The sequence below is a fragment of the Streptococcus infantis genome (assembly GCF_047460405.1).
In the GTDB taxonomy this organism is placed as follows: Bacteria; Bacillota; Bacilli; order Lactobacillales; family Streptococcaceae; genus Streptococcus; species Streptococcus infantis_Q.
The window spans coordinates 1-115,343 of record NZ_JASHGH010000001.1 but is presented as its reverse complement, the minus strand read 5'-3'; the positions used below and the strand labels follow the sequence as shown (position 1 = coordinate 115,343).

94 protein-coding genes, 1 tRNA gene, 6 pseudogenes, 1 riboswitch and 1 other annotated feature (1 of these 103 running past the window's edge) are annotated in these 115,343 nt (G+C 38.7%); of the genes and pseudogenes, 88 read left to right on the top strand and 13 right to left on the bottom strand.

Annotation, left to right across the window (positions count from 1 at the left end; genetic code table 11):
- A pseudogene (locus tag QM928_RS00505) lies at positions 1-433 on the bottom strand (transposase); it reaches 553 nt to the left of the window's first position.
- 317 nt (positions 434-750) lie between these two features.
- On the opposite strand from QM928_RS00505, the gene QM928_RS00500 reads away from it, so the two are divergent.
- Complete coding sequence (locus QM928_RS00500; protein ID WP_414294209.1) at positions 751-7,269, top strand: S8 family peptidase; 6,519 nt, start codon at positions 751-753, stop codon at positions 7,267-7,269.
- A 353-nt stretch (positions 7,270-7,622) separates the two neighbouring features.
- On the opposite strand, the gene ald is transcribed toward QM928_RS00500, so the two are convergent.
- Positions 7,623-8,735, bottom strand: coding sequence for an alanine dehydrogenase (gene ald / locus QM928_RS00495; protein ID WP_414294208.1), 1,113 nt, complete (start codon positions 8,733-8,735; stop codon positions 7,623-7,625).
- Positions 8,736-8,903: 168 nt separating this feature from the next.
- Between ald and QM928_RS00490 the strand changes: the two genes are divergently transcribed.
- The 13 genes from QM928_RS00490 (at position 8,904) to QM928_RS00430 (ending at position 20,672) form a co-directional block, all read left to right on the top strand.
- The gene (locus tag QM928_RS00490; protein WP_414294207.1) at positions 8,904-9,473 is read left to right on the top strand and encodes a GNAT family N-acetyltransferase; all 570 of its coding nucleotides are present in this window, start codon (positions 8,904-8,906) and stop codon (positions 9,471-9,473) included.
- A gap of 65 nt (positions 9,474-9,538) precedes the next feature.
- Positions 9,539-10,180 (top strand): helix-hairpin-helix domain-containing protein, encoded by a 642-nt coding sequence (locus QM928_RS00485; protein WP_414294206.1) that lies wholly within the window; start codon positions 9,539-9,541, stop codon positions 10,178-10,180.
- On the top strand, positions 10,164-12,383 hold the full coding sequence (locus tag QM928_RS00480; RefSeq protein WP_414294205.1) for a ComEC/Rec2 family competence protein: 2,220 nt from the start codon (positions 10,164-10,166) through the stop codon (positions 12,381-12,383). Before QM928_RS00485 ends, QM928_RS00480 begins: the two co-directional genes overlap by 17 nt.
- 125 nt (positions 12,384-12,508) lie before the next feature.
- Positions 12,509-13,795, top strand: a complete 1,287-nt coding sequence (locus QM928_RS00475) for a peptidase U32 family protein (protein ID WP_075228700.1) — start codon at positions 12,509-12,511, stop codon at positions 13,793-13,795.
- 13 nt (positions 13,796-13,808) lie between these two features.
- Positions 13,809-14,120 (top strand): CHY zinc finger protein, encoded by a 312-nt coding sequence (locus tag QM928_RS00470; protein ID WP_414294204.1) that lies wholly within the window; start codon positions 13,809-13,811, stop codon positions 14,118-14,120.
- A gap of 227 nt (positions 14,121-14,347) precedes the next feature.
- Positions 14,348-14,548, top strand: coding sequence for a F0F1 ATP synthase subunit C (locus QM928_RS00465; RefSeq protein ID WP_045615055.1), 201 nt, complete (start codon positions 14,348-14,350; stop codon positions 14,546-14,548).
- Positions 14,549-14,582: 34 nt separating this feature from the next.
- Positions 14,583-15,296 (top strand): F0F1 ATP synthase subunit A, encoded by a 714-nt coding sequence (gene atpB, locus QM928_RS00460; protein ID WP_414294203.1) that lies wholly within the window; start codon positions 14,583-14,585, stop codon positions 15,294-15,296.
- 13 nt (positions 15,297-15,309) lie between these two features.
- Entirely contained in the window at positions 15,310-15,804 is a 495-nt protein-coding gene (gene atpF / locus QM928_RS00455) for a F0F1 ATP synthase subunit B (RefSeq protein ID WP_414294202.1), read from the top strand.
- A complete protein-coding gene (locus QM928_RS00450) occupies positions 15,804-16,340 on the top strand; it encodes a F0F1 ATP synthase subunit delta (protein ID WP_049549329.1) in 537 nt (178 codons plus the stop codon). Before atpF ends, QM928_RS00450 begins: the two co-directional genes overlap by 1 nt.
- Positions 16,341-16,354: 14 nt before the next feature.
- The gene (gene atpA, locus QM928_RS00445) at positions 16,355-17,860 is read left to right on the top strand and encodes a F0F1 ATP synthase subunit alpha (protein WP_414294201.1); all 1,506 of its coding nucleotides are present in this window, start codon (positions 16,355-16,357) and stop codon (positions 17,858-17,860) included.
- A 15-nt stretch (positions 17,861-17,875) separates the two neighbouring features.
- Entirely contained in the window at positions 17,876-18,754 is an 879-nt protein-coding gene (locus QM928_RS00440) for a F0F1 ATP synthase subunit gamma (RefSeq protein WP_049509476.1), read from the top strand.
- 81 nt (positions 18,755-18,835) lie between these two features.
- Positions 18,836-20,242 (top strand): F0F1 ATP synthase subunit beta, encoded by a 1,407-nt coding sequence (gene atpD, locus QM928_RS00435; protein ID WP_000094353.1) that lies wholly within the window; start codon positions 18,836-18,838, stop codon positions 20,240-20,242.
- A 10-nt stretch (positions 20,243-20,252) separates the two neighbouring features.
- The gene (locus QM928_RS00430; RefSeq protein WP_000068038.1) at positions 20,253-20,672 is read left to right on the top strand and encodes a F0F1 ATP synthase subunit epsilon; all 420 of its coding nucleotides are present in this window, start codon (positions 20,253-20,255) and stop codon (positions 20,670-20,672) included.
- A gap of 41 nt (positions 20,673-20,713) precedes the next feature.
- Here the strand turns inward: QM928_RS00430 and QM928_RS00425 are convergent, their stop codons facing one another.
- The gene (locus QM928_RS00425) at positions 20,714-21,721 is read right to left on the bottom strand and encodes a lactonase family protein (RefSeq protein WP_414294200.1); all 1,008 of its coding nucleotides are present in this window, start codon (positions 21,719-21,721) and stop codon (positions 20,714-20,716) included.
- Positions 21,722-21,930: 209 nt separating this feature from the next.
- On the opposite strand from QM928_RS00425, the gene QM928_RS00420 reads away from it, so the two are divergent.
- The 5 genes from QM928_RS00420 to QM928_RS00400 all read left to right on the top strand — a co-directional run bounded on the left by QM928_RS00420 (position 21,931) and on the right by QM928_RS00400 (position 26,366).
- Positions 21,931-23,094 carry an AI-2E family transporter gene (locus tag QM928_RS00420; RefSeq protein WP_223139852.1) on the top strand — a complete coding sequence of 388 codons (1,164 nt, stop codon included), beginning with the start codon at positions 21,931-21,933 and terminating at the stop codon, positions 23,092-23,094.
- Positions 23,084-24,313, top strand: a complete 1,230-nt coding sequence (locus QM928_RS00415; protein WP_414294199.1) for a tetratricopeptide repeat protein — start codon at positions 23,084-23,086, stop codon at positions 24,311-24,313. The genes QM928_RS00420 and QM928_RS00415 overlap by 11 nt, the downstream gene beginning before the upstream one ends.
- Before the next feature lie 182 nt (positions 24,314-24,495).
- Positions 24,496-25,332 (top strand): DegV family protein, encoded by an 837-nt coding sequence (locus QM928_RS00410; protein WP_061863182.1) that lies wholly within the window; start codon positions 24,496-24,498, stop codon positions 25,330-25,332.
- Positions 25,333-25,438: 106 nt separating this feature from the next.
- A complete protein-coding gene (locus tag QM928_RS00405) occupies positions 25,439-25,714 on the top strand; it encodes an HU family DNA-binding protein (RefSeq protein WP_001284633.1) in 276 nt (91 codons plus the stop codon).
- Between the two features lie 331 nt (positions 25,715-26,045).
- Positions 26,046-26,366 carry a heavy metal-binding domain-containing protein gene (locus QM928_RS00400; protein ID WP_000587311.1) on the top strand — a complete coding sequence of 107 codons (321 nt, stop codon included), beginning with the start codon at positions 26,046-26,048 and terminating at the stop codon, positions 26,364-26,366.
- A 45-nt stretch (positions 26,367-26,411) separates the two neighbouring features.
- Here the strand turns inward: QM928_RS00400 and QM928_RS00395 are convergent, their stop codons facing one another.
- Together QM928_RS00395 and QM928_RS00390 are read right to left on the bottom strand one after the other, a co-directional pair.
- Positions 26,412-26,654, bottom strand: coding sequence for a type B 50S ribosomal protein L31 (locus QM928_RS00395; protein WP_000710764.1), 243 nt, complete (start codon positions 26,652-26,654; stop codon positions 26,412-26,414).
- Between the two features lie 96 nt (positions 26,655-26,750).
- Complete coding sequence (locus QM928_RS00390) at positions 26,751-27,686, bottom strand: DHH family phosphoesterase (RefSeq protein ID WP_414294198.1); 936 nt, start codon at positions 27,684-27,686, stop codon at positions 26,751-26,753.
- 103 nt (positions 27,687-27,789) lie between these two features.
- Between QM928_RS00390 and QM928_RS00385 the strand changes: the two genes are divergently transcribed.
- The 6 genes from QM928_RS00385 to QM928_RS00360 all read left to right on the top strand — a co-directional run bounded on the left by QM928_RS00385 (position 27,790) and on the right by QM928_RS00360 (position 29,890).
- A complete protein-coding gene (locus QM928_RS00385; protein ID WP_001162134.1) occupies positions 27,790-28,233 on the top strand; it encodes a flavodoxin in 444 nt (147 codons plus the stop codon).
- A 116-nt stretch (positions 28,234-28,349) separates the two neighbouring features.
- Positions 28,350-28,616 carry a chorismate mutase gene (locus QM928_RS00380; RefSeq protein ID WP_049528196.1) on the top strand — a complete coding sequence of 89 codons (267 nt, stop codon included), beginning with the start codon at positions 28,350-28,352 and terminating at the stop codon, positions 28,614-28,616.
- Positions 28,613-28,987 (top strand): fluoride efflux transporter CrcB, encoded by a 375-nt coding sequence (gene crcB / locus QM928_RS00375; protein WP_049528198.1) that lies wholly within the window; start codon positions 28,613-28,615, stop codon positions 28,985-28,987. Before QM928_RS00380 ends, crcB (QM928_RS00375) begins: the two co-directional genes overlap by 4 nt.
- Positions 28,981-29,310 carry a fluoride efflux transporter CrcB gene (gene crcB, locus QM928_RS00370; RefSeq protein ID WP_049528200.1) on the top strand — a complete coding sequence of 110 codons (330 nt, stop codon included), beginning with the start codon at positions 28,981-28,983 and terminating at the stop codon, positions 29,308-29,310. The genes crcB (QM928_RS00375) and crcB (QM928_RS00370) overlap by 7 nt, the downstream gene beginning before the upstream one ends.
- Before the next feature lie 118 nt (positions 29,311-29,428).
- Positions 29,429-29,776, top strand: a complete 348-nt coding sequence (gene rplS, locus QM928_RS00365; RefSeq protein WP_001068670.1) for a 50S ribosomal protein L19 — start codon at positions 29,429-29,431, stop codon at positions 29,774-29,776.
- Positions 29,777-29,818: 42 nt separating this feature from the next.
- Positions 29,819-29,890: transfer RNA gene (locus QM928_RS00360), tRNA-Arg, on the top strand.
- A 54-nt stretch (positions 29,891-29,944) separates the two neighbouring features.
- Here QM928_RS00360 and yidA read toward each other — a convergent pair.
- The gene (gene yidA / locus QM928_RS00355; RefSeq protein WP_414294197.1) at positions 29,945-30,751 is read right to left on the bottom strand and encodes a sugar-phosphatase; all 807 of its coding nucleotides are present in this window, start codon (positions 30,749-30,751) and stop codon (positions 29,945-29,947) included.
- A gap of 12 nt (positions 30,752-30,763) precedes the next feature.
- Positions 30,764-32,068, bottom strand: coding sequence for an HD domain-containing protein (locus QM928_RS00350; RefSeq protein WP_414273968.1), 1,305 nt, complete (start codon positions 32,066-32,068; stop codon positions 30,764-30,766).
- Between the two features lie 71 nt (positions 32,069-32,139).
- Between QM928_RS00350 and QM928_RS00345 the strand changes: the two genes are divergently transcribed.
- A complete protein-coding gene (locus QM928_RS00345; RefSeq protein ID WP_414294196.1) occupies positions 32,140-32,517 on the top strand; it encodes a DUF1934 domain-containing protein in 378 nt (125 codons plus the stop codon).
- A 178-nt stretch (positions 32,518-32,695) separates the two neighbouring features.
- On the opposite strand, the gene QM928_RS00340 is transcribed toward QM928_RS00345, so the two are convergent.
- Together QM928_RS00340 and QM928_RS00335 are read right to left on the bottom strand one after the other, a co-directional pair.
- Positions 32,696-33,778, bottom strand: coding sequence for a DEAD/DEAH box helicase (locus QM928_RS00340; RefSeq protein ID WP_414294195.1), 1,083 nt, complete (start codon positions 33,776-33,778; stop codon positions 32,696-32,698).
- On the bottom strand, positions 33,775-34,752 hold the full coding sequence (locus QM928_RS00335) for a Gfo/Idh/MocA family protein (RefSeq protein WP_414273969.1): 978 nt from the start codon (positions 34,750-34,752) through the stop codon (positions 33,775-33,777). The genes QM928_RS00340 and QM928_RS00335 overlap by 4 nt, the downstream gene beginning before the upstream one ends.
- A gap of 145 nt (positions 34,753-34,897) precedes the next feature.
- Between QM928_RS00335 and QM928_RS00330 the strand changes: the two genes are divergently transcribed.
- From QM928_RS00330 to QM928_RS00305, 6 genes are all read left to right on the top strand, one after another.
- Positions 34,898-35,584, top strand: a complete 687-nt coding sequence (locus tag QM928_RS00330) for a YoaK family protein (protein ID WP_414294194.1) — start codon at positions 34,898-34,900, stop codon at positions 35,582-35,584.
- A gap of 64 nt (positions 35,585-35,648) precedes the next feature.
- Positions 35,649-35,828, top strand: a sequence feature (ribosomal protein L21 leader region).
- Positions 35,829-35,863: 35 nt separating this feature from the next.
- Entirely contained in the window at positions 35,864-36,178 is a 315-nt protein-coding gene (gene rplU, locus QM928_RS00325) for a 50S ribosomal protein L21 (protein WP_000109137.1), read from the top strand.
- Positions 36,179-36,193: 15 nt separating this feature from the next.
- A complete protein-coding gene (locus tag QM928_RS00320) occupies positions 36,194-36,538 on the top strand; it encodes a ribosomal-processing cysteine protease Prp (RefSeq protein WP_075229048.1) in 345 nt (114 codons plus the stop codon).
- Between the two features lie 16 nt (positions 36,539-36,554).
- Complete coding sequence (gene rpmA / locus QM928_RS00315; RefSeq protein ID WP_075229047.1) at positions 36,555-36,848, top strand: 50S ribosomal protein L27; 294 nt, start codon at positions 36,555-36,557, stop codon at positions 36,846-36,848.
- 306 nt (positions 36,849-37,154) lie between these two features.
- Complete coding sequence (locus QM928_RS00310; protein WP_414294193.1) at positions 37,155-43,268, top strand: ZmpA/ZmpB/ZmpC family metallo-endopeptidase; 6,114 nt, start codon at positions 37,155-37,157, stop codon at positions 43,266-43,268.
- A 41-nt stretch (positions 43,269-43,309) separates the two neighbouring features.
- On the top strand, positions 43,310-49,264 hold the full coding sequence (locus tag QM928_RS00305) for an SIALI-17 repeat-containing surface protein (protein WP_414294192.1): 5,955 nt from the start codon (positions 43,310-43,312) through the stop codon (positions 49,262-49,264).
- Between the two features lie 50 nt (positions 49,265-49,314).
- Here the strand turns inward: QM928_RS00305 and QM928_RS00300 are convergent.
- Positions 49,315-50,394: pseudogene (locus QM928_RS00300) on the bottom strand (transposase).
- A gap of 507 nt (positions 50,395-50,901) precedes the next feature.
- Between QM928_RS00300 and QM928_RS00295 the strand changes: the two are divergent.
- The 6 genes from QM928_RS00295 to sdbB all read left to right on the top strand — a co-directional run bounded on the left by QM928_RS00295 (position 50,902) and on the right by sdbB (position 56,281).
- Positions 50,902-52,161 carry a UDP-N-acetylglucosamine 1-carboxyvinyltransferase gene (locus QM928_RS00295; protein ID WP_045763439.1) on the top strand — a complete coding sequence of 420 codons (1,260 nt, stop codon included), beginning with the start codon at positions 50,902-50,904 and terminating at the stop codon, positions 52,159-52,161.
- 16 nt (positions 52,162-52,177) lie between these two features.
- Positions 52,178-52,729 (top strand): GNAT family N-acetyltransferase, encoded by a 552-nt coding sequence (locus QM928_RS00290; RefSeq protein ID WP_414260339.1) that lies wholly within the window; start codon positions 52,178-52,180, stop codon positions 52,727-52,729.
- On the top strand, positions 52,722-53,999 hold the full coding sequence (spxR, locus tag QM928_RS00285; RefSeq protein ID WP_000033785.1) for a CBS-HotDog domain-containing transcription factor SpxR: 1,278 nt from the start codon (positions 52,722-52,724) through the stop codon (positions 53,997-53,999). Before QM928_RS00290 ends, spxR begins: the two co-directional genes overlap by 8 nt.
- A 14-nt stretch (positions 54,000-54,013) precedes the next feature.
- Positions 54,014-54,874: a methionyl aminopeptidase gene (locus QM928_RS00280; protein WP_049525847.1), complete on the top strand. Its 861-nt coding sequence runs from the start codon at positions 54,014-54,016 to the stop codon at positions 54,872-54,874.
- A gap of 126 nt (positions 54,875-55,000) precedes the next feature.
- Positions 55,001-55,708, top strand: a complete 708-nt coding sequence (gene ccdA2 / locus QM928_RS00275) for a thiol-disulfide oxidoreductase-associated membrane protein CcdA2 (protein ID WP_371607860.1) — start codon at positions 55,001-55,003, stop codon at positions 55,706-55,708.
- A gap of 12 nt (positions 55,709-55,720) precedes the next feature.
- The gene (gene sdbB, locus QM928_RS00270) at positions 55,721-56,281 is read left to right on the top strand and encodes a thiol-disulfide oxidoreductase-associated lipoprotein SdbB (protein ID WP_371607859.1); all 561 of its coding nucleotides are present in this window, start codon (positions 55,721-55,723) and stop codon (positions 56,279-56,281) included.
- 57 nt (positions 56,282-56,338) lie between these two features.
- On the opposite strand, the gene QM928_RS00265 is transcribed toward sdbB, so the two are convergent.
- Positions 56,339-57,325 carry an L-lactate dehydrogenase gene (locus tag QM928_RS00265; protein WP_000176425.1) on the bottom strand — a complete coding sequence of 329 codons (987 nt, stop codon included), beginning with the start codon at positions 57,323-57,325 and terminating at the stop codon, positions 56,339-56,341.
- A gap of 193 nt (positions 57,326-57,518) precedes the next feature.
- Here QM928_RS00265 and gyrA point away from each other — a divergent pair, with 193 nt between their 5' ends.
- The 15 genes from gyrA to QM928_RS00190 all read left to right on the top strand — a co-directional run bounded on the left by gyrA (position 57,519) and on the right by QM928_RS00190 (position 74,147).
- On the top strand, positions 57,519-59,987 hold the full coding sequence (gyrA, locus tag QM928_RS00260) for a DNA gyrase subunit A (protein WP_075232434.1): 2,469 nt from the start codon (positions 57,519-57,521) through the stop codon (positions 59,985-59,987).
- The gene (locus QM928_RS00255) at positions 59,987-60,730 is read left to right on the top strand and encodes a class A sortase (RefSeq protein WP_075232433.1); all 744 of its coding nucleotides are present in this window, start codon (positions 59,987-59,989) and stop codon (positions 60,728-60,730) included. Before gyrA ends, QM928_RS00255 begins: the two co-directional genes overlap by 1 nt.
- 155 nt (positions 60,731-60,885) lie before the next feature.
- Positions 60,886-61,962, top strand: coding sequence for an aspartate-semialdehyde dehydrogenase (locus QM928_RS00250; RefSeq protein ID WP_414294191.1), 1,077 nt, complete (start codon positions 60,886-60,888; stop codon positions 61,960-61,962).
- 50 nt (positions 61,963-62,012) lie between these two features.
- Positions 62,013-62,948 (top strand): 4-hydroxy-tetrahydrodipicolinate synthase, encoded by a 936-nt coding sequence (dapA, locus tag QM928_RS00245; protein ID WP_153225726.1) that lies wholly within the window; start codon positions 62,013-62,015, stop codon positions 62,946-62,948.
- A gap of 107 nt (positions 62,949-63,055) precedes the next feature.
- The gene (gene dprA, locus QM928_RS00240; RefSeq protein ID WP_348982762.1) at positions 63,056-63,913 is read left to right on the top strand and encodes a DNA-processing protein DprA; all 858 of its coding nucleotides are present in this window, start codon (positions 63,056-63,058) and stop codon (positions 63,911-63,913) included.
- A gap of 118 nt (positions 63,914-64,031) precedes the next feature.
- Positions 64,032-66,119, top strand: a complete 2,088-nt coding sequence (gene topA, locus QM928_RS00235; protein WP_371607857.1) for a type I DNA topoisomerase — start codon at positions 64,032-64,034, stop codon at positions 66,117-66,119.
- A gap of 255 nt (positions 66,120-66,374) precedes the next feature.
- Complete coding sequence (locus QM928_RS00230) at positions 66,375-66,734, top strand: YbaN family protein (RefSeq protein WP_075229033.1); 360 nt, start codon at positions 66,375-66,377, stop codon at positions 66,732-66,734.
- A 92-nt stretch (positions 66,735-66,826) separates the two neighbouring features.
- A complete protein-coding gene (locus QM928_RS00225; protein WP_371607856.1) occupies positions 66,827-67,459 on the top strand; it encodes a copper homeostasis protein CutC in 633 nt (210 codons plus the stop codon).
- A gap of 43 nt (positions 67,460-67,502) precedes the next feature.
- A complete protein-coding gene (locus QM928_RS00220; RefSeq protein WP_371607855.1) occupies positions 67,503-68,159 on the top strand; it encodes an MmcQ/YjbR family DNA-binding protein in 657 nt (218 codons plus the stop codon).
- A 314-nt stretch (positions 68,160-68,473) separates the two neighbouring features.
- The gene (locus tag QM928_RS00215; RefSeq protein ID WP_371607854.1) at positions 68,474-70,036 is read left to right on the top strand and encodes a 2-isopropylmalate synthase; all 1,563 of its coding nucleotides are present in this window, start codon (positions 68,474-68,476) and stop codon (positions 70,034-70,036) included.
- An 11-nt stretch (positions 70,037-70,047) separates the two neighbouring features.
- Positions 70,048-71,085, top strand: coding sequence for a 3-isopropylmalate dehydrogenase (leuB, locus tag QM928_RS00210; protein ID WP_414294190.1), 1,038 nt, complete (start codon positions 70,048-70,050; stop codon positions 71,083-71,085).
- On the top strand, positions 71,082-71,351 hold the full coding sequence (locus QM928_RS00205; RefSeq protein ID WP_414294189.1) for a DUF1294 domain-containing protein: 270 nt from the start codon (positions 71,082-71,084) through the stop codon (positions 71,349-71,351). Before leuB ends, QM928_RS00205 begins: the two co-directional genes overlap by 4 nt.
- A gap of 3 nt (positions 71,352-71,354) precedes the next feature.
- Positions 71,355-72,737: a 3-isopropylmalate dehydratase large subunit gene (gene leuC, locus QM928_RS00200; protein ID WP_414294188.1), complete on the top strand. Its 1,383-nt coding sequence runs from the start codon at positions 71,355-71,357 to the stop codon at positions 72,735-72,737.
- Positions 72,738-72,746: 9 nt separating this feature from the next.
- Positions 72,747-73,340, top strand: coding sequence for a 3-isopropylmalate dehydratase small subunit (leuD, locus tag QM928_RS00195; RefSeq protein ID WP_153225734.1), 594 nt, complete (start codon positions 72,747-72,749; stop codon positions 73,338-73,340).
- A gap of 27 nt (positions 73,341-73,367) precedes the next feature.
- Complete coding sequence (locus QM928_RS00190; protein ID WP_153225735.1) at positions 73,368-74,147, top strand: L-threonylcarbamoyladenylate synthase; 780 nt, start codon at positions 73,368-73,370, stop codon at positions 74,145-74,147.
- A 352-nt stretch (positions 74,148-74,499) separates the two neighbouring features.
- Here QM928_RS00190 and QM928_RS00185 read toward each other — a convergent pair whose 3' ends face one another.
- Entirely contained in the window at positions 74,500-76,203 is a 1,704-nt protein-coding gene (locus tag QM928_RS00185; RefSeq protein ID WP_153225765.1) for a thiol-activated cytolysin family protein, read from the bottom strand.
- 183 nt (positions 76,204-76,386) lie between these two features.
- On the opposite strand from QM928_RS00185, the pseudogene QM928_RS00180 reads away from it, so the two are divergent.
- The 13 genes and pseudogenes from QM928_RS00180 to QM928_RS00120 all read left to right on the top strand — a co-directional run.
- Positions 76,387-77,169, top strand: a pseudogene (locus tag QM928_RS00180) (5-methylcytosine restriction system specificity protein McrC); the annotation flags it as partial.
- Positions 77,170-77,339: 170 nt separating this feature from the next.
- Entirely contained in the window at positions 77,340-78,323 is a 984-nt protein-coding gene (gene guaC, locus QM928_RS00175; protein ID WP_414294187.1) for a GMP reductase, read from the top strand.
- Positions 78,316-78,412, top strand: a riboswitch (purine riboswitch). Its footprint overlaps the gene before it by 8 nt.
- A gap of 76 nt (positions 78,413-78,488) precedes the next feature.
- Positions 78,489-79,070, top strand: coding sequence for a xanthine phosphoribosyltransferase (locus QM928_RS00170; protein ID WP_414276687.1), 582 nt, complete (start codon positions 78,489-78,491; stop codon positions 79,068-79,070).
- Positions 79,070-80,329, top strand: coding sequence for a nucleobase:cation symporter-2 family protein (locus tag QM928_RS00165; protein ID WP_045763417.1), 1,260 nt, complete (start codon positions 79,070-79,072; stop codon positions 80,327-80,329). Before QM928_RS00170 ends, QM928_RS00165 begins: the two co-directional genes overlap by 1 nt.
- A 92-nt stretch (positions 80,330-80,421) precedes the next feature.
- Positions 80,422-82,380, top strand: coding sequence for an NAD-dependent DNA ligase LigA (ligA, locus tag QM928_RS00160; protein ID WP_281334896.1), 1,959 nt, complete (start codon positions 80,422-80,424; stop codon positions 82,378-82,380).
- A gap of 5 nt (positions 82,381-82,385) precedes the next feature.
- A pseudogene (locus QM928_RS00155) lies at positions 82,386-83,333 on the top strand (diacylglycerol kinase family lipid kinase); the annotation flags it as partial.
- A 32-nt stretch (positions 83,334-83,365) separates the two neighbouring features.
- Complete coding sequence (pulA, locus tag QM928_RS00150) at positions 83,366-85,648, top strand: type I pullulanase (RefSeq protein ID WP_414294186.1); 2,283 nt, start codon at positions 83,366-83,368, stop codon at positions 85,646-85,648.
- A 504-nt stretch (positions 85,649-86,152) separates the two neighbouring features.
- Complete coding sequence (gene glgB, locus QM928_RS00145; RefSeq protein ID WP_414294185.1) at positions 86,153-88,081, top strand: 1,4-alpha-glucan branching protein GlgB; 1,929 nt, start codon at positions 86,153-86,155, stop codon at positions 88,079-88,081.
- Positions 88,071-89,213, top strand: coding sequence for a glucose-1-phosphate adenylyltransferase (locus tag QM928_RS00140; protein WP_414294184.1), 1,143 nt, complete (start codon positions 88,071-88,073; stop codon positions 89,211-89,213). The genes glgB and QM928_RS00140 overlap by 11 nt, the downstream gene beginning before the upstream one ends.
- The gene (gene glgD / locus QM928_RS00135; protein WP_414294183.1) at positions 89,203-90,342 is read left to right on the top strand and encodes a glucose-1-phosphate adenylyltransferase subunit GlgD; all 1,140 of its coding nucleotides are present in this window, start codon (positions 89,203-89,205) and stop codon (positions 90,340-90,342) included. Before QM928_RS00140 ends, glgD begins: the two co-directional genes overlap by 11 nt.
- Entirely contained in the window at positions 90,339-91,772 is a 1,434-nt protein-coding gene (gene glgA, locus QM928_RS00130) for a glycogen synthase GlgA (RefSeq protein ID WP_075230585.1), read from the top strand. The genes glgD and glgA overlap by 4 nt, the downstream gene beginning before the upstream one ends.
- A 62-nt stretch (positions 91,773-91,834) precedes the next feature.
- Positions 91,835-92,476, top strand: coding sequence for a phosphoserine phosphatase SerB (gene serB / locus QM928_RS00125; RefSeq protein WP_315639031.1), 642 nt, complete (start codon positions 91,835-91,837; stop codon positions 92,474-92,476).
- A gap of 16 nt (positions 92,477-92,492) precedes the next feature.
- A complete protein-coding gene (locus QM928_RS00120; protein ID WP_414294182.1) occupies positions 92,493-93,608 on the top strand; it encodes a glycerate kinase in 1,116 nt (371 codons plus the stop codon).
- Here QM928_RS00120 and QM928_RS00115 read toward each other — a convergent pair.
- Entirely contained in the window at positions 93,605-94,048 is a 444-nt protein-coding gene (locus QM928_RS00115) for a DUF1694 domain-containing protein (RefSeq protein ID WP_075231594.1), read from the bottom strand. The genes QM928_RS00120 and QM928_RS00115 overlap by 4 nt on opposite strands.
- 164 nt (positions 94,049-94,212) lie before the next feature.
- Between QM928_RS00115 and eno the strand changes: the two genes are divergently transcribed.
- The 22 genes and pseudogenes from eno (at position 94,213) to QM928_RS00005 (ending at position 115,089) form a co-directional block, all read left to right on the top strand.
- Positions 94,213-95,517, top strand: a complete 1,305-nt coding sequence (gene eno, locus QM928_RS00110; protein ID WP_000022825.1) for a surface-displayed alpha-enolase — start codon at positions 94,213-94,215, stop codon at positions 95,515-95,517.
- A gap of 234 nt (positions 95,518-95,751) precedes the next feature.
- On the top strand, positions 95,752-97,092 hold the full coding sequence (gene xseA, locus QM928_RS00105; protein ID WP_414294181.1) for an exodeoxyribonuclease VII large subunit: 1,341 nt from the start codon (positions 95,752-95,754) through the stop codon (positions 97,090-97,092).
- Positions 97,070-97,282, top strand: coding sequence for an exodeoxyribonuclease VII small subunit (locus QM928_RS00100; RefSeq protein ID WP_000043228.1), 213 nt, complete (start codon positions 97,070-97,072; stop codon positions 97,280-97,282). Before xseA ends, QM928_RS00100 begins: the two co-directional genes overlap by 23 nt.
- The gene (locus QM928_RS00095; RefSeq protein WP_414284922.1) at positions 97,279-98,154 is read left to right on the top strand and encodes a polyprenyl synthetase family protein; all 876 of its coding nucleotides are present in this window, start codon (positions 97,279-97,281) and stop codon (positions 98,152-98,154) included. Before QM928_RS00100 ends, QM928_RS00095 begins: the two co-directional genes overlap by 4 nt.
- Positions 98,147-98,962, top strand: coding sequence for a TlyA family RNA methyltransferase (locus QM928_RS00090; RefSeq protein ID WP_414294180.1), 816 nt, complete (start codon positions 98,147-98,149; stop codon positions 98,960-98,962). The genes QM928_RS00095 and QM928_RS00090 overlap by 8 nt, the downstream gene beginning before the upstream one ends.
- Entirely contained in the window at positions 98,955-99,386 is a 432-nt protein-coding gene (locus QM928_RS00085) for an arginine repressor (protein WP_049526273.1), read from the top strand. The genes QM928_RS00090 and QM928_RS00085 overlap by 8 nt, the downstream gene beginning before the upstream one ends.
- A gap of 6 nt (positions 99,387-99,392) precedes the next feature.
- Positions 99,393-101,060 carry a DNA repair protein RecN gene (recN, locus tag QM928_RS00080; protein ID WP_153225387.1) on the top strand — a complete coding sequence of 556 codons (1,668 nt, stop codon included), beginning with the start codon at positions 99,393-99,395 and terminating at the stop codon, positions 101,058-101,060.
- A complete protein-coding gene (locus tag QM928_RS00075; RefSeq protein ID WP_414294179.1) occupies positions 101,061-101,789 on the top strand; it encodes a metallophosphoesterase family protein in 729 nt (242 codons plus the stop codon). It abuts the gene before it with no gap.
- Positions 101,790-101,867: 78 nt separating this feature from the next.
- Positions 101,868-103,691 (top strand): translation elongation factor 4, encoded by a 1,824-nt coding sequence (gene lepA, locus QM928_RS00070; RefSeq protein ID WP_414284929.1) that lies wholly within the window; start codon positions 101,868-101,870, stop codon positions 103,689-103,691.
- Positions 103,692-103,989: 298 nt separating this feature from the next.
- Positions 103,990-104,220, top strand: a pseudogene (locus tag QM928_RS00065) (transposase); the annotation flags it as partial.
- A gap of 615 nt (positions 104,221-104,835) precedes the next feature.
- Positions 104,836-105,273: pseudogene (locus tag QM928_RS00060) on the top strand (hypothetical protein); the annotation flags it as partial.
- A gap of 211 nt (positions 105,274-105,484) precedes the next feature.
- Positions 105,485-105,961, top strand: a complete 477-nt coding sequence (locus QM928_RS00055) for a PTS sugar transporter subunit IIA (protein WP_371607835.1) — start codon at positions 105,485-105,487, stop codon at positions 105,959-105,961.
- A gap of 39 nt (positions 105,962-106,000) precedes the next feature.
- On the top strand, positions 106,001-106,306 hold the full coding sequence (locus QM928_RS00050; RefSeq protein WP_000590576.1) for a PTS sugar transporter subunit IIB: 306 nt from the start codon (positions 106,001-106,003) through the stop codon (positions 106,304-106,306).
- Between the two features lie 44 nt (positions 106,307-106,350).
- The gene (locus QM928_RS00045; RefSeq protein ID WP_004253567.1) at positions 106,351-107,826 is read left to right on the top strand and encodes a PTS galactitol transporter subunit IIC; all 1,476 of its coding nucleotides are present in this window, start codon (positions 106,351-106,353) and stop codon (positions 107,824-107,826) included.
- 88 nt (positions 107,827-107,914) lie between these two features.
- Positions 107,915-108,823, top strand: a complete 909-nt coding sequence (locus QM928_RS00040; RefSeq protein ID WP_075230882.1) for an aldose 1-epimerase family protein — start codon at positions 107,915-107,917, stop codon at positions 108,821-108,823.
- Positions 108,824-109,080: 257 nt separating this feature from the next.
- Positions 109,081-109,506, top strand: a complete 426-nt coding sequence (lacA, locus tag QM928_RS00035) for a galactose-6-phosphate isomerase subunit LacA (protein ID WP_000029280.1) — start codon at positions 109,081-109,083, stop codon at positions 109,504-109,506.
- A gap of 30 nt (positions 109,507-109,536) precedes the next feature.
- Positions 109,537-110,052 carry a galactose-6-phosphate isomerase subunit LacB gene (gene lacB, locus QM928_RS00030; RefSeq protein ID WP_049526277.1) on the top strand — a complete coding sequence of 172 codons (516 nt, stop codon included), beginning with the start codon at positions 109,537-109,539 and terminating at the stop codon, positions 110,050-110,052.
- Between the two features lie 10 nt (positions 110,053-110,062).
- A complete protein-coding gene (locus tag QM928_RS00025) occupies positions 110,063-110,992 on the top strand; it encodes a tagatose-6-phosphate kinase (RefSeq protein ID WP_414294178.1) in 930 nt (309 codons plus the stop codon).
- A gap of 1 nt (position 110,993) precedes the next feature.
- The gene (gene lacD, locus QM928_RS00020; RefSeq protein WP_414294177.1) at positions 110,994-111,974 is read left to right on the top strand and encodes a tagatose-bisphosphate aldolase; all 981 of its coding nucleotides are present in this window, start codon (positions 110,994-110,996) and stop codon (positions 111,972-111,974) included.
- A 234-nt stretch (positions 111,975-112,208) separates the two neighbouring features.
- Positions 112,209-113,045, top strand: a complete 837-nt coding sequence (locus tag QM928_RS00015) for a PRD domain-containing protein (RefSeq protein ID WP_414294176.1) — start codon at positions 112,209-112,211, stop codon at positions 113,043-113,045.
- Positions 113,046-113,080: 35 nt separating this feature from the next.
- The gene (locus QM928_RS00010) at positions 113,081-113,398 is read left to right on the top strand and encodes a PTS lactose/cellobiose transporter subunit IIA (protein WP_049548115.1); all 318 of its coding nucleotides are present in this window, start codon (positions 113,081-113,083) and stop codon (positions 113,396-113,398) included.
- Complete coding sequence (locus QM928_RS00005; protein WP_414273615.1) at positions 113,398-115,089, top strand: lactose-specific PTS transporter subunit EIIC; 1,692 nt, start codon at positions 113,398-113,400, stop codon at positions 115,087-115,089. The genes QM928_RS00010 and QM928_RS00005 overlap by 1 nt, the downstream gene beginning before the upstream one ends.
- The last annotated feature ends 254 nt before the right edge of the window (positions 115,090-115,343 follow it).

The following is a 115,343-nucleotide window of genomic DNA, read 5'->3' as shown; positions in this document are numbered from 1 at the left end:
AGTTCGACTAGAGTAGTTCTTAAAGGAATAAACTAGGCCATCGGGCTTTATAAACTGGTCCGTGTCCTCAAGATATTCCCAGTTCATTGGGTTATCTGTGCTCGTTTAGTACTTTTTAGTCAATTTCGATTAGGTTGTTGGCATGTTTACTGGAGCGGAAGTTATTAATCGTTTTATAGCTAACATAGGTATCTTGGCTCAACCATTTCATGGGAATGACTTCTTCGTTCATTTGAACGATTTTACGTCCAAAGAACACTTGACGAGCATAAGCGAACAGGATCATCTTCATGAGCATGGTTGGACGAAAGGCAGGGCGACCAGTGTGAGAGGTCTATTTCAGTAATACTTGACTAGGGATATTATCAACAAATAGGCTAATCATTCTCGCTTCGTGAGTTGATGGAATATCGTAGGAATGATTTACTTCCAAACTTAAATGATTTTAGTGGTTCAACTTGATTGCTACTACTTTTGATGGTGTGAATGTGCTTATAATGTATTCCAGTTAACCACGAAAGCTTTGGATTTTATAAAATTAACACACGTTAATAAAAAAATTAACCTGTGTTAATTTTTTCTTGACTTAAATTTTTTTAATTGATATACTATTTTCAGAGAGCTAACAATTATATATAAATGTACTACTCTATTTCCTAGATAATACTTAGTAAAACTTTTTATAACAAAGGCTAGCAAAGTTAAAGTTTTCTATCTATTGGAAGTTAAATAAATATGTAAGGAATTAAAATGAAAAAAAGTACAGTATTGTCATTAACTGCAGCTGCAGTTATTTTAGCAGCCTATGTCCCTAATGAGGTAGTCTTAGCAGACACATCTAGCTCCGAAGATGCTGTAACTATCTCTGATAAAGAAAAAGTAGCAGTAGATAAGGAGACAGAAAATAAAGAGACAGAAAATAAAGAGAAACATGAAGATATCCATAGTGCTAAGGAAACTTCACCGGATTTTAAAGAGAAGAAAACAACAGTTATTGAGGAAAAAGAAGTTGTTAGTAAAGAATCTGTGATAGATAACAAAACTAGCAATGAAGAAGCAACAATCAAAGAAGATTCCAATCAATCCCAAGAAGATAAAGTGGACTCGTCTGCAAGTAAAGACCCAGAAATTCCAAAAAAAGAGGATAAACTTGTCTATATTGCTGAATTTAAAGATAAAGAATCTGGAGAAAAAGCAATCAAGGAACTAGCCAATCTTAAGGATACAAAAGTTTTATATACTTATGATACAGTTTTTAACGGTAGTGCAATAGAAACAACTCCAGATAATCTGGATAAAATTAAACAAATAGAAGGTATTTCATCGGTTGAAAGGGCACAAAAAGTCCAACCTATGATGAATCATGCTAGAAAGGAAATTGGAGTTGAGGAAGCTATTGATTACCTAAAATCTATCAATGCACCATTTGGTAAAAACTTTGATGGTAGAGGTATGGTCATTTCAAATATCGATACCGGGACAGATTATAGGCATAAGGCCATGAGGATTGATGATGATGCTAAAGGCTCAATGAGATTCAAAAAAGAAGACTTAAAAGGTACTGATAAAAATTTCTGGTTGAGTGATAAAATCCCTCATGCTTTTAATTATTATAATGGTGGTAAAATTACTGTGGAAAAAGCTGATGATGGGAGCGATTATTTTGATCCACATGGGATGCATATTGCAGGGATTCTTGCGGGGAATGATACTGAAAAAGACATCAAGAACTTTAACGGAATAGATGGAATTGCTCCTAATGCACAGATCTTCTCTTATAAAATGTACTCTGACGCAGGATCTGGCTTCGCAGGAGATGAGACAATGTTTCATGCTATTGAAGATTCCATCAAACACAATGTCGATGTTGTTTCGGTATCATCTGGCTTTACAGGAACAGGTCTTGTAGGTGAGAAATATTGGGAGGCTATTAGAGCATTAAGAAAAGCAGGCATTCCAATGGTTGTAGCTACGGGTAACTATGCGACTTCTGCTTCAAGTTCTTCATGGGATTTAGTGGCAAATAATAATCTGAAAATGACAGATACTGGAAATGTAACGCGAACTGCAGCACATGAAGATGCGATAGCGGTCGCTTCTGCTAAAAATCAGACAGTTGAGTTTGATAAAGTCAACATAGGTGGAGAAAATTTTAAATACAGAAATATAGGGGCCTTTTTCGATAAGAATAAAATCACAACAAATGAAGATGGTTCAAAAGCTCCTAGTAAATTGAAATTTGTATATATAGGCAAGGGTCAAGACCAAGATTTGATAGGTTTGGATCTTAAGGGCAAAATTGCAGTAATGGATAGAATTTATACAAAGGATTTAAAAAATGCTTTTAAACGAGCAACGGATAAGGGCGCACGCGCCATTATGGTTGTAAATACTGTAAATTACTACAATAGAGATAATTGGACAGAGCTCCCAGCTATGGGATATGAGGAGGATGAAGGAACTACTAGTCAAGTTTTCTCAATTTCAGGAGATGATGGTGTAAAGTTATGGAACATGATTAACCCTGATAAAAAAACTAAAGTTAAAAGAAATAATAAAGAAGATTTTAAAGATAAATTGGAGCAATACTATCCAATTGATATGGCAAGCTATAATTCTAATAAACCGAATGTAGGTGATGAAAAAGAAATTGACTTTAAGTTTGCACCTGACACCGACAAAGAACTGTATAAAGAAGATATTATAGTCCCAGCAGGATCCACATCTTGGGGACCGAGAACAGATTTACTTTTAAAACCTGATGTTTCAGCACCTGGTAAAAACATTAAATCCACTCTCAATGTCATTAATGGGAAATCAACTTATGGCTATATGTCAGGAACTAGTATGGCCACTCCAATAGTAGCAGCTTCTACTGTTTTGATTAGGCCAAAGTTAAAGGAAATGCTTGAAAGACCTGTATTGAAAAATCTTAAGGGAGATGACAAAATAGATCTTACAAGTCTTACAAAAATAGCCCTACAAAATACTGCACGTCCTATGATGGATGCGACTTCTTGGAAAGAAAAAAGTCAATACTTTGCATCACCTAGACAACAGGGGGCAGGGCTAATTAATGTTGCCAATGCTTTGAGAAATGAAGTCGTAGCGACTTTTAAAAACACGGATTCTAAAGGTTTGGTAAATTCTTATGGTTCTATTTCTCTTAAAGAAATAAAAGGAGATAAAAAATATTTTACAATTAAGCTTCACAATACATCAAACAGACCTTTGACCTTTAAAGTTTCAGCATCAACTGTAACTACAGATGCTCTAACTGACAGATTAAAACTGGATGAAACATATAAAGACGAAAAATCAACAGATGGGAAGCAAATTGTTCCAGAAATTCACCCAGAAAAAGTCAAAGGAGCAAATATTACATTTGAGCATGATACTTTCACTATAAGCCCAAATTCTAGCTTTGATTTAAATGCGGTTATAAATGTTGGAGAGGCTAAAAATAAAAATAAATTTGTAGAATCATTTATTCATTTTGAGTCAGTGGAAGAAATGGAAGCTCTAAACTCCAATGGGAAGAAAACAAATTTCCAACCTTCTTTGTCGATGCCTCTAATGGGATTTGCTGGGAATTGGAACCACGAACCAATCCTTGATAAATGGGCCTGGGAAGAAGGTTCAAAATCAAAAACAATGGAAGGTTATGATGATGATGGCAAACCGAAAATTCCAGGAACCTTAAATAAGGGGATTGGTGGAGAACATGGTATAGATAAATTTAATCCAGCAGGAGTTATACAAAATAGAAAAGATAAAAATACAACATCCCTAGATCAAAATCCAGAATTATTTGCTTTCAATAACGAAGGGATCAACGCACCATCATCAAGTGGTTCTAATATTGCTAAAATTTATCCTTTAGATTCAAATGGAAATCCTCAAGATGCTCAACTTGAGAGAGGATTAACACCTTCTCCACTTGTATTAAGAAGTGCAGAAGAAGGAATGATTTCAATAGTAAATACAAATAAAGAGGGAGAAAATCAAAGAGATTTAAAAGTCATTTCGAGAGAACACTTTATTAAAGGAATTTTAAACTCTAAGAGAAATGATGCAAAGGGAATCAAATCTTCTAAACTAAAGGTTTGGGGTGACTTGAAGTGGGATGGACTCATTTATAACCCTAGAGGTAGGGAAGAAAATGCACCAGAGAGCAAGGATAACCAAGATCCAGCTACTAGGATAAGAGGTCAATTTGAACCGATTGCAGAAGGTCAATATTTCTATAAATTTAAATATAGATTAACCAAGGATTACCCATGGCAGGTTTCCTATATTCCTGTAAAAATTGATAACACAGCTCCTAAGATTGTTTCGGTTGATTTTTCAAATCCTGAAAAAATTAAGCTGATTACAAAGGATACTTATCACAAGGTCAAAGAGCAATACAAGAATGAAACTTTATTTGCGAGAGATCAAAAAGAACATCCTGAAAAATTTGATGAGATTGCCAACGAAGTTTGGTATGCAGGAGCCGCTCTTGTTAATGAAGATGGAGAGGTTGAGAAAAATCTTGAAGTAACTTATGCAGGTGAGGGTCAAGGAAGAAATAGAAAACTAGACAAAGATGGAAATACCATTTATGAAATTAATGGTGCAGGAGATTTAAGAGGAAAAATCATTGAAGTCATTGCATTAGATGGTTCTAGCAATTTCACAAAGATTCATAGAATTAAATTTGCTGATCATGCTGATGAAAAGGGGATGATTTCCTATTATTTAGTAGATCCTGATCAAGATTCATCTAAATACCAAAAACTTGGCGAGATTTCCGAATCTAAATTTAAAAATTTAGAAAATAGAAAAGAGGATAATCTTAAAAAAGATACAACTGAGGTAGAACATCATCATCAAGAAAATGAAGAGTCTATCGAAGAAAAATCTAGCTTGACTATTCATAAAACTATTTCAACAATTAGAGATTTTGAAAGCAAAGACTTAAAGAAACTCATTAAAAAGAAATTTAGAGAAGTTGATGACTTTACAAGTGAAACTGGTAAGAGGACAGAAGAATACGATTATAAATACGATGATAAGGGAAATATCATTGCTTATGACGATGGTAGTGCCTTACAATATGAAACTGAAAAACTTGACGAAATCAAATCAAAAATTTATGGTGTTCTAAACCCGTCTAAAGATGGACACTTTGAAATTCTTGGAAAGATCAGTAATGTTTCTAAAAATGCCAAGGTATATTATGGAAATAATTATAAATCTATAGAAATCAAAACGACCAAGTATGAATCACATTCAAAAACGATGACATTTGATTTATACGCTAATATTAATGATATTGTGGATGGATTAGCTTTTGCAGGAGATATGAGATTCTTTGTTAAAGATGATGGTCAGATAAAAGCTGAAACTAAAATTAGAATGCCTGAAAAAAATAAGGAAACTAAGACAGAATATCCCTATGCATCAAGTTATGGGAATATAATAGAATTAGGAGAAGGTGATCTTTCAAAGAACAAACCAACCAATTTAACGGAAATGGAATCTGGTAAAATCTATTCTGATTCAGAAAAACAACAATATCTATTAAAGGATAATATCATTCTGAGAAAAGGATATGCACTAAAAGTGACTACCTATAATCCTGGAAAAACGGATATGTTAGAAGGAAATGGAGTCTATAGCAAGGAAGATATAGCAAAAATCCAAAAGGCCAATCCTAATCTAAGAGTCCTATCAGAAAAAATAATTTATGCTGATAGTAGAAATGTTGAAGATGGAAGAAGTACTCAATCAGTATTAATGTCGGCTTTGGACGGCTTTAACATTGTAAGGTATCAAGTGTTTACATTTAAAATGAATGATAAAGGGGAAGCAATCGATAAAGATGGAAATCTTGTGACAGATTCTTCTAAACTGGTATTATTTGGTAAGGATGGTAAAGAGTACATAGGAGAGGATAAGTCCAATGTAGAAGCTATAAAAGAAGATGGCTCTACGTTATTTATTGATGCAAAACCAGTAAATCTTTCAATGGACAAGAACTACTTTAATCCATCTAAATCTAATAAAATTTATGTACGAAATCCAGAATTTTATTTAAGAGGTAAGATTTCTGATAAGGGTGGTTTTAACTGGGAGTTGAGAGTTAATGAATCTGTTGTAGATAATTATTTAATCTACGGAGATTTACACATTGATAACACTAGAGATTTTAACATTAAGCTTAATGTTAAAGACGGTGACATCATGGACTGGGGAATGAAAGACTATAAAGCAAACGGATTTCCAGATAAGGTAACAGATATGGATGGAAATGTTTATCTTAAAACTGGCTATAGCGATTTGAATGCGAAAGCGGTTGGAGTACACTATCAATTTTTATATGATAATGTTAAACCAGAAGTAAACATTGATCCTAAGGGAAATACTAGTATCGAATATGCTGACGGAAAATCTGTAGTCTTTAATATCAATGATAAAAGAAATAATGGATTCGATGGTGAGATTCAAGACAAACATATTTATGTAAATGGAAAAGAATACAAATCATTAGATGATATTAAACAACTAACAGATAAGACACTAAACATTAAGATTGTTGTAAAAGATTTTGCAAGAAATACAACCGTAAAAGAATTCATTTTAAACAAAGATACGGGAGAGGTGAGCGAATTAAAACCTCATACAGTAACTGTGACTATTCAAAATGGAAAAGAAATGAGTTCAACGATAGTGTCGGAAGAAGATTTCATTTTACCTGTCTATAAGGGGGAATTAGAAAAAGGATATCAATTTGACGGCTGGGAAATTTCTGGTTTCGAAGGGAAAAAAGATGCTGGCTATGTTATTAATGTATCAAAAGATGCCCTTATAAAACCTGTATTCAAGAAAATAGAGGAGAAAAAGGAGGAGGAAAATAAACCTACTTTTGATGTATCCAAAAAGAAAGATAACCCACAGGCAAATCCTAGTCAATTAAATCAAAGTCATAGAAAAGAGGACTTACATAGGGAAAATCATTCACAAAAACCTGATTCAACTAAGGATGTCACAGCTACAGTTCTTGATAAAAACGTTGAAAACTTTGAAATTAACAAGACAGTTTATCTAAATGAACAAGACAACATAACTAATAAAAATACTACCATCGATAGTAAATCAACTACTAACAATTCTAATAGGTTGCCAAAAACAGGAACAGTTAGCGAAATCTTCACATTATTAGTTGCTGGAATTATGTTTATGGTAGGACTACTTCTTGGATTGAAGAAAAAAAATCAAGATTAAGACAAAAGCTATAGATGAAAAAATGGTTTATGTATTGAGATTAGATAGTGTGATAATGAAACAGTTTTGTGAAAATAGCCATTTATAACTCAATTATTTAGTTTACTTTACTATTGATACCCTTTTTGGATTTATGAATGGACTTAGTTTAGATAACTAATGAATTGATTGAAAGGATTAATATTGACAAATAGTGATCACATTGATTAGAAACTAGAGTCTATCAAAATTTAAATTATAAACCATGACATGAGAAAACGAGCATCTCCAAGAACGGAAATGCTCGTTTTTGAGATTTAGAAGCTAGTTTTTACGTAGCATTCTATTTTTGTAGTTTAAATTTATAAATCATTTTAAACAAGTTCACTGATTGAAGTGAAGTCACGATCCAAGCCTTCTGCAACTGGTTGGCTGGTGAGGTATCCTTGATAGGTTGTTACACCTTCAAGCAAGCCTGCGTCTTCAAGGATAGCTTTCTTAAATCCTTTACCTGCCAAGGCTTCGATATAAGGAAGAGTCACATTTGTAAGGGCAATCGTAGATGTGCGAGCAACTGCTCCAGGAATGTTAGCAACCGCATAATGAAGAACACCGTGTTTTTCATAGACTGGTTCATCGTGAGTTGTCACTCGGTCAGCTGTCGCTATAACACCACCTTGGTCAACAGCAACGTCAACAATGACAGAACCAGGACGCATTTGTTGAACCATGTCATCTGTTACCAATTTTGGTGCTTTGGCACCAGGAATCAAGACAGCACCGATCACAACGTCTGCTTCACGTACACTTGCTTCGATATTAAATGGATTAGACATGAGGGTTTGGATTTGGTGGCCAAAGACGTCTTCAAGGACTGAGAGGCGTTTAGCGCTGATATCAAGAATGGTTACTTGAGCTCCCAAACCAAGAGCGATACGAGCTGCGTGAGTACCAACGACACCACCACCAATGATGGTTACTTTTCCTTTAGGAACACCAGGAACACCACCGAGTAGAACTCCTGAACCACCAGCTTGTTTAGTCAAAAAGTGGGCTCCAATTTGGACAGCCATACGACCTGCAACCTCACTCATTGGAACGAGAAGTGGAAGTTGTCCTTGAGTATCACGGACAGTCTCATAAGCAACACCAGTTGTTTTAGCTGCAAGCATAGCATCAGCCAATTCTGGAGCAGCTGCCATGTGCAAGTAGGTGAAGAGAAGTAAATCCTCACGCAAGAACTGGTACTCACTAGCTAGCGGTTCCTTGACTTTAACAACCAATTCTGCAGCCCAGGCTTCAGCAGCAGTTGCGACAATTTCAGCTCCTTGTTTTTCATAGTCAGCATCAGTAAAACCAGATCCAAGTCCAGCATTTGTTTCGATGAGGACACGGTGGCCACGACCAACGAGACTTTGTACACCAGCAGGTGTCAAAGCAACACGATTTTCATTATTTTTAATTTCCTTTGGAATTCCAATTAGCATAGGATAACTCACTTTCTATTACGCTGTTTCAATTTTTGTATCACATCATTCTTTAGAGTTTTTGTGATGACTTTATTGTATATGAAACCGCTTTAAATTGCAAGAAAAACTTGTAAACCTATTTCTTTTATGTTATTCTTTTAGCAATATATTTTGAGAGGTGCAATCATGGAATCACTATTTATCAAACTAGCTAAACATCCAATTATTGAAACAGAACGATTAGTTCTTAGACCAGTAACAGTTGACGATGCAGAAGCCATGTTTGAGTATGCTTCAAACAAAGAAAATACACGCTACACTTTTCCAACCAATCAAAGTGTAGAGGAAACCAAGAACAATATTGCTCAGTTTTATCTAGCCAACCCCTTGGGCCGATGGGGAATTGAACTAAAAAGCACTGGTCAGTTTATCGGAACTATTGACTTGCACAAGATGGATCCTGTTCTTAAGAAGGCAGCTATTGGCTACATTATCAATCAAAAATATTGGAATCAAGGATTGACGACAGAAGCCAATCGTGCCGTGATTGAGCTGGCTTTTGAAAAAATTGGAATGAATAAGTTAGACGCTTTTCATGATAAGGATAATCCCGCATCAGGAAAGGTTATGGAGAAATCAGGCATGCGCTTTTCTCACGAAGAACCATATGCTAGATTGGACAAAAAAGAACCGGGTCGAATCGTTACAAGAGTTCATTATGTCTTGACCAAGGAAGACTATTTTACAAATAAATAAGCAGTTGAAAAGATTTTTCAGCTGTTTTTTCTTTCTCTTACGAATAAGCTAAGAGAGGAGAAAATATGGAAGAACTTATTGAGAAAATTAAAGAATACAAAATTATTGTTATCTGTGCAGGTTTGGGCTTGGTATTGGGTGGATGTTTCCTGCTGAAGCCATCAACGCAAACACCTGCCAAGGAAAGCAATTTGCAGACTGAAGTTACAACTGCTACAAAGGATTCGACGGATGAAAAGGATGATAAAAATCAGAAGGAAGAAGTGGTGGAGCAAGACCTAATTACTGTCGATGTCAAAGGGGCTGTCAAAACACCAGGGATTTATGATTTGCCAGTTGGAAGTCGTATCAATGATGCTGTCCAGAAAGCTGGTGGCTTGACAGATAATGCAGACAGTAAGTCTATCAATCTTGCCCAGAGAATTAGTGACGAAGCACTTGTCTATGTTCCGACTAAGGAAGAAGCTACTAGTCAAGAGGCACAGTCAAATGCTTCCAACACCAAAGAAAATAAGAAAGTCAATCTTAATAAAGCCAGTTTAGAGGAACTGAAACAAGTCAAAGGTTTAGGTGCTAAACGTGCTCAAGATATTATCGACCATCGTGATTCCAACGGTAAGTTTAAGTCAGTAGATGAGCTCAAAAAGGTTTCTGGTATTGGTGCAAAAACGATAGAAAAGTTAAAAGAGTATGTTACAGTGGATTAGTCGCTTTCCAATTCCAAAAATCTATCTCAGTTTTCTTTTGCTATGGCTCTACTATGCAATCTTTTCAGCAAGCTTTCTAGCACTTTTGGGCTTTGTCTTTTTACTAGTCTGCCTCTTTTTCCAATTTCCATGGAAAACTGTGACTAAGGTCCTCTTGATTTGCAGCATATTTGGGAGTTGGTTTTTATTTCAAAAATGGCAGCAAGAAGAAGCCAGTCGGAATCTTGTAGACACGGTTGATACAGTGAGAATATTATCGGATACCATCAAAGTAAATGGTGATAGCTTATCTTTTCGTGGCAAGGCTGAGGGCAGACTCTTTCAGGTCTATTATAAACTCCAGTCAGAAGTTGAAAAGGAAAAATTTCAAGATTTATCTGAACTACATGAAATGGTTGTGAAAGGCAAGCTAGCTAGTCCTCAAGGAGCCAGTAATTTTGCGGGTTTTGATTATCGAAACTATCTCAAAACACAAGGAATTTATCAGACTATGACCATATCCGAAATTGTGGAATTAAAGCAAATTTCCAGTTGGGATATTGGAGAAAATCTATCAAGTTTGCGGAGAAAAGCAGTTGTCTGGATAAAAAGGAATTTTCCCGATCCCATGCGCAATTATATGACAGGTCTTTTATTGGGACATTTAGATACAGATTTTGAGGAAATGAATGAACTTTATTCCAGCCTAGGGATTATTCACCTTTTTGCTTTGTCTGGAATGCAGGTCGGATTTTTCATGAATGCTTTTAAAAAGTCACTCTTGCGATTGGGCTTGACGCAAGAGAAGTTCAAATGGCTAGCTTATCCCTTTTCTTTGTTTTATGCAGGCTTGACAGGATTTTCAGCTTCAGTTATTCGTAGTCTTCTACAAAAGCTATTGGCTCAGCATGGTTTTAAGTCACTGGATAATTTTGCTTTGACGATTACTATTCTATTTCTTATCATGCCGAACTTTTTCTTAACTGCTGGGGGAGTTCTTTCCTGTGCTTATGCCTTTATCCTGACAATGACTGGTGAGGAAGTAGCAGGGATAAAAGGTCTGGTTAGAGAGAGTTGCATTATTTCCTTGGGAATTCTGCCAATTTTATCTTTTTACTTTTCTGAATTTCAACCGTGGTCCATTCTTTTGACCTTTGCTTTTTCATTATTATTTGATATGGTTCTGTTACCACTCTTATCGATTCTCTTCTGTCTGTCATTTATATATCCCATCACCCAGTTCAACTTTCTCTTTGAATGGTTAGAAAACATCATACGCTATATTTCTCAGCTATCTACGAGGCCTCTTGTTTTTGGTCAGCCGAGTCTTTGGATTTTAATCCTTCTTTTGATTACTTTAGCTCTCATCTACGACTATCGAAAGAATGTGAAAAAAATATCTATACTTGTTATAGTTGCCATCTCGTTCTTTTTAGTAACCAAACATCCACTAGAAAATGAAATCACGGTCCTTGATATGGAACAGGGACGAAGCATTTTCCTAAGAGACATGACAGGAAAGACCATACTACTGGATGTTGGTGAAAAGCTAGCAGTTGAAAAGAAAGAAGCCTGGCAGGAGAAAGTCACCACGAGCAATGCCAAACGTAGCTTAATCCCTTATCTAAAAAGTAGAGGAGTCGCAAAGATTGATCAGCTGGTTCTAACGACTAGTGATACTAAGCAGTTAGATCATGTGTTAGAAATCAGTAAAGTATTTGAGCTTGGAGAGATTCTAGTAACTGAAGAAAATCTATCTAAAAGAGAATTTATGGATAAGCTGAAGGTAAGCAAAGTCAAGGTAGGTGCTATCAAAACAGGACAGCAGTTACCTATTTTTGGAAGTGGTTTGGAAGTAATCGCAACTCAAAATAAGAATAAAAATGACTCAATAGCAATGTATGGTAAACTACTAAACCAAACCTTTCTAGTTACTGGAAATATAGAGGAGAAGTTTTTAACTAGCTATTATCCAAGACTACAAGCAGATGTAGTAATAACTCATCAGCAAGTATCAAATAAAAAAACAGATATCGAAATCTTCAAAACTGTACACCCTAAAATCACTGTTATTTCAATAGACAAGAAAAAATCATTTAAAGTTAAAAATGGGGAGAATAACCAAGAAGATAAAGAACTTGAGAATTTGGTATTAAAAACTGACAAAAAGGGCGCCATTCGTTTCAAGGGATGGACTACTTGGAATGTTGAAACTGTTCAATAACGTTTTCAGAGAAAACTAAAAATTAAAATTGTCTAAACAATCAATCAAGGCTTGATTTTGCGTCCTGTTTACTATAAAATAGTTAAGATTGGTGTCAAACTTTTATATTGCAAATAGGAGAAAAAATGACAAAAACTTTGAAACGTCCTGAGGTTCTATCACCTGCAGGAACACTAGAAAAACTTAAAGTAGCTGTTCAATACGGAGCAGATGCTGTCTTTATCGGTGGTCAGGCCTATGGTCTTCGTAGCCGCGCGGGTAACTTCACTTTCGAACAGATGGAAGAAGGAGTTCAGTTCGCTGCTAAGTACGGTGCTAAGGTTTATGTAGCTGCTAATATGGTCATGCACGAAGGAAACGAAGAAGGGGCCGGCGAATGGTTCCGTAAATTACGTGATATTGGGATTGCAGCGGTTATCGTGTCTGATCCAGCCCTGATCATGATTGCTGCAACAGAAGCACCAGGACTTGAAATCCACCTTTCAACCCAGGCTAGTGCGACCAATTATGAAACTCTTGAATTCTGGAAGGAACTTGGATTGACTCGCGTTGTTTTGGCGCGTGAGGTTTCTATGGAAGAATTGGCAGAAATTCGCAAACGTACAGACGTAGAGATTGAAGCCTTCGTCCATGGAGCTATGTGTATTTCCTACTCTGGTCGTTGTACCCTCTCTAACCATATGAGTATGCGTGACGCCAACCGTGGTGGATGTTCACAATCTTGCCGTTGGAAATATGACCTTTACGATATGCCATTTGGTAAGGAGCGTAAGAGTCTCAAGGGAGAAATTCCGGAAGAATTCTCCATGTCAGCTGTTGATATGTCGATGATTGACCATATTCCAGATATGATTGAAAATGGTGTGGACAGTCTTAAAATTGAAGGTCGTATGAAGTCTATTCACTATGTTTCAACAGTTACAAACTGCTACAAGGCTGCCGTTGATGCCTATCTTGAGAGTCCTGAAAAGTTTGAAGCTATTAAGCAAGACTTGATTGATGAAATGTGGAAGGTGGCTCAACGTGAATTGGCTACAGGTTTCTACTATGGGACACCATCTGAAAATGAACAACTGTTCGGTGCTCGTCGTAAGATTCCAGAATACAAGTTTGTTGCTGAAGTAGTAGCTTATGATGATGCGACGCAAACAGCAACTATTCGCCAACGTAACGTTATCAATGAAGGTGACCAAGTTGAGTTTTATGGCCCAGGTTTCCGCCATTTTGAAACTTATATCGAAGACCTTCATGATGCTAAAGGTAATAAAATTGACCGTGCACCAAATCCAATGGAACTTTTAACCATCAAGGTTCCTCAACCAGTAGAAGCTGGTGATATGGTCCGTGCTTTGAAAGAAGGTCTGATTAACCTCTATAAAGAAGATGGAACAAGCGTTACTGTTCGTGCCTAGATAAGGAAAAATCATGATTCAAGCTCAGGGATTACTGGTAGATGATGAAAGCAGATGTGTTCATTACCATACTGATAAAGACATCGTAGCACTTCAATGCTATGAGTGTCAGAAATACTATGCTTGTTATCAATGCCACAATGCATTAGAAACACACACATTTACTCCTTATCCTTTAAGTCTAAAAGAGGACAGACCTATCTTATGTGGTTCCTGTAAGAAAACCTTAACTTATGAGGAGTATTCAAAGAAAAGTAGCTGTCCATATTGTAATGCTGCATTTAATCCAGCTTGTCAGAGTCACCATTCCTATTATTTTAAATAAGGATAAAAATCCAGGTTGTAAAACCTGGGTTTTTGTTTTCAGAAAAATAGGAAAGATAAGGAAAATAACCTGAAAAGACCTTAAAATTTTCTATATAAATGTCTTGAAAATCGTAAAAATAGAAATAAATGATTAGAAACGCTTTCAATGCTAGTAAAAAGTTGACAAAAGCAAATTTTAGGACTAAACTAGGGAAGTAAATTTAATTTAAAAAAGGAGAATTCGTCATGAATTTAACATTTTTCGGTCTATGTCTTGCCTGTATGGGTGTATCTCTTGCAGAAGGATTTTTGATGAACGGTTTGTTCAAATCTGCAGCACGCCAACCAGATATCATTCCACAATTACGTAGTTTGATGATCTTGGGGGTTGCCTTTATTGAAGGAACTTTCTTCATAACTCTCGTATTTTCATTTATCATCAAATAAAGAGAAGTATAAAATGGAAAAGGGAGGATTCTAGATGGAAGAAAGTATCAATCCAACCATCAATATTGGTCCTGTTACCTTTGATTTAACCTTGACAGCAATGACTTTGTTGTCTGTGACACTGATTTTTGGCTTTATCTATTGGGCAAGTCGTAATATGACTGTGAAACCCAAAGGAAAGCAAAATGTACTCGAGTATCTCTATGACTTTGTAGTCGGATTTACAGAACCCAACGTAGGTTCTCGGTACATGAAAGATTACTCACTCTTTTACTTGTGTTTATTTCTTTTTATGGTTATCGCAAATAATCTTGGTTTGATGGCAAAACTTCAAACTACAGATGGGACAAACCTTTGGACATCGCCAACTGCAAATCTTTCATTTGACCTTGTCTTGTCGTTCTGTATTATTGTGATGGCCCACATTGAGGGGATTCGTCGTCGTGGGATTAAACAATACCTAAAAGTTTTTGTAACTCCTGCATTTATGACACCGATGAATCTACTTGAAGAATTCACGAATTTCCTTTCTCTTGCTTTGCGGATTTTTGGGAATATCTTTGCAGGTGAAGTAATGATAAGCTTGCTTCTCTTACTTTCACATCAGGCTATTTTTTGGTATCCAGTCGCATTTGGGGCAAACTTAGTTTGGACTGCATTTTCCGTGTTCATTTCTTGTGTACAAGCCTATGTCTTTACACTATTATCCTCTATGTACCTAGGAAATAAAATTAATGATGAAGAGTAGAAAGGAGTAAATGATGCACGTTACAGTAGGTGAATTGATTGGTAACTTTATTTTAATTGCTGGCTCTTTTATCCTTTTGATTTTCTTAGTCAAAAAATACGCATGGTCAAACTTGACAAGTGTCTTCGAAGAACGCGCAGAAAAGATTGCTGCTGATATTGATGGTGCTGAACAAGCTCGTCAAAAAGCAGAAACTCTTGCTCAAAAGCGTGAAGATGAATTAGCAGGTAGCCGAAGCGAAGCTAAAACTATCATCGAGAATGCTAAGGAGACAGCTGAAAAGAGCAAATCAGATATTCTGGCTGAAGCGAAACTAGAAGCTGGTCGCTTGAAAGAAAAAGCTAACCAAGAAATTGCGCAAAACAAAGCTGAGGCTTTACAAAGCGTTAAAGGTGAGGTAGCAGATTTGACAGTTAGTCTAGCTGGAAAAATTATCTCACAAAACCTTGACGGTCATGCCCATAAAGAACTCATTGATCAGTATATCGATCAGCTAGGAGAAGCTTAATGGACAAAAAGACAGTAAAGGTAATTGAAAAATACAGCATGCCTTTTGTCCAGTTGGTGATTGAAAAAGGAGAAGAAGATTCTATCTTCTCAGACTTGACCCAGATTAAGCAAGTCGCTGAAGAAACAGACTTGCCTTCTTTTTTGGCTCAGGTAGATGTTGATGAGTCTGACAAGGAAAAAACAGTCAGTTATTTCCAAGATTCTGCATCGCCATTATTACAAAACTTTATTCAAGTTCTGTTGTATAATCATCGATCAAATCTTTTTTATGATGTGATTGTAGATTGTTTAAACCGTCTTGAGAGAGAAACGAATCGTTTTGAAGTAACGATTATGTCTGCTCATCCTCTAACTGATGAACAGAAAGAACGTCTACTTCCTATTATAGAGAAAAAGATGTCTTTAAAAGTGCGTAGCATTAAAGAAGAAATCGACGATAGTTTAATCGGTGGTTTTGTTATTATCGCCAATCACAAGACAATTGATGTTAGTATTAAACAACAACTTAAAGTTGTTAAGGAAAATTTGAAATAGAAAGTGGTGTTCTTTTGGCAATTAACGCACAAGAAATCAGCGCTTTAATTAAGCAACAAATTGAAAATTTCAAACCCAATTTTGATGTGACTGAAACTGGTGTTGTAACCTACATCGGGGACGGAATTGCGCGTGCTCATGGCCTTGAAAATGCCATGAGTGGAGAGTTGTTGATTTTTGAAAACGGCTCTTATGGTATGGCGCAAAACTTAGAATCAACAGATGTTGGTATTATCATCCTTGGAGACTTTACAGATATCCGCGAAGGCGATACCATTCGTCGTACAGGGAAAATCATGGAAGTTCCAGTTGGTGATAGCTTGATTGGACGTGTCGTGGATCCCCTTGGTCGTCCAGTAGACGGACTTGGTCCAATCGACACAGGTAAAACTCGTCCAGTTGAAGCACCAGCTCCTGGGGTTATGCAACGTAAATCAGTATCAGAACCATTGCAAACTGGTTTGAAAGCTATTGATGCCCTTGTTCCAATCGGACGTGGTCAACGTGAGTTGATTATCGGTGACCGTCAAACAGGGAAAACTACCATCGCTATTGATGCTATCTTGAACCAAAAAGGTCAAAATATGATTTGTATCTATGTAGCGATTGGTCAAAAAGAATCAACAGTTCGTACACAAGTAGAAACACTTCGCCAGTACGGAGCTTTGGATTACACAATCGTTGTGACAGCATCAGCTTCACAACCTTCTCCATTGCTTTTCCTTGCACCTTATGCAGGAGTTGCTATGGCCGAAGAATTTATGTACCAAGGTAAACATGTCTTGATCGTTTATGATGACTTATCTAAACAAGCGGTAGCTTATCGTGAACTTTCTCTCTTGCTCCGTCGTCCACCAGGTCGTGAAGCCTTCCCAGGGGATGTCTTCTACCTTCACAGTCGTCTGCTTGAACGTTCTGCTAAAGTTTCTGATGAACTAGGTGGTGGATCTATTACAGCTCTACCGTTTATCGAAACACAAGCAGGAGATATCTCAGCCTATATCGCTACAAACGTAATCTCTATTACAGACGGACAAATCTTCTTAAGCGATAGTCTCTTTAATGCTGGTATCCGTCCGGCTATTGATGCAGGTTCTTCTGTATCTCGTGTTGGTGGTTCTGCACAGATTAAGGCCATGAAGAAAGTTGCTGGTACCCTTCGTATCGACCTTGCTTCGTACCGTGAGTTGGAAGCCTTCACTAAATTTGGTTCAGACTTGGATGCAGCTACTCAGGCTAAATTGAACCGTGGTCGTCGTACTGTTGAAGTATTGAAACAACCTGTTCACAAACCATTACCTGTTGAGAAACAAGTTACTATTCTCTATGCTTTGACCCATGGTTTCTTGGATACAATTCCTGTAGACGATATCGTTCGTTTCGAAGAAGAGTTCCATATGTTCTTTGATGCTCAACATCCTGAAATTTTGGAAACCATTCGTGAAACAAAAGACTTGCCAGATGAAGCAGTCTTGGATGCTGCGATTACTGAGTTTCTCAATCAATCAAGCTTCCAATAAGAATAGAGGTGTCAGATGGCAGTATCTCTAAATGATATTAAAACAAAAATCGCCTCAACAAAAAATACTAGTCAAATTACTAACGCTATGCAGATGGTTTCTGCAGCTAAGTTAGGTCGTTCTGAAGAAGCAGCTCGTAACTTCCAAGTTTATGCACAAAAAGTACGTAAACTGGTTACAGATATCCTTCACGGAGATGGCGCTGGCGGATCAACGAATCCAATGTTGATCAGTCGCCCCGTCAAAAAAACAGGCTATATCGTCATTACATCTGACCGTGGTCTTGTTGGAGGATATAATTCTTCAATCTTAAAAGCTGTCATGGAAATCCAGCAAGAATACCATCCTTCAGGTGATGACTTTGAGGTCATTTGTATCGGTGGTATGGGAGCCGATTTCTTCAAATCACGCGGTATTCAACCAATCTATGAATTGCGTGGACTTGCAAGCCAACCAAGCTTTGATGAAGTTCGTAAGATTATTACAAAAACGATTGAAATGTATCAAAACGAACTTTTCGATGAGCTCTACGTTTGCTACAACCACCACGTGAATACATTGACAAGTCAAATGCGTGTAGAACAGATGCTTCCAATCGTGGACTTGGATCCAAATGAAGCAGATGATAACTATAGCTTGACATTTGAGCTTGAAACAAGTCGTGAAGAAATCTTGAATCAATTGCTGCCACAGTTTGCAGAAAGTATGATTTATGGTGCTATTATTGATGCCAAGACAGCTGAAAATGCTGCTGGTATGACAGCTATGCAAACAGCGACAGATAATGCCAAAAAAGTGATTAATGATTTGACAATCCAGTATAACCGTGCCAGACAGGCGGCGATTACACAAGAAATCACAGAAATCGTGGCAGGAGCTAGCGCTTTAGAATAAAGCCATCTTGCTCATATCAATGAACTTAGGACCTAGCAAAACTAGGAACCGACAGTATCTTATATAGAATAGGAGAAGGAGATGAGTTCAGGTAAAATTGCTCAGGTTATCGGACCCGTTGTAGACGTTTTGTTTGCAGCAGGGGAAAAACTTCCTGAGATTAACAATGCACTTGTCGTCTACAAAAATGACGAAAAGAAAACAAAAATCGTCCTTGAAGTAGCCTTAGAGTTGGGAGATGGTATGATTCGTACCATCGCTATGGAATCAACAGATGGTTTAACTCGTGGAATGGAAGTATTGGACACTGGTCGTCCAATCTCTGTACCAGTAGGTAAAGAAACCTTGGGACGTGTCTTCAATGTTTTGGGAGATACCATTGACTTGGAAGCTCCTTTTGGAGAAGACGCAGAACGTCAGCCAATTCATAAAAAAGCACCTACTTTTGATGAGTTGTCTACCTCTTCAGAAATCCTCGAAACAGGGATTAAGGTTATCGACCTTCTTGCCCCTTATCTTAAAGGTGGTAAAGTCGGACTCTTCGGTGGTGCCGGAGTTGGTAAGACTGTCTTGATCCAAGAATTGATTCACAATATTGCTCAAGAACACGGTGGTATCTCAGTATTTACAGGTGTTGGGGAACGTACTCGTGAAGGAAATGACCTCTACTGGGAAATGAAAGAATCAGGCGTTATCGAGAAAACAGCCATGGTATTTGGTCAGATGAATGAACCACCAGGAGCACGTATGCGTGTTGCCCTTACTGGTTTGACAATCGCTGAATACTTCCGTGATGTAGAAGGTCAAGACGTTCTTCTCTTTATTGACAACATTTTCCGTTTCACACAAGCTGGTTCAGAAGTATCTGCCCTTTTGGGTCGTATGCCATCAGCCGTTGGTTACCAACCAACCCTCGCAACAGAAATGGGTCAATTGCAAGAACGTATCACTTCAACTAAGAAAGGTTCTGTAACCTCTATCCAGGCTATCTACGTGCCAGCGGATGACTATACTGACCCAGCGCCAGCAACAGCTTTCGCCCACTTGGATTCAACAACAAACTTGGAACGTAAATTGGTTCAATTGGGAATCTACCCAGCCGTTGACCCACTTGCTTCAAGCTCTCGTGCTTTGGCACCTGAAATCGTTGGAGAAGAGCACTACGCAGTTGCGGCTGAAGTTAAACGTGTTCTTCAACGTTACCATGAGTTGCAAGATATCATCGCCATCCTTGGTATGGATGAACTTTCTGATGAAGAAAAGACTTTGGTTGCTCGTGCCCGTCGTATTCAGTTCTTCCTTTCACAAAACTTCAACGTTGCGGAACAATTTACTGGTCAACCAGGTTCATATGTTCCAGTAGCTGAAACAGTTCGTGGATTTAAGGAAATTCTCGACGGAAAACACGATCATCTCCCAGAAGATGCCTTCCGTGGGGTAGGTTCAATCGAAGATGTTATCGCTAAGGCTGAAAAAATGGGATTTTAAGAGGTGACCTATGGCTCAGTTAACTGTCCAGATCGTGACACCAGATGGCCTCGTCTATGATCACCATGCCAGCTTTGTATCGGTTCGAACTCTGGATGGTGAGATGGGGATCTTGCCACGACATCAAAATATGATTGCGGTATTAGCAGTTGATGAAGTTAAAGTTAAACGAGTTGATGATGATTCTCATGTAAACTGGATAGCAGTAAACGGAGGAATCATTGAGATTGCTAATGATGTCATTACCATTATTGCAGACTCAGCTGAGCGTGCTCGTGATATCGATATTAGCCGTGCAGAACGTGCCAAACTTCGTGCAGAACGTGAAATCGAAGAAGCGCAAGACAAACACTTGATTGACCAAGAGCGTCGTGCTAAGATTGCATTACAACGTGCTATTAACCGAATCAATGTCGGAAATAAATTATAAAAAAATGAACTTGATTTGAGAATCAAGTTCATTTTTTATGTTTAAAATGTGACGCAAACCGCTTCGGGAACGTGAAAATCATTGGAAAGTTCTGCAAGACGACCAGTCTCTAGATTACGTTTAAAGACAGTTGCATTATCAGAATCCTGGTGAACAGCGATAAGAAATTCTTGGTCTGGTGAGATGATAAAGTCTCGAGGAGTTTTTCCGTTTGTAGGAACGAATTCCAACAATTCTAAACTACCATCAGCTAGAATAGTGTAAACTACAATAGAATCATGACCACGGTTTGATGCGTACAGGTATTTTCCATCTTGTGAGAGACGAATAGCAGCAGTTCCATTAAAGTCATTAAATCCTTCAGGAAGGGTAGAAATAACTTGCATTTTTTCAAATGCACCAACACCATCATAAATCAATACTTCAATTGTACTATTGAGTTCACAGATGAGATAAGCAATCTTGTAGTGGTTGTGAAAAACAAGGTGACGTGCACCAGCACCAGGACTACAATTGTAGGTAGTTAGCTTATTTAGTTTTCCTTCTGGATTGACATCATAAGTAGTAACCTCATCAGTACCTAAATCGCAAGTGACTAAATACTGATCTGGTGTTAAATCTGTATAGTGTACATGTGGAGAAGCTTGATTTTCATGAGGACCATGACCGCTATGTTGAACTGTATCAGCCAATTCTAGACTACCATCTTCTTTACGTTTATAGACCAAAACTTGTCCCTTGTGATAGTTAGCACCATATACTAGGCCACGTTTCTCATCGACAGCAACATAACAGTGAGGGGCACCTTCTTCGACTACATGATTTAGTAAAGTACCATCAGTCTGATAAGCAGCGATACCACCTTTCCCGTCTTTACTACCTACTGAATAGAGGTGATTTTTTTGATCAAATGCAAGATAGGTCGGACTCGGCTCAGCAGCAAATAGTTTAAGATTGGATAGTTGCCCAGTTTCTGTATCAAAATCAGCTTGATAAATCCCTTGGGATAAACGACGTGTGTAAGTTCCGAAATAAATTGTTTCAATCATAGCTATACCTCTAAATAAAGATGTTTCTATTATATCATAAATTGGGAGACCTGAAGAAAATAGTGAAAAAAGTATGAAACATCTAAGTATAAAATTAGTAAAAAGCAAGGTCGCTTTGTTAAAGTTCTCAATCGTCACCTCAACACTTTAAAAACAGTTTATTCCCTATAAAAATGGTATAATGAAAGGACAAAGGAAAGGAAGTAGATATGGAACAAAAAGAGAAACATTTTAATTTATCTTGGTTTTTTAAATGGTTTTTAGATAATAAGGCTGTTACAGTTTTTTTGGTAGCCTTGTTACTAGGTCTGAATATTTTTATTTTAAGTAAGATTAGTTTTTTATTTATCCCTGTCGTTGATTTTTTATCAGTGGTTATGTTGCCTGTTATTTTATCAGGATTACTTTTTTATCTCTTAAATCCACTGGTGGATTTGATGGAGAAGTATAAGATAAATCGTGTCTTAGCCATTAGTATTATCTTTGTCATTATTGCCATACTCTTGATTATTGGTCTGGCCGTTGCGATTCCAAATCTTCAACGTCAAGTAGTTATTTTTGCGAAAAATGTACCAAATTATCTCGAAGATGCTGACAGAGTTATTGATGATCTTGTAACTAAGCGGTTACCAGATGACTTTAGACCTCAACTAGAACAGGTTCTGGCTCAATTCTCAACACAAGCAACTGCTTGGGCAAGTAATATTTCATCAAAAGCTGTGAACTGGGTGAGTGCTCTTATTAGTGGAACGTCACAAGTTATTGTTGCTTTGATTATCATGCCCTTTATGCTCTTTTATCTCCTTAGAGATGGAAAAGGTTTGAGAGATCATATCACTCAATTCTTACCAAATAAATTGAGAGAACCAGTAGGTAAGGTTCTAACGGATGTGAACCAACAACTTTCTAACTATGTTAGAGGACAAATTACTGTTGCTGTTATCGTAGCAATTATGTTTATCATCTTCTTTAAGATTATTGGTTTGAGATATGCAGTGACTCTTGGAATTACTGCTGGGGTTTTAAATCTTATCCCTTATCTTGGAAGTTTCCTTGCCATGCTACCAGCTCTGGTCTTAGGTTTAATTGCTGGACCAGTTATGCTCTTGAAAGTTATTATCGTTTTTATCGTAGAGCAGACAATTGAAGGTCGTTTTGTATCTCCATTGATTTTAGGTAGTCAATTAAACATCCATCCAATCACTATTCTATTTGTTTTGTTGACGTCTGGTTCTATGTTTGGTGTTTGGGGAGTCCTACTAGGAATTCCTGTTTATGCTTCAGCAAAAGTTGTTATTTCAGCGATTTTTGAATGGTATAAAAAAGTTAGTGGTCTGTATGAGTTAGAAGAGGAGGTTGAAGGTGAGCAATAGTCAAGAAATGCTTGAAGCTTTGGATCAGCAAGATTTAACAAGAGCTGATCACTATTTTCAAAAAGCCTTGGTAGAAGACTCGGATGATCTTCTTCTGGAACTGGCTTATTATCTAGAAAGTATTGGTTTTTATCCACAAGCTCGTCAAATCTATGAAAAACTAGCTCCAATATTTCCAGAAGTTAATCTCAATCTAGCTAGTATCGCAAGCGAAGACGGACAAATTGAAGAAGCGTTTGCCTATCTAGAAGAAATTCAACCCAATAGCGATTCTTATGTATCTGCGCTTGTTTTAAAGGCTGATTTCTATCAAATGGAAGGATTGACGGATGTAGCTCGAGAGAAGCTCTTAGAAGCTCTTAATTACTCTGATGATCCTTTATTGATTTTTGGGCTAGCAGAATTAGATAGTGAACTTGGAAATGATTTAGAAGCGATTAAGGGCTATGCTCAACTGGATAATCGTGAAATATATGAGCAGACAGGGATTTCGACCTATCAACGAATTGGCACTGCCTATGCTCGACTTGGAAAGTTTGAATCAGCCATAGAGTTTTTAGAAAAAGCTTTAGAGTTAGAGTATGAAGATCAGACTGCATTTGAATTAGCAAGTCTTTACTTTGATCAAGAGGAATTTCAAAAGGCAGTTTTATATTTTAAACAGCTGGATACTATATCTCCAGATTTTGAAGGGTATGAATATGGTTATAGTCAGGCTCTACATAAGGAACATCAGACTGAGCAAGCCTTACTGATTGCTCAACAAGGTTTGGAAAAAAACCCATTCGAGACACGTTTACTACTCCTTGCTTCACAATTATCTTACGAATTGCATCAACCTGAACAGGCAGAGGCTTATCTTCTTCAAGCCCAAGAAGATGCGGAAGACCAAGAAGAAATCCTCTTGCGACTAGCAACCATGTATCAGGAGCAAGAACGGTATGAGGATATTCTAGCCTTAGAAGTATATGAGCCAGAAAATCTCTTGACTAAGTGGATGATTGCACGGAGTTACCAAGAAACTGAAGATTTGGATGCTGCCTATGAATCTTATCAGGCATTGGTTCCAGAACTCAAGGAAAATCCTGAGTTTTTAGAGCAATACATTCATCTATTACGCGAACTTGGAAGGTTTGAAGAAGCAAGAGAACAGATTCAACACTATCTCAAGTTGGTTCCTGATGACATACAAATGCAAGATTTGTATGAACGTTTATGATAAATGAACAGTAGTCGTCTTAGCAGGCGACTATTTTTATAAAAATAAAGATTTAAAAATCTATAAATTCCATCATAAAAATGAATAGATACAGTATGAATTTTTAGCTTTTTTTTGATATAATTGTTATAGTTAAATTGAAAAAACTCACTCAAAAAGTGAAACATAGAAAGATTTGAATTATGACACAAGTAAAAATCGTAACAGATTCTTCTGTTACTATTGAACCAGAAGTGGTCAAAGAATTAAATATTACCGTCGTTCCGCTCTCTGTAATGATTGATAGTGTTCTTTATTCGGATGCTGATCTTGAAGAAGGGGAATTTCTTCGCTTGATGAAAGAGAGTAAAAATCTGCCTAAAACAAGTCAACCTCCTGTTGGACTCTTTGCTGAGATTTTTGATGAGTTGAGTAAAGACGGTAGTCAAATTTTAGCCATTCATATGTCTCATGCCTTATCAGGAACTGTCGAAGCAGCTCGTCAGGGTGCAAGTTTGTCAACGGCTAATGTGACCGTATTGGATAGTTCCTTTACTGATCAAGCCCTAAAATTTCAAGTGGTTGAAGCAGCTAAGTTAGCTCAAGAAGGACAAGATATTGAGACAATTGTGGCTCATGTTGAAGAAGTGAAGAAGAACACAGAGCTCTATATTGGTGTTTCTACCTTGGAAAACCTTGTTAAAGGTGGTCGTATTGGCCGAGTGACAGGTCTTTTAAGCTCTCTATTAAATATCCGAGTAGTCATGCAGATGAAAGATGATGAATTGCAACCAATCGTTAAAGGACGTGGAGCTAAAACCTTTAAGAAATGGTTGGATGAACTAGTTGCAAAACTGTCAGAGCGTTCTGTTGCAGAAATTGGTATTTCCTATTCTGGAACTCGGGACTGGGCAGAAGAGATGAAAGAAATCCTACAACCATTCGTTGAAAAACCAATCTCTGTACTTGAAACAGGTTCTATTATCCAGACCCATACAGGTGAAAATGCTTGGGCTATTTTGGTCAGATACGAGTCCTAAAAAAATAAAGAAAATAGCAAGAAATAGCGTTTTTGACTTGACCTACAAGAGAATTTAGGATATGATTGTAATTGTTAATTAGAAAATATTTGGAGGAATTATTAACATGGCAAACAAACAAGATTTGATCGCTAAAGTAGCAGAAGCTACAGAATTGACAAAGAAAGACTCAGCAGCAGCAGTTGATGCTGTATTTGCAGCAGTAGCTGATTACCTTGCAGCTGGTGAAAAAGTTCAATTGATCGGTTTTGGTAATTTCGAAGTTCGTGAGCGTGCAGCACGTAAAGGTCGCAACCCACAAACTGGTAAAGAAATCACTATCGCAGCTTCAAAAGTTCCAGCATTCAAAGCTGGTAAAGCTCTTAAAGACGCTGTTAAATAATGAATTTAGAAAAAGCCTATTGTATCAAGCTTTCTAGCTTGGTCGATAGGCTTTTTTTGTAGTTTTGGGGCAAAAAGGGGGCAGGAGAGAACAGTCTCTTCTAGATTCTAAGATCTACTATTGGTAAGAATGGTGAAGCCGATAAGCCTATCTCAAGTTAGGCTTGCAAAGAAAAGATTTAGGCCACCATCCATACAATTGGCACTAAATGGATAGCAAACAAGGATGGTGAGAAGAGTTTCCTTTCAAGTATTGAGCTCCTTATAGTATTTCTTGACAGAGTTAGTGAGAGGGTTTACAATTAAATAAAAGAAGTTAGGAGGAAAGGAAGATGATTATTTCAACTACGGGAATTGAAGGGAAAAAAATCCTAGCCTACAAAGGAATTGTCTTTGGTGAAGTAGTTGCTGGAGTTAATATGTTCAAAGATATGGCTGCTGGCTTCCGTAATGTTTTTGGAGGTCGAGCGAGTAGTTATGAAGGTGAATTGACTCAAGCAAGAGAAGAAGCTATAGCAGAAATGATGGAGCGTGCAAGTGAACGTGGAGCAAATGCTATTATAGGTATAAAAATGGACTATGAAACTTTAGGTGCTGAAAATGGTATGCTGATGGTCACTTGTAGTGGAACAGCAGTAGTCGTTGACTCCTGATTTGAAGAAACAAAAAAAGAACAGCTAGAGCTGTTCTTTTTATGATTATTTGAGACCGTACTTTTTGTTGAAACGATCCACGCGTCCATCTGCTTGAGTGAACTTTTGACGTCCAGTGTAGAATGGGTGTGAGTCTGATGAAATTTCCACACGGATCAATGGGTAAGTTTCGCCTTCGAACTCAACAGTTTCGTTAGAGCGTTTTGTTGAACCGCTAAGGAATTGGTAACCAGTAGTTGTGTCCATGAAGACAACTGGGCGATATTCTGGATGGATATCTTTTTTCATTTTGCAATATTTCCTTTCTGCCATGGTCTCTTTGCGAGCCATAGATTGTTACCATACTAGTCTAACAGATTATGCTAAGTTTGGCAAGCTTTTTATCTATTTTTTCAGTAAGTTTTTTAATTCTTGATAGATAACTTCATTTTCCTCTAGGCTATAGGAGTTAGCACCACTTGCAAGTGGGTGACCTCCACCATCATGTTCTTTAGCAACACCATTGATTGGAACGAATTTACTGCGAAGTCGAACGCGATAGTGGCCATCTGCTTGTTCCACAAATATTCCCCAAAGGTTAACAGTATCAATACGACCTGGAGCACCAACAATGGCTGCTGTTTCTGCGTCTGTTACTTGATATGTTTTTAGAATTTCTTGAGTCAGAATGACACGCGCAACACCGTTTTCATCAACTTCTAAGTGATCATAGACAAAACCTTGAAGTTTAGCAATTTTAAAGCTCATGGTGTCCATTTTACGTGCTAATTCAGCATAGTCAAAGTTATGTTCTCTTAGTTTACTAGCAATTCGAAGGGTACGAGCAGAAGTAGACGGATAAAGGAAACGACCGGTATCGCCAATAATTCCAGCGCATAGCATTTTAGCTGCATAGTCAGATAATTCAAGATTAGTTGCTTCAGCAAAGAGAGCAATCATCTCACTGGCACTGCTTGAGTTGGTATCTACCCAAACAAGATCTCCGTATACTTCATCATTTGGATGGTGGTCAATTTTAATAATGGTTTCAGCATTGATATAACGTTTATCATCGATACGAGCAGTATTTGCTGTATCACAAATGATAGCAAGCGCTCCTTGATAATCTTTGTCTTCTACCTGATCCATCTTTGTAAGCCATGTTAGAGTAGGTTCATCATAACCGACTACCTTGATTTTTTTTTCTGGGAAATGATGTTCCAGAAGTGCTTTGAGTCCAACCTGACTTCCTAAGGCATCAGGATCTGGTTTCATGTGACGGTGAATGATGATGGTATCGTATGCTTTAATTTTTTCTAAAATTTGATGGCAAATTTCCATAAGTGACCTCAATTCTTTCTTATTTCATTGTAGCACAAGAGTTTTTATTTTTAAAATGAAAAAGATGTGATATAATGGAGAAAGATAAATTGAGGAGGACGATATGGCATTAGCAAAAATTGTATTTGCCAGTATGACAGGTAATACCGAAGAAATTGCAGATATTGTAGCAGATAAATTGCGTGAGTTGGGCTTAGAGGTGGATGTTGATGAGTGTACAACTGTTGACGCATCTGACTTTCTTGAAGCAGATATCGCAATCGTTGCAACCTACACTTACGGTGATGGAGAGTTACCAGATGAGATGATGGACTTCTACGAAGACCTAGCAGATCTTAACTTGAGTGGCAAAATCTACGGTGTGGTAGGATCAGGCGATACTTTCTACGATGAGTTCTGTAAGGCTGTTGATGACTTTGATCGTGTATTTGTGGCAACAGGAGCTGAAAAGGGATCAGAGTGTGTCAAAGTGGATCTCTCTGCAGAAGAAGAAGATATCGAACGCTTGGAACAATTTGCAGAAGAATTGGCTGCTAAAGTAGGATAAGCATGAAGTTGCACTGATGAAAGTTGTCAGTGCAGTTTTTGTTAGTCGTCCCTAGGGATGAACTAGCCCATTTAGAAGCTTTTTGATACAATCATTCAAATAATGAAGGAGACTCTATGGATTTAGATATTATTAGACAAGAAATCGATCAAATTGATGACCAAATTGTAAAACTCTTAGAAGAAAGAATGCATCTAGTTGAGAGTGTAGTGGCTTATAAAAAAGCTTCAGGAAAAGCTATTCTAGATACTAAAAGAGAAGAAGTTATCTTTGAAAAAGTCAGAAATCACGTCAGCAATAAAAAATACGAAGAGACAATCGTTGAGACTTTTTCTGATATTCTCAAACGTTCGCGCGATTATCAGGATAAAAACATCAAATGAAAAAAGAACAATTTTATCCATTAGGAATCTTTCTAGCTGCCATGCTAGGAGGACTTGTCCGATATCAGATTTCGAGATGGTTGCCAGCTAGTCCAGATTTTCCATGGGGAACTCTCTTTGCTAACTATCTAGGAATTTTCTGCTTAGTCTATCTTGTCAAAGGTTATTTGGTTTATAAGGGAAGCAGTAAAGGTGTCATTTTAGCGCTTGGAACTGGCTTCTGTGGAGGTTTAACGACTTTTTCAAGCCTCATGTTAGATGGCGTGAAATTGCTGGATACAGGTTCTTACCTAAGTCTAGTAATCTATCTAGTTCTGAGCATTGGTGGTGGACTTTTATTGGCTTATTGTTTAGGGAGGAAGAAATGGTAGTATTATATCTAGCGCTTGCTTGTGGACTAGGTGCCCTCGTGCGTTATTTCTTTTCACGTTATAATCAGGGTTCAGTACTGCCTCTAGGAACTCTCATAGCTAATCTACTGGGCTGTTTTTTGATTGGCTTATTTTACAATCATGTGGAGTCTAAAGAAGTCTATCTTATCCTTGCCACAGGATTTTGTGGAGGTCTAACCACTTTTTCAACCTTGAATGATGAACTCCAAAAACTCTTAGCTGATAAGAAGGTCTTTTACAGATATTTTCTCTTGACCTACTTAGGTGGTTTGCTTGCTATTTTTTTAGGAATTTTACTGTAAATTTCTTTACTTTTTTTAAGAAATTTGGTAAACTGTATCTTGTGTGTAATGGACGCACAAAAATACAGTTTATCCGCTGAGGAAGCTTCCTCAAGATTGACAAAGATAGGAGAATAAAATGAATCCATTAATCCAAAGCTTGACAGAAGGTCAACTTCGTACTGATATCCCATCATTCCGTCCTGGTGACACTGTTCGTGTACACGCGAAAGTTGTCGAAGGTAACCGTGAACGTGTTCAGATCTTTGAAGGTGTCGTTATTGCACGTAAAGGTGCTGGCATCTCAGAAAACTACACAGTTCGTAAAATCTCTAACGGTGTAGGTGTTGAACGTATCTTCCCAATCCACACTCCACGTGTTGAAAAAATCGAAGTTGTACGTTACGGTAAAGTACGTCGTGCGAAATTGTACTACTTGCGTGCACTTCAAGGTAAGGCAGCTCGTATCAAAGAAATCCGTCGTTAATTCGACTAAAGAACTCTGCTCATTCAGCAGAGTTTTTATCTAGCTCCCTTAGTTCAATGGATATAACAACTCCCTCCTAAGGAGTAGTTGCTGGTTCGATTCCGGCAGGGGGCAGTAATCAGACATCAAAAACCGCTCTGCTGAGCGGTTTTCATCTATTCTTTACTTTTACAACACCCAAGTTCGAATGGCATGGGCAACGCCAGATTCGTCATTAGATTTAGTGATGTATTTGGCGATTTTTTTGAGTTCTGGATTTCCATTTTCCATGACGACGGGATTACCTACGACTTCGAGCATAGCACGGTCATTTTCTTCGTCTCCGATAGCCATGGTTTCATCCTTGCTTAGTCCAAGTTTTTCAGCTAGGTGAGTGATAGCTGCCCCCTTGTCTACATTCTTTTTAAGGAGCTCAAGGTAGAAAGGAGCAGATTTGTTGATGGAGTAGCGCTCATAAAATTCTGCAGGAATCTTTTCAATAGCGGCATCCAGAATTTCAGGCTCATCGATAAACATACATTTGACGATTTCCTTGTCAGCCATTTCTTCAGGTGTACGGTAGAAAATCGGCATGCTGACGAGGGTTGATTCGTGCACTGTATATTTTCCGATATTGCGATTTGCAGTGTAGATTCCATCCTTGGTAATGGCGTGCATGTGAACACCAAGCTTACGACTTAGAAATTCCATATCCAGATAGTCCTCATAAGTCAAGGATTCGCTGATAATCTCATGTCCTGTAGCAGTTTCTTGGACAAGGGCACCGTTGAAGGTCACGACATAGTCACCTTCATCTCTCAACTGCAAGTCGTCCAGAAGTTTGGCAACACCTGCGATAGGGCGGCCAGTTGCAATCACGACCTTGACACCAGCTTCTTTGGCATCTTGGATGGCAGAAAAGACTTCAGGAGTGATTTCCTTTTGGCTGTTGACTAGGGTTCCGTCAATATCGACGGCGATTAGTTTAATACTCATAAATTTCCTCTTCTAGTTTTTATTTGGGGTAAAATGATCGTTCTCAATCAAGTGTAAAAATTGCTGGGTAATGCTTGCGAAGATGCTGTTTTGGTCCAACATTTCTTTTGGGAAATAGAAACGATTATCTCCGTGGCGACTGCCAGCAAGGGATTGAACGATAGGAGACAGGCTAGAGAGTTCTGCTAGTTCTCCGTTTTTTTGTATAATCTCAATCTGCGTCCGTGGGTTTTCTGATTCAGGGCGATAGATATCATAAGGAAGGTCAAAGTTCTTATGAATAGCTGTGTAGTAGTCGGGATCAAAGCCGATGTCTTCTACTAATTTTCTCATAGATGCAAGCTGTTCTTGATCTTCTTGTGAAAAGGTAATGGATTTAAAGACTTTGCGATTGACAAAACGTTGTGACAGGTCTGCTAGTATCTTGTCAGGACTAGTCATCCAGAGCTGGAAGTAGGTATTCATCACACCATCATCCAGAGCCAGATAGTCAGCTAAGATAACATTTTTTTCGAAAAATGGCAGTAGATGCGGGGATGTAAGAGTAAAGAAGTCTTTGTTATCTGGATAAAGTTCTTTAGCACGTTTCAAAAGATTCTGCAGAAGGACTTCCATAGCACGTGTTGCAGGATGGAAATAAACCTGCATGTACATTTGATAGCGACTTAGAACATAGTCTTCGATGGCATGCATCCCGTTTCGTTGAAAGGCAATTCCGTTTTCGATAGGGCGAATAACTCGTAGGATACGTGTCAGGTCGAATTCTCCATAGGAAGCACCTGTAAAGTAGGAGTCTCGCAAGAGATAATCCATCCGATCTGCATCAATTTGACTTGAAATCAGTTGGACCACCTGCTTATTTGGATAAGTGTGGTCTATAACGCTCGCTACCTTTTCTGGGAAATCTGGAGCTACCTGTAAAAGAACCTGGTGAATCTCTGTTTCGGGGCTTTGGATAATTTCCTGCGTAATCGCCTCATGATCGGTATCAAAGAGATGTTCAAAAGTATGGGAGTAGGCACCATGTCCTAAGTCATGAAGGAGGGCTGCAGTCATGGTTAGGAGGGACTCCGAATGATCCCATTCTTTAGGATACTTTTCCTCAAAAATCTCGGTGATGCGGCGCGCAATCTCGTAAACACCTAGACAGTGAGAGAAACGACTATGTTCTCCACCATGAAAGGTGTAACTGGATGTTCCGAGCTGCTTGATACGACGAAGCCGTTGAAATTCTTTTGTATTGATTAAGTCATAGATAATCTGATTATCAACATGGATATAATTGTGAACAGGGTCACGAAATACTTTTTCATTCATAAAACCATTATAGCAAAAAGCTACAGTTTTTGGTAAAATAGTAGGATAAGAGTGTAGAAAGAGGACTTGAAGTGAAGATTCGAATGAGAAATACCATCCAATTTGATGAACAATTGGAAGTGATCGACCAACTTTATGACGTTGAGTTACGTGAGAAAGGTGATTTTTCCTATCTCCTTTTTTACAATGAGGAGAAGGAAAAAGTGGTGCTCAAGTTTAATGATACAGAGTTGGTGATGTCTCGATTTTCCAATCCTAAGACCATCATGCGTTTTCTGAAGGAAGCTGATAGTTTAGCCTATATTCCTACACCAATGGGGATACAGGAGTTTATCATCCAAACAAGCCATTATCAAGTTGATCAGCAAAAGATTGAACTAGCCTATCAACTACAAAACAAAGAAGGAACTCCATTTGCGAACTATCGCTTAGAAATTACCTGGGGATAAAAAAAGAGGGTGGGATAAATGTCCTAGCCTCTTAATTGTCTTTGGATTGTCGAGCAAGACGCAGTGGTTGAGTGGGCTCTACTACGCTGATTTCATCAGTTTTTACAGCCCTACTCAACTGTGCGGAGGTGGGACGACGAAATCGAATTCTAACGAATTACCGATTTCTGTCCCACTCTCATTTGATATACAGTTCTTGATTTTTCAAGACAATTTCACGTACGCTTGCAAATTTCTTCAGCTTTTTGATGTCTTCGGGATGTGTTACAAGCGTGATTACATAGCCCTCTTTGCCCATACGTCCAGTACGGCCAGCGCGGTGAGTGTAGGTTTCCATATCTCTAGGAACGTCAAAGTTAACCACGCATTCCAAGCTATCAATGTCGATACCACGAGCTAGAAGGTCTGTTGCAAGAAGCAGTGTTAGTTGCTTGTCTTTGAATTTTTCTAAGATAACTTTTCTAAATTTAACATTGACATCGCTAGCTAGTGAAACAGCTAAAACATCGCGATACTGTAATTTCTCTTCTGCACTTCCAAGGTCTGACAAACTATTAAAGAATACCAGCCCACGGAAGTCATCGACATGTGCTAGTTTACGAAGCATATCTACTCTGTGTCGTTGGTCTACTTGCATGTAGAAGTGTTGGATGTTGTCTAGCTTTTGATCTGAAAGGTCAATGGTGCGCGTGTTGGGCGCAATCTTATCTTGGTCAAACTTGGTAGTGGCACTCATATAGATGAGTTGGTGGTCACGAGGTGCGTAGTGAGTAATTTTTTCAACAAAGTGAATCTGAGAATCATCTAGCAACTGATCGAACTCATCAAGAATAATCGTTTCCACATTCATCATCTTGATTTTTTTCAATTTGATCAGTTCAAAGATGCGACCAGGAGTTCCAATAAGGATTTCTGGGCCTTTTTTAAGTCGTTCGATTTGACGTTTCTGACTCGAACCAGAAAGGAAGAGTTGAGCAGTCAAGCCAATTGCTTCACCCCAGGTTTTAGTTACCTCAAAAATCTGACCAGCCAGTTCAGTATTTGGTGCTAAAATCAATAGTTGCTGCGCTTTTTTCTTTTGGAGACGAAGAAGACTTGGTAGGAGATAAGCTAAAGTCTTACCTGTACCAGTTGGACTAACTCCAAGAAGGGTTTGACCGTCTAAAATTGGATCAAAAAGCTGAGTTTGAATGGGTGTGAATTCTTGAAATCCGAGTTTTTCGGTTAGCTCTAGCCATTCTTTAGGTAGTTTGGTTTTCATTTTTCTGCCTCAAATCTAATGCCAGCAGTCTGGCGCATGGTGTAAAGTAGCTTATGGACGTGTGTTGCATCATCCAGCCAAGCTTGGTAAAGTTCTAGGTTTGGCTGTTTGATCATGTTCGCGAAAGCAGCGACCTCCTCAGTCATGGTATGAGGTGCCTGCTGAATAGCTAGATGTGTTTCATTACCTTGATGATCTGTAAAAATAGCAGAGCGGATATGCTCAATGGTGTTGAGTGTCAAGGTTCCATCTGTTGTATATATTTCACAATGCAGATTAGAAGTAATGTTTTTACCAGCTTTGATATGAACTTGATATTCAGGATAAGATAAGATACCATCTCCGTTCAGATCAATAGTGTTGTCAAGTTGCTGTGCTTGATAGGTCGCATCAAGTGCCTTTCCAAACAAGCGAACCGCAGCATAGATCGGATAAATTCCCAAGTCCATGAGAGCCCCACCAGCAAAACGGTCTGAAAAGACATTCGGAGTGTTTCCAGAAAGAAGGTCTGGCATCTTAGAAGAATACTTGGCATAGTTAAAGTCTGCCCCTAAAACTTGCTTGTCTGCAAGAAAGTCTTTAATTGTCGCAAAAGCATCTTCGTGATAGTTTCTTGCTGCTTCAAAGATAAAACATTGATTTTCTTGAGCTGTTTCAACTAAATCCTGCCATTCTTGTGGTTGAGTCACCGCTGGTTTTTCAAGGATAACATGCTTGCCAGCAGATAAAGCAGCCTTAGCTTGAGTAAAGTGTAGAGAATTTGGACTTGCGATATAGACAACATCAAATTCAGACTGGAAGAAATCCTCTAAATTATCAAATAGACCAACATTTTGATAAGGACTAGTAAATTGCTGAGCAGTCGTGAGCTTTCTTGAATAAACAGCCACTAACTGGAATTCCTGACTAGTATGAGTAGCTTCTATAAAGTGGTGACTGATTGCACCAGTACCGATAATACCAAGTTTTAGCATGAAATCTCCTTTTCTACAAGTAATGACTGCTTTCATTATATCACAGATAGACTAAACTAGCCAAAGGGAGACAAATCTTTTATTTGACACTTCGAAAAATTAAGAGAAAATGGTACAATAGATTCAGAAAAAATAGGAGTGTAGTATGAGATTATTACCAATGAGAAAAATTTCTCGTCATTCAAAACGATTGGCGCTTTTTTTGACTTTTTGTGCGGGTTATGTAGATGCCTATACCTTTATCATACGTGGGAATACTCTAGTTGCAGGTCAAACAGGGAATGTCGTTTTCCTTTCCGTTGGTCTCATTCAGGACAATGTTTCAGATGCCAGCGTCAAGGTAATGACCCTGATTTCCTTCATGGTGGGTGTCTTCCTTTTGACAGTCTATAAAGAAAAGTTGAGGATTGTAAGAAAACCAATTCTATCCCTTGTTCCACTAGCAATTTTATCTTTGATTATAGGATTTGTTCCCTTGACGGTTGATAATATATTCATAGTACCACCATTAGCATTTTGTATGGGACTTGTAACAACAGCTTTCGGAGAAGTTTCAGGAATTGCATACAATAATGCTTTTATGACTGGAAATATCAAACGAACTATGTTAGCATTTGGCGAATATGTTCGCACAAAACATACACCTTTTTTAAGAGAAGGTCTCATCTTTGTTAGCTTGCTGTCGAGTTTTGTGCTTGGGGTTGTTGTATCAGCTTATCTGAGTATTTTTTATGAAGAAAAAACAATTTTAGGGATTCCAATCATGATGAGTATTTTTTATCTAAGTATGCTTTTTGCATCTTGGAGGAAAAAAATAAGAGAAAAAGTTTAAATTCGATGATAAATACTTGTCAAAAACTAGGAATCATGCTATACTTGAAGAGTTGACTATGCACGATCCTGTGCAACCGCACGAACATCGTTGCTCGTCGTATAACAAATTTAAACTTCGTCATTATCGCCTTGCCTAACATAAGTTATGTCTTCGGCTCAATTCCTAGTTTATTCTTTGTTATACTTAGAGCTCTTCTTTTAAGTGGTTCGTCCCACGATGCTAGGCGAGTCTTCACAAAAATACGGGGAAACCCCAAAAAATCATAGGAGGTGCATAATGAGCACATACGCAATTATCAAAACTGGCGGAAAACAAGTTAAAGTTGAAGTTGGTCAAGCAATCTACGTTGAAAAATTGAACGTTGAAGCTGGTCAAGAAGTTACTTTTAACGAAGTTGTTCTTGTTGGTGGTGAAAACACTGTTGTCGGAACTCCACTTGTTGCTGGAGCTACTGTAGTTGGAACTGTTGAAAAACAAGGAAAACAAAAGAAAGTTGTTACTTACAAGTACAAACCTAAAAAAGGTAGCCACCGTAAACAAGGTCACCGTCAACCATATACAAAAGTTGTCATCAACGCAATCAACGCTTAATTTTAAGGAGAACACATGATACAAGCAGTCTTTGAGAGAGCCGAAGATGGCGAGCTGAGGAGTGCGGAGATTACTGGACACGCCAAAATTGGCGAAAACGGCTTTGACGTTGTGTGTGCATCGGTTTCTACGCTTGCCACTAACTTTGTCAATTCTATTGAGAAATTTGCAGGCTATGAACCAATCTTACAATTAAACGAAGATGAAGATGGTTATCTAATGGTGGAAATTCCTAAAGATATCCCTTCACATCAGAGAGAAATGACTCAGTTATTCTTTGAATCATTTTTCTTAGGAATGGCAAACTTATCGGAGGACTCTTCTGAGTTCGTCCAAACCAGAGTTATCACAGAAAACTAACACGGAGGAAAACATTATGTTAAAAATGACTCTTACTAACATGCAACTTTTCGCCCACAAAAAAGGTGGAGGTTCTACATCAAACGGACGTGATTCACAAGCGAAACGTCTTGGAGCTAAAGCAGCTGATGGACAAACTGTAACAGGTGGATCTATCCTTTACCGTCAACGTGGTACACACATCTATCCAGGTGTAAACGTTGGACGTGGTGGAGACGATACTTTGTTCGCTAAAGTTGAAGGCGTAGTACGCTTTGAACGTAAAGGTCGCGATAAAAAGCAGGTTTCTGTTTACCCAATCGCAAAATAAAAAGGTCCAGTGAACCTTTTTATCCCGAGCCTTGAAATGAAAAGGCGAGGAAGCTAGAAGTAGCATTAAATAAGGCTTTCCGAGTTTTCGGAGAGCTTATTTTTTTATCCAAAAAGAATATAAGAAATTAAAACCCTGTTCATTCGTATTTTATATATAAAACAAAGTATGAAAGCGCATCTCAATTTTAAGACTTTTTGGTAAATTAAGAGTATAATTAAAGTGTGTTACCTTTTTATAAGATAACAAGCTAATATAATAAAGTTTAGCTTGCATATTTTTAAAATTTTATTTCAAGGAGGAATCATGGAAAAGTATTTTGGTGAAAAACAGCAGCGTTTTTCATTTAGAAAATTATCAGTAGGACTTGTATCTGCAACGATTTCAAGTTTATTTTTTATGTCTGTATTAGGTAGTTCATCTGTAGAGGCTCAAGAGACTAAAGGTGTTCACTATAAATATGTAACAGAGTCAGAGTTATCATCAGAAGAAAAGAAGCAGCTTGTCTATGATATTCCGACATACATGGAGAATGATGATGAGACTTATTATCTTGTTTATAGGTTAAATTCCCAAAATCAACTGGGAGACTTACCAAATACTGGAAGTAAGAATGAGATGCAAGCCTTAGTTGCTGGTGCTAGCTTAGCTGCTCTGGGGATTTTAATTTTTGCCGTTTCTAAGAAAAAGGTTAAGAATAAAACAGTATTACATTTAGTATTGGTTGCAGGAATCGGAAACGGTGTCCTAGTATCAGCTCATGCTTTAGAAAATAATCTCTTACTGAATTACAATACTGACTATGAATTGACCACAGGAGAAAAATTACCTCTTCCTAAAGATATTTCAGGTTACACTTATATTGGATATATCAAAGAGGGAAACATAACTTCTGAATCTAAAGTAAGCAATCAAGAGAAATCAGCAGCCACTCCTACAAAACAACAAAAGGTGGATTATAGTGTTACACCGAATTTTGTAGACCATCCATCAACAGTACAAGCTATGCAGGAACAAACATCTGTTTCTTCAACTAAGCCGACAGAAGTTCAAGTAGTTGAAAAACCTCTCTCTGCAGAATTAACCAATCCAAGAAAAGAAGAGAAACAATCTTCAAATGCACAATCACAATTAGCAGAACATAAAGATGTACAAGCTGGAACTCTGGTAACCGACAAGGGTGAGCCTGCGATCCAGCCAGAGTTACCTGAAGCAGTTGTAACTGACAAAGGTGAACCTGCAGTCCAACCTGCATTACCAGAAGCTGTGGTAAGTGATAAAGGCGTACCGGCAGTCCAACCTGCATTACCAGAAGCTGTGGTAAGTGATAAAGGCGTACCGGCAGTCCAACCTGCATTACCAGAAGCTGTGGTAAGTGATAAAGGTGTACCGGAAGTCCAACCAGCGTTACCTGAAGCAGTTATAACAGACAAAGGGGAGCCTGAAGTTCAACCTGCATTACCTGAAGCAGTCGTGACTGATAAGGGCGAACCTGCAGTCCAACCCGCCTTACCCGAAGCGGTTGTAACTGACAAAGGCGAACCTGCAGTCCAACCCGCCTTGCCAGAGGCTGTGGTAAGTGATAAAGGCGTACCGGCAGTCCAACCTGCATTACCAGAAGCAGTAGTAAGTGATAAAGGTGTACCGGAAGTTCAGCCTGCCTTACCAGAAGCAGTTGTAAGTGATAAAGGTGAACCTGAAGTTCAACCTGAATTGCCAGAAGCAGTTGTAAGCGATAAAGGCGAACCGGAAGTTCAACCTGCGTTACCTGAAGCAGTCGTGAATGATAAGGGTGAGCCTGCGATCCAGCCAGAGTTACCTGAAGCAGTTGTAACTGACAAAGGTGAACCTGCAGTCCAACCTGCCTTACCAGAAGCTGTGGTAAGTGATAAAGGCGTACCGGCAGTCCAACCTGCATTACCAGAAGCTGTGGTAAGTGATAAAGGTGTACCGGAAGTCCAACCAGCGTTACCTAAAGCAGTTATAACAGACAAAGGGGAGCCTGAAGTTCAACCTGAATTACCAGAAGCTGTGGTAAGTGATAAAGGTGAGCCCGCAGTTCAACCCGCCTTACCAGAAGCAGTTGTAACTGACAAAGGTGAACCTGCAGTCCAACCTGAATCACCCGAAGCTGTTGTTACTGATAAAGGTGAACCTGCAGTCCAACCAGAGCTACCAGAAGCTGTTGTTACTGACAAAGGTGAACCTGCAGTTCAACCTGAATTGCCAGAAGCAGTTGTAAGCGCCAAAGGCGAGCCTGAAGTTCAGCCTGAATTACCAGAAGCTGTTGTAACTGACAAAGGTGAACCTGCAGTCCAAGCAGAGTTGCCAGAGGCTGTAGTAAGTGACAAAGGGGAGCCTGAAATTCATCCAGCGTTACCAGAGGCTGTAGTAACCGACAAAGGCGAACCCGAGGTTCACCCAGCGTTGCCAGAAGCTGTAGTAAGTGACAAAGGTGAGCCTGAACAGGTAGCCCCACTTCCAGAATACATTGGTGATATTGATCAAGTAAAGCCGGATATTCCGACTGAAAAAACGAAAAAGCAGGATCCAGAAAAAACACTCGAATTAAGAAATGTTTCGGATATTGAGTTGTACAGCCAGACGAATGGGACTTATAAACAACATATCTCATTGGATGGAATTCCAAAGAATACGGATAATTACTTTGTCAAGGTAAAATCTTCGGCATTTAAAGATGTCTATCTGCCAGTCTCCTCAATAACTGAGGAGGAAAGAAATGGTCAGCCAGTTTATAAAATTACAGCTAAGGCTGAGAAACTCCAGCAAGAGCAGAACAATAAATATGTCGACCATTTCACCTTCTACCTCGATAAGAAGTCTAAAGAGGAAAAGACAAACTTTACTTCCTTTAGTAATCTGGTCAAAGCTATAAACCAAAATCCCTCTGGAACCTATCATTTAGCGGCCAGCCTGAATGCTAACGAAGTGGAGCTTGGTCCTGATGATAAATCCTATATCAAGGGCACCTTTACTGGTCAGTTGATTGGTGAAAAAGATGGCAAGAATTATGCTATCTATAATTTGAAAAAACCTCTGTTTGAAAACTTGAGTGGTGCTACAGTAGAAAAACTAAGTCTAAAAAATGTTGCTATTTCAGGGAAAAATGATATTGGTTCACTGGCAAATGAAGCTACGAATGGCACAAAGATCAAACAAGTTCATGTCGATGGTGTTCTGGCTGGAGAACGTGGTATCGGTGGATTGCTTGCTAAGGCAGACCAATCAAGCATCGCAGAGAGCAGTTTCAAGGGAAGAATTGTCAATACCTATGAAACAACTGCTGCCTATAATATCGGTGGTCTGGTCGGTCATTTGACAGGAGGCAGAGCTTCACTGACTAAGTCAAAAGCGACAGTAGCCATTTCATCCAACACCAATAGTTCAGATCAGACTGTTGGTGGGCTAGCAGGTCTAGTAGACCAAGATGCGCATATACAGGATAGCTATGCTGAAGGTGATATCAACAATGTCAAGCACTTTGGTAGAGTTGCGGGTGTGGCTGGATATTTGTGGGATCGAAAGACGAATGAGGAACAGCATGCAGGAAGATTGACCAATGTACTAAGTGATGTCAATGTAACCAACGGGAATGCTATTACCGGTTACCACTACAATGGAATGAAGGTGAAGGATACATTCAGCAGCAAGGCGAACAGAGTATACAATGTCACCTTGGTTAGGGATGAAGTCGTCAGCAAAGAATCCTTTGAAGAAAGAGGAACAATGCTAGATGCTTCTGAAGTGACTAATAAAAAAGCAGAAATCAATCCTCTCACTCCTCCAACAGTGGAGCCCCTTTCAACAAGTGGTAGTAAAGAAAGTGATTTTTCTAAGGTGAAGCATTATCAAGCTAACCGTGCTTTGGTTTATAAGAACATTGAAAAATTGTTACCTTTCTATAACAAGGCGACCATCGTGAAATACGGAAACCTGGTCAAGGAGAACAGTCTCTTATATCAAAAAGAACTCTTGTCCGCAGTTATGATGAAGGATGACCAAGTAATCACAGATATTGTTTCTAACAAACAGACTGCAAATAAACTCTTGCTTCACTATCAGGACCATTCATCTGAGAAGCTCGATCTCAAGTACCAGACTGATTTTGCCAAGCTAGCAGAATATAGTTTAGGGGATACAGGACTCCTCTACACTCCAAATCAATTCTTGTATGACCAAGACTCTATCATTAAGCAAGTCTTACCTGACTTACAAAAGATTGACTATAAGTCGGATACTATCAGAAAGATACTCGGAATTTCCCCAGAGGTCAAGCAAACTGAGCTCTATCTGGAAGACCAGTTCGCCAAAACAAAACAAGATTTGGCAAACAGTTTGAAAAAACTCTTGTCAGCAGATGCTGGACTTGCTGGTGACAACTCAGTTACCAGAGGCTATCTTGTAGATAAAATCAAGAACAATAAGGAAGCCTTACTACTCGGCTTAACTTATTTAGAACGTTGGTATAACTTTAGCTACGGTCAAGTGAATGTCAAAGACCTGGTGATGTATCGTCCAGACTTCTTTGGTAAAGGAAATACTTCACCACTAGATACTCTGATTGAGTTAGGGAAATCAGGATTTAATAATCTGCTTGCTAAAAACAATGTCGATACTTATGCTATCAGTCTTGCCAGCCATCATGGAACGACAGATTTGTTTAGCACGTTGGAAAATTACCGAAAAGTCTTTCTACCAGACAAAACCAATAATGACTGGTTTAAATCACAGACCAAGGCTTACATCGTCGAAGAAAAATCCACTATTGCAGAGGTCAAAGCCAAGCAAGAGCAAGCAGGGACTAAGTATTCTATCGGTGTTTATGACAGAATTACTAGTAGTACTTGGAAATACCGCAATATGGTCTTGCCTCTCCTTACCTTGCCAGAAAGATCTGTATTTGTCATCTCAACCTTGTCTAGCCTAGGATTTGGTGCTTACGATCGCTATCGCAACAGCGATTATAAGGCTGGAGATGAACTCAATAAGTTTGTTGAAGATAATGCGCGTGAAACAGCCAAACGTCAGCGAGATCACTATGATTATTGGTATCGTATTTTAGATAAAGAAGGACGTGAAAAGCTCTATCGTACAATTTTACTTTATGATGCCTATAAGTTTGGAGATGATACAACATCTGGAAAAGCTACAGTTGAGGCTCAGTTTGATAGTACCAATCCGGCGATGAAGAATTTCTTTGGTCCAGTGGGGAATAAAGTAGTTCACAATCACCATGGTGCTTATGCAACTGGAGATGGCGTTTACTATATGTCCTATCGTATGTTAGATAAGGATGGAGCTATCACCTATACCCATGAGATGACACATGATTCAGATCAGGATATTTACCTTGGTGGCTATGGTCGAAGAAGTGGCTTAGGACCGGAGTTCTTCGCAAAAGGCTTATTGCAAGCTCCTGATCAACCAAGTGATGCAACCATTACCATCAACTCTATCTTGAAACATAAAACATCAGATAGTACAGAAGGCCAGCGATTGCAAGTACTTGATCCAACTACAAGATTTAATGACGCAGCAGATCTTCAGAACTACGTCCACAATATGTTTGATGTCGTTTACATGTTGGAATATCTCGAAGGGCAATCTATTGTGAAACAGTTAGATGCTTATCAGAAAATGACGGCTCTGAGAAAAATCGAGAATAAATACGTGAAAGATCCTGCAGATGGAAATGAGGTTTACGCTACTAACGTTGTACAAAATCTGACAGAAGAAGATGCCAAAAAATTGACTACCTTTGATAGTTTAATTAAAAATAATATCTTGTCAGCTCGTGAATATAAGTCTGGGGAATATGAAAGAAACGGTTACTATACGATTAAACTCTTTGCCCCAATCTATTCGGCTCTGAGCAGTAAGGGAACTCCGGGTGATTTGATGGGACGTAGGATTGCTTATGAACTTCTGGCTGCCAAAGGCTTTAAGGATGGAATGGTACCTTATATCTCAAATCAATATGAAAAAGATGCAAAAGCGGCGGGAAGTAAGATTAAGTCTTATGGTAAAGAAGTAGGTTTAGTTACAGATGATCTTGTTTTGAAAAAGGTATTTGAAGGGAAGTATTCTTCTTGGGCGGATTTCAAGAAAGCTATGTACCAAGAACGGGTGGATCAGTTTAGAAACTTGAAAAAGGTGACCTTCAACGATCCAACTAAATCTTGGGCAAGTTTTGCAAGAAAGACGATTCATAGTGTAGAAGAACTGCAGCGATTAATGGACGAAGCTGTCCGTAAGGATGCAGATGAGAATCGTTATTCTTGGGACAACTATAATCCAGAATATGATAGTGCAGTTCATAAGTTAAAGAGAGCAGTGTTTAAGGCCTATCTAAATCAAACTGATGATTTTAGAAGTTCAATTTTTAATAATAAAAAATAGTGTTTACTATTAGGAAATAAAATTAAAGAAGGTGATTACGATTGTCATTATTTAAAAAAGAACGGTTTTCAATCCGAAAAATCTGTGGGATTGTTGGTTCAGTTTTACTCGGAAGCATCTTGGTTGCACCGTCAATCATTCATGCTTCTACATATCATTATGTTGAAAAAAGCGCTCTTACAAAGGAAGAACAAAGCAAGATTCAAGCAGGAATTCCTACTGATAATGAGGTAACTTATGCTCTTATTTATCAGCAGGAAGCTCTTCCTGCGACAGGTTCATCGACTTCTGTGCTTACAGCTTTAGGTCTATTAGCTGTTGGTAGTTTAGTCCTTTTGGTTCATAAAAAGAAAAAAGTTTCTAGTTTGTTCTTAGTTACTACTATCGGACTGATTAGTCTTTCTAGTATGCAAGCTCTCGATATAAGCAATCCTTTGAAAGCTCCAAGTAATGAAGGAGTGGTTCAAATTGCTGGATATCGTTATATTGGATACTTACCCCTTAATGATGATGCAATTTCAGAAATTCAACATAAGAATGAGGGGACAAAAAATGTTCCAGTATCTGAAATTCAAAGTATCCCTAATGAAGCGCCTAAAGCAGAAAAACCAGAACATACAGCACCAGTTGGTGGTAATCTGGTTGAGCCCGAAGTTCATGAGAAACCAGAATATACTGCACCGGTAGGAACAGTTCCTGATATGGCTCCTAAAGCTGAGAAGCGAGCATACACTGAGCCTGTAGGTATGGCTCCAGACGAAGCACCTAAATCAGAGAAACCAGAGTACACTGCACCAGTAGGCACAGTCCCAGACGATGCTCCTAAGTATGAGAAGCCTGACTATACGCAACCAATAGGTACAAACCTTGTAGAACCGGAAGTTCAACCAGCGTTGCCGGAAGCTATTGTGACTGACAAAGGCGAACCGGAAGTTCAACCAGCGTTACCCGAAGCTGTTGTAACTGATAAAGGTGAACCGGAAGTTCAACCAGCCTTACCCGAAGCTGTTGTAACTGATAAAGGTGAACCAGAAGTTCAACCAACCTTACCCAAAGCTGTTGTGAATGACAAAGGCGAACCGGAAGTTCAACCAGCCTTACCCGAAGCTGTTGTAACTGATAAAGGTGAACCAGAAGTTCAACCAACCTTACCCGAAGCTGTTGTGAGTGACAAAGGCGAACCGGAAGTTCAACCAGCGTTACCCGAAGCTGTTGTAACTGATAAAGGTGAACCGGAAGTTCAACCAGCGTTGCCGGAAGCTATTGTGACTGACAAAGGCGAGCCGGAAGTTCAACCAGCCTTACCCGAAGCTGTTGTAACTGATAAAGGTGAACCGGAAGTTCAACCAGCGTTACCCGAAGCTGTTGTGACTGACAAAGGTGAGCCGGAAGTTCATGAAAAACCAGCATACACTGAACCGGTAGGCACAGTTCCAGAAGAAGCACCTAAGTCTGAGAAGCCAGAGTACACTGCTTCTGTAGGTACAGTCCCAGACGAAGCGCCTAAGGCTGAGAAACCAGAATATACGGGTTCTGTAGGTACAACAGGAGTAGATGAAACAGGAAACTTAATTGATCCGCCGGTTATTGAAATCTCAGAGTATACTGATCCACTAGCTACAGTTCCTGACGTTGCTCCAGAGAGAGAAGAGCTTCCTGCTTTACATACTGATATTCGTACAGAGACTATTCCTAAAACTATCACAGAAGAATCTGATCCTACCAAATTTATAGGTGATGATTCTGTTAAACAAGTTGGTGAGGACGGCGAACGTCAAATTGTTACTAGCTATGAAGAGTTACATGGCAAAAAAATCAGTGAACCAGTTGAAACCGTAACTGTGTTAAAAGAAATGAAGCCTGAAATTCTTGTAAAAGGTACAAAAGAAAAGCCAAAAGAAAAAACAGCTCCTGTTTTGACTCTGACCACTGTATCTAAGGATGTTTTAGCTAAGTCTGCTACAATTAACTACAATCTAGAAAATCAAGACAATGCTACAATTACACGCATTGTAGCGACTATCAAAGAAGGTGGAAAAATTGTAAAAACGCTTGATTTAAAAATCGATAACTTATCTCAAGTATTAGAGAACTTAGACTATTACAAAGATTATACGATTTCAACCACTATGACTTATGATGTAGGTAAGGGTGCAGAAGTATCGACTTTGGAAGATAAACCTTTACGCTTAGATTTAAAGAAAGTTGAGTTGAAAGATATTGCAAATACCAGTCTCGTACAAGTAAACGAAAGCGGTGTCGAAAGCGATAGTAATCATTTAACATCTCTTCCAAGTAATGTTAACAACTATTACTTAAAAGTAACCTCCAGAGAAAACAAAGTGACTCGTTTAGCAATTGATAAGATTGAAGAGGTCATTGAGGAAGGTAAGCAGCTTTACAAGATAACGGCAAAAGCACCTGACTTAGTTCAACGTGATAAAGACGGTAAGTTAAGAGATACTTACACTTATTATCTTGAAAAACCGAGGGCTACCGAGGATAAGGTTTATTACAACTTCCATGATTTAGCAAAAGATATGCAAGCAAATCCTACCGGTGAGTTTAAACTTGGTGCAGATTTGAATGCAGTTAACGTTAAGCCAGCAGGTAAAGCTTATGTTATGGCTAAGTTTAGAGGTACTTTATCAAGTGTAGAGAATCATCAGTACACGATTCATAACTTAGAAAGACCTTTGTTTAATGAGGCTGAAGGTGCTACACTCAAAAACTTTAACTTAGGTAATGTAAATATAAACATGCCTTGGGCTGATAAAGTTGCACCTATTGGTAATATGTTTAAGAAGTCTACACTTGAGAATATCAAAGTAGTAGGTTCAGTAACAGGAAATAACGATGTAACCGGTGCTGTTAATAAGTTAGACGAAGCTAATATGCGCAATGTAGCTTTTATTGGCAAGATTAACAGTCTTGGAGATAAAGGCTGGTGGTCTGGTGGACTTGTCAGCGAAAGTTGGCGAAGTAACACGGATAGTGTTTATTTTGACGGTGATATTGTAGGTAACAATTCTAAGTTTGGTGGTTTAGTAGCTAAAGTCAATCACGGAAGTAATCAGTGGGATGTTAAACAAAAAGGTCGTTTGACAAATTCTGTTGTTAAAGGTACTATGACTCTGAAAAATCATGGTCAAAGTGGTGGTTTAGTTCACGAAAACTATGACTGGGGTTGGGTTGAGAATAATATTAGTATGATGAAAGTCAATAACGGTGAAATTATGTATGGTTCAGCTTCTATTGACGGTGACCCATACTTTGGTTTTGACTACTTCAAAAATAATTATTATGTAAAAGATGTTGCTACTGGAGAAAGTACCTACAAGCGTTCGAAACAGATTCAGTCTATCTCTCAAGCAGAAGCAGACGCCAAAATCGCTAATATGGGGATTACTGCGAATACTTTCGCTATTCAAGATCCAGTTGTAAACAAGTTAAATCGTATTGTTGATAGAGATTCTGAATATAAAGCGATTCAGGACTACCAAGAAACAAGAAACCTAGCTTATCGAAACTTGGAAAAACTGCAACCATTTTATAACAAAGAGTGGATTGTAAACCAAGGGAATAAGTTAACAGATGAGTCCAATCTTGTTAAGAAAACGGTTCTGTCTGTAACAGGTATGAAAGCAGGGCAATTTGTCACTGATTTATCGGATATTGATAAGATTATGGTTCACTATGCTGATGGTACAAAAGAAGAGTTAACTGTGACCGCTAAAACGAATTCTAAAGTAGCTCAAGTAAAAGAGTATGATGTAGCAGGTCAAAACATTGTCTATACTCCAAATATGGTTATGAAGAATCGTAGCCAGTTAGCAAGCAATATCAAAGAGAAGTTAGCTAGTGTTACCCTACTTTCAGATGAAGTTCGTAGCTTTATGGATAAGCGTGAGAAACCTTGGCAAAATACCCCTGAGAAGAAAACTGAGTACATTAAGGGCTTGTATTTAGAAGAAAGCTTCGAAGAAGTCAAAGGAAACTTAGAAAAACTTGTTAGTCAGATTTTAGAAAATGAAGATCATCAGTTAAACGGTGGGGAAGTAGTCGAGCGTGCTTTACTTAAGAAAGTTGAAGATAACAAAGCTAAAATCATGATGGGGCTGGCCTACTTAAATCAATATTATGGTTTTAAATACGATGAGTTATCAATTAAAGATATTATGATGTTTAAACCTGATTTTTATGGTAAGAATGTTAATGTTTTAGATTTCTTAATCAAAATTGGTTCAAGTGAAAGAAATGTTAAAGGAGATAGAACTTTAGAAGCTTATCGTGAAACTATAGGTGGAACAATTGGAATAAATGAATTAAATGGATTCTTACATTACAATATGAAGCTATTCACTAACCATACAGATATAAATGACTGGTTTAAGAAAGCTATTGAAAAGAACGCGTATGTAGTTGAACAACCATCAACGAACCCTGCATTTGCTAACAAAAAATATCGTCTATACGAAGGAATTAATAATGGGCAGCATGGGCGCATGATTTTACCTCTTCTTAATTTGAAAAATGCACATCTATTTATGATTTCAACGTATAATTCAATTTCATTCGGTGCATTTGAAAAATACAACAAAAATACTGAAGAAGAACGTGAAGCCTTTAAAAAAGAGATTAATCTACGTGCCAAAGAGCAAGTTAATTACTTAGATTTTTGGTCACGTCTTGCTACTGATAATGTACGCGATAAACTTCTTAAGAGTCAAAATGTAGTTCCAACTCCTGTATGGGATAATCATAATGCTCCAGGTGGCTGGCCTGACAGATTCGGACATAGAAATGGAAAATCAGACTATACTCCAGTCAGGGAATTCTTTGGTCGTATTGGGAAGTATCATGAGTATAAGTATGGCTATGGAGCCTATGCTTACATCTTTGCTGATCCACAACCTATGGATGCTGTATATTTTGTTATGTCGGATTTAATAAGTGAATACGGCACATCTGCCTTTACACATGAAACTACCCACGTAAATGACCGCATGGCATATTTGGGTGGTCATAGACATCGACAAGGTACAGACCTTGAAGCATTTGCTCAGGGTATGTTACAAACTCCAGCACAACACGGACATCAAGGTGAATACGGTGCACTTGGATTAAATATGGCATTTGAACGTCAAAATGATGGTAACCAATGGTACAACTATAATCCTAACAAGCTGGATTCGCGTGAAACTATAGATAAATACATGAAGAACTACAATGAAGCTATGATGATGCTTGATTATGCTGAAGCTGAAGCTGTTCTTCCTAAGGTTAAAGGTGACAATAGTAAGTGGTTCAAGAAAATTGACCGTGAAATACGTCGACCAATGGATAGAAATAAACTAAGTGGTCCTCACCAATGGGACAAAGTGCGTGACTTGACAGACGCTGAGAAAATAACCAATCTTGAAACCATTGATGATTTGGTAAATAACAATTTTATGACTATTCACGGAAATCCAGGCAATAAAGTCTTCCACCCAGAAGATTTTGGTACGGCTTATGTCAATGTCAATATGATGGCTGGTATTTACGGTGGTAATACAAGCCAAGGAGCACCAGGTTCATTATCATTCAAACATAATGCCTTCCGTATGTGGGGGTACTATGGATATGAACATGGATTCATTGACTATGTTTCAAGCAAACATCAAGGTGCTGCTGATAAAGAAAATAAAGGTCTTTTAGGCGATGATTTCATTATCAAGAAAGTATCTGGAGACAAATTCAAGACACTTGAAGAGTGGAAGAGACATTGGTATCATGATGTGAAAGTCAGAGCTGAAAAAGGATTCACAGAGATTACAATTGATGGACAAACCATCCACAATTATAATGAACTCAAAGCCTTGTTCGACAAAGCGGTCACAGAAGACCTCAAGAAGGCTGGAAACTACTCAAATACTGAAAATTTGAAATCTAAAGTCTTTAAATCCCTTCTAAAAAACACAGATGGTTTCTTAAATCCATTGTTTAAAATATAAAAGGGACAAGTTTTTTGGCTCTTTGTCAACTGTAGTGGGTTGAAGAAAAGCTAATCTCGAGAAAGGACAAATTTCGTCCTTTCTTTTTTGATGTTCAGAGCGATAAAAATGCGTTTTTTGAAGTTTTCAAAGTTCTGAAAACCAAAGGCATTGCGTTTAATAAGTTTGATTAGATTATTAGTGGCTTCCAGTTTGGCGTTAGAATAGGGTAGTTGAAGAGCGTTGACAATTTTCTCTTTGTCCTTTAGAAAGGTTTTAAAGACAGTCTGAAAAAGAGGATGAACCAGCTTTAGATTGTCCTCAATGAGTCCAAAGAATTTCTTCGGCTCCTTATTCTGAAAGTGGAAAAGCCAGAGTTGATAGAGATGATAGTGGTGTTTCAAGTCTTCGGAATAGCTCAAAAGCTTGTTTAGGATTTCCTTATTGGTTAAATGCATACGAAAAGTAGGGCGATAAAAACGTTTATCACTCAGTTTACGACTATCCTGATTGATTCATAATTTGGACACGCACACGACTCATAGCACGGCTTAGATGTTGTACAATGTGAAAGCAATCCAGAACGATTTTAGCGTTTGGGAGTGAAACAGTCTCGTAGACTGTTTCAGCCTGAGCCTAGAAATTCGAAAGCGAAGTTGTCTAGTCAAGTCATAATAAGGGATAAACATATCCATAGTAATGATTTTGACAGAACTTTCATATTTAAGAAAATGATTTCGGATGATAGATTGTGTTCTACATTCCAGAACTGTGATGATATTGAGATTGTCAAAATCTTGAGAAATGAAACTCATCTTCATCTCTCGATTGAAACAGTCACTCCCCTGACTGTTTCAACGTCCCAAGACATAATCTCAGGAAGGCGATCATGCTTAAAACGGAAGTCATTGAGCTTGCGAATGACAGTTGAAGTTGAAATGGAAAGCTGATGGGCAATGTCAGTCATAGAAGCCTATTCAATCAACTTTTGAGCAATTTTTTGGTTGATAATACGAGGGATTTGGTGATTTTTCTTGACGAGAGAAATCTAAGCGACCATCATTGTGTGTATCCATATTGATGATATCTACAATCTTGATATTTGGGTCTTTGATATCGAGTAATTTTGTGATAAAATGTAGTTGTTCCATATGATTCTTTCTAATAAGTTGTTTTGTCGCTTTTCATTATAGATCTTATGGGACTTTTTTTCTACAACAAAATAGGCTCCATAACATCCATAGGGGATTTACCCACTACAAATATTATAGAGCCTTTTTTTGTTTTGATACCCACGCTGATACGCATTTTGGTACCCAGAATGCTTTTTATGTAAAATTTTTGTACAATATCATCGGTTTAATTTCTTATTTTATAAAAGTTGAATACTATTGCATATACCTATTAAGTCTGTCTTTTTTACCCAATCGCAAACAAAAAATGTACAGTAAAAATTTTTTTGCAAGCCTTAAAAATATAGGTGAGGAAGATTTTTACTAGCTTTGATAAGTATGATAATTCTAACTGATATAAACAAAGTTATCGTCTTTAATATCAAGATAGTTCTAGGCTTAATTATTTTATAGGATTGGCTATTAGTAAGAAATATGGTATAATATAGGGTGAGACCTTCTTAATAAATAGTGAAAGAGTATAAAATGAAAAAAATTGTCATTAACGGTGGGAGACCATTGAAAGGTGAAATTACGATTAGTGGCGCTAAAAATAGTGTCGTTGCCTTGATTCCTGCCATTATTTTATCAGATGATGTTGTGATTTTGGATTGTGTTCCAGACATCTCTGATGTAGCTAGTCTTATTGAGATTATGGAGATCATGGGAGCTAGTGTCAAGCGTTATGACGATGTTCTTGAGATTGATCCTCGTGGTGTTCAAAATAAACCAATGCCTTATGGTAAAATTAATAGCTTGCGTGCGTCTTATTATTTCTACGGTAGTCTTTTAGGACGTTTTGGTGAAGCAACTGTAGGTTTGCCTGGAGGGTGTGACCTAGGACCACGTCCGATTGATTTGCATTTAAAAGCATTTGAAGCTATGGGAGCTAAGACAACCTACGAGGGAGATAATATGAATCTCTCAACCCAGGGATCAAGCCTACATGGTGCGCATATCTATATGGATACTGTTAGTGTTGGTGCAACAATCAATACGATGCTAGCAGCAGTAAAAGCTAAAGGTCGAACAGTTATTGAAAATGCTGCTCGCGAACCTGAAATCATTGATGTGGCTACATTATTAAACAATATGGGAGCTCACATTCGTGGAGCAGGTACGGATATGATTACAATCGATGGTGTGGATAGCTTGCACGGAACACGTCACCAAGTCATTCCTGACCGTATCGAAGCAGGTACTTATATTTCAATGGCAGCTGCAGTAGGTCATGGGATTCGAATTAATAATGTACTTTATGAGCATTTAGAAGGATTTATTGCTAAACTTGAAGAAATGGGTGTTCACATGACTGTTTCTGAAGACAGTATTTTCGTCGAAGAGCAAACAAATCTAAAGGCTGTTAATATCAAGACAGCTCCTTATCCAGGTTTCGCAACAGATCTTCAACAGCCTATTACTCCTTTGCTATTAAAAGCAGAAGGTCGTGGCACATTGATTGATACAATCTATGAAAAACGTGTCAACCATGTTTTTGAATTAGCCAAAATGAATGCAGATATTTCAACAACAAACGACCACATCCTTTATAAGGGTGGAAATCCTTTGCAGGGTGCAAAAGTTAAGGCGACAGACCTACGTGCTGGAGCTGCCTTAGTTATTGCTGGCTTGATGGCTGAAGGAAAAACAGAGATTACAAATGTTGAATTCATCCTTCGAGGCTACTCGAATATTATCGAAAAATTGCGTAATCTTGGAGCAGATATTGAGCTAATCGAAGATTAGCACTTTGAGGATTGCAATGAATATCTGGACTAAATTAGCAAAATTTTCTTTCTATGAGACGGAACGTTTATATTTCCGTCCCTTCTTTTTTACAGATGTAGATGATTTTCATCAACTTGCATCAGATCCTGAAAATCTTCAATTTATCTTTCCTGCACAAGCAAGTATTGAAGAAAGTCAGTATGCTCTTGCCAATTATTTTATGAAATCACCTTTGGGGATTTGGGCAATTTGTGATAAAAAAGAGCAACGAATGATTGGAGCTATCAAGTTTGAAAAACTTGATGAAATTAAGAAAGAAGCAGAAATTGGCTATTTTTTAAAGAAAGACTATTGGTCTCAGGGTTATATGACTGAAGCAGTTACCAAATTACGAGATTTATCCATGAACGAGTTTGCATTGAAGCAACTTTCGATTGTGACACATCTAGAAAATGTTGCTAGTCAGAAAGTAGCAGAAAAATCAAATTTTGTTCTTTATCGTCGTTTTAAAGGTAGCGATCGTTATACCCGAAAGATGCGGGATTATCTAGAATTCCGTTATACAAAAGGAAATCTAAATGAGTAAACACCAAGAAATATTAGCCTACTTGGAAGAATTACCAGTTGGGAAGCGTGTCAGTGTTCGTAGTATTTCAAATCGGCTGGGAGTAAGTGATGGTACGGCATATCGGGCTATCAAAGAAGCTGAAAATAGGGGACTTGTTGAAACACGTCCTCGAAGTGGAACAGTACGTGTAAAGTCAAAAAAAGTAGCTATTGAGAAATTAACGTTCGCAGAAATTGCAGAAGTTACAGGCTCGGAAGTTTTAGCTGGTCAAGCTGGATTGGATAGAGAATTTAGTAAATTCTCCATTGGAGCGATGACTGAAAAGAATATTCTTTCTTATCTTCATGATGGCGGCTTACTTATCGTAGGAGATCGAACACGTATTCAGTTATTAGCACTTGAAAATGAAAATGCTGTCTTGGTAACAGGTGGATTTGAAGTTCATGAAGATGTTTTGAACCATGCTAATAAAAAAAATATTCCAGTATTGCGCAGTAAACATGATACATTTACAATTGCGACTATGATCAACAGAGCTTTGTCTAACGTTCAGATTAAGACAGATATTTTAACGGTTGAAAAAATCTATCGTACCAGTCATGAATATGGATTTCTACAGGAAACGGATACTGTCAAAGATTATCTAGACTTGGTTCGTAAGAATAGAACGAGCCGTTTCCCTGTTATTAATCAGCATCAGGTGGTTGTTGGTGTAGTTACTATGCGTGATGCTGGGGATAAATCACCTGGTACAACGATAGATAAGGTCATGACAAGGACAGTCTACATGACTGGTTTAGCCACGAATATCGCTAACGTTAGCCAGAGAATGATTGCTGAAGACTTTGAAATGGTACCTGTTGTGAGAAGTAATCAAACTTTACTTGGTGTTATTACTAGACGGGATGTCATGGAAAAGATGAGCCGCTCTCAAGTTTCAGCATTACCAACATTTTCAGAACAGGTTGGTCAGAAGTTATCTTACCATCATGATGAAGTTGTCATTACGGTTGAACCATTCATGTTGGAAAAAAATGGAGTCCTTGCAAATGGAGTTCTTTCAGAAATTTTGACCCATATGACGCAGGATCTGGTCGTGAATAGCGGACGTAACCTCATCATTGAACAGATGTTGATTTACTTTTTACAGGCTGTTCAGATCGATGATATCTTGCGAATTCAGGCTAGAATTATTCATCATACGAGAAGGTCAGCCATTATTGACTATGACATTTATATCAATCATCAAATCGTATCAAAAGCAAATGTTACTGTAAAAATTAATTAAAACTAGGAGAAAACATGATTACATTAAAATCAGCTAGAGAAATCGAAGCAATGGATAAGGCTGGCGATTTTCTGGCCAGTATTCACATCGGTTTGCGTGACATCATCAAACCAGGTGTAGATATGTGGGAAGTAGAAGAATATGTGCGTCGTCGTTGTAAAGAAGAAAATTTCCTCCCTCTTCAAATTGGTGTTGATGGGGCAATGATGGATTATCCATACGCAACTTGTTGTTCGCTTAATGACGAAGTAGCCCATGCTTTTCCACGCCACTATATTTTGAAGGAAGGCGATTTGCTGAAGGTAGATATGGTTCTTGGCGGGCCAATCGCTAAGTCTGACCTCAATGTTTCTAAACTAAATTTTAACAACGTTGAGCAGATGAAAAAATATACTCAAAACTTTACGGGCGGCTTGGCAGATTCTTGTTGGGCTTACGCTGTTGGAAAACCGTCAGAAGAAGTAAAAAACTTAATGGACGTGACCAAGGAAGCTATGTACATTGGTATTGAAAAAGCCGTTGTAGGAAACCGTATTGGAGATATTGGAGCTGCTATTCAGGAATATGCTGAAAGCCGTGGTTACGGAGTTGTTCGTGATCTTGTAGGACACGGTGTTGGTCCAACTATGCATGAAGAACCAATGGTGCCTAACTATGGTATCGCAGGTCGTGGTCTCCGCCTTCGTGAAGGTATGGTCTTAACCATTGAGCCTATGATCAATACAGGTGATTGGGAAATCGATACAGATATGAAAACAGGCTGGGCACATAAAACTATCGACGGTGGTCTATCATGTCAGTACGAGCATCAGTTTGTTATTACAAAAGATGGGCCTGTAATCTTGACAAGTCAAGGTGAAGAGGGAACTTATTAATCAAAAAAGGAGCTGAGCTCCTTTTTTGATTCTTTCAAGTTGAAAATAAATTTGCGTAGCAGATATCTTACAAACGTTTTCTTTTATAGTAAAATAAAAGATGACTATATGAAAGAAGGTTCTTAATTGGAAAGTATTTTATTTTTTATTTCTGTCTTTATAGCTGGGGTCTTGTCATTCTTTTCTCCCTGTATCTTTCCCTTGTTACCAGTCTACGCAGGTGTTCTGCTAGATGATCAAGAGGAATCAAAGACATTTCATTTTTGGGGTAAAGATGTTGCCTGGTCAGGATTGATTCGTACCCTCTGTTTTATTGCTGGTATCTCTCTCATTTTCTTTATTCTTGGATTTGGAGCAGGATTCCTTGGGAATTTACTTTATGCTGACTGGTTCCGTTATGTCATGGGAATCATGATTATCATACTGGGATTGCATCAGATGGAAATTCTTCATCTACAAAAATTAGAGGTACAAAAAACAGTAACATTTAAGCAAAAACAGTCTAGTAAATATCTCTCAGCCTTTTTACTGGGGATCAGCTTCAGCTTTGGCTGGACTCCATGTATAGGCCCAGTTTTAAGTTCTGTTTTAGCACTGGCTGCTTCAGGAGGAAATGGAGCTCTTCAGGGGGCCTTATTGACCCTCATTTACACTCTTGGAATGGCACTTCCATTTTTATTTCTGGCCTTGGCATCAGGTCTTGTCATGCCTTATTTTAGTAGAATCAAATCCCACATACTTTTATTGAAGAAGATTGGTGGTTTATTGATCATTCTCATGGGAATTTTATTAATGTTGGGACAGTTAAATGTCTTATCTGGAATATTAGGATAAAAGGAGTTATCTATGAAAAAAATTATCTATTTTGGACTTAGTTTCTTGTCTCTCTTTCTTCTGATTGCTTGTGGCAAGGAAGAGAAAAAATCAAGTCCACAAAATCAATCAAATCAGACACAACAAGCTCCTGTGAAGCAAGTAGCTATTGGAGCAGAAGCACCTGATTTCACCCTTCAATCGATGGATGGAAAAGAAGTCAAATTATCTGATTTTAAAGGTAAGAAAGTTTATCTTAAATTTTGGGCATCTTGGTGTGGACCATGTAAGAAAAGTATGCCAGAATTGATGGAGCTTGCTGCTAAAGAAGATCGCGATTTCGAAATTTTATCTGTCATTGCGCCAGGGCTTCAAGGTGAAAAAACTGTAGATCAATTTCCAAAGTGGTTTGAAGAACAAGGTTATAAAGACATCCCTGTTTTATATGATACAAAAGGAGCTGTTTTTCAAGATTATCAAATTCGAAGCATCCCTACAGAGTATCTAATTGATTCACAGGGTAAAATTGCTAAGATTCAATTAGGTGCGATTAGTAACGCAGATGCAGAAGCAGCTTTTGCTCAAATGAAATAATGTAATGAAATATAAAAATGTCTAGACAAACCGTCTAGACATTTTTTCTAACTTAAATTAGTTTTTTGAAGCTGCTTGGAATTCAGGGTTTTTCCAAGCTTCATCAATAATAGCTTGCAATTCTTTTGCTGAAGCTTGCATTTTTTGAGTTTCAGCATCGTTCAATGGGATGTTAACTGGACGAACAATACCGTGTGCACCAACGATAGCTGGTTGACCGATAAAGACGTTTTCAACTCCGTATTGACCTTCTTGGAATACTGAAAGTGGAAGAACAGCATTTTCATCATCAAGGATAGCTTTTGTAATACGAGCAAGGGCTACTGCGATACCATAGTATGTTGCACCTTTTTTGTTGATGATTGAGTAAGCAGCATCACGAACTGAGATGAAGAGTTCTACAAGGTCAGCTTCATCCAAGTCACGGTTAGCTTGCAACCATTGTTCCAATTTTACACCGGCAACGTTAGCGTGTGACCAAACAGCAAACTCAGAGTCACCGTGTTCACCCATGATGTAGGCGTGAACTGAACGAGCATCAACGCCGATTTTTTCAGCAAGTGCTTGACGGAAACGAGCTGAGTCAAGTGAAGTACCTGAACCGATAACACGTTCTTTAGGGAAACCTGAGAATTTCCAAGTTGAGTAAGTCAAAACGTCAACTGGGTTAGCTGCAACAAGGAAGATACCGTCGAAACCAGAAGCAACAACTTGTTCAACGATTGATTTGTTGATAGCAAGGTTTTTACCAACAAGGTCAAGACGAGTTTCACCTGGTTTTTGTGGAGCACCAGCAGTGATAACTACAAGGTCAGCGTCCGCACAGTCTTCATACTTAGCTGCATAAATTTTCTTAGGTGAAGTAAAAGCAAGCGCGTGGCTAAGGTCTTCAGCATCACCAACAGCTTTTTCAAACAATTGAGGAATTTCAATGATACCAAGTTCTTGTGCAATTCCTTGGTTAACAAGAGCAAAAGCGTATGATGATCCTACGGCACCGTCACCGACAAGGATAACTTTTTTGTGTTGTTTAGTTAATGTCATTTGTCTAAACATCTCCTTCATTTTTTAAGGGCTTCCCCCGTTTAGTTTCATTCTATCACTTTTAAATAGCTTTGTCACGGATATAACATCCACTTGGCCATGTAAACGTTTTAGTCGGATTGGAAGACTGAAATCTAGGTCAAACTATGGTATAATATATCTAGTTACTAATAGTGAAATGAGGCATTTGTTAATGCAAGATAAAAATTTAGTGAATGTCAATCTGACAAAGGAGATGAAGACCAGCTTTATCGACTACGCCATGAGTGTTATCGTATCGCGGGCCCTTCCTGATGTTCGAGATGGGTTGAAACCAGTTCATCGTCGTATTCTATACGGTATGAACGAATTGGGTGTGACACCAGATAAACCTCATAAGAAATCTGCCCGTATTACAGGGGATGTCATGGGTAAATACCACCCGCACGGTGACTCATCTATCTACGAAGCTATGGTTCGTATGGCGCAATGGTGGAGTTACCGTTACATGCTTGTAGATGGGCATGGGAACTTTGGTTCCATGGATGGTGATGGTGCCGCAGCTCAGCGTTATACCGAAGCACGTATGAGTAAGATTGCTCTTGAAATGCTTCGTGACATCAATAAAAATACCGTTGATTTTGTTGATAACTATGATGCCAATGAACGTGAACCTGTTGTTTTACCAGCTCGTTTTCCAAATCTTTTGGTCAATGGAGCTACAGGTATCGCTGTTGGTATGGCGACTAATATTCCGCCACATAACTTGGGTGAAACCATTGATGCTGTTAAGTTAGTGATGGATAATCCAGAAGTCACAACCAAGGAATTAATGGAAGTTCTTCCTGGTCCAGATTTCCCAACTGGTGCCCTTGTTATGGGGAAATCAGGTATTCATAAGGCCTACGAAACTGGTAAAGGATCGATTGTGCTTCGTTCTCGTACTGAAATCGAAGAAACTAAGACTGGTCGCGAACGTATCGTTGTAACAGAATTTCCATACATGGTCAACAAGACTAAAGTCCATGAACATATTGTGCGTTTAGTTCAAGAAAAACGTATCGAAGGAATTACAGCTGTTCGTGATGAATCAAACCGTGAGGGAGTTCGCTTTGTTATCGAAGTGAAGCGTGATGCGTCAGCCAATGTTATCTTGAACAACTTGTTCAAGATGACTCAAATGCAAACTAGCTTTGGATTTAACATGCTGGCTATCCAGAATGGTGTACCAAAGATTCTTTCTCTTCGTCAAATCTTGGATGCCTATATTGAGCACCAAAAAGAAGTGGTGACTCGTCGTACTCAATTTGACAAAGAGAAAGCTGAAGCGCGTGCACACATCTTAGAAGGTTTGTTGATTGCTCTGGACCACATCGACGAAGTCATTCGTATCATCCGTGCCAGTGAAACGGATGCAGAAGCCCAAGCTGAATTGATGAGCAAGTTCAAGTTATCTGAACGTCAAAGTCAGGCAATTCTTGATATGCGTCTCCGTCGATTGACAGGTTTGGAACGTGACAAGATTCAGTCAGAATATGATGAGCTTATTGCCTTGATTGCTGACTTGGCAGACATTCTTGCAAAACCAGAACGCGTAGCGCAAATTATCAAGGAAGAATTGGATGAGGTCAAACGTAAGTTTGGCGATCCACGTCGTACTGAGTTGATGGTTGGTGAAGTCTTGACTCTTGAAGATGAAGACTTGATTGAAGAGTCTGATGTCCTTATCACTCTATCAAATAAAGGTTATATCAAACGTTTGGACCAAGACGAATTTACAGCTCAAAAACGTGGTGGACGTGGCGTTCAAGGAACTGGAGTTAAGGACGATGACTTTGTGCGTGAATTGGTTTCAACCAGCACTCACGATCATTTGCTATTCTTCACCAATAAAGGACGTGTTTATCGTCTTAAGGGATATGAAATTCCAGAATACGGTCGTACAGCCAAAGGGTTGCCAGTTGTCAATCTTTTGAAACTGGATGAAGGTGAAAGCATTCAAACCATTATCAATGTTGAATCAGAACGTAGTGATGATGCTTATCTCTTCTTTACAACTCGCGCAGGTATTGTCAAAAGAACCAGTGTCAAAGAATTTGCCAACATTCGTCAAAATGGTCTCAAAGCCTTAAATCTGAAAGATGAGGATGAGTTGATTAATGTCTTACTAACTGAAAAAGACACAGATATCATCATCGGAACCAGATTAGGCTATGCAGTTCGTTTCAGTCAGTCTTCAGTTCGTAGCATGAGTCGTATTGCCACTGGTGTTAAAGGGGTAAACCTTCGTGAAGGTGATGCTGTAGTTGGAGCAAGGGTGATTACTGACCAAGATGAAGTCCTTATCATTACTGAGAAAGGATACGGTAAGCGCACAGTTGCGACTGAATATCCAACAAAAGGGCGTGCCGGTAAGGGAATGAAAACAGCCAATGTTACTGAAAAAAATGGTCCTCTGGCTGGTCTCTTAACAGTAAAAGGGGATGAAGATCTGATGATTATCACTGACACAGGTGTTATGATTCGAACCAATGTTGCCAATATTTCACAAACGGGACGTTCAACTATGGGAGTAAAAGTGATGCGTCTAGATCAAGATGCTAAGATTGTGACTTTTACAAGTGTTGCAGCAGCAGAAAAAGAAGAAGTTGGGGCAGAACAGGAAACAGAAAGTGAAGCATAATGTCTAAAAAAATCAATAAAAAGAAAAATAAACGAAAAAATCTGTTGATCAATATATTGGCAGGATTTCTGATACTGCTATCAATCGCTTTGATTTTTAACGCTAAAATCCGTGATATTTTTATGGTTTGGAATACTAATAAGTACCAAGTAAGTCAGGTATCAAAAGAAAAATTAGAAGAAAATCAGGATACAGAAGGAAATTTTGATTTCGATTCAGTAAAGGCAATCTCATCTGAAGCGGTTTTATCCTCCCAGTGGGATGCCCAACAACTTCCTGTTATTGGAGGAATTGCCATTCCTGAAGTAGAGATTAATTTACCTATCTTTAAAGGCTTGGATAATGTGAACTTGTTCTATGGGGCAGGAACCATGAAACCAAATCAAAAAATGGGGGAAGGAAATTATTCTCTCGCTAGTCACCATATTTTTACAGCTGAAAATGCCAGTCAGATGCTCTTTTCACCTTTGGTCAATGCCAAAGAAGGGATGAAAATTTATTTGACTGATAAGGAAAAGGTTTATACCTATGTCATTCGTGAAGTCAAACACGTTACACCTGACCGCGTTGATGAAATAGAAGACCGTGAGGGAATCAAAGAAATTACCTTGGTAACCTGTGTAGACTACAATGCTACAGAACGGATTATCGTGAAGGGTGATTTCAAAGAAGTGAAACCTTATGCAGAAACTCCATCAGATGTCTTAGAAGCCTTTAATAAGCCTTATAAGCAAAGATATTAAGAGATAAGATTATTAAAAAAGGTTTGCTAGTATTAGCGAACCTTTTTCTTGTCAATTTCAGAAAATAGATAGGAAAAAGACTTTTCAATTTTGGTAAAAAGTAGTATAATGTTTCTATTATAGAAATTTTTAGAAAATTCCGAAAGAGGTTTGTTATGGGATACACAGTTGCTGTTGTCGGCGCTACAGGTGCCGTTGGTGCTCAAATGATCAAAATGTTGGAAGAATCAACTCTTCCGATCGATAAGATTCGTTACCTTGCGTCTGCACGTTCTGCAGGTAAGGTCTTGCAATTCAAAGGTCAAGATGTGACCATCGAAGAAACAACAGAAGACGCTTTTGAAGGGGTTGATATTGCTCTTTTCTCAGCTGGTGGATCAACTTCTGCAAAATACGCACCTTATGCTGTTAAGGCAGGCGCAGTCGTCGTAGATAACACTTCTTATTTCCGTCAAAATCCAGATGTACCATTGGTTGTTCCTGAAGTGAATGCCCACGCCCTTGATGCTCACAACGGAATTATCTCTTGTCCTAACTGTTCAACAATTCAAATGATGGTGGCTCTTGAGCCCGTTCGTCAAAAATGGGGATTGGACCGTATTATCGTTTCAACTTACCAAGCTGTTTCAGGTGCTGGTATGGGAGCAATTCTTGAAACTCAACGTGAGCTTCGTGAAGTCTTGAATGATGGCGTGAATCCACGTGATTTGCATGCGGAAATCTTGCCTTCAGGTGGCGATAAGAAACACTATCCAATTGCCTTCAACGCTCTTCCGCAAATTGACGTTTTCACTAATAATGATTACACTTACGAAGAGATGAAGATGACCAATGAAACCAAGAAAATCATGGAAGACGATAGCATTGCCGTATCAGCAACATGTGTACGTATTCCAGTTTTGTCAGCTCACTCTGAGTCAGTCTATATTGAAACAAAAGAAGTAGCACCAATTGAAGAAGTGAAAGCTGCTATTGCTGCATTCCCAGGTGCAGTTCTTGAAGATGATGTTGCTCACCAAATCTATCCTCAAGCAGTTAATGCTGTTGGTTCACGTGATACTTTCGTTGGACGTATCCGTAAAGATTTGGATGCAGAAAAAGGTATCCACATGTGGGTAGTATCTGATAACCTTCTTAAAGGTGCCGCTTGGAACTCAGTACAAATTGCAGAAACACTTCACGAACGTGGATTGGTTCGTCCAACAGCTGAATTAAAATTTGAATTGAAATAATGTGTAGGAGTTCTTTTGAACTCCTTCTTTAAAATAGAGAGGTGTTTTGTATGTCTTATCAAGATTTAAAAGATTGTAAAATTATCACGGCCTTTATTACTCCTTTTCATGAAGATGGCTCTATCAATTTCGATGCCATTCCAAAGTTGATTGAACATTTATTAGCACATCATACAGATGGAATTCTCCTAGCAGGAACAACTGCTGAGAGTCCGACTCTAACTCACGATGAGGAGTTGCAGTTGTTTGCGGCTGTTCAAAAGGTTGTCAACGGACGAGTTCCTTTAATCGCTGGTGTTGGTACCAATGATACACGTGACTCTATTGAGTTTGTCAAAGAGGTAGCAGAGTTTGGCGGTTTTGCGGCTGGTCTTGCGATTGTTCCTTACTATAATAAACCATCCCAAGAAGGTATGTATCAGCACTTTAAAGCCATTGCAGATGCCTCTGATTTGCCAATTATCATCTATAACATTCCAGGTCGTGTAGTTGTCGAAATGACTCCTGATACCTTACTTCGTTTGGCGGAACATCCAAACATTATCGGTGTCAAAGAATGTACCAGTCTTGCCAATATGGCTTACTTGATTGAGCATAAACCAGATGAATTCTTGGTGTACACTGGTGAGGATGGTGATGCTTTTCATGCTATGAACCTTGGTGCAGACGGAGTTATCTCTGTTGCTTCCCATACAAATGGAGATGAGATGCATGAAATGTTTACTGCAATCGAAGAAAGTGATATGAAGAAAGCGGCAGCTATTCAACGTAAATTTATTCCTAAAGTCAATGCTCTCTTCTCTTACCCAAGTCCGGCACCTGTTAAGGCGGTACTCAACTATATGGGATTTGAAGCTGGGCCAACTCGTCTACCTTTGGTTCCTACGCCTGAAGAGGATGCTAAACGCATTATCAAGGTTGTTATTGATGGGGACTACGAAGCAACCAAGGCAACTGTCACTGGAGTCCTTCGTCCTGATTACTAAGATAACTAATATAAAAAAACTTTCTAAACAAGTAAAATTGTTGGGAAGTTTTTTTCTTTTTCTACGAATAAATAGATAAAGAGAAAAACAAGGAGTCTATCATGAAAATTAAGATTGATAATTTTGAGATTTATAAGTTGAAACAAGCAGGTTTAAGTAATCAACAGGTTTTAAAGGTACTTCAATATGGAGAAATCTATGATCAAGAATTAACCCTAGAAACGATAGCAGAAGCATCTGAGTGTAGAAATCCAGTGGTTTTTATGGAACGTTACCATAAACTCACCTTTGAAAGTATGGAGCGACTACGAAGTGATTTTGAAAAATTTCCCTCTTTTTCCATCCTAGACGATGTCTATCCCTTTGCTCTCAGTGAAATCTATGATGCTCCAGTGTTGTTATTCTATAAGGGCGATTTAAATCTCTTAAAGTTGCCTAAGATTGCGGTTGTAGGCAGTCGCTCTTGTAGTCAAACAGGGACAAAATCAGTTCGTAAGGTTATTGAAGAATTAGAGAATGAGTTGGTGATTGTGAGTGGGCTTGCTAGAGGGATTGATACTGCAGCGCATATGTCTATACTTCAAGGTGGTGGAAAAACCATTGCAGTCATTGGGACTGGCTTAGATGTCTATTATCCGCGTTCTAATAAACGACTGCAGGACTACATCGGTGAATATCATTTGCTCCTGAGTGAGTATGGACCTGGTGAAGAACCCTTGAAATATCATTTTCCAGCGCGAAATAGGATTATTGCTGGTCTATGTATGGGTGTCATTGTTGCTGAGGCAAAGATGAGATCTGGTAGTTTGATTACCTGTGAGCGAGCTATGGAAGAAGGAAGAGATGTCTTTGCTATTCCAGGTAACATTTTAGATGGTCGTTCAGATGGTTGTCATCACTTGGTTCAGGAAGGTGCAAAACTTGTTTCAAGTGGTCAGGATGTGCTAGCAGAATTTGAATTTTAAGAACTAGCAAGGTTTTATCGGTTAAACTTTTCTTCTATATATAGGAGTTAAGTCTTGACAGGTTTTTAAAAATGGTTTACACTTTATAAAGTTTATTACTTTGAAAAGGTGTGATACTGTGGCTACGGCAACAAAGAAGAAAAAATCAACAGTTAAAAAAAATTTAGTAATCGTGGAATCGCCTGCAAAGGCTAAAACGATTGAAAAATACCTGGGTAGAAATTATAAGGTTTTAGCCAGTGTTGGTCATATTCGTGATTTGAAAAAATCCAGTATGTCAGTCGATGTAGAAAATAATTATGAACCCCAATATATCAATATTCGTGGGAAAGGTCCTCTGATCAATGACTTGAAAAAAGAAGCTAAGAAAGCCAATAAAGTCTTTCTCGCGAGTGACCCGGACCGTGAAGGAGAAGCAATTTCTTGGCATTTAGCTCATATTCTCAATCTAGATGAAAATGATGCTAATCGTGTTGTTTTCAACGAGATTACAAAAGATGCGGTTAAAAATGCTTTTAAAGAACCTCGTAAGATTGACATGGATTTGGTGGATGCCCAACAAGCCCGTCGTGTCTTGGACCGCTTGGTAGGTTATTCTATTTCACCAATTTTATGGAAAAAGGTCAAGAAGGGCTTGTCAGCTGGCCGTGTTCAGTCTGTTGCTCTCAAGTTAATCATTGACCGTGAAAATGAGATTAATGCATTTCAACCAGAAGAATATTGGACTATTGATGGAGTCTTCAAAAAGGGGACTAAGCAATTCCAAGCATCCTTCTATGGAATGAATGGCAAGAAGATGAAATTGACAAGCAATGAAGAGGTCAAAGAAATCTTGTCTCATCTATCCAGCAAAGACTTTACAGTTGATCAGGTAGATAAAAAAGAACGCAAGCGTAACGCTCCACTCCCTTATACTACCTCAACTATGCAGATGGATGCAGCTAATAAAATCAATTTCCGTACTCGAAAGACCATGATGGTTGCCCAGCAACTCTATGAAGGGATTAATATTGGTACGGGCGTCCAAGGTTTGATTACCTATATGCGTACAGACTCGACTCGTATCAGTCCAGTTGCTCAAAATGAAGCTGCAAACTACATTAATGAACGTTTTGGCAGTAACTATTCTAAACATGGCAGCAAGGTAAAGAATGCGACTGGTGCACAGGATGCCCATGAGGCTATCCGCCCATCAAGTGTCTTTAACACGCCAGAAAAAATTGCTAAGTATTTGGATAAAGACCAACTTAAGCTTTATACCCTTATCTGGAATCGCTTTGTAGCGAGTCAGATGACGGGTGCTATCTTTGATACCATGGCTGTGAAGCTCTCTCAAAATGGAGTTCAGTTTGCAGCGAATGGTAGTCAGGTCAAATTTGACGGTTACTTGGCCATTTACAATGATTCAGATAAGAATAAGATGTTGCCGGATATGGTAGTTGGTGATGTCGTCAAGCAGGTCAATAGTAAGCCTGAGCAACACTTCACTCAACCGCCAGCACGTTATTCGGAAGCGACACTGATTAAAACTTTGGAAGAAAACGGAGTCGGTCGCCCATCAACTTATGCACCTACAATTGAAACCATTCAAAAGCGCTATTATGTGCGTTTGGCAGCCAAGCGTTTTGAACCGACAGAATTGGGAGAAATTGTTAACAAGCTCATCGTTGAATATTTCCCTGATATCGTCAATGTAACCTTTACAGCTGAAATGGAAGGTAAACTGGATGATGTCGAAGTTGGAAAAGAGCAGTGGCAACGAGTCATTGATGAATTTTATAAACCCTTCTCTAAAGAGGTTGCCAAAGCCGAAGAGGAAATGGAAAAAATCCAAATCAAGGATGAGCCAGCAGGATTTGATTGTGAAGAGTGTGGCAGTCCGATGGTCATTAAACTTGGTCGTTTTGGTAAGTTCTATGCTTGTAGCAATTTCCCAGATTGCCGTCATACACAGGCTATCGTGAAAGAGATTGGAGTCGAATGTCCAAGCTGTCATCAAGGACAAATTATTGAACGAAAAACCAAGCGTAATCGTATCTTCTATGGTTGCAATCGCTATCCAGAGTGTGAATTCACTTCTTGGGACAAGCCTGTTGGCCGAGATTGTCCAAAATGTGGTAACTTCCTCATGGAGAAAAAAGTCCGTGGTGGCGGTAAGCAGATCGTTTGTAGCAATGGTGATTACGAAGAAGAAAAAATCAAATAAAATGAGTCCTGAAAGTAAATTTCAGGCTCTTTTTAGTAAAGGCTTGACAAAATTCATCATTGTATGTGAAACTAGAAGAAGATTATTTTATACTCAATGAAAATCAAAGAGCAAACTAGGAAGCTAGCCGCAGGCTGCTCAAAGCACTGCTTTGAGGTTGTAGATAGAACTGACGAAGTCAGTAACATATATACGGTAAGGCGACGCTGACGTGGTTTGAATTTAATTTTCGAAGAGTATTAACTAGGAGAAGTTATGCGTATTATTTATCTGATTATTGGATTTCTTTCATTAGCTCTGGCTATTGTTGGAGTTGTCTTGCCCTTGTTGCCTACGACTCCTTTTCTTTTGTTGTCTATTGCTTGTTTTTCCAAAAGTTCCAAGCGTTTTGAAGATTGGCTTTATCATACCAAACTTTATCAGACTTACGTAGCGGACTTTCGTGAGACCAAGTCTATTGCGCGTGAGCGTAAGAAAAAGATTATTGTATCAATTTATATCTTGATGGGAATTTCCATTTATTTTGCGCCTCTTTTACCAGTCAAAATCGGTTTGGGATGTTTAACCATCTTTATTACCTACTATCTTTTTAAGGTTATTCCTGATAAAGACTAGCTTTAATAAGTAAGGATTTCTCTTGATAAAAATAAAACATATTCAAAATAATATGATATAATAAATTTAAACTAATCTTCAAGGAGAATCAAATGATTTACGAATTTTGTGCTGAAAATGTAACCTTGCTTGAAAAAGCTATGCAGGCAGGAGCTCGCCGCATCGAGCTCTGTGATAATCTAGCAGTTGGTGGAACAACTCCAAGCTACGGAGTGACAAAGGCAGCTGTGGAACTGGCGGCCGACTACGATACGACCATTATGACTATGATTCGCCCGCGTGGTGGTGACTTTGTCTACAATGATTTAGAAGTTGCTATCATGCTCGAGGATATTCGTCTAACTGCTCAAGCAGGTAGCCAAGGGGTTGTCTTTGGTGCCTTAACAGCTGATAAGAAGTTGGACAAGGCCAAGCTTGAAAAATTGATTGCTGCATCTAAAGGTATGGAAATTGTTTTCCATATGGCATTTGATGAATTGAGCGAACAAGATCAGTTAGAAGCTATTGACTGGCTCAGCCAAGCTGGAGTGACACGCATTCTGACTCGTGCTGGCCTATCTGGCGATTCTCTAGAGAAACGTTTTGCGCACTATCACAGAATCCTAGAACACGCTGCAGGAAAAATTGAAATTTTACCTGGTGGAGGGATTGACATGGACAACCGTCAGATCTTCATTGACCAACTGGGTGTGACACAATTACATGGAACTAAGGTTGTCTTTTAAAAAATAGAAAGGAACTGCTAGCTTATGGTAGCAGTTTTCGCTTATGTTTGAAATTTTTAAAGCCTATCAGTTTAATAGTAAAAAGGCTAAAGAGTATGGATTTGAAGAAAATCAAGGCGTATGGAACCATAGTTCAACTATCTTGCACGGAGATTTTCTCATGATGGTTACAGTTGAGGATGGAGACTTAAGTTTTCAAGTTTATGACCAAGAAACTGGTGATCTCTATCCTCAAGTTCATATGACCAGTATGAGAGGGGCATTTGTAGGAAGTGTCCGTGAAGCCTGCTTAGAAGTTCTTTATGAAATCCGAAAGTCTTGTTTTGAGGTACAGGATTTTATCTATCCTCAGACCAAGAGAATCATGACTCGTGTTCAAGAAAAGTATGAAAATCAATTAGAATACTTATGGGAGAAATCTCCTGATACTGCGATTCTACGCCATGAGAATAATCAGAAGTGGTATGTTGTTTTGATGAGAATCTCTTGGGATAAGCTTGAAAAGGGCAGAGAAGGGCTAGTGGAAGCAGTCAACCTCAAACACGACCAAGTAGCTGACTTGCTTTCAAAAAACGGAATTTATCCAGCCTTTCATATGAATAAACGCTACTGGATTAGTGTGCCACTGGATGATAGTTTATCAGATGAAGAGTTGCTAGAATTGATCGAAAAAAGCTGGAACTTGACCTTGAAAAAGTAATTAGATTTACTTGATTTTTCAAATACTTTCAATTAGCAAAATATTCTTTACTGAAGAAATTTTCAGAAAATATTGGATTTTTTCTTGACATGTGTTTTTTCCTATGCTAAAATACTAAACAAGATATCAAACGAAGGAGAAAGTCAAACATGAAAACAGCTAAGTTTAATCAATTTGCTTTGTTGTTGAGGTACTCGGGCTAGTGCAGAAGCATTAGTCCTGTTTGGCTTACCAAGCGGGAGTAAATCAACATCTCGCTTGGAACTCCGAGCGAGATGTTTTTTTAAAACCAAATTTAGAAAAGGGGAAATCTTATGAGAACAGTTGAATTTCTAGATACTAGCCTTCGAGATGGTGAGCAGACACCAGGTGTCAATTTTTCAATAAAGGAAAAGGTTGCTATAGCAAAACAGCTTGAGAAATGGGGTATTTCAGCAATTGAAGCTGGTTTTCCAGCAGCTAGTCCAGACTCATTTACGGCAGTGCAGGAGATTGCTAAGGTCTTGAAGAAAACAGCGGTGACTGGTTTAGCTCGTTCTGTTAAATCAGACATTGACGCTTGTTATGAAGCACTAAAAGATGCAAAGTATCCTCAGATTCACGTCTTTATCGCTACCAGTCCGATTCACCGTAAGTATAAGCTTAATAAGAGTAAGGAAGAGATTTTGGAAGCGATCAGTGAACATGTTTCCTATGCACGGAGTAAGTTTGAAGTAGTAGAATTCTCTCCAGAAGATGCGACTAGAACTGAGCTGGACTTTCTTCTACAAGTCGTTCAAACTGCGGTTGATGCGGGTGCGACTTATATCAATATTCCTGATACAGTAGGTTTTACAACTCCAGAGGAATATGGAAGTATCTTTAAATATCTGATTGACAATGTACAAACCAATCGTCAGATTATCTATTCACCTCACTGCCATGATGACCTTGGAATGGCGGTAGCAAATAGCCTCGCTGCTGTTAAGAATGGCGCAGGACGAGTTGAAGGAACTATTAACGGTATTGGAGAACGAGCTGGGAATGCTGCTTTAGAAGAAATAGCAGTGGCCCTCAATATTCGCCAAGAATATTACCAAGCAGAGACAAGTATCGTCCTAAACGAAACGATTAATACGTCCGAAATGGTCTCTCGCTTCTCAGGAATTCCAGTTCCCAAAAATAAGGCAGTTGTCGGTGGAAATGCCTTCTCTCATGAATCAGGTATTCACCAAGACGGAGTCCTTAAAAACCCACTTACCTATGAAATCATCACCCCAGAGTTGGTGGGTGTTAAAAGTAATAGTCTTCCGCTTGGAAAATTATCTGGTCGCCATGCCTTTGTAGAAAAACTGAGAGAACTGGCCTTAGACTTCACAGAAGAGGATATCAAGCCACTCTTTGACAAATTCAAATCACTTGCAGATAAGAAGCAAGAAATCACAGACGCGGATATTCGTGCTCTGGTAGCTGGAACCATGATTGAAAATCCAGAAGGTTTCCACTTTGATGATTTACAACTTCAAACTCATGCGGAAAATGAAATTGAAGCGACTGTTAGCTTGGCTAATTTGGATGGTGAGAAAGTCGACTTTAATGCGACTGGACAAGGTTCTGTTGAGGCTATCTTTAACGCTGTTGACAAATTTTTTAATCAATCTGTTCGCCTGGTATCCTATACCATTGATGCTGTGACGGATGGAATCGATGCTCAGGCTAGAGTTTTAGTTACTGTTGAAAATAGAGAAACAGAAACAATATTTAACGCAGCCGGAATTGATTTCGATGTGTTGAAGGCTTCAGCTATTGCCTACATTAATGCTAATACTTTTGTTCAAAAAGAGAATACAGGAGAGATAGGTCCAAATGTTTCCTATCGCGACATGCTTAGTCTTTAAAGGAGAATACCATGACAAAGAAAATTGTTGTCCTAGCAGGTGATGGGATTGGACCAGAAATCATGGAAGCTGGTTTAGAAGTTCTAGCATCGATATCCGAAAAAACAGGCTTTGACTATGAGATTGATAGAAGACCCTTTGGAGGTGCAGGTATTGATGCTGCAGGGCATCCCTTACCTGATAAAACCCTCAAGGCAACTAGGGAAGCAGATGCCATTCTTCTAGCGGCTATCGGTAGTCCTCAGTATGATGATGCTCCAGTTCGACCTGAACAAGGACTTTTGGCTCTCCGAAAGGAACTCAATCTCTATGCTAATATTCGTCCGGTTAAAATCTTTGAGAGTCTCAAGCACTTATCACCTCTTAAGCCAGAACGAATAACTGGTGTTGACTTTGTAGTAGTACGTGAGTTGACAGGAGGAATTTACTTTGGTGATCATATCCTTGAAGAAAAAAAAGCGCGTGATATCAACGATTATAGCTATGAGGAAGTAGAACGAATTATTCGCAAGGCTTTTGAAATTGCAAGAAGTCGGAGAAAAATCCTTACCAGTATTGATAAGCAAAATGTTTTGGCAACCTCAAAACTCTGGCGGAAAGTAGCTGAGAAGGTATCACAGGATTTCCCAGATGTGACCTTGGAACACCAGTTAGTGGACTCAGCTGCCATGCTCATGATTACCAATCCTGCCAAGTTTGATGTTATTGTAACGGAGAATCTTTTTGGAGATATTCTTTCTGATGAATCAAGCGTTCTATCTGGTACACTCGGGGTTATGCCATCAGCCAGTCATTCTGAAAATGGCCCAAGTCTTTATGAACCCATTCACGGTTCAGCGCCTGATATTGCAGGTCAAGGAATTGCCAATCCTATCTCCATGATATTATCTGTTGCTATGATGTTGAGAGACAGCTTTGGACGTTATGAGGATGCGCAGCGTATCGAACGTGCTGTAGAAGAAACTTTAGCTGCTGGCATTTTAACAAGAGATATAGGAGGACAGGCTTCGACTAGAGAAATGACAGAAGCCATTATCGCAAGACTATGAAATTAAACGAAGGAATTACTTTTGCCCTCCTGATTTGGAATCTCATCATTTTCTTGATATATGGCATTGACAAATCCAAGGCAAGAAGAGGTGCTTGGCGCGTTCCAGAGAAAATCTTACTCATTTTAGCCTTTACTTGTGCTGGATTTGGTGCCTGGTTAGCAGGAATGACCTTTCACCACAAGACTAGAAAATGGTACTTTAAAACAGTTTGGTTCCTAGGAATAGTAACTACACTAGTAGCTTTGTATTTTGTATGGAGGTAATGAATGGCAGGAAAATCAATTTTTGATAAATTATGGGACCTCCATGTGATCACAGGAGAAGAGGGACAACCACAACTCATGTATGTGGATCAACACTATATCCACGAAGTGACCAGTCCTCAGGCATTTCAAGGATTACGAGACGCAGGACGCAGATTGAGACGACCAGACTTGACATTTGGTACCTTTGACCACAATGTACCGACAGTTAATATCTACGATATTCGAGATGTAATTTCCAAGGCTCAAATTGATAAGTTGGCGGAGAATGTTGAGGAATTCGGGATTGAACATGCGGCCCATGGTTCTGAAAAACAGGGCATCGTTCATATGGTTGGTCCCGAAACAGGACGAACACAACCAGGAAAATTCATCGTCTGTGGTGATAGCCATACAGCAACCCATGGAGCTTTTGGAGCGATTGCCTTTGGAATTGGGACCAGTGAGGTCGAGCACGTATTTGCTACTCAAACCATTTGGCAGGTTAAGCCAAAGAAAATGTTGGTGGAATTCACAGGAGTTCCTCAAAAAGGAGTCTATTCCAAGGATTTCATTCTAGCCTTGATTGCCAAATACGGTGTTGCTTGTGGTGTTGGCTACGTAGTAGAATATCGTGGCCAAGCGGTTGATGCACTTAGTATGGAAGAGCGAATGACCATCTGCAATATGTCTATCGAGTTTGGCTCTAAGATGGGAATCATGAATCCAGATCAGAAGACCTATGATTATCTCAAGGGACGGGAATGTGTTCCAGAGAATTTCGAAGAGGCTGTGGCTGATTGGAAAACAATTGTCAGTGATGACGATGCCGTCTATGACAAGGTTATCCGAATGGATGTCTCTGAATTGGCTCCTATGGTGACTTGGGGAACCAATCCAGCTATGGGTGTTGACTTTGATTCTAGCTTCCCAGAAATAAAGGATATGAATGATGAACGTGCTTATCATTACATGGATTTACAACCAGGTCAGAAACCAGCAGATATCCAACTAGGCTATGTCTTTATCGGTTCTTGTACCAATGCTAGACTAAGTGATTTACAGCTGGCAGCTCGATTTGTTGAAGGGAAGAAGATTGCCCCTAACTTAACAGCTATTGTGGTACCTGGTTCTCGACCAGTCAAGCGAGCTGCTGAGAAGTTGGGCTTGGATAAGGTTTTCTTAGATGCTGGCTTTGAGTGGAGAGACCCAGGTTGCTCCATGTGCCTAGGAATGAATCCTGACAAGGTACCAGATGGTGTTCACTGCGCCTCAACTAGCAATCGTAACTTTGAAGATCGTCAGGGATTTGGAGCGAAGACTCATCTTTGTAGTCCAGCAATGGCAGCTGCGGCAGCTATCGCAGGACGTTTCGTAGACGTTCGGCAAATGCCAGAGGCCCAGTAAGGAGAGGATATGGAAAAATTTACAGTTTATACAGGAACAACGGTTCCTCTTATGAATGATAATATTGATACCGACCAAATCCTACCCAAGCAGTTTCTCAAGTTAATTGATAAGAAAGGATTTGGTAAGTACCTCATGTATGCTTGGCGTTATCTGGATGATCGGTATACTGAGGACCCAGACTTTGTCTTTAACCGACCTGAATATCGCAAAGCTAGTATTCTCATCACAGGAGATAATTTTGGGGCTGGTTCTTCGAGGGAACACGCAGCTTGGGCATTAGCAGACTACGGCTTTAAGGTCGTGATTGCCGGATCTTTTGGAGATATTCATTACAATAATGAACTCAATAATGGCATGTTACCCATTGTTCAACCTAGGGAAGTTAGAGAAAAACTCGCCCAGCTCCAACCAACTGACCAAGTGACGGTTGACTTGGAACAACAAATAATCATCTCACCAGTTGGAGAATTCTCCTTTGAAATTGATAGCGAGTGGAAACACAAGCTCTTAAATGGTTTGGATGATATCGGTATTACCTTGCAGTACGAAGATTTGATTGCTGCTTACGAAAAACAACGCCCAGCTTATTGGCAGGATTAGAGTAAATATAGAAAAGGAAACAGAACTATGACAAAACACATTCAATGGGACGGAACACTTTCACAAGAAGGCTATGACATTTTAAAAGGTGAGGGCGGATGTATTGTTTGCCCTACAAAAGTTGGTTACATCATCATGACTAGCGATAAGGCAGGTCTTGAACGTAAGTTTGAAGCCAAAGAACGTAGTCGTAACAAACCAGGCGTAGTCCTCTGTGGAAGCATGGATGAGCTTCGCGCTTTAGCTCAACTCAACCCTGAAATCGAAGCCTTCTATCAAAAACATTGGGATGAAGATATTCTTCTTGGTTGTATTCTTCCTTGGAAACCAGAAGCCTTTGAGAAATTGAAAGTATACGGTGATGGCCGTGAAGAACTCATGACTGACGTTCGTGGAACGAGCTGCTTTGTTATCAAATTTGGGAAAGCTGGTGAACAGTTAGCTGCCAAACTTTGGGAAGAAGGGAAAATGGTCTACGCTTCATCTGCAAACCCATCTGGAAAAGGAAATCGTGGTAAGGTTGAAGGTATCGGTCAACGTATCGAAGGAGCAGTGGACCTTGTTATAGAAGCTGACGACTATGTTGCTTCAATCCAGCCAGACAAAACAGTTGAAACTCGCTACGAGCAAGGTGTGATGGTGTCTATGGTTGATAAAGACGGCAAACTCATCCCAGAACAAGGAGGAGCACGCTCAACTTCACCAGCTCCAGTTGTTATCCGTAAAGGGCTTGACATTGATAAAATCATGATGCACCTGTCAGATACCTTTAACTCATGGGACTACCGTCAAGGGGAGTATTATTAGGATGTAGAAGAAGTGAGGTTTATACTCTTCGAAAATCTCTTCAAACCACGTCAGCGTCGCCTTACCGTAGATATATGTAACTGACTTCGTCAGTCTTATCTACAACCTCAAAGCAGTGCTTTGAGCAGCCTGCGGCTAGCTTCCTAGTTTGCTCTTTGATTTTAAATGAGTATTAAATTGTGATAAGTTGAGTTAATTGGATTAAGAACCTCAAAAAAACAAAAAGGAAAGCATCTCATGAAAAGATGTTTTCCTTTTATTGTATAAGTTATCGAATAGAGTTATCTTAAATTCAGAAAGGTTCAAAAATGATATTTGATGAATAATGATACTCTACATTTTAACGATTTTATTAGTTATTTTCAACTTGTTCACTATATTTTGGTCTTAGTGTGGTTCCTGAATTGATAATAGTGCGTTTTTGAACTAAAGGCAATTCTGTACGATTATAAACTGTTCTCCAAGGTTCCCAAGCAAGACCTGTTTTTTCTTGAATTTTTACGCGAAGATTGCGAACATTTCCTCTAAATTGTAGTTCAGTTTGGAAACCAGCAGTTCTATTTTTTCCATTATCTTCCCATTCACGAGAGCGGATGCTTTCAATTCCATTTTCGTCATATGTGACTTCGTCCCAGTAAACGTAGTAACGAGCGACATATCCACCCTTATGTTGCAAATTGAGATAGCCATTCTTGTAAGAGGTAATTTTAGTTTCAATATAATCAGTACTGTTTTGGATTGTTGCAACTTGATTATCTCTTAAAAAGGCAGTTTTATAAGAAATAGGGACTGCAGGATTTTGTGTACTAAAATTAGCTCCTTCTTGAATTAATTTCTTGAGATCTTCAGGTGTTCCAGTAACTACTCGAGCAGCGCCATCAGCGTTACCGCCAACAATAACAGCTGTTACAGAAGTATTTTTCAAAACACGAGCCCATTCAGATTCAGGGTTAATAGGCACACCTTTAATGACAGCATTTATAGCTGCTTTAAGTTCTGTACTTGTACTTGTTGTTTCAAATTTAACATACATTTGACGGCCATAAGACATACTAGAAACATAAACAGGAGGTGTTTGTTCATCCAAGCCACGATCTTGTAAATCGTTGACTGTTACATTATCACCAAAGACATCTCCAGGATTTTTTGGTGCATCAAAGTTAGCGGTAAAGTAAATTTGTTTAAAGTCGACAACTTCAATTTGTTTTTCACCTTTTTGTGCAGCTTCAAAGTCAATTTTTAAATCAACCCCAATTTTTTCAAAGTTGCTACCAAATTTTGCTTTTAGTTGATTCATACTATATGCTGAAGTAGAATCGTATTGCATACGAGCAGGTGCGGGATTACTTGATGCATAATTTGCATTCCATCTATTTACCAGAGTGTTAATTCCTTCCTGCATACCACTGACTGTTGTGTTTGCATCAGTATAGCTATCTGATCCAGCCATTCCTGGAAGGTCCACGCTGATTCTACCCTGTTTTCTATCAATACTAACAAGTTGAGGTTTATTTTCTAATAACCCTTGATCTGCTCGGAACAAAGCGCCTAAGAAGATGTCGCTATTACCGTTAATTGAAACATCAGCTGAATTATTAGAAATACTCTTTTTCACTTTTTCAATTACAACAAACTCATTCCCTTGTTGTTTTGAAGATGTATTTGAATAATTTTCGATTGCTTCACCTCTACGAGTTAAAATATCAATTTTGTTGTAGTTTAATCCGAAAAGATATTTATTCAAGTCCTTATCTGCCTGATTAGTAGATCTCATGAGGTTTTCCATAACATCTGCTTTTGGTGCTTCAGTTACAGTAGTGGCATCTTTTTCTTCGGTTTTTGAATTGAGGTTTGGAGTACTTTCTTGTTCGTTTACTGTAGGTTCTGTTTTTGGATTAGAACTACTTGAAATTGAGGGTTCAGTAGCTTTTACAGTATTATTTTGAATAATCGAAGCTGTACTTAATAAAAAAGTTGCAATAACTACACCACAGACACCAATGCTACGTTTTCGGATAGAATAACGAAAACCTTTTTCAAGATTATTTTGAATCATATAAAGCTCCTAGTTTATTATTTCATTTTATTATCTCTTGAATGCGCTTTCTCGGGATAAAAATATTCTAGCAGAAATAAAAATCTTATGCAATCGTTTTCTGCGGAAATTAGACATATCTTTATATATGTTTAATTTTGTTTCGAAGATTTTAGCTTTTTAGTGTAATTTTTCTTTACTTGAGAATTCACCTATGATAATCCACTCATGCAGCTGATCCGTCATACAATTGAATACATGAAGAATCAGAAAAGTATAGGGAGGGGAGTTCTTGATAATCTCTCTATTAGTCGTGAAAATGTGGCAGAAATCGTACGAGTAACGCCCTCTTATAAATTAGCTGCTCGTGCTAAGATTATCAGACTAAATCAAACCAAACCTCTTCGTCATGCATACTTTCGAGAGTACAGAAAATTGCAAGAGCTTTGCCTGATGATCCTAAATAGAGAAAAGCATGGTTTAGGATATCAAGAGCAAAAAATCCATGGTATTCTTTTTGATGTTGCCTGGCTTTGGGAAGAGTATGTTTATACCTTGTTGCCAAAAGATTTCACCCATCCACGAAATAAGGACAAGACGGACGGTATTTCGGTATTTTCTAATCGTGAAAGAAAAGTATTTCCAGATTTCTATCATCAAAACCATAAAATCGTACTAGATGCTAAATATAAAAAACTGTAATTGACTGAAAAGGGAATCAATCGTGAAGACTTGTTCCAGCTGATTTCTTATTCTTATATTTTAAAAGCTGAGCAGGATGGGCTTGTTTTTCCGAGCAAGGAAAAGGTAGTTGATAATGAGATAGGTAAGCTAGCAGGTTATGGAGCCCTGTTGAAGAAATGGTCTATCCAAGTCCCTGGACAAGCTGAAAGCTATCAAGATTTTGTCAGGAAGATGGAGTCCTTTGAAAAAATCTTTATCGAAAATATAGGTAGAAATTTAAAAGGTAAGACAAATTCAGGGTAAATGTCTGGTTATCTCCTTGATCAAAAATACGAAACACGAACATTATTTGTTTTCGGTCATTACAATTGACAAAAAACGGACATTATTGTAAAATTGTTAGAGTAATTGTCTGGAAAAGACGAGGCTATTCCTAACTTTAGGAAGGTTTAAACAAGAGAAATGAGAGAAATATGTTAAACGAATTTCCGATCTTTGACTATGAAGATATTCAGCTAATCCCTAACAAGTGTGTTCTTAAAAGTCGTGCAGAGGCTGACACGCAGGTAACTTTAGGGAAGCATACCTTTAAATTACCAGTTGTTCCTTCCAATATGCAAACTATCTTGGATGAAGATGTTGCTGAACAGCTTGCCAAGGGTGGATATTTCTATATTATGCATCGTTTTGATGAAGAAGGACGCATTCCTTTTGTCAAACGTATGCACGATCAGGGCTTAATTGCTTCAATCTCGGTAGGTGTTAAAGACTATGAGTATGATTTTGTGAGTCAATTAAAGGAAGATGCTCCAGAGTACATCACCATTGATATTGCTCATGGTCATGCTGATAGCGTTATTTCAATGATTCAGCACATCAAGAAAGAATTACCTGATACTTTTGTCATCGCTGGTAATGTTGGAACTCCAGAAGCTGTGCGTGAACTTGAAAATGCTGGTGCAGATGCTACTAAGGTCGGAATCGGTCCAGGTAAGGTTTGTATTACTAAGGTCAAAACTGGTTTTGGTACTGGAGGTTGGCAGTTAGCAGCCCTTCGCTGGTGTGCTAAGGCTGCGCGTAAACCGATTATTGCCGATGGTGGTATTCGTACACATGGTGATATCGCCAAATCAATCCGCTTTGGTGCAAGTATGGTTATGATTGGTTCACTGTTTGCAGGGCATATCGAAAGTCCTGGTAAAACAGTTGAAGTTGACGGCAAACAATTCAAAGAATACTATGGTTCAGCTTCAGAATACCAAAAAGGTGCCTATAAGAATGTCGAAGGTAAGAAAATCCTTCTTCCTGCCAAAGGACATTTGCAAGATACCTTGACTGAGATGGAACAGGATTTGCAAAGTTCGATTTCTTATGCTGGAGGTCGAAAGGTAGCTGATCTTAGACATGTAGATTATGTGATTGTGAAGAACTCTATCTGGAATGGAGATGCTCACTAAAAATATGATTACTTATTTATGCCGCGAATTGGCGTGGCGTTTCTACAAGGTACCGTAAATACCTAACAATGAGTAAGTCGAAGAGAGATAAAAAAAGCAGGGATATCTGTTTCAATCTTTCTAAGGGGCTTACTATGTAAGTCCCTTTTTATTTCGGAGGTTATTGTGAAATTATTAGAAGAACGAATTTTAAAGGACGGAAACGTTCTTGGTGAGAATATTCTTAAGGTGGATTCTTTCTTGACCCACCAAGTTGATTATTCCTTGATGCGCGAGATTGGTCGTACTTTTGCAGAGCATTTTAAAAATGCTGGTATTACCAAAGTCGTAACCATTGAAGCATCTGGAATTGCCCCAGCCCTTTATGTGGCTGAACAGTTAGATGTTCCCATGATTTTTGCTAAGAAGGCAAAAAATATTACTATGAATGAAGGAATTTTGACTGCTGAAGTTTATTCTTTCACTAAACAAGTAACTAGTACCGTGTCCATTGCAGGTAAGTTCTTATCTCCTCAAGATAAAGTATTGATTATTGATGATTTCTTGGCTAATGGTCAAGCAGCTAAAGGTTTGATTCAGATCATTGAACAGGCTGGTGCTAGAGTTGAAGCTATCGGAATTGTGATTGAAAAATCTTTCCAAGATGGTCGTGAACTGCTAGAAAAATCAGGTCATCAAGTAGTATCACTCGCGCGATTAGAGCGTTTTGAAAATGGAAAAGTTATCTTCAAGGAGGCAGATATCTAATGAAACAACAGGAAAAACACTCACAGGCAGCCGTTCTTGGTTTGCAACACTTGCTAGCCATGTACTCAGGTTCAATCCTGGTACCAATCATGATTGCAAGTGCTTTGGGGTATTCAGCTCAACAGTTGACCTACCTTATTTCAACAGATATCTTTATGTGTGGGGTTGCAACTCTTTTACAATTGCAACTCAATAAACATTTTGGTGTCGGTTTACCTATTGTTCTTGGGGTAGCCTTCCAGTCTGTTGCTCCTCTTATCATGATCGGTCAGAGTCATGGTAGCGGTGCTATGTTCGGAGCTTTGATTGCTTCAGGGATTTATGTTATCCTGATTTCAGGTATCTTCTCTAAGGTTGCCAATCTTTTCCCTGCAATCGTAACTGGATCTGTCATTACGACGATTGGTTTGACCTTGATTCCTGTTGCCATCGGAAATATGGGAAATAACGTTGAAAAACCTACTGGACAAAGTTTAGCTTTGGCAATGATTACAGTTCTCATTATTCTTTTGGTTAATATCTTTACCAAAGGATTTATCAAATCTATTTCCATTTTGATAGGTTTGATTGCCGGTACCATTATCGCTGCAACTATGGGCTTGGTTGACTTCTCTCCAGTAGCAGAAGCTCCACTCGTTCATATCCCAACTCCATTCTACTTCGGTGCTCCACAATTTGAGATTTCTTCTATTGTAATGATGTGTATCATCGCTACTGTATCTATGGTAGAATCAACTGGTGTGTATCTTGCCCTTTCTGATATTACTAAAGATCCAATCGATAGCACTCGTCTCCGCAATGGTTATCGCGCTGAAGGTCTTGCTGTCTTACTTGGTGGACTTTTCAATACCTTCCCTTATACAGGATTTTCACAAAACGTAGGCTTGGTGAAACTTTCAGGTATTCGAACTCGTTTGCCAATCTATTACGCAGCTGGTTTCCTTATCTTGCTCGGTCTCTTACCTAAGTTTGGTGCCTTGGCTCAGATTATTCCTAGCCCTGTTCTTGGTGGAGCTATGCTTGTCATGTTTGGTTTTGTTTCGCTCCAAGGGATGCAAATCTTGGCGCGTGTAGACTTCGAACACAATGAACACAACTTCCTCATTGCAGCAGTTTCTATTTCTGCTGGAGTGGGATTAAACGGAAGCAATCTCTTCAATACTTTACCGACTGAATTACAAATGTTCTTCTCAAATGGTATTGTCATTGCAAGTACAGTAGCCATCGTCTTGAATGCTATTTTGAATCGTAAAAAATAAAAATAAGTGAGAAGGATAGAAATATCCTTCTCATTTTCTTTTTTAGAGCTTGAGTATTGTTTATAGAGTCCTTTTTATGGTAAAATGGTTCTATGAATGAAAGAATGAAAGAGCTCGTTGAACTGCTCAATCGCTATGCGACAGAGTATTATACAAGTGATAATCCATCTGTATCTGATAGTGAGTATGACCGTCTTTATCGTGAATTGGTAGAGTTAGAAAAAGCTCATCCTGACCAAGTTTTACCAGAAAGTCCGACACATCGTGTTGGTGGAAAGATTCTTGATGGGTTTGAGAAATATAGTCATCAGTATCCTCTTTATAGTTTGCAGGATGCTTTTTCACGTGAAGAACTGGATGCCTTTGATGCGCGTGTTCGTAAAGAATTGGATGATGTCACTTATATTTGTGAGTTGAAGATTGATGGTTTATCGATTTCCTTGACTTATGAGCAGGGAATTTTTGTTGCTGGGGCAACTCGAGGTGATGGCTCCATCGGTGAAAACATCACTGAAAATCTTAAACGAGTGAAAGACATTCCGTTATCATTACCAGAAAAATTAGATATTACTGTTCGTGGTGAATGTTATATGCCGAGAGCTTCTTTTGACCAGGTCAATCAATCTCGTCAAGAAAATGGGGAGCCAGAATTTGCCAACCCAAGAAATGCTGCTGCAGGAACCCTTCGTCAGTTAGATACAGCAGTAGTATCCAAACGTAATCTTGCAACCTTCCTTTATCAGGAAGCTAGTCCTTCAACTCGGGATAGTCAAGAGAAGGTTTTGAAACATTTAGAACAATTAGGCTTTGTGGTTAATCAAAGACGTCTATTAGCTCATAGTATGGATGAGGTTTGGGCGTTTATTCAAGAAATTGGTCGAGAAAGAGATCAGTTGCCTTATGATATCGATGGAGTTGTGATTAAGGTCAATGATCTAGCTGGTCAGGAGCAACTAGGATTTACAGTCAAAGCACCTAAGTGGGCAGTCGCTTATAAATTCCCAGCAGAAGAAAAAGAAGCGAAACTTCTTTCTGTTGACTGGACAGTAGGACGTACAGGAGTTGTGACTCCGACTGCTAATCTTACTCCAGTGCAACTTGCAGGTACAACTGTAAGTCGTGCAACTCTTCATAATGTTGACTATATCGCTGAAAAGGATATCCGTAAGGATGACACAGTCATTGTCTATAAGGCAGGGGATATCATTCCAGCTGTTCTACGAGTGGTAGAATCCAAGCGAGTGTCAGAGGAAAGACTAGATATTCCAACAAACTGTCCAAGTTGTGACAGTAAGCTTTTGCATTTTGAAGATGAGGTTGCCCTTCGTTGTATCAATCCGCGATGCCCTGCTCAAATCAAGGAAGGCTTGACGCACTTCGCATCCCGTGATGCTATGAATATCTCTGGCCTTGGTCCATCAATCGTTGAGAAACTATTTGCAGCCGATTTGGTTAAGGATGTTGCAGATATTTATCATTTGACTGTGGAAGATTTGCTCTTGCTAGATGGTATCAAGGAAAAATCTGCTCAAAAGCTCTACCAGGCTATTCAAGCATCCAAAGAAAATTCTGCGGAAAAACTCTTGTTTGGTTTGGGGATTCGTCATGTAGGAAGTAAGGCAAGTCAGTTGCTTTTACAAAACTTCCACTCAATCGAATCACTAGCACAAGCTAATCCTGAAGAAATTGCAAGTATCGAAAGTTTGGGAAGTGTCATTGCCCAAAGCCTACAGACCTATTTTGCTACAGAGGGTTCTGAAATCCTTTTAAGGGAATTGAAAGAATCAGGTGTTAATCTAGACTACAAAGGACAGACAGTTGCAGCAAATGCAGCCTTGTCTGGTCTAACTGTCGTATTGACAGGAAAGCTAGAGCGTCTTAATCGCTCAGAAGCTAAAAATAAATTAGAAAGTCTAGGAGCCAAGGTTACTGGTAGTGTGTCGAAAAAAACAGACCTTGTTGTAGCAGGAGCAGATGCAGGAAGCAAGCTCCAAAAAGCACAAGAACTGGGAATAGAGATTCGTGATGAAGCTTGGCTTGAGAGTTTGTAAGCTATGAAAGAAGAAAAAAACGCGCACGTCTCATTTATAACCCGACCTCAGGCCAGGAAATTATCAAGCAAAATATCGCAGAAGTTCTAGAAGTGTTAGAGAGCATAGGCTATGAAACCAGTGCTTTTCAGACCAAACCTGAACACTTATCAGCCCAGAAAGAAGCAGAAAGAGCTGCAAAAGCTGACTTTGATTTGGTTTTGGTAGCTGGTGGCGATGGTACTATCAATGAAGTGGTTAATGGAATTGCACCTCTGGAACATCGTCCAAAGATAGCCATCATTCCTACTGGAACTACCAATGATTATGCAAGAGCATTGAAAATCCCTATGGGGGATCCAGTTGCTGCAGCGAAGATCATTGCTAAAAATGAAACCAAGCAAATTGATATTGGTCGTGCCTTTGGTGATAAGTATTTCATCAATATTGCTGCGGCAGGAGCTCTTACGGAGTTAACTTTTAGTGTTCCGAGTGAACTAAAGACGCGTTTGGGTTATCTGGCCTATGTTGCTAAAGGCATCGAGATGTTCCCAAAATCCAAAGCACGTCCTGTTCGTATTTACCATGATTGGGGAATTTTTACAGGAGAAGTTTCTCTTGTCTTTGTTGCCTTGACCAATTCTATTGGTGGATTTGAGCAATTCGCACCTGATAGCAAGCTGGATGATGGCAATTTTACGCTTATTCTAGTAAAGACAGATAAAATCCTAGATATGTTGAGTCTACTAGTTCAGGCCATAAACGGAGGCCAACACGTATCAGATGTCAATGTTGAATATCTGAAAACTAGTAAACTCCGAATTGAAACTTTGGATCAGGAAGAGCCGTTTATGCTTAATCTTGATGGAGAATACGGTGGTGACATACCAGTAGATTTGGAAGTATGTCATAATCACATTGAGTTTTTTGTGAATTGTGAGGCGATTGATCAAGAAATTATTAGTAACATATAAAATCAAATTTAATTTAGAAATTAGGGAGAACTATGTACAATTATCCTGTACTTATTCATTACCATCGTAAGGATGAAGCCTACGAGGCTTGTAGTTTCAGTAAAAAAACAGTAGATTCAGTAGAGCTTATCAAAGAAGAAGAATATTTTGGTGCCAAATTTTCACTGACTCAATCGAGTGAAGTAGCACTTGAAACCATGACTTTTAGCGTTGAAAAAGACGGTGTCAGCAAAGAATATCCTATTCGATTCAATTACTATCCACTTTTGACAGAGGTTTGGATTTTGGATGGAGACGATACAGTTTATTATTCTGAAAATCCTGCCATTGCAAGTCCACACTATAAGGACCAAAATCCTTTTGCCTTTGACAAGGCAATCAATAGTGCTAGTTTTGACCACCACTGGGGTTATCAAGGAGAGTTGGGATGTCAGGTTTCTGAAAATGAAACAAGTTTTAGCCTATGGGCACCAACAGCTACTTCTGTCCAAGTAGTAGTCTATGAATCAGCGAGCAATGACGCTCCTATCCTTAAAACATTTGAAATGGATCGAGGAAATAGTTATTCCTATAGCCACAAGTATAATACAATTGGAGTTTGGAGTTTAACAGTTTCAGAAAACCTAGCAGGTCGTGCTTACCACTACCAAATTGACTTTCCTCATCACCAGTCATTAACTCGTGATCCATATACAATAGCGACAAGTCCTGATGGAAAACGTTCAGCTATTGTCTCAAATCAAGATCGTCAGGTCGAAGGTTTTGAGGTTAAGCATGGTACAGAAGCAACTTGGCGTTTGGAAAATCCTTGCCAAGCAGTCATTTATGAAATGCACATCCGTGATTTGACTAAGTCTGAAACATCTGGTGTTGCGCCAGAATTAAGAGGAACCTTCTTAGGTGCAGCGCAAACTGGAACAGTTAACCAATATGGTCAGTCGACTGCGTTTGATTACATCAAAGAACTTGGTGTCAACTATGTTCAGTTGCAACCAATTGCTGACCGTCATAAAGAATACGACGCTGATGGAAATGTAACTTATAACTGGGGATATGATCCTCAAAACTACAATGCTCCAGAAACTAGCATGTCTACAAATCCAAATGATCCAGGTCAAGCTATCCGTGATTTAAAAGCCATGGTCCAAGCTTATCATGATGCTGGTATCGGTGTTATTATGGATGTTGTTTACAATCATACCTTCTCAACGGTGGATGCGCCATTCCAAACAACGGTTCCTGATTATTATTATCGAATGAACCATGATGGAACCTACCAAAATGGAACAGGAGTCGGGAACGAAACTGCCAGTGAGCACGAAATGTTCCGTAAATATATGATTGATTCGCTTCTCTACTGGGTAAAAGAATACAATATTGACGGTTTCCGCTTTGACTTGATGGGAATTCATGACGTCAAAACCATGCAGATGATTCGTTGGGCTATGGACGAAGTCGATCCGAAAATCATCCTGTATGGAGAAGGTTGGGATATGGGAATAGGTCTTGCTCCTTATGACAAGGCTAAGAAAGACAATGCCTACCAGTTGCCAAACATTGGATTCTTTAATGATAATCAACGTGATGCGGTCAAAGGTTGTGAAGTCTATGGCTCTATCAAATCTGGTTTCGTCAGTGGAGCAGGTACTGAGCCGATCCTCGCAAAGGCTATTCTTGGAAGTCGTGAGCTCGGTTCATATCTCAGTCCAAACCAGGTTCTTAACTATGTAGAAGCCCACGATAACTACAATTTGCATGATTTGCTTAGAACCCTTCATCCATCGGAGAGTGAAAAACGTATCATGAAGAAAGTAGAAACAGCAACGGCTATGAACCTTCTCATGCAAGGGATGGCCTTCATGGAACTGGGTCAAGAGTTTGGTCGTACCAAGCTCGTAGCTACCGGAGAAAATGGAGAGTTGACTCACGCAGATCGTGAGCGAGCAATGAACAGTTACAATGCTCCTGATAGTGTCAACCAAGTCAACTGGGATTTGATCAATAAGCGTCAAGATAGTATCGAGTTTGTCCGTCAGGTTATCCGTCTTAAAACACAAACTAGTGCCTTTTCATACCCTACCTATGAAGAAGTCTACCGTCATGTCTTTGTTCACACAGCAATTGAAAATAGTGGTTGGATTGTTTACGAGATTCAGGGAAATGAAGAGCACTTCTTGGTTGTTTTCAATGCTAAAGGGACTTCATATTACTATGAAAATGCAGGCAACCTTGAAATGTTGGTAACCAATAGCCGTTCTAATCAAGAAAATGTTATTGACGACGTCAGTGTGGCAGTTATGAATGTTTTATCCTAAAAAATAACCCAAAACTCAAGATTTATGCTTGAGTTTTTTTATATTTATAGACATATAGTGTATTGAATCTAGAATACTCCACCAAGGATTCTAAAGCGTTTTTAGAAATTAATTTGACTTCCATAATCTCTTTGTTCATATCTTATTTCAATCCGCTATAAAAATAAAAATGGAACAATTACTAAAAATGGTTGAAAATTTCAGAAAATTTGGTAAAATTATAAAAAAAAGAGTTATCTACGAATATTATGTTATCAAAAACTAAAAACGTTCAGCTTTTTAAGTAAGTTATTTTATATAAAGATAATGAGAGTTATTTTTGTAACAGTAGCTGATAGAAAATTCCACTGCTTATCATCATTTATGAAAATTTTAGAAATGTTAAGATAAATATATGAAGATTTTCGAAAAAAATTTTAGTAGAATTCGGAAATTAGTTGAAAGTTTTCTTAAAAGATAGTATAATAGAAATATAGAAAACGCTTACAATAAAAGGGGGATTCAATGGATAAATTTGAGGCTTTAAGAACTTTTACTAGTGGCGAAAATTTCCATCTTCAACACTATTTAGGAGCGCATCGTGAAGAAAGAGACGGTGAGTATGGTTATACATTCCGTGTCTGGGCGCCAAATGCGCAGGCTGTCCATCTAGTTGGTGATTTTACTAACTGGGTTGAAAATCAAATCCCCATGGTTCGTAACGAATCTGGAGTTTGGGAAGTTTTTACAACTTTAGCTCAAGAAGGACATATTTATAAATATCATATTACTCGTGCTAATGGACATCAGCTTATGAAGATTGATCCCTTGGCAGTACGCTATGAAGCTCGTCCAGGAACAGGGGCAGTTTTAACAGAAATTCCTGAGAAAAAATGGAAGGACGGTCTCTGGTTAGCTCGCAGAAAACGTTGGGGATTTTTCGAACGACCAGTCAATATCTATGAGGCGCATGCAGGATCTTGGAAGAGAAATCCTGATGGGACACCTTATAGCTTTGCCCAACTCAAAGAAGAGCTCATCCCCTATCTTGTTGAGATGAACTATACTCATATCGAGTTTATGCCTTTGATGGCTCACCCTCTCGGTTTGAGTTGGGGTTATCAGCTCATGGGCTACTTCGCTTTAGAGCATGCCTATGGTCGTCCAGAAGAGTTTCAAGACTTCGTTGAGGAATGTCATATCAATAATATCGGTGTAATTGTGGACTGGGTGCCAGGTCACTTTACAATCAATGATGATGCTTTAGCATACTATGATGGCACACCAACTTTTGAATACCAAGATCATAATAAGGCTAACAACTACGGTTGGGGAGCACTCAACTTTGACCTTGGTAAAAATGAAGTCCAATCTTTCTTGATTTCTAGCATTAAGTTTTGGATTGATTTCTATCACCTAGATGGTATTCGTGTTGATGCCGTAAGTAATATTCTCTATCTAGATTATGATAATGCTCCATGGACCCCAAATAAAGACGGTGGCAATCTCAACTATGAAGGCTATTATTTCCTTCAACGTTTGAACGATGTTATTAAGCTAGCTCATCCGGATGTTATGATGATTGCAGAGGAGTCTTCTTCAGGTACCAAGATTACCGGTATGAAAGAAATGGGTGGACTAGGATTTGATTACAAGTGGAACATGGGGTGGATGAATGATATCCTACGTTTCTACGAAGAAGATCCAATTTACCGCAAGTATGACTTTAATCTTGTGACCTTCAGCTTCATGTATGTCTTTAATGAAAATTATCTCCTACCATTCTCACATGATGAGGTTGTCCACGGTAAGAAGAGTATGATGCATAAGATGTGGGGTGATCGTTACAATCAATTTGCTGGTTTGAGAAACCTTTACACTTATCAAATTTGTCACCCTGGTAAGAAATTACTCTTCATGGGTAGTGAGTTTGGTCAATTCCTAGAGTGGAAATCCGAAGAGCAATTGGAGTGGTCTAACCTAGAAGATCCGATGAATGCCAAGATGAAATACTTTACATCACAGTTGAATCAGCTTTATAAAGATCACCGTTGTCTTTGGGAAATTGATACAAGTTATGATGGTATTGAAATCATTGATGCGGATAATAGAGATCAGAGTGTTCTTTCCTTTATCCGTAAGGGCAAGAAAGGTGAAATGTTAGTCTGTGTCTTCAATATGGCACCAGTTGAACGTCCTGATTTTACAATTGGTCTTCCAGTTGCAGGGATTTATGAAGAAATTTGGAATACAGAGTTAGAACAATGGGGTGGTGTGTGGAAAGAACATAACCAAACAGTTCAAACTCAAGAAGGATTATGGAAGGATTATGAGCAGACTTTGACATTTACCTTGCCAGCTATGGGAGCAAGTATTTGGAAAATCAAACGTCGCTTGAAACCTGCTAAAACTGTCACAAATAAGACTCAAAAAGGAGTAGAAAATGAAGAATGAAATGCTAGCTTTAATCCTTGCTGGTGGGCAAGGAACTCGTCTCGGTAAACTCACTCAAAGCATTGCTAAACCTGCCGTGCAATTCGGTGGGCGCTACCGTATCATTGACTTCGCTCTTTCAAACTGTGCCAACTCTGGTATCCATAATGTTGGGGTTATCACACAGTATCAACCACTAGCTCTCAATAGCCACATTGGTAATGGTTCTAGTTGGGGTCTAGATGGTATTGACACCGGAGTTTCTATCCTTCAGCCCTACTCTGCAAGTGAGGGGAACCGTTGGTTTGAAGGTACAAGTCATGCCATTTACCAAAACATCGACTATATCGACAGCATCAATCCTGAGTATGTTTTGATTCTTTCGGGTGACCATATCTACAAGATGGACTACGATGATATGCTCCAATCACACAAGGACAATAATGCCAGCTTGACAGTTGCTGTCTTAGATGTGCCACTTAAAGAAGCTAGCCGTTTTGGTATTATGAATACAGATGCTAATAATCGTATTGTCGAATTTGAAGAAAAACCAGCTGAACCAAAATCAACTAAGGCGTCAATGGGTATTTATATCTTTGATTGGAAACGACTTCGCAATATGCTAGTTGCAGCTGAAAAGGCTAATATTGATATGTCAGATTTTGGTAAAAACGTTATTCCAAACTATCTTGAAACTGGTGAAAGTGTCTATGCTTATGAGTTCAATGGATACTGGAAGGACGTTGGTACTATCGAATCACTCTGGGAAGCAAATATGGAATACATCTCTCCAGAGAATGCTCTCGATAGCCGTAACCGTCAATGGAAAATTTATTCTCGTAACCTTATCGCTCCACCAAACTTCCTTGGAGAATATGCTCAGGTAGAAGACTCTCTTGTAGTAGATGGATGTTATGTAAATGGTACGGTGAAGCATTCAATCCTATCTACAGCTGCTCAAGTTCGTAAGGGAGCGGAAGTTGTTGATTCTGTTATCATGAGTGGAGCAGTTATTGGTAGAGGTGCTAAAATTACACGTGCAATCATCGGTGAAGGCGCAGTCATCGCTGATGGTGTTGAAATTGATGGTACAGAAGAAGTACAAGTAGTCGGATATAACGAAGTAGTGGGGGTAGCAACAGATGAAGATTGATAAATATTCAGCGATTTTAGGAAATACCGTTGGTTTCCATGATATGTCAACCTTGACAAGTAACCGTCCAGTGGCAACTTTACCATTTGGAGGAAAGTATCGTTTGATTGACTTCCCGCTTTCAAGTTTAGCTAATGCAGGCGTTCGTAGTATCTTTGGAATTTTCCAACAAGATAACATCAGCTCTGTATTTGACCATATTCGTTCAGGACGTGAGTGGGGCTTGAATACACTTCTTAGCCACTACTATCTTGGAATCTACAATACTCGTGTAGAGAGCAGTACAGTTGGTAAAGAATACTACCAACAACTCTTAACTTACTTAAAACGTTCAGGTTCAGATCAAACAGTTTCCTTGAACTGTGATGTTTTAGTGAATATCGATCTCAATCAAGTTTTCCATTTGCATAATACAACAAAATCACCAATTACAGTTGTTTATAAGAAATTACCTAAGAAAGATATTTCAGAAGTGAATGCAATCCTTGATATTGATGAAACTGACCATGTAGTTTCCCATAAACTTTTTGATAAAAAATCAGACCAAGATTTCTACAATATGTCAACAGATATCTTTGTTGTAGACACTCAATGGTTGATTAAACGTTTGGAAGAAGAAGCTCAAAAAGAATATCCAGAAAAATTACGTTATGTTCTTCGTGATTTAGCAGCAAAAGAAGGTGCTTTTGCATATGAATACACAGGATACCTAGCCAATATTCATTCAGTAGAAACATATTACCAAGCTAATTTAGATATGCTTGATCAGCATAAATTCTACTCTTTGTTCTCGCCAAATCAAAAGATTCATACTAAAGTTAAAAACGAAGAACCTACCTACTACGCATCTGGTTCAAAAGTGAACACCTCTCAATTTGCTTCTGGTAGTATCATTGAAGGTGAAGTGGATAAATCTATTATTTCGCGTAATGTTCGTATCAATAAAGACAGCTTGGTTAAAGAGTCTCTTATCTTCCCTCGTGTTGTCGTTGGAAAAGGTGCACAAGTTGAGTATGCAATTGTAGATAAAGGAGCTGAAATAGCCGAGGGAGTTGTTATTCGAGGTACAGCAGAAAACCCTGTTGTCATCAAAAAAGGTGAAAAAGTAACAGAGGACATTCTTTCATGAAAATTTTATTTGTAGCAGCCGAAGGAGCCCCTTTTTCTAAAACAGGTGGCTTGGGAGATGTTATCGGGGCTCTTCCAAAATCATTAGTTAAAGCTGGTCATGAAGTTGCTGTTATCTTACCCTACTATGACATGGTTGAGGCCAAGTTTGGTAATCAAATTGAAGATGTTCTCCAATTTGAAGTATACGTTGGTTGGCGGAGACAATTTTGTGGAATTAAGAAAACTGTTTTAAACGGTGTGACCTTCTACTTTATCGACAATCAATATTATTTCTTCCGTGGGCATGTTTATGGAGATTTCGATGATGGCGAACGTTTTGCTTTCTTCCAACTTGCTGCCCTTGAGGCTATGGAACGTATTGGATTTATCCCTGATGTCCTCCACGCTCATGACTACCATACAGCAATGATTCCGTTCTTGTTAAAAGAAAAATACAGATGGATTCAAGCTTACCAAGGAATCAAGACTGTTTTGACCATTCATAACTTGGAATTTCAGGGTCAATTCTCTGAAAGCATGCTTTGGGACTTGTTCAGGGTTGGATTTGAGCGCTACGCTGATGGAACAGTTCGTTGGAATGATTGTCTTAATTGGATGAAGGCTGGTATTCTCTATGCAGACCGTGTATCAACCGTGTCACCGAGCTATGCTTATGAGATCATGACTACAGAGTTTGGTTGCGGTATTGATCAGATTCTTCGTATGGAATCTGGTAAGGTTTCTGGTATTGTTAATGGTATTGATACTGATTTATACAATCCAGAGACGGATGCTTTACTTGAGTATCATTTTAATAAAACTGATCTGTCAGGTAAGGCTCAAAATAAAGCGAAACTTCAAGAAAGAGTTGGTCTTCCAGTACGTCCTGATGTGCCAATGATTGGTATCGTGTCACGTTTGACTCGTCAGAAGGGCTTTGATGTGGTGGTTGAAAGCCTGCATCGTATGCTTCAAGAGGATATTCAAATTGTTCTCTTGGGAACTGGAGATCCAGGATTTGAACAAGCTTTCTCTTGGTTTAGTCAAGTATTCCCAGAAAAACTTTCTGCCAATATTACTTTCGATGTGAAATTAGCTCAAGAGATTTATGCAGCATGTGATATTTTCCTTATGCCAAGTCGTTTTGAACCCTGTGGACTTTCACAAATGATGGCCATGAGATATGGTACGCTTCCTTTAGTAAACGAGGTGGGTGGACTTAGAGATACTGTTCAAGCCTTTAATCCAATTGAAGGAACAGGTACAGGCTTTAGCTTTAACAACCTAACTCCATACTGGCTCAACTGGGCATTGCAAACAGCTTTGGATGTTTATCACAACCATCCTGATGTTTGGAAAAATATGCAAGTTCAAGCGATGGAATGTGATTTCTCTTGGGATACAGCCTGCAAGTCATATCTTGATTTGTACCACAGTTTAGCAAATTAAATAGTTAAAATCGTATGATATCTTCATACGATTTTTTGAGATGATAAAAGTAAGGGACTTAAATGAAAAAATTGAGAGGACTTTGTGTACTGGATGTTGATGGGACACTGATAGAAGAGGAAGTTATTGATTTATTGGGGAAAGAGGCAGAGTGTGAAGAAGAAGTAGCCCTACTGACTGCCCAAGCTATGAGGGGAGAACTAGATTTTGAAGAAAGCCTGAGAAAACGTGTTTCTTTATTACAAGGACTATCTGTAGATACTTTTGATAAGATTTATCATGAACTACACCTTAGTAAAAATGCTGCGCAATTTATTAACACTCTGCAAAAAAATCAGATAGAAGTGGGTCTAGTTTCAGGTGGATTTACACCTGTTGTTGAAAGATTAGCAAAAGATTTAGGGATTTCATTATTTGCTGCTAATCAACTGGAAATCAGAGATGGTCATTTAACTGGAAATCTTGTTGGTCCTATTATCAGCAGAGAAGTTAAAAAAGAAACCCTAGTAAGATGGGCTGATGAATTAGAGGTACCAATTGATAGAACAATTGCTATTGGAGATGGAGCTAATGATTTAGCAATGTTGAAGAGAGCTGGAATCGGCATTGGCTTCTGTGCCAAAGAAATCGTGAAAGAGGAAATTCCCCTTCAAATTGAAGATAGAAATTTAACAAAAGTATTGAATCTGATAGATTTCCTTTGATTAGAAAGATGAGTGTATGAAAATTGTTATAGCACCTGACTCTTTTAAGGAGAGTCTCCCTGCAAGTGAAGTAGCTAAAGCTATTAAACGAGGCCTTAAAAAGGTTCTACCTGAATCGAAATGTTTGCTCTTACCTGTTGGCGATGGAGGAGAAGGAACAGTAGATGCCATTAAAAATTCACTTGGTCTTATAGAAAACACTGCTTTGGTGACAGGCCCCTTTGGAGAAGAGGTGCAAATGCCTTATGTTTATAAAGAAACTCTCGCTTTATTTGAAGTTGCGGATTTGATAGGCCTTGCTAAAATTCCTATTGAAAAAAGAAATCCCCTGAAGATTCAAACAAAGGGAATTGGTCAACTAATCCTGCATTTAATAGAGCAAGGGATGAAAGAAATCTATATCGGAGTCGGTGGTACATCCACTAACGATGGTGGTATTGGAATTGCCTCAGGACTCGGATATCAGTTTTATGATGAAAATGGAATGGAACTTGAGGCTTGTGGCCAGTCCTTGTTTGAAATTACTGATATCTCAAAGGAGAAAGTTATATCTATTCCTTCTGATGTACGAATTAAAATATTAGCAGATGTGACCAATCCTCTCTGTGGCCTACAAGGAGCTACATATACATTTGGGAAGCAAAAAGGCTTAAATCCAGCTCAATTTCATGAAGTTGATTCTGCTATTGAAAGTTTCTATCGTAAAGTTGCCTCTGAAATCTTAAAGCTGGAAGGAGCTGGAGCAGGCGGCTGTATTGCAGCTGGCTTATGTGCTTTTGCTGGAGCAACAATTGTTTCTGGTATTCACACTTGTTTAGATCTAATCGGTTTTGATCAGAAAGTTGCGGATGCAGATCTTGTCATCGTTGGTGAAGGTAGATTAGACACTCAAAGCTTAGCTGGCAAGGCTCCAATCGGTGTAGCAAAAAGAACACCAAATGGTGTTCCAGTTATTGCTATTTGTGGGAGTCTATCAGAGGATTTACCACCCTTACCATTTGAAAATCTCGTTGCAGCCTTTTCTATACTAGAAAAAAGTGAACCTCTGGAAGACAGTCTAAAAAATGCAGCTATCTATTTAGAAAATACAGCTACAAACATTGGTCAGATCTTAGCTTTGAAGAAGCATTAACCAAACCATTTTTTCCAAAGAGAAGTAGGAGCTTTGGTCTCTTTTTCTTGCCACAAGTCTGAAAAGGCCTTTTTAAGGTCTTTTTCATTTATTTGAACAGGAGCATCACTATGAATAATCAAGCCAAAAGGGGATGAATTGTGATCTTCTGAAACGATAGTCGCTTGGCAGTCAGCATCTTTGGCTTGTTTTAAATAATAGACCTGTTTTTCAAATACTACCCGAGGAGAAATTTTGACAAAAAGAGGTTCAGTTTCTTTTTTTAGACTCACTAAAATAGATACATAACCCTTTTGAAATTTATCATCATTAGCTGTTTCAAGGTCTGCATAGCCAAGGACCCTTTCCTCGAAAGTTCCGAGAAAACGTCTCTGTTCATCTGGATTTAGTTTAAGCCCGCCATGAGCCTTTTCTAGGATTTGTTTTGATACATCAGTCATAAAAATAGTATATCATAAAATAAAGGAGAAAACAGATAAAAGAAAGCGATTACTTTATAAACTTAAGGAAAATTTGCACAAAGATAACGTTTTTCCTTGAAAAAGGAGTCTTTTTAAGGTATCATAGAGGTGTAAAAAATTTAACTCAATAAGGAGAGTAAAAAATGTCAATTATTACTGATGTTTACGCTCGCGAAGTCCTAGACTCACGCGGTAACCCAACACTTGAAGTAGAAGTTTACACTGAATCAGGTGCTTTCGGACGTGGTATGGTTCCATCAGGAGCTTCTACTGGTGAACACGAAGCAGTTGAACTTCGTGATGGTGACAAATCTCGTTACGGTGGTCTTGGTACACAAAAAGCTGTTGACAACGTAAACAACATCATCGCTGAAGCAATCATCGGCTACGATGTACGTGACCAACAAGCTATCGACCGTGCTATGATCGCACTTGACGGTACTCCTAACAAAGGTAAATTGGGTGCAAACGCAATCCTTGGTGTGTCTATCGCTGTAGCTCGTGCTGCTGCTGACTACCTTGAAATCCCACTTTACAGCTACCTTGGTGGATTCAACACTAAAGTTCTTCCAACTCCAATGATGAACATCATCAACGGTGGTTCTCACTCAGATGCTCCAATCGCTTTCCAAGAATTCATGATCGTACCTGCTGGTGCACCAACATTCAAAGAAGCTCTTCGTTGGGGTGCTGAAATCTTCCACGCTCTTAAGAAAATCCTTAAATCTCGTGGTCTTGAAACAGCTGTAGGTGACGAAGGTGGATTTGCTCCTCGTTTCGAAGGAACTGAAGACGGTGTTGAAACTATCCTTGCTGCTATCGAAGCTGCTGGTTATGTTCCAGGTAAAGACGTATTTATCGGATTTGACTGTGCATCATCAGAATTCTACGATAAAGAACGTAAAGTTTACGACTACACTAAATTCGAAGGTGAAGGAGCTGCTGTTCGTACTTCTGCAGAACAAATCGACTACCTTGAAGAGTTGGTAAACAAATACCCAATCATCACTATCGAAGATGGTATGGACGAAAACGACTGGGATGGATGGAAAGCTCTTACTGAACGTCTTGGTGGTAAAGTTCAATTGGTTGGTGACGACTTCTTCGTAACAAACACTGCTTACCTTGAAAGAGGTATCGCTGAAGGCGCTGCTAACTCAATCCTTATCAAAGTTAACCAAATCGGTACTCTTACTGAAACATTCGATGCTATCGAAATGGCTAAAGAAGCTGGTTACACTGCTGTTGTATCACACCGTTCAGGTGAAACTGAAGATTCAACAATCGCTGACATCGCAGTTGCAACAAACGCAGGACAAATCAAGACTGGTTCACTTTCACGTACAGACCGTATCGCTAAATACAACCAATTACTTCGTATCGAAGACCAACTTGGTGAAGTAGCTGAATACCGTGGATTGAAATCATTCTACAACCTTAAAAAATAAAATAGTTCAGTGAACTATTTTATCCCGAACCTTGAAACTCAAAAGTTCGGCTCTTGATTAAACAAGATTTAAGCCCCTCGGATTTTATCCGAAGGGCTTTTTTTCTGTTCGAGGGGCAAAATTTTTGTAGAAACAAACTGTATTTTTGCCATTCTAAGTGGGAAATAAAGATTTTTAAGCATATTTTTGGTATAATAATACCCAGGAAAAACTAGAGAAAAGAAGGAGGTAGAGATGGAAAAGTATTTATCGGTTACAACTTTGACCAAGTATTTAAAAATGAAATTCGATAAAGACCCCTACTTGGAACGGGTCTATTTAACTGGTCAAGTCTCTAACTTCCGTAAGCGTCCAACCCATCAGTATTTTTCTCTTAAAGATGACCGAGCGGTTATTCAGGCGACCATTTGGTCGGGTGTCTATCAACGTTTGGGATTTGACTTGGAAGAAGGGATGAAGATCAATGTAGTTGGTCGTGTTCAAGTCTATGAGCCAAGCGGAAGCTATTCGATTATTATTGAAAAAGCTGAACCAGATGGTGTTGGTGCCTTGGCTATCCAATTTGAACAGCTTAAGAAGAAACTGGCAGAAGAAGGTTTGTTTCAAGAGCGATTTAAACAATCTTTACCACAATTTTCAAAAAAAATAGGTGTGGTGACCAGCCGTAGTGGAGCTGTTATACAGGATATCATTACAACTGTAAGCAGACGCTTCCCTGGTGTGGAAATTGTCTTATATCCTACCAAGGTTCAAGGAGAGGGTGCTGCAGAGGAAATTGCTCGTAATATAACTCGAGCTAATGAACGCGATGACTTAGATGTTCTGATTATCGGCCGTGGGGGAGGTTCCATTGAAGATCTTTGGGCCTTTAACGAAGAAATTGTAGTTCGAGCAATTTTTGAATCTCGTTTACCGATTATTTCGAGTGTGGGTCATGAAACAGATGTCACCTTGGCTGATTTTGTTGCTGACAAGAGAGCGGCAACGCCGACAGCTGCTGCTGAACTCGCTACACCAGTAACTAAGTTAGATCTTTTGACCTATCTTCAGAATCAAGAAAAACGCATGACTACAGCAGTTAAGTATAGTTTGTCAAAGAAACAAGAAGCTTTGAGAATCCTCAGTCAATCGGTCATCTTCAGACAACCAGAGCGTTTATATGACGGCTATCTACAACGCTTGGATCAGTTACAGCTGCGACTGAAGCAAGGATTGAATGCTGAATTGGTTCGAAATCAACAAAAGGTTCAAGAACAAATCCACCGTTTGGAACAATTATCACCAATCATCAAAATCCAGCGTTATCAGGATCGTATTTTCCAACTTCAAAAACTAATGCGAAGCCAGATGGCTGTAACCTATGATGCAAAAGTAGCAGAAGTAAAACGCCTATCAGAAGCTCTCCTTATGCTAGATACTAGTCGAATTGTAGCCAGAGGTTATGCAATTGTTAAAAAAGGAGAAGTTGTAGTGGCTTCTGCGAAAGATCTGAAAGAAAATGACCAAGTATCACTGTTGATGCGAGACGGTCAAGTAGAATTAGAGGTAAGAGATGTCAAAACAAAAGAAATTTGAGGAAAATCTAGCAGAACTTGAAACGATTGTTCAAAGCTTAGAAAATGGTGAAATTGCTTTGGAAGATGCTATTTCTGCATTTCAAAAAGGAATGCTCTTATCCAAAGAATTGCAGGCAACACTTGATAAGGCTGAAAAGACCTTGGTCAAGGTTATGCAAGAAGATGGAACAGAAAGTGAACTGGTATGAACAAGCAGGAAAAACTAGCTTTGGTCGAGTCAGCTCTTGAATACTTTTATGGCGACCAACAATTTGCATCCAGTTTAAGAGAAGCTGTTCTTTATTCCATACATGCAGGTGGTAAACGGATTCGTCCTTATTTGCTTTTAGAAGTTTTGGACTCCTTGCAAGTGCCTATCACTCAGGAACATGCTCAAGTTGCAGCGGCACTAGAAATGATTCATACAGGAAGTTTGATCCATGATGATCTTCCTGCTATGGATAATGATGATTTTCGTCGGGGACGTTTGACCAACCATAAGGTGTATGGTGAAGCTCTAGCTATTTTAGCAGGGGATGCGCTTTTTTTGGATCCCTATGCTTTAATTGCTCAAGCTGGTTTACCGAGCCAAACTAAGGTAGATTTAATAGCAAATCTATCACTTGCTTCTGGTAGTATGGGAATGGTAGCTGGTCAAGTATTGGATATGGAAGGTGAAGGAAAACACTTGAATTTAGAGGAACTTCAGACTATCCATGCTAATAAGACCGGTAAACTTTTAGCCTTTCCTTTTCAAGCAGCTGGAATCATTGCTGAATTAGATAAAAATCTTCAAAATCAACTTAAAACTGTTGGAGAACTGATTGGTCTTGCTTTTCAAGTGAGAGATGATGTCCTTGATGTTACCGCAAGTTTTGAGGAAATCGGCAAGACACCCCAGAAGGATTTGCAAGCCGAAAAGTCAACTTATCCTGCATTGTTGGGATTAGATCAGGCGATAGCATTTTGCAATCAAACCTTGGATCAAGCTAATGCGAAACTTGAAGAGATTAGCCAAGTTGTGAGCTTTGATAAGGAACCAATTGTGAAAATAGTAGAAAGTTTGAGAATCAATGGCTAAGGAAAGAGTAGATGTATTAGCTTACAAACAAGGTTTATTTGAAACGAGAGAACAAGCCAAACGTGGTGTTATGGCTGGTTTGGTAGTCGCTGTTTTAAATGGCGAACGATTTGATAAACCAGGAGAAAAAATTCCTGACGATACAGAGTTGAAACTCAAGGGCGAGAAACTTAAGTATGTCAGTCGTGGTGGCTTGAAACTTGAGAAGGCGCTAGATATTTTTGATCTATCAGTTGAGGGACAAACGACCATTGATATCGGAGCTTCAACTGGAGGTTTTACGGATGTCATGTTGCAAAATGGTGCTAAACAAGTTTTTGCAGTTGATGTTGGTACTAACCAACTGGCATGGAAATTACGTCAAGACCCTCGTGTGGTTAGTATGGAGCAGTTTAATTTCCGTTATGCTGAAAAGACCGACTTTGAACAGGAACCAAGTTTTGCCAGTATCGATGTCAGTTTTATTTCCCTAGGCCTCATTTTACCAGCTTTGCACCGAGTTTTAGCTGATCAAGGGCAGGTTGTAGCTTTAGTTAAGCCTCAATTTGAGGCTGGTCGAGAACAGATCGGTAAAAATGGAATTATCAGAGATGCCAAAGTTCACCAAAATGTTTTAGAATCAGTTACTAAAATGGCAGTTGATGAAGGATTTTCAGTCTTAGGATTGGACTATTCTCCTATTCAAGGTGGTCATGGGAATATCGAGTTTTTGGCCTATTTGCGAAAAGAAGATCACGCAATCAATCAGGTTACTTCTGAAATAGAAAAAGTTGTAGAGAGAGCACATAGAGAGTTTAAAGATGAATAAAAAAGAGAGACTTGAGAAGATTAGAAGATTTGTTACAGATTATCAAATCGGTACCCAGGAAGAAATCGTTGAACACTTGAGAGAAGCAGGTATCTCTGCTACTCAAGCAACAGTCTCCCGAGATATTAAAGAATTGGGTATTGTAAAAATTCCATTGAAAGACAATACTTACATTTATGAATTACCAAAATCAATCGTTAGAAGCTTGCAGTTGGCAGAAAATAATATTATTCATGCTGAGCGCATGGGGCATATGATCAATTTGCAAGTTATTCCAGGGAATACTATTTTCGTCAAGAGTCAGTTGATGACTGTTTTTTCTGACCAAATTTTTAGCTGTATTGCTGATGATAATTCCATCTTGATGGTATTGAGAAGTGAAGAAACAGCCAAAGATATTTTTGAGCAAGTTAAAAATTGGTAGGATTATATGTTACTGGAAATTTCGATTAAAAATTTTGCTATCATCGAATCAATTTCTTTGAACTTTGAACAAGGGATGACAGTTTTAACTGGTGAAACAGGTGCGGGTAAATCAATCATCATCGACGCTATGAATATGATGTTAGGAGCTCGAGCTACAACAGAAGTTATTCGTCATGGGGCTCCCAAAGCGGAAATTGAAGGTCTTTTTTCAATTGAAAGTAATCGCGCGCTAGAAGAAATTTTTGATGAACAAGGATTAGAATTGAGTGATGAAATCATTATTCGTCGCGAAATTTTACAAAACGGCCGAAGCATCAGTCGTGTCAATGGACAGATGGTTAATCTTTCAGTATTGAGGGCGATTGGTCAACAGCTAGTTGATATCCATGGTCAACATGACCAAGAGGAGTTAATGCGCCCACATCGACATATCCAGATGTTGGATGAGTTTGGGGATGCTTCTTTCTTTGAATTAAAAGAAGCCTATCAGATGAGCTTTGATAACTATCGCCGTATGCGTAAGCAAGTGCTTGACATCAAAAAAAATCAGCAGGAACACAAGGCTCGAATTGAAATGTTGGAATTTCAGATGGCTGAGATTGAAGCAGCTAATTTGAAAGCTGGTGAAGATATTGCCCTTAATCAAGAAAGAGACAAACTTCTTAACCATAAACATATCGCCGATACTTTAACAAATGCTTATAGTATGCTTGATAATGAAGAATTTTCAAGCCTTGCAAATGTTCGTTCGGCCATGAATGATATGGAAAGTCTTGAAGAGTTCGATTCAGAGTATCGTGAGATTTCAAGTTCCCTTTCTGAATCCTATTATGTTCTAGAAGATATCACCAAGCGCTTGGAATCCATTATTGATGATTTAGATTTTGATGGTAATCGTTTGATGCAGGTTGAAAGCAGACTAGATTTAATTCACACCATTACCCGTAAGTATGGTGGTAGTGTAGATGATGTCCTTGAATACTTTGCCAAGATTACAGACGAATACAATCTTCTAACAGGAAATAATTTATCTTCTGAAGATATGGAAATCGAACTCAAGAAGCTTGAAAAAAATCTTGTGGGTTTAGCAGGTCAAGTTGCTCAAGCTCGCCATAAAATAGCGAAGGATTTAGAAGCTGAAATCAAGCAAGAATTGCAAGACCTATACATGGAGAAAGCACAATTTCAAGTTCGTTTTAGTCAAGGCAAATTCAGTCGTGAAGGTAATGAGAGTGTTGAATTTTACATTTCAACCAACCCTGGAGAAGATTTTAAACCATTGGTAAAAGTAGCTTCTGGTGGAGAGTTGTCTCGTTTGATGTTAGCTATCAAGTCAGCCTTTTCTCGTAAGGAAGGCAAGACCAGTATCGTCTTTGATGAGGTGGATACGGGAGTCTCAGGGCGTGTAGCTCAAGCCATTGCACAAAAGATCCATAAAATTGGACAGCACGGTCAAGTATTAGCTATTTCTCACCTTCCTCAAGTTATTGCGATTGCAGATTATCAGTTCTTCATCGAAAAGATTAGCAATGAACATTCAACCGTTTCAACAGTTCGCTTGTTAACAGTTGAAGAAAGGATTGAAGAAGTCGCTAAGATGTTGGCTGGGGAGAATGTGACAGAAGCAGCATTGACTCAAGCGAGAGAATTATTACAAAGTAAGGAGAAATAAATGACAGACTATTATGTAATTGGTGATGTCCACGGAAAAGCTGGAATGTTAGAAGACTTACTTAAAACATGGGATGGTAAGACTCAATTACTCTTTCTTGGAGATTTGATTGATAGAGGAGAAGATAGTCGCCGAGTTCTAGAAATGGTCAAAGACTTGGTCGACAATCAGGGAGCTATCTGCTTATCAGGAAATCATGAGTATATGTTTTTAACTTGGTTGGATAATCCTGAAGAAAGTTATGACCACTATCGTCGAAATGGTGGGGATACAACTATTAATTCTATTTTGGGACGCCCACTGGATGCACCAGTAGATGGAGTAGCAGATGCAAAGCGTGTTGAAACTGAAGCAGCAGACTTGGTCGAATTCATTCGTCAAATGCCATTTGTAGTAGAGACAGACAAGTATATCTTTGTTCACGCAGGTATTGATTTGACTTTGGATGACTGGCATGAAACCACAGATTATAAAAAAGTGTGGCTCAGAAAACCATTCCACGAAGCTGCCAATCATACCGGGAAAACCATTGTCTTTGGTCACACACCAGTTTATGGTTTGTTAAAGCAAGAGCGTGGTACAGCTGAGCTTTGGACTACAGAAGATGGCAAGGTTGGGATGGACGGAGGAGCTGTCTATGGTGGTGTCCTTCACGGGATTGTCTTTACAGACCAAGGAATGACAGAACACCACTTTATCGAAAATGACGGCTTTGTCGCTGAAGATTAGTACTCCTAGCAGGGTATGGTCTTGTCAAAATATCAAAAACAATTTATAATAAATAGATACCCTGAAAGGAAGAGAATCATGAACTTAGAAGAATTGAAAAAACGACAGGAGAAGATTCGTAACTTCTCTATTATCGCCCATATTGACCACGGAAAGTCGACTCTAGCAGACCGCATTTTGGAAAAGACAGAGACCGTTTCAAGCCGTGAAATGCAGGCCCAACTTTTGGATAGCATGGATTTAGAACGGGAACGTGGGATTACCATTAAACTCAACGCTATCGAGCTGAATTACACTGCAAAAGATGGGGAAACTTATATTTTCCACTTGATTGACACACCAGGGCACGTTGACTTTACCTATGAAGTTTCACGTTCACTAGCTGCCTGTGAGGGAGCGATTTTAGTGGTTGATGCTGCCCAAGGAATTGAGGCTCAAACCCTTGCCAATGTTTATCTGGCCTTGGACAATGATTTGGAAATCATGCCAGTCATTAACAAAATTGACCTGCCAGCTGCAGATCCTGAGCGAGTGCGTACAGAGATTGAAGATGTGATTGGTTTGGACGCCAGTGAAGCAGTCTTAGCATCTGCCAAGGCTGGTATCGGTATTGAAGAAATCCTCGAGCAAATCGTAGAAAAAGTGCCAGCACCAACGGGTGATGTGACGGCGCCACTTAAGGCTTTGATTTTCGACTCTGTTTACGATGCTTACCGTGGAGTTATCCTCCAAGTTCGTGTCATGGATGGAGTAGTCAAACCTGGTGATAAAATTCAGCTCATGAGCAATGGTAAAACCTTCGATGTAACTGAAGTCGGAATTTTCACACCTAAAGCTGTAGGACGTGATTTCCTTGCGACGGGTGACGTTGGTTATATCGCGGCTTCTATCAAGACTGTTCAGGACACACGTGTCGGTGATACAGTAACCTTGGCGACAAATCCAGCGACTGAACCACTTTCAGGATACAAACAGATGAATCCGATGGTTTTCGCAGGTCTCTATCCAATCGAGTCTAATAAATACAATGACCTTCGTGAAGCTCTTGAAAAATTGCAACTGAATGATGCCAGCTTGCAGTTTGAACCAGAAACATCCCAGGCTCTTGGATTTGGTTTCCGTTGTGGTTTCCTTGGACTTCTTCATATGGATGTTATTCAGGAACGTTTGGAACGTGAGTTTAACATCGACCTTATTATGACTGCGCCATCTGTTATCTACAAGGTTAATCAGACTGATGGTGAGTCTATGGATGTGTCAAACCCGTCTGAATTCCCAGACCCAACCAAAATTGCTACCATTGAAGAACCTTATGTTAAAGCTCAAATCATGGTACCGCAGGAGTTTGTCGGAGCAGTAATGGAATTGGCTCAACGCAAACGTGGGGATTTTGTAACTATGGACTATATTGATGATAACCGAGTCAATGTTATCTATCAAATTCCACTTGCTGAAATCGTCTTTGACTTCTTTGATAAGCTCAAATCTTCAACACGTGGTTATGCAAGTTTTGACTACGAGTTGTCAGAGTATCGTCCATCTAAGCTGGTGAAAATGGATATCCTTCTTAATGGTGATAAGGTGGATGCTCTTAGCTTTATTGTTCACAAAGACTTTGCTTATGAACGTGGGAAACTCATTGTTGATAAGCTCAAGAAAATCATCCCTCGTCAACAATTTGAAGTGCCGATTCAAGCAGCTATTGGGCACAAGATTGTGGCTCGTACTGATATCAAGGCTCTTCGTAAGAACGTACTTGCTAAGTGTTACGGTGGTGACGTTTCTCGTAAACGCAAACTCCTTGAAAAACAAAAAGCTGGTAAGAAACGCATGAAAGCTATCGGATCAGTAGAAGTTCCACAAGAAGCCTTCCTCAGCGTCTTGAGTATGGATGAAGAATAGTTGAGATCTCAAGAAAAAATAAGATAAATATAAAATAATGATTTTTTAAGAGGCTGGGAAAAAAGTCAATTTTCTCCGAAAATGAAAAAATATAACGCATAGTATCAAGGTTTTCAACACCTGATATTATGCGTTTTTCTGATTTTAAAGATTTTTTGCTCAGCCTCTTTTCTTAATGTTTGACAAACGCGCCAACCTCAAGTATAGCAGATTGAACTTGGAATAGCACACTACAGATTCTAAAACATTTTTAGAAATTGATTTGACTTTCCTAATCTCTTTGTTCATATCTTATTTCAATCAACTATATAAGTTTGGGAATAGACATTTCTGGTCGGAAGGTTATTACGTGAGTACAGTAGGGCTTAATGAAGCCACAATTAAGAAATATATTCAAGATTAAAGAAATTATCCAGTGGATGATTTCTTCACGAGTATAAAAATTTGAGAACGAGTAGAGCAAGATATAGCACTAGATAAATTAAGTGTGAAAGAATATAAGGATCCCTTTAGGGATAGTGGTAAGTAATACTCACGCCTCTTTAAGAGGTAAGTGACGAGTAAAGAGTAATGAGGCTTGAGCAATGTGAAAGCCAACGTTTTTAGGCGCTGGCTTTTAATTTGGGCTTATAGACCTAGTACAAACCACCCGTTTAACGGATGGTCATGATTTTTTGATTTTTTTCAACTTTTATTATACAATAAAACCAAATAAAAAGAAAGCGGTAACAATATGCTTAATGTGAAAATTTTTTATATATTTTTATTTTTAATCGTTGTCGAAACTACAGGCTTGTTGTTGTTGAAAAACGGTCTTGAAAGAGGTTATTTAGATACAGGAGCTATCATCCTTGCAGTTTTTTCATTTGCTTTCTACAACCTATGTTCATTCGGTTGGGTCTACTTTACAATAAAAAACCATAAAAAATAAATAGACGTATTTTTAGTCAGAACCTCTCAAAAAACGCATTTTCTTGCACCTGCTCCGTAAATGTGTTATACGGATTCTGCGAAAAAGTGATAGTTTTCTAAGCCATGAGAAATGGAAAAGCCCCAGCAGTGCAAGTGCTGAGGCTTTATTTGCGTGGTTGCGAATCACGTCTGGCCCAGTGGCACTTAATCATCGTCTATCTTATCTAGCCAAACGGAGGAAACTAAAATAGTTGGATCTGATGATTATGGATATGTGAAAATTCCTAAATCATGGGTTCATTTCAAAGAAATTGAAGGTGGAGATGACATTCAGTACTGTGATGGGACGGATGTCAACATTGTAACTCTCAATACTTTTAAACCAGAACAGTTTGCTATTAGTGAAAGCGAATACGCAGCGCTTGAAACTGTTCAAATTTCAACTAGCATTTATGAATCTAAACAGAAAAGTCAAGACTTCTCCAAGGTATGGGGGTCAAAATCAACTATCGGTGGCTATGAGGCCTACGTAGTAAACTGTATTGCTAAGAATGGTAAATATTTAATTATCTGGTTTTTTAAATCCGATGATGGTAAGTTTAGATATGTTTCTCTTGAAGGTCTTCCAGAGGTATTAAAAAATATCCTTCCTATGGTGGAAGAAAGTTAGACCAATAAAAAGAGTTAAAATCGTTAAAACAGGAGTCATTCCTGTTTTTTGTTTTACTTATTAAGAAATTTATAAAAAATATGTTTGAAATTAGCAAATGTTTAAAACGTAAACAATAAAAATCAAACAAAATACAACAAAAAAACATTGACAACGGTTTCATATAATGTTATACTTGTACCATAAAAGTTAAATATGAAGGGAGAAGGTCATGGGATTAGATCATTTCTTTGACAAAGACTTAGTCTTTTGTTTAGAAGCAGATAATCAAGAGCAACTTTTCGATCAAGTTGCAACCATATTGGAAGAAAAGAAAGTTGTTACAGAGACCTATCGATCGGCCTTGATTGAACGTGAAAAATCGTTCCCAACTGGTTTGGATATGGAGTTTTTAGGGAAGGATTTGCCTAACGTAGCTATCCCTCATACTGATACCATTCATAATCTAACTGAAAATGTTGTCGTGGTTCGTCTGGAAAAACCAGTAACATTCCACAATATGATTGCTCCTGATAAGGAAGTAGAAGTTTCATTGTTGTTCTTTATCATCAACAATTCAAGCTCAAGTCAAACAAATATTCTTGCACAGTTGATGGACTTCTTTACAGGCAATGGTCATCTTGAAGCGCTGTCTAAGATTAAGGAACCTGAAGCCTTGTTCCAATATATCTCAGAAGCGACTGCTTAATTTGTTAATAATTTTTATATAAAAACGGAGGAAATCCAAATGATTAAAATTCTTGCTGCTTGTGGTGCAGGTGTTAACTCAAGCCACCAAATTAAAAGTGCTCTTGAAGAAGAACTTTCTAACCGTGGGTACGATGTTCAATGTGATGCCGTTATGGTAAAAGATGTCAATGAAGACTTGATTAAAGGTTATGATATCTTCACACCAATCGCTGCTACTGATTTAGGTTTTGAACCAGGTATTCCAGTTGTTGAAGCAGGACCAATCTTGTTCCGTATTCCAGCTATGAGCGCTCCAGTCTATGATAATATTGAAGCAGCTATCAAAGAACATGGTCTAAGCTAATTATTAATTTGTAAATATTCCATAAAAATAAAGGGAGGAAAATTATGGATATCATTATCGAACTAGCCAATAAGCTGTTCAAACCTATCTTGGAAATGGGTGGACCGATCATCATGCTGATCATTTTGACACTATTGGCTCTACTTTTTGGAGTGAAATTCTCCAAAGCGCTTGAAGGTGGTATCAAACTTGCCATCGCTCTTACTGGTATCGGTGCTATCATCGGTATGTTAAATGGTGCTTTCTCAGCATCACTTGCAAAATTCGTTGAAAATACTGGTATTCAATTGAACATCACCGACGTTGGTTGGGCACCACTTGCTACAATCACTTGGGGTTCAGCTTGGACACTTTACTTCTTGCTTGTGATGTTGATCGTCAACATTGTCATGCTTGCAATGAAGAAAACTGATACACTTGACGTCGATATCTTTGATATCTGGCACTTGTCTATCACAGGTCTTTTGATTAAATGGTACGCTGACAACAATGGAGTTAGCCAAGGAGTTTCACTCTTCATCGCGACTGCAGCAGTTGTCCTTGTTGGGGTTCTTAAAATTATCAACTCTGACTTGATGAAACCAACATTTGATGACCTTCTTAACGCACCAAGTTCATCACCAATGACTTCAACTCACATGAACTACATGATGAACCCAGTTATCATGGTTTTGGATAAGATTTTTGATAAACTCTTCCCAGGTCTTGATAAATACGACTTTGACGCTGCTAAATTGAACAAGAGAATCGGTTTCTGGGGATCTAAATTCTTCATCGGTTTCATCCTTGGTATCGTTATCGGTTTGATGGGTACTCCACATCCGGTTGCAGGTGTTGAAGGGGCTGAAAAATGGGAATATGTAATTAAAGGTTGGTTGTCACTTGGTTTGACTGCCGGTGTCTGCTTGGAGCTCTTCTCATTGATCGGTTCATGGTTTATCGCAGCCGTAGAACCACTTTCACAAGGTATTACAAACGTTGCTACTAAACGTCTTCAAGGACGTAAATTCAACATTGGTCTTGACTGGCCATTTATCGCTGGTCGTGCTGAAATCTGGGCTTGTGCCAACGTACTTGCACCAATCATGTTGGTTGAAGCTGTGCTTCTTTCAAATGTCGGAAATGGTATCTTGCCACTAGCTGGTATCATCGCAATGGGTGTAACTCCAGCTCTCTTGGTAGTTACTCGTGGTAAATTGCTCCGTATGATTATCTTCGGAACACTCTTGTTGCCACTCTTCCTTCTTTCAGGTACACTTATCGCACCATTCGCAACAGAACTTGCTAAAGGTGTAGGTGCCTTCCCAGAAGGTGTAAGCCAAACTCAATTGATTACTCACTCAACTCTTGAAGGACCAATCGAAAAACTATTTGGTTGGGCAATTGGTAATGCTACAACTGGTGATATCAAAGCTATCCTTGGCGCATTAGTATTCCTAGTATTCTACGTTGGTATCTTTGCATGGTACAGAAAACAAATGATCAAACGTAATGAAGAATACGCAGCAAACGCAAAATAATTCGCTCCTAAAAATGTAAATTGTAAAAACTAGGTTGTCAGTTTCCAAGTATGGAGTCGGCAATCTAGTTTTTTTAGGGAAAAAATTAATGGAGGTAACCCTAGTGATTGAATTACAATCAGAACAGTTAAATGTACAATTTCAGACCTTTGGAGGTGCTCTTACCTCAATAAAAGACAAGGATGGAATTGAGTACTTGTGGCAAGGAGATCCAACTTACTGGAGCGGTCAAGCACCTGTTCTATTTCCAATTTGTGGATCTGTTAGAAATGATACTGTCCTATATGATCAAGAAGATGGTAGTCAAGTAAAAGGTAAAATCCCACGTCATGGTCTTGTACGGAAAAAAGATTTTGAATTAGTGGATCAAACGGATAACTCGGTTACTTTTGCTATTGAAGATGACCAAGAAATGTATGAAAATTATCCTTATCATTTTCGCTTAGAAATAACTTATACAGTTACTGGAAAGACAATCCATACTCAGTATCAAGTTACTAATAAGGAAACAGATAAAAAAATGCCATACTTTATTGGTGGACATCCTGGTTTTAACTGTCCTTTATTTGATGATGAAGCCTATGAAGATTACTATCTTGAATTTGAAAAATCTGAAACTTGCACGGTTCCAAAACCATTCCCAGAAACAGGGATGTTGGATTTTCAAGATAGAAGTGACTGGCTAAAAGCTCAAAAGGAATTGGATCTAAACTATGATTTCTTTAGCTATGATGCTGTGACTTTAGATGAATTAACCTCTCGCTCTGTTTCCTTACGGTCACGTAAGCATGATAAGGGATTAAAACTGGACTTTGAAGAGTTTCCAAACCTCATCGTTTGGTCAACGCTTAATAAAGGTCCTTTCCTTGCTCTGGAACCTTGGTCAGGTTTGTCAACTTCACTCGAAGAGGGCGATCATCTAGAAGATAAGAAAAATGTTCGAATCTTAAATCCAGCTCAAAGTGATCAAATTGGTTTTGATATAGAAATTTTCTAAAAAATAAACAAAAACAAACATAAACTGTTGACTTTTTAAAACAATAGTAGTATATTATGTTTAGAAAGAACAATTTGTGTTTGTTTTGACAAGTTATTCTTCCAATTTCTCCAAGGAGAAGTTACTAAGAGTGAATAGATGATTCATTCTTAATCTAAAATAGTCAACAAAACTACTAGTAACTATTTGGTGATGGTCATTTTCTTTCCAGAACCAAAAAATTTTTACTGGTCTATTATAAAAAAGGAGTATACAATATGTCTATTGTTATTGGTGCAGATGCTGCAGGTTTGAGATTGAAAGAAGTCGTTAAAGATTTCTTGGAAAAAGAAAACTTCCACGTTGTGGATGTTACAGCTGAAGGTCAAGACTTCGTTGATGTAACTCTTGCAGTTGCTGAAGAAGTTAAAAAAGAAGAACAAAACCTTGGTATTGTCATTGATGCTTATGGTGCAGGTCCATTTATGGTTGCAACTAAAATCAAAGGAATGGTTGCTGCAGAAGTATCTGACGAACGTTCAGCTTATATGACTCGTGGTCACAACAACTCACGTATGATTACTATGGGTGCTCAACTTGTTGGTGACGAATTGGCTAAGAACATTGCTAAAGGCTTTGTAAATGGTAAGTATGATGGCGGTCGTCACCAAATCCGTGTCGACATGTTGAATAAAATGTGCTAATTTTTATATTGAAAGAAAGGTAAGATAAAAATGAGAATTGCAATTGGATGTGACCACATCGTAACAAATGAAAAAATGGCGGTTTCAGAATTTTTGAAATCAAAAGGACATGAAGTCATCGACTTTGGTACTTATGACCACGCTCGCACACACTACCCAATCTTTGGTAAAAAAGTTGGTGAAGCAGTAGTTAGTGGCCAAGCTGATCTTGGTGTATGTATCTGTGGTACTGGTGTAGGTATCAATAACGCTGTTAACAAGGTTCCAGGTGTTCGTTCTGCTTTGGTTCGTGATATGACAACAGCTCTTTATGCAAAAGAACAATTGAATGCCAACGTTATCGGATTTGGTGGAAAAATCACTGGTGAGTTGCTCATGTGTGATATCATTGATGCTTTCATCAATGCTGAATACAAACCATCTGAAGAAAACAAAAAATTGATCGCTAAAATTCAACACGTTGAAACTCATAACGATCATCAAACAGATGCCAACTTCTTTACAGAATTCCTTGAAAAATGGGATCGCGGTGAATACCACGACTAAGAGGTGACTTATGATTTTAACAGTCACAATGAACCCATCCATTGATATTTCCTATCCTTTGGATGAATTAAAAATTGACACTGTCAACCGTGTTGTTGATGTTACTAAAACGGCTGGTGGTAAAGGTCTTAACGTTACTCGGGTCCTATCAGAATTTGGTGACTCCGTAGTCGCAACAGGACTTGTCGGTGGTAAACTTGGTGATTTTTTAGTAGAAAACATTGATGATAAAGTAAGCAAACGTTTCTTCTCTATCCAAGGGGAAACTCGTAACTGTATCGCAATTCTACATGGAGAAAACCAAACAGAAATCCTAGAAAAAGGTCCTGAAGTTCAAGAAAAAGAAGGTCAAGATTTCTTGGCTCATTTCAAAGAACTTTTAGAGACTGTAGAGGTAGTAGCCATTTCAGGTAGTCTACCAGCAGGACTTCCTGTTGACTATTATGCTAATCTAGTTGAACTTGCTAACCAAGCTGGTAAACCTGTTGTCTTGGACTGTTCAGGAGCTGCACTTCAGGCGGTTCTTGAATCTCCACATAAACCAACGGTTATCAAACCAAATAATGAAGAATTGTCTCAACTTTTGGGAAGAGAAATTTCTAAAGATTTGGATGAATTAAAAGAGGTTCTTCAAGAGCCCCTATTTGATGGAATTGAGTGGATTATCGTTTCCTTAGGTGCTAATGGTACCTTTGCAAAACACGGGGATACTTTCTATAAAGTAGATATTCCAAAAATTCAAGTTGTAAATCCAGTTGGTTCTGGCGATTCTACTGTTGCAGGTATTGCTTCAGGATTGTTCCATAAAGAATCTGATCAAGAATTACTGACTAAGGCGAATGTCCTTGGTATGCTAAATGCTCAAGAAAAAATAACCGGTCATGTCAATATGGCTAACTATCAAGGCCTATATGACCAACTAGTAGTGAAAGAGGTATAAAATGGTTTTAACAGAAAATAAACGTGCATGTTTGGAAAAACTCTCTGATGAGAATGGTATCATCTCAGCTCTTGCTTTTGACCAACGTGGTGCGTTGAAACGCCTTATGGCTCAATACCAAACTGAAGAGCCTACAGTAGCTCAAATGGAAGAACTTAAAGTCTTGGTAGCGGATGAATTGACTAAATACGCTTCATCAATGCTTCTTGACCCTGAGTATGGACTTCCTGCTACAAAAGCACTTGCTCCAAATGCAGGTCTTCTTCTTGCTTATGAAAAAACAGGCTACGACACAACAAGCACAAAACGTTTGCCAGACTGCTTGGATGTTTGGTCTGCAAAACGTATCAAAGAACAAGGTGCAGATGCAGTTAAGTTCTTACTTTACTATGACGTAGATAGCTCTGATGAACTCAACCAACAAAAACAAGCCTACATCGAACGTATCGGTTCTGAGTGTGTGGCTGAAGATATTCCATTCTTCCTTGAAATCTTGGCTTACGATGAAAAGATTGCTGACGCAGGTTCTGCAGAATACGCTAAAGTAAAACCACACAAAGTTATTGGTGCGATGAAAGTCTTCTCAGACCCACGTTTCAACATTGATGTCTTGAAAGTAGAAGTTCCAGTTAACGTTAAATACGTTGAAGGTTTTGGCGATGGCGAAATCGTTCATACACGCGAAGAAGCAGCTGCTTTCTTCAAAGCTCAAGACGAAGCTACTAACCTTCCTTACATCTACTTGAGTGCAGGTGTATCAGCTAAACTCTTCCAAGAAACTCTTGTCTTTGCCCACGAATCAGGTGCAAACTTCAATGGTGTTCTTTGTGGACGTGCAACATGGGCTGGCTCCGTTGAAGCTTACATTAAAGATGGTGAAGTAGCAGCTCGTGAATGGCTTCGTACAACTGGATTTGAAAACATTGATGAACTCAATAAAGTACTTCAAACAACAGCTACTTCATGGACTGAACGTGTCTAAATTTCCCCCCTTTTATGTCCTAAAACCTAGCTAAAAAACTTTTAAAAAAAGTTGTATGTAAAGGTTTACAAAATAAAAATCTTGTGCTATACTTAAATCACAAGTTAATACAAAGTGAGTGTTACTAAGTAATATTAGGCATGATCACAGATGACTCAGAGGTAAATTTTCTGAGTTCGTTTGTGGTCATTTTTTATGCTCACAAAACTTAAATAATAGGGCAAGGAGGTTGCCATGTATCGGATATTAAATCCAATGAATAACAATGTTTCTCTCGTGCGGAATAGCAAGGGAGAGGAGTTGATCGTAATTGGTAAGGGGATTTCGTTCGGTAAGAAGAAGGGAAATTTGATTTCTGAGGATCAGGTTGAAAAAGTTTTCCGAATGAAAACAGAAGAGTCGCGAGAAAACTTTATGGCTCTTCTCAAGGATGTACCGCTTGATTTTATTACGGTTACTTATGAGATTATTGATAATCTTTCTAAAAAATATCAATATCCTGTCCAAGAGTATCTATACGTCACTCTGACAGACCATATCTATTGTTCTTATCAGGCTATTAGTCAAGGACGCTATAAGGATAGTAACTTGCCTGATATTTCTGCCAAGTATCCTATCGCTTTTCAAATTGCACAAGAAGCCTTTGAAATCTATCGTCAAAAACTGACGGAAAATTTTCCTGAAGACGAGATCATTCGTATCGCTTATCACTTCATCAATGCAGAAGGTGAAAATGAAGTCGAAGTTGTTGAGTCGATTGATAAGAGAAAGGAAATTTTAAAGAGTGTTGAAAGCGTTTTGAAGAGTTATAAAATCCAGCGAACACCTGAAAATAATAATTTCTACGATCGCTTTATGATTCATCTAAATTATTTCTTGGATTATCTGGATCGTAGTCGCGATGATAATCAATCCTTGCTCGATATGGAAGAACATATAAAGAATACCTATCCAGAAGCATTCGAGATTGGTAGTAAAATTTATGAGGTCATTGCACAGGAAACTGGTCTTGACCTCTACAAGAGTGAACGAGTTTATCTTGTTCTACACATCCAACGTTTATTGTCATAACGATTTACTAAAAAATATATAAGGAGAAATCTATCATGAATAGAGAAGAAGTAACATTGTTAGGTTTTGAGATTGTTGCCTATGCTGGCGATGCTCGTTCAAAACTATTGGAAGCTTTGAAGGCTGCTGAAGCTGGTGATTTTGCGAAAGCAGATAGCTTAGTCGAGGAAGCTGGTGCTTGCATTGCTGAAGCTCACCACGCGCAAACAAGTCTATTGACTAAGGAAGCAGCTGGCGAGGATTTAGCATATAGTGTAACCATGATGCATGGCCAAGATCACCTGATGACAACAATCTTGCTAAAAGATTTGATGCATCATTTAATTGAACTTTATAAAAGAGGAGCTAAATAATGAATAAGTTAATTGCCTATATCGAGAAAGGGAAGCCTTTCTTTGAAAAACTATCTCGAAATATCTATCTTCGTGCTATTCGGGATGGATTTATCGCAGGAATGCCAGTCATTCTATTCTCAAGTATTTTTATCTTGATTGCTTTTGTTCCAAACTCTTGGGGCTTTAAATGGTCTGATGAAGTAGTAGCACTTTTGATGAAACCTTACAGCTACTCTATGGGAATTCTAGCAGTCTTGCTAGCTGGTACGACTGCTAAATCATTAACAGACTCTGTTAACCGTAGCATGGAAAAAACCAACCAAATCAACTATATGTCAACGCTATTGGCGGCTATTGTTGGATTATTGATGTTGGCAGCTGATCCAATTGAAGGTGGCTTTGCAACTGGTTTCCTTGGTACAAAAGGGTTGCTTTCAGCCTTCCTGGCAGCTTTTGTAACTGTAGCTATCTATAAGGTTTGTGTGAAGAACAACGTTACTATTCGCATGCCTGACGAAGTTCCACCGAATATCTCACAAGTCTTTAAAGACGTTATTCCGTTTACGCTTTCAGTTGTTTCTCTTTATGCTCTTGACTTGCTCGCTCGTCAATTTGTTGGTGCAAGCGTTGCAGAATCAATTGGTAAATTCTTTGCCCCATTATTCTCAGCAGCAGACGGTTATCTTGGTATTACCATTATCTTTGGTGCTTTTGCCTTCTTCTGGTTTGTCGGTATTCACGGCCCATCTATCGTTGAACCTGCCATTGCAGCGATCACTTATGCAAATGCCGAAGTCAACTTGAACCTTCTTCAACAAGGTATGCACGCTGATAAGATCCTTACATCTGGTACACAAATGTTTATCGTCACTATGGGTGGTACAGGAGCAACTCTTGTAGTTCCATTCATGTTTATGTGGTTGTGTAAGTCTAAGCGTAACCGTGCCATCGGACGCGCTTCAGTAGTTCCTACATTCTTCGGTGTAAACGAACCAATCCTGTTTGGTGCACCACTTGTTTTGAACCCAATCTTCTTTATTCCATTTATCTTTGCTCCAATTGCAAACGTTTGGATTTTCAAATTCTTTATCGAAACTCTCGGCATGAACTCATTTACTGCCAACCTTCCATGGGTTACTCCTGGACCTTTGGGGATTGTCCTTGGTACAAACTTCCAGTTCTTGTCATTTGCTCTTGCAGCATTGTTAATCGTAGTAGATATTGTTATCTACTATCCATTCCTCAAGGTTTATGACGAACAAATTCTTGAAGAAGAACGTTCAGGCAAAGCTAATGATGAATTAAAAGAAAAAGTTGCAGCAAACTTCAACACTGCTAAAGCTGATGCTATCCTTGAAAAAGCTGGAGTAGAATCAGCACAAAATACAATCACTGAAGAAACCAACGTACTCGTTCTCTGTGCAGGTGGAGGAACAAGTGGTCTTCTTGCCAACGCCTTGAACAAAGCAGCAGCAGAATACAATGTTCCTGTTAAGGCAGCCGCTGGTGGCTATGGAGCTCACCGTGAGATGTTGCCAGAATTTGACCTTGTTATCCTTGCTCCTCAAGTAGCATCAAACTATGAGGACATGAAGGCTGAAACAGATAAACTTGGAATCAAATTGGCTAAGACTGAAGGAGCTCAATACATCAAGTTGACTCGTGATGGTAAAGGTGCTCTAGCCTTTGTTCAAGCGCAATTCGATTGATGATAGGGACTGTAAAACAGTCTCCTATCATCACGGAAATCGCTATGGCGAATTTCCTAATCGCCTTGTTAATTCGTCGGTAAAAAGATATCGTTTTTACCTCCTCATGTCACAATTCGAATTACCTTAGGGACTGTAAAACAGTCTCCTATCATCACGGAAATCGCTATGGCGAATTTCCTAATCGCCTTGTTAATTCGTCGGTAAAAAGATATCGTTTTTACCTCCTCATGTCACAATTCGAATTACCTTAG

Excerpts from the sequence above, each read along its gene's own strand:
- QM928_RS00500 (WP_414294209.1), top strand. The coding sequence starts at position 751 with ATGAAAAAAAGTACAGTATTGTCATTAACTGCAGCTGCAGTTATTTTA.
- ald (WP_414294208.1), bottom strand. The coding sequence starts at position 8,735 with ATGCTAATTGGAATTCCAAAGGAAATTAAAAATAATGAAAATCGTGTT.
- QM928_RS00490 (WP_414294207.1), top strand. The coding sequence starts at position 8,904 with ATGGAATCACTATTTATCAAACTAGCTAAACATCCAATTATTGAAACA.
- QM928_RS00485 (WP_414294206.1), top strand. The coding sequence starts at position 9,539 with ATGGAAGAACTTATTGAGAAAATTAAAGAATACAAAATTATTGTTATC.
- QM928_RS00480 (WP_414294205.1), top strand. The coding sequence starts at position 10,164 with ATGTTACAGTGGATTAGTCGCTTTCCAATTCCAAAAATCTATCTCAGT.
- QM928_RS00475 (WP_075228700.1), top strand. The coding sequence starts at position 12,509 with ATGACAAAAACTTTGAAACGTCCTGAGGTTCTATCACCTGCAGGAACA.
- QM928_RS00470 (WP_414294204.1), top strand. The coding sequence starts at position 13,809 with ATGATTCAAGCTCAGGGATTACTGGTAGATGATGAAAGCAGATGTGTT.
- QM928_RS00465 (WP_045615055.1), top strand. The coding sequence starts at position 14,348 with ATGAATTTAACATTTTTCGGTCTATGTCTTGCCTGTATGGGTGTATCT.
- atpB (WP_414294203.1), top strand. The coding sequence starts at position 14,583 with ATGGAAGAAAGTATCAATCCAACCATCAATATTGGTCCTGTTACCTTT.
- atpF (WP_414294202.1), top strand. The coding sequence starts at position 15,310 with ATGCACGTTACAGTAGGTGAATTGATTGGTAACTTTATTTTAATTGCT.
- QM928_RS00450 (WP_049549329.1), top strand. The coding sequence starts at position 15,804 with ATGGACAAAAAGACAGTAAAGGTAATTGAAAAATACAGCATGCCTTTT.
- QM928_RS00440 (WP_049509476.1), top strand. The coding sequence starts at position 17,876 with ATGGCAGTATCTCTAAATGATATTAAAACAAAAATCGCCTCAACAAAA.
- atpD (WP_000094353.1), top strand. The coding sequence starts at position 18,836 with ATGAGTTCAGGTAAAATTGCTCAGGTTATCGGACCCGTTGTAGACGTT.
- QM928_RS00430 (WP_000068038.1), top strand. The coding sequence starts at position 20,253 with ATGGCTCAGTTAACTGTCCAGATCGTGACACCAGATGGCCTCGTCTAT.
- QM928_RS00425 (WP_414294200.1), bottom strand. The coding sequence starts at position 21,721 with ATGATTGAAACAATTTATTTCGGAACTTACACACGTCGTTTATCCCAA.
- QM928_RS00420 (WP_223139852.1), top strand. The coding sequence starts at position 21,931 with ATGGAACAAAAAGAGAAACATTTTAATTTATCTTGGTTTTTTAAATGG.
- QM928_RS00410 (WP_061863182.1), top strand. The coding sequence starts at position 24,496 with ATGACACAAGTAAAAATCGTAACAGATTCTTCTGTTACTATTGAACCA.
- QM928_RS00405 (WP_001284633.1), top strand. The coding sequence starts at position 25,439 with ATGGCAAACAAACAAGATTTGATCGCTAAAGTAGCAGAAGCTACAGAA.
- QM928_RS00400 (WP_000587311.1), top strand. The coding sequence starts at position 26,046 with ATGATTATTTCAACTACGGGAATTGAAGGGAAAAAAATCCTAGCCTAC.
- QM928_RS00395 (WP_000710764.1), bottom strand. The coding sequence starts at position 26,654 with ATGAAAAAAGATATCCATCCAGAATATCGCCCAGTTGTCTTCATGGAC.
- QM928_RS00390 (WP_414294198.1), bottom strand. The coding sequence starts at position 27,686 with ATGGAAATTTGCCATCAAATTTTAGAAAAAATTAAAGCATACGATACC.
- QM928_RS00385 (WP_001162134.1), top strand. The coding sequence starts at position 27,790 with ATGGCATTAGCAAAAATTGTATTTGCCAGTATGACAGGTAATACCGAA.
- QM928_RS00380 (WP_049528196.1), top strand. The coding sequence starts at position 28,350 with ATGGATTTAGATATTATTAGACAAGAAATCGATCAAATTGATGACCAA.
- crcB (WP_049528198.1), top strand. The coding sequence starts at position 28,613 with ATGAAAAAAGAACAATTTTATCCATTAGGAATCTTTCTAGCTGCCATG.
- crcB (WP_049528200.1), top strand. The coding sequence starts at position 28,981 with ATGGTAGTATTATATCTAGCGCTTGCTTGTGGACTAGGTGCCCTCGTG.
- rplS (WP_001068670.1), top strand. The coding sequence starts at position 29,429 with ATGAATCCATTAATCCAAAGCTTGACAGAAGGTCAACTTCGTACTGAT.
- yidA (WP_414294197.1), bottom strand. The coding sequence starts at position 30,751 with ATGAGTATTAAACTAATCGCCGTCGATATTGACGGAACCCTAGTCAAC.
- QM928_RS00350 (WP_414273968.1), bottom strand. The coding sequence starts at position 32,068 with ATGAATGAAAAAGTATTTCGTGACCCTGTTCACAATTATATCCATGTT.
- QM928_RS00340 (WP_414294195.1), bottom strand. The coding sequence starts at position 33,778 with ATGAAAACCAAACTACCTAAAGAATGGCTAGAGCTAACCGAAAAACTC.
- QM928_RS00335 (WP_414273969.1), bottom strand. The coding sequence starts at position 34,752 with ATGCTAAAACTTGGTATTATCGGTACTGGTGCAATCAGTCACCACTTT.
- QM928_RS00330 (WP_414294194.1), top strand. The coding sequence starts at position 34,898 with ATGAGATTATTACCAATGAGAAAAATTTCTCGTCATTCAAAACGATTG.
- rplU (WP_000109137.1), top strand. The coding sequence starts at position 35,864 with ATGAGCACATACGCAATTATCAAAACTGGCGGAAAACAAGTTAAAGTT.
- QM928_RS00320 (WP_075229048.1), top strand. The coding sequence starts at position 36,194 with ATGATACAAGCAGTCTTTGAGAGAGCCGAAGATGGCGAGCTGAGGAGT.
- rpmA (WP_075229047.1), top strand. The coding sequence starts at position 36,555 with ATGTTAAAAATGACTCTTACTAACATGCAACTTTTCGCCCACAAAAAA.
- QM928_RS00310 (WP_414294193.1), top strand. The coding sequence starts at position 37,155 with ATGGAAAAGTATTTTGGTGAAAAACAGCAGCGTTTTTCATTTAGAAAA.
- QM928_RS00295 (WP_045763439.1), top strand. The coding sequence starts at position 50,902 with ATGAAAAAAATTGTCATTAACGGTGGGAGACCATTGAAAGGTGAAATT.
- QM928_RS00290 (WP_414260339.1), top strand. The coding sequence starts at position 52,178 with ATGAATATCTGGACTAAATTAGCAAAATTTTCTTTCTATGAGACGGAA.
- spxR (WP_000033785.1), top strand. The coding sequence starts at position 52,722 with ATGAGTAAACACCAAGAAATATTAGCCTACTTGGAAGAATTACCAGTT.
- QM928_RS00280 (WP_049525847.1), top strand. The coding sequence starts at position 54,014 with ATGATTACATTAAAATCAGCTAGAGAAATCGAAGCAATGGATAAGGCT.
- sdbB (WP_371607859.1), top strand. The coding sequence starts at position 55,721 with ATGAAAAAAATTATCTATTTTGGACTTAGTTTCTTGTCTCTCTTTCTT.
- QM928_RS00265 (WP_000176425.1), bottom strand. The coding sequence starts at position 57,325 with ATGACATTAACTAAACAACACAAAAAAGTTATCCTTGTCGGTGACGGT.
- gyrA (WP_075232434.1), top strand. The coding sequence starts at position 57,519 with ATGCAAGATAAAAATTTAGTGAATGTCAATCTGACAAAGGAGATGAAG.
- QM928_RS00255 (WP_075232433.1), top strand. The coding sequence starts at position 59,987 with ATGTCTAAAAAAATCAATAAAAAGAAAAATAAACGAAAAAATCTGTTG.
- QM928_RS00250 (WP_414294191.1), top strand. The coding sequence starts at position 60,886 with ATGGGATACACAGTTGCTGTTGTCGGCGCTACAGGTGCCGTTGGTGCT.
- dapA (WP_153225726.1), top strand. The coding sequence starts at position 62,013 with ATGTCTTATCAAGATTTAAAAGATTGTAAAATTATCACGGCCTTTATT.
- QM928_RS00230 (WP_075229033.1), top strand. The coding sequence starts at position 66,375 with ATGCGTATTATTTATCTGATTATTGGATTTCTTTCATTAGCTCTGGCT.
- QM928_RS00225 (WP_371607856.1), top strand. The coding sequence starts at position 66,827 with ATGATTTACGAATTTTGTGCTGAAAATGTAACCTTGCTTGAAAAAGCT.
- QM928_RS00220 (WP_371607855.1), top strand. The coding sequence starts at position 67,503 with ATGTTTGAAATTTTTAAAGCCTATCAGTTTAATAGTAAAAAGGCTAAA.
- QM928_RS00215 (WP_371607854.1), top strand. The coding sequence starts at position 68,474 with ATGAGAACAGTTGAATTTCTAGATACTAGCCTTCGAGATGGTGAGCAG.
- leuB (WP_414294190.1), top strand. The coding sequence starts at position 70,048 with ATGACAAAGAAAATTGTTGTCCTAGCAGGTGATGGGATTGGACCAGAA.
- QM928_RS00205 (WP_414294189.1), top strand. The coding sequence starts at position 71,082 with ATGAAATTAAACGAAGGAATTACTTTTGCCCTCCTGATTTGGAATCTC.
- leuC (WP_414294188.1), top strand. The coding sequence starts at position 71,355 with ATGGCAGGAAAATCAATTTTTGATAAATTATGGGACCTCCATGTGATC.
- leuD (WP_153225734.1), top strand. The coding sequence starts at position 72,747 with ATGGAAAAATTTACAGTTTATACAGGAACAACGGTTCCTCTTATGAAT.
- QM928_RS00190 (WP_153225735.1), top strand. The coding sequence starts at position 73,368 with ATGACAAAACACATTCAATGGGACGGAACACTTTCACAAGAAGGCTAT.
- QM928_RS00185 (WP_153225765.1), bottom strand. The coding sequence starts at position 76,203 with ATGATTCAAAATAATCTTGAAAAAGGTTTTCGTTATTCTATCCGAAAA.
- guaC (WP_414294187.1), top strand. The coding sequence starts at position 77,340 with ATGTTAAACGAATTTCCGATCTTTGACTATGAAGATATTCAGCTAATC.
- QM928_RS00165 (WP_045763417.1), top strand. The coding sequence starts at position 79,070 with ATGAAACAACAGGAAAAACACTCACAGGCAGCCGTTCTTGGTTTGCAA.
- ligA (WP_281334896.1), top strand. The coding sequence starts at position 80,422 with ATGAATGAAAGAATGAAAGAGCTCGTTGAACTGCTCAATCGCTATGCG.
- pulA (WP_414294186.1), top strand. The coding sequence starts at position 83,366 with ATGTACAATTATCCTGTACTTATTCATTACCATCGTAAGGATGAAGCC.
- glgB (WP_414294185.1), top strand. The coding sequence starts at position 86,153 with ATGGATAAATTTGAGGCTTTAAGAACTTTTACTAGTGGCGAAAATTTC.
- QM928_RS00140 (WP_414294184.1), top strand. The coding sequence starts at position 88,071 with ATGAAGAATGAAATGCTAGCTTTAATCCTTGCTGGTGGGCAAGGAACT.
- glgD (WP_414294183.1), top strand. The coding sequence starts at position 89,203 with ATGAAGATTGATAAATATTCAGCGATTTTAGGAAATACCGTTGGTTTC.
- glgA (WP_075230585.1), top strand. The coding sequence starts at position 90,339 with ATGAAAATTTTATTTGTAGCAGCCGAAGGAGCCCCTTTTTCTAAAACA.
- serB (WP_315639031.1), top strand. The coding sequence starts at position 91,835 with ATGAAAAAATTGAGAGGACTTTGTGTACTGGATGTTGATGGGACACTG.
- QM928_RS00120 (WP_414294182.1), top strand. The coding sequence starts at position 92,493 with ATGAAAATTGTTATAGCACCTGACTCTTTTAAGGAGAGTCTCCCTGCA.
- QM928_RS00115 (WP_075231594.1), bottom strand. The coding sequence starts at position 94,048 with ATGACTGATGTATCAAAACAAATCCTAGAAAAGGCTCATGGCGGGCTT.
- eno (WP_000022825.1), top strand. The coding sequence starts at position 94,213 with ATGTCAATTATTACTGATGTTTACGCTCGCGAAGTCCTAGACTCACGC.
- xseA (WP_414294181.1), top strand. The coding sequence starts at position 95,752 with ATGGAAAAGTATTTATCGGTTACAACTTTGACCAAGTATTTAAAAATG.
- QM928_RS00100 (WP_000043228.1), top strand. The coding sequence starts at position 97,070 with ATGTCAAAACAAAAGAAATTTGAGGAAAATCTAGCAGAACTTGAAACG.
- QM928_RS00095 (WP_414284922.1), top strand. The coding sequence starts at position 97,279 with ATGAACAAGCAGGAAAAACTAGCTTTGGTCGAGTCAGCTCTTGAATAC.
- QM928_RS00090 (WP_414294180.1), top strand. The coding sequence starts at position 98,147 with ATGGCTAAGGAAAGAGTAGATGTATTAGCTTACAAACAAGGTTTATTT.
- QM928_RS00085 (WP_049526273.1), top strand. The coding sequence starts at position 98,955 with ATGAATAAAAAAGAGAGACTTGAGAAGATTAGAAGATTTGTTACAGAT.
- recN (WP_153225387.1), top strand. The coding sequence starts at position 99,393 with ATGTTACTGGAAATTTCGATTAAAAATTTTGCTATCATCGAATCAATT.
- QM928_RS00075 (WP_414294179.1), top strand. The coding sequence starts at position 101,061 with ATGACAGACTATTATGTAATTGGTGATGTCCACGGAAAAGCTGGAATG.
- lepA (WP_414284929.1), top strand. The coding sequence starts at position 101,868 with ATGAACTTAGAAGAATTGAAAAAACGACAGGAGAAGATTCGTAACTTC.
- QM928_RS00055 (WP_371607835.1), top strand. The coding sequence starts at position 105,485 with ATGGGATTAGATCATTTCTTTGACAAAGACTTAGTCTTTTGTTTAGAA.
- QM928_RS00050 (WP_000590576.1), top strand. The coding sequence starts at position 106,001 with ATGATTAAAATTCTTGCTGCTTGTGGTGCAGGTGTTAACTCAAGCCAC.
- QM928_RS00045 (WP_004253567.1), top strand. The coding sequence starts at position 106,351 with ATGGATATCATTATCGAACTAGCCAATAAGCTGTTCAAACCTATCTTG.
- QM928_RS00040 (WP_075230882.1), top strand. The coding sequence starts at position 107,915 with ATGGAGGTAACCCTAGTGATTGAATTACAATCAGAACAGTTAAATGTA.
- lacA (WP_000029280.1), top strand. The coding sequence starts at position 109,081 with ATGTCTATTGTTATTGGTGCAGATGCTGCAGGTTTGAGATTGAAAGAA.
- lacB (WP_049526277.1), top strand. The coding sequence starts at position 109,537 with ATGAGAATTGCAATTGGATGTGACCACATCGTAACAAATGAAAAAATG.
- QM928_RS00025 (WP_414294178.1), top strand. The coding sequence starts at position 110,063 with ATGATTTTAACAGTCACAATGAACCCATCCATTGATATTTCCTATCCT.
- lacD (WP_414294177.1), top strand. The coding sequence starts at position 110,994 with ATGGTTTTAACAGAAAATAAACGTGCATGTTTGGAAAAACTCTCTGAT.
- QM928_RS00015 (WP_414294176.1), top strand. The coding sequence starts at position 112,209 with ATGTATCGGATATTAAATCCAATGAATAACAATGTTTCTCTCGTGCGG.
- QM928_RS00010 (WP_049548115.1), top strand. The coding sequence starts at position 113,081 with ATGAATAGAGAAGAAGTAACATTGTTAGGTTTTGAGATTGTTGCCTAT.
- QM928_RS00005 (WP_414273615.1), top strand. The coding sequence starts at position 113,398 with ATGAATAAGTTAATTGCCTATATCGAGAAAGGGAAGCCTTTCTTTGAA.